Origin of the sequence: Prevotella pectinovora (assembly GCF_000834015.1) — a bacterium.
In the GTDB taxonomy this organism is placed as follows: Bacteria; Bacteroidota; Bacteroidia; order Bacteroidales; family Bacteroidaceae; genus Prevotella; species Prevotella pectinovora.
The window spans coordinates 57,672-165,874 of the sequence record NZ_JXQI01000055.1 but is presented as its reverse complement, the minus strand read 5'-3'; the positions used below and the strand labels follow the sequence as shown (position 1 = coordinate 165,874).

Below are 108,203 nucleotides of genomic sequence, written 5' to 3'. Positions count from 1 at the left end.
CGAAGGAGGTGACAGGCGACGGCATCGTGTGGGCACGTTCCGCATGGGCAGGATGCCAGAGATATCCGCTGCATTGGGGCGGAGACTCCTGCAGTTCGTGGGAGGGACTCGCCGGTTCGCTGCGTGGCGGACTCCATTTCGGACTCTCCGGCTTTGCCTTCTGGAGCCACGACGTGCCGGGATTCCATACGTTGCCAAACTTCATGAACTCCGTTGTCCGCGATGATGTGTATATGCGCTGGACACAGTTCGGCGTGTTCTCCTCACATATCCGCTATCATGGCACCAACAAACGTGAGCCATGGCATTATCCCAACATCGCACCGATGGTGAAGCGCTGGTGGAAGCTGCGCTACAAACTCATACCATATATCCTCCGCGAGAGCGAGAAGGCAACACACAGCGGATCAACCATCGTGCAGGCACTTATCTTCCACCATCCCGAAGACAACAACTGCTGGCATATCGATGATGAATACTATTTCGGCGATGACTTCCTTGTGGCTCCCGTAATGAGCAGCGACAACTGTCGCGACATATATCTGCCGGAAGGAGAATGGGTAGAGTTCTTCACCGGCGACAGCTTCTCGGTAAGCGACGGCGGCAGATGGCTGAAGGACATAGAGACACCGCTCGACCGTATGCCGGTGTTTGTGCGCAAGGGTGCCGTAATCCCCGTTTATCCGGAGGATGTAGACAGCACCGACGACATGGATATGAGCAAGGTGAAGAATCTCATCATCAACGAGGAGTTTAAGGGATTTGAGATTTGAGTGAGGAGAGAGTAGTGAGGAGAGAGTAGTCTGGATTGAGTAGTTTGGAGTGGTATTTCTCCTATTTGTCCTATTTGTCCCATTCCTCCCATCCCCTTTCCCAAGAAAATTATAAATCATAACAATTATGTGGAAACCCAATTTAGAAGAAACCAAGAAACACTATATAGACTGGTGGAACCATAAGGGCATCGTGCTCAATATGTGGGAACACTTCCAGGAAGGCGTCAAGCCCCATGCCGACGTGCCCATGCCGCCGGCACCGAAGTCGCTCGACCAGAAATGGTTCGACCCGGAATGGCGTGCCGAATATCTCGACTGGTATGTGGCACACAGTTCGATGAAAGCCGACATGCTGCCTGTTGCCAACACGCAGCTCGGTCCCGGTTCGCTTGCAGCCATCCTCGGCGGCGTGTTTGAGGGCGGAGAGGATACCATCTGGATACATCCGGACCCCAACTACACCGATGACATCAAGTTCGACATCAACGACCCTGCCAACAAGAACTGGCAGCTTCACAAAGACCTGCTGCGTGCCTGCAAGAAGAAAGCCAAAGGCAACTACTATGTGGGCATGCCCGACCTGATGGAAGGCATGGATGTGCTCGCCGCCATGAAGGGCACCGACAAGGTGCTTCTCGACACCGTGATGCAACCCGAAGTGCTGGAGCGGCAGATGCAGCAGATAAACGACATATACTTCCAGGTCTTCGACGAACTGTACGACATTATCCGCGAGGGCGACGAGATGGCATTCTGCTATTTCTCATCGTGGGCACCTGGAAAGATGACAAAGCTGCAGAGCGACATCTCCACGATGATCAGCGTGGAGGATTACCGCCGCTTTGTGCAGCCCTTCATCCGTCAGCAGTGTCAGAAGATAGACTACACGCTGTATCATCTCGACGGTGTGGGGGCAATGCACCATCTGCCAGCCCTGCTTGAGATTGAAGAACTGAACGCTATACAGTGGACGCCGGGAGTGGGAGAGCCACAGGGCGGATCGCCCAAGTGGTATGACCTCTACAAGAAGATTCTTGCAGGAGGAAAAAGCATCATGGCATGCTGGGTGACCCTCGACGAACTGCGTCCGCTGCTCGACAATATCGGTGGCGACGGAGTGCATATCGAGATGGATTTCCACAACGAGGACGAGGTGGAGAAGGCATTGCGCATAGTGGAGGAATACCAGGAGAGCGCCGACGAGCCGGAAGCCGCCGACAATACTATCCGTATCAACAAGACCATGACTCCAGACGAGGAGGTGATGGCTATCATCGACAAGATAGAAAGCGGGGATGCCAATGCCGCTTCTGCCGCTGACGACAAGATGAAAGCCCTGCCTCTCAAGGCTGCTACTCTCGGCAGACCGTCGATGGATGTCGTGGCAAAGGAAAGGATATTCGTTCTCGACGGTGCTACAGGAACCACCATCCAGCAGTATAAGCTCACAGAAGAGGAGTTCCGTGGGGAGAGATTCAAAGACTTCGACGGGGAGGTCCGTGGAACAAACGACCTGCTTGCTCTTACTTATCCGGAGATTGTGACAAGTATGCACCGCCGTTTCCTTGAAGCAGGTTCAGACCTCATCACCACGAATACGTTCAATTCACAGCGCGTCTCGCTTGCCGACAAGCATCTGCAGGACTATGCAAGGGAGATAAACCTTGAAGCTGCCCGACTGGCAAGGAAAGAGGCTGATGCCTATACATTGATGAATCCGCGTAAGCCCCGTTATGTGCTTGGTAGTGTCGGTCCTACAAGCAAGACCCTGTCTATCGGAGAAAGTGCGGAGTTCAACGAAGATATCCTTCATGATGCCTACTATGAGCAGATAGAGGCTTTGATAGACGGCGGCGTGGATGCCGTGCTTATAGAGACAATATTCGACATAGAGAATGCCAAGGTGGCCTTGCGGTGCTGCAAGGAAGTGATGCTGAAGAAAGGCTTCCGTCTGCCTATAATGATGAGCTTCACTGTGGCAAGCGAGGATGGACACAACATGCTCGGACAGTCGGTAGTGGACTTTGTCAAGAGTCTTAATGACGACAGCGTGTTCAGCGTAGGACTTAACTGTTCGCTCAATGCCGCCAAGATGGCACCTATCATCCAGCGTATGGCTGCCGAGACCGGCTATTATATAAGTATGTTTCCAAATGCGGGATTGCCGGACGAACACGGTCATTACCTCGACACTCCAAAGATGATGCAGGCCGAGGTATGGCCAATCGTTGAGGCCCATCTGCTGAACGTGGTTGGTGGATGCTGCGGTACTGACGATTTGCATATCCGTGAGATAGCAAAGCTCGTGCAGCCGATAGAAGGATTGTTCATCACTCCTCACTATCCTGGAAGGGCTGGAAATTCTAGCGTTTCTAGTGATTCTAGTCTTTCTAGCTTTTCTAGTGATTCTAGTTTTTCTAGCATTTCTAGTGATTCTAGTCTTTCTAGAATTTCTAGTTTTTCTAGCATTTCTAGAGATTCTAGCGCTCCTGTGAAAGAGAAGAAATGCTCCTGCGGCATCGACCACGATGCCGCCCCTGTAGCCACATCCAAGCCGGAGAGCAATGCTGCAGAGGAAGTCTTTGAGGCAATCCTCGCCGGCAAAGGCGACAAGGCTGCCGATGCCACCAAACGTGCTCTTGATGAAGGCGTGGCTCCGCAGGACATCATAAACGGTCAGATGATACGCGCCATGAGTGAGGTGGGACAACGCTTCCAGGACGGTAAAGCCTTCGTGCCACAGCTGCTGATGGCAGGACGTGCCATGAAGGCGGCTCTTGAGATTCTGAAGCCGCTGCTCGCCGGACAGGCATCCACTACGCTGGGCAGGATAGTGATAGGAACCGTGAAGGGCGATCTCCACGACATAGGCAAGAATCTCGTTGCCTCTATGCTCGAGGGTTGCGGCTTCGAGGTTAAGAACATCGGCATCGATGTGCCGAGCGAGAAGTTCGTTGAGGCTGTAAAAGACTATAATGCCGACATTCTCTGCATGAGTGCGCTGCTTACAACCACCATGACATATATGAAGGATGTTATCCAGGCTCTTGAAGATGCCGGAATACGCCAGAACGTGAAAGTGATGGTTGGTGGTGCTCCCGTAACACAAAACTTCGCTGACGAAATCGGTGCCGACGGCTATAGCGACAACGCAAACTCTGCCGTTGCCGTAGCCAAGGAGCTGATGGGAAAATAAGACGAAAACAGATAGGAAATAAAACGAATAAAACAATAAGACCCACCCTTGCCATCCCCGATGGGAGCCGGATGGGTTTAAAACTACAAAACCTATGAATACTCAAAATCTTGATGCACTTGATTGGATAATCCTTGTCGCTTACTTTGTGGTGCTCATTGCCATAGGAATGTGGGCAAGCTCTAAGGCAAAGAAAAGCGGAAACATGTTTCTTGCCAGCCGCTCTCTGCGCTGGCACCACATCGGTTTCTCCATGTGGGGCACCAATGTCGGTCCGTCGATGCTCATCGCATCAGCCAGTGCCGGTTTCTCCACCGGCATCGTGTCTGGCAACTACGCATGGTACGCCTTCGTCTTCATCGCCCTGCTCGCCTTCGTGTTCGCTCCACGATATCTTGGCACCGGCATCTCCACGCTGCCGGAGTTTATGGGACTGCGTTTCGGCGACTCCACACGCAATATCCTGGCATGGTATACCATAGTGACGATACTCATCTCTTGGCTTGCCCTCACGCTCTTTGCCGGAGGAATCATAATCCGGCAGGTGTTCGGCATGCCGATGTGGCTCTCGGCAATGCTGCTTCTCGCCATATCTGCGTTCTTTACTATGCTCGGCGGACTGAAAGCCGTTGCCTACACCAACGTGTATCAGATGGTGCTGCTCATCATAGTGTCGGCAACGCTTACGGTAGTGGGAATATGGAAGCTCGGCGGCGATTCATTCTCTCATGGCATAGCGGTGCTTGCCAATCCCGATGTGGTGCCGTCAGACTATTGGAACCTCTTCCGTCCTAATACCGACCCCGGCTATCCGTGGCTGCCTATCATTCTGGGTTATCCCATCATGGGTGTGTGGTTCTGGTGTACCGACCAGTCAATGGTGCAGCCGGTGCTTGCAGCGCGCAACCTGAGCGAAGGACAGCGGGGAGCCAATTTCACCGGCTGGCTGAAGATTCTGGATGTGGCGATATACATCCTTCCCGGAGTGGTATGCTTCGCCATGGTCAAGACAGGATTCTTCGGCAACGTGCAGGTAAATGCCGATGACGCCTATTTAAAGCTCGTCTATGAGCTTTTCCCTGCCGGTATGGTGGGATTGGTGCTCGCTGTACTTACGGCGGCTCTGATAAGCACTATCGGCTCTGCCCTGAATGCCTTGAGTACGGTGTTCACCATGGACATTTATGTGAAGAACATCCGTCCGAAGGCATCTCCCGAAGAAATCCGCAAGACGGGACGTGTCGTTACCGTTCTCGGTGCCTTGGTGTCTATCGTCATCACGGTTGCCGTAGACGGCATCAAGGGTATGGACCTGTTCAATGTGTTCCAGTCTGTGCTCAGCTTCATCGCTCCGCCGATGGCGGCAGTGTTCCTGATGGGAGTGTTCTGGAAGCGCTGCACCACACTTGCCGCCAACATGACGCTGACGTTCGGCACGGTGCTCAGCATCGGCACAGGAATACTCTATCTTTGGGTGATACCGGGATTTTCTGAGATGGTGCATTTCATGCTCCTCTCGTTCTTCATCTTCATCGGTCTGGTAGCGATGATGATAGTGGTAAGTCTGTATGACATGAATGCCAACGAGAAACACGTCATCGTGGCTGTGAATGAAAAACCGGCAAGGAGTGTCATCATAGCATGGGTGTCGCTTGCCGTGGTGATGATAGCCCTCTATGTGTTTTTCAACGGCAACTGATAAGATAGTAGCACGGAAAATATAAGATAGGATTATAAAGAATGTTGGTTTTATGACGGTTGGATGCCAACCCCATAAAACCAACATTCTGCTTTTGTTACCCTCACCCAATAAGACCCGGTTCGGGATTTAGTGCCAAAATACTTATTCGTCCACCAGCACCACGGTGACTCCGCGGGCTGCCTGTGCACCGATTACAAGAGCCTGCTCGATGTCGGCGGTCTTTGACGGACCGCTGATGAACGTTCCGAAATTGTACCGGTCATCCATCCCGATGCGGTCATAGGCATCGTGCATGTTGTTGACGATGTTCTTCCTGTTGAGCACTATTACGAGATACTCGGAGATGAAAAGCAATGCTTTCTCCTTCATCGTCTGCGGAATCCATATACAGCCGTTTTCGGCAACTCCCACCGTGCCTTGCACAATGGCTACATCGGTGCCGTTGAGGTCGTTGGCCTCTGCCACGGTATCCGGATTACGAAGTTCTAAGGCTGTGGAATCATTGCCGCCTTTCAGTCCCTCCAGCGTTATTCCCTTTAGATTAGAGCAGAACACTTTAGCGTCAGGATAAGCTCTGCGCACCAGTTCATTGAGGTCGGCATCCTTCCGGACATCGTTGATGACATGGCCGCCTACCGTTTCGGTCATCCTGACGAACTGTTCAAAGGTGTCTTCGTATTCGATGCCTTTTATCTCCTCCTTTGGCATATCGTATTGAAAGTGCGTGTTCTGGCGCAACTTATTCAAAAAATCTTCTTTCTTCATACTTTTTTCAAATGAATCCTTCTTTTACTTCACTTTTCCTTCCTTCCACAGTTCATGGAATGATTTCTTTGCGAATTCAGGCATGGCGTGTCCGATACCCCATGCGTTGATGTTGCCGATGTTGGTGAGGCAGTCAGGAACGTAGTTGGCGAGCGGTGCGAATTTCAGAGCCGTGGTGTAGATGGCAGGGCGGTCGAACAGATATTCCATACCTGCCGACATCGCCTTCTTCAGTTTGTCGGCTTTTCCCAGTTTCTCCAGACTCTGTCGCCATACGTATATCTGCGAGCCAGGTCCTACCTTCGACGGGCATACATTGTCGCAAGAGAGACAAAGGGTGCAAGCCGAAACGTTGTCGCTGTATTTCCGTGGGTCGCGCAGCATGCCGAGGTTCACACCCACGGGACCAGGGATGAAATACGTGTAGCTGTATCCTCCCGAACGGCGGTATACCGGACATGTGTTGATGCAGGCTCCGCAGCGCATACATTTCAGCGTCTGCCAGTGTTCTGTGTCAGCCAGCATATCGCTTCTGCCGTTGTCCACGAGCACCACGTGCATCTCTCCTCCGGGACGTGCCTGGCGGAAGTGTGATGTGAAGGCAGTGGTAGGCTGTCCTGTGGCGCTGCGGCACAGAAGGCGTTGGAATACTGCGAGCGACTTGTAGTCTGGCACCAGTTTCTCGATGCCCATAGCCACGATATGCAGCTTAGGCATAGATGTGGTCATGTCGGCATTTCCCTCGTTGGTGCATACCACACAGTCGCCGGTGGCAGCCACGCCGAAGTTGCATCCCGTCATGCCGGCTCCAGCCTGCATGAACTGGTCGCGCAGATGGAGACGGGCGCAATGGGTGAGATAAGTAGGGTCGTAGTTTCCTTTCTCCTTCGATATTCCCTTCTCCTCGAACATCCTGCCCACTTCCTCGCGTTTGAGGTGGATGGCAGGCATCACGATATGGCTCGGCTTCTGATGCAGGAGCTGGATGATACGCTCGCCGAGGTCGGTCTCCACCACGTCGATGCCATGCTGCTCCAGATAGGGGTTCATTTCGCACTCTTCGGTGAGCATCGACTTAGACTTCACCATCTTCGTCACACCGTGGCTCTGCAGAATGGAAAGTACTGTCTCGTTGAACTCCGCGGCATCCTTCGCCCAATGCACCTTCACTCCGCGGCTCTCCAGAGAGTCGGAGAACTGCTCCAGATAATCCGCCAGATGGGTGATGGTGTGCTTCTTTATCTGCGAGGCATGTTCGCGCAGGTCTTCCCACTCCGGCAGTTGCTGTGCCATCTTGTCGCGCTTCTCTCTCACCGACCAGAAGGTGGCGTCGTGCCAACTGGTCTTCTCTGCATCCGCCACAAAGCGGGCGGCTCTCTTGGAATGTATTGTGCTCATAACCCTGCTGCTAATATCTGGACTACGTGAATGAATTTGATAGGCATCTTCTCTTTCTTGGCGATGCCAGCCATGTGCATGAGACACGAAGAATCGGGTCCCGTGACATATTCCGCCCCGGTGGCGATGTGTCTCCTTATCTTCTCCTCTCCCATACGTGTGGAAACGGCTGGCTCCTCGATGGAGAACATACCGCCGAAGCCGCAGCACTCGTCCTTTCTCTCCGGCTCATGGATGGTGATGCCGTCGACGAGCTGCAAGAGGTCGATGATCTTGTTGAATGGCTTGACGTTGCACTCCGAGGGCGACGACAGGTTCAGTTCTCTCACTCCGTGGCAGCTGTTATGCACGCTGACAGGGTGGGGGAACTTTCCCGGCACCTCCTTCACCTTCAGCACGTCGTGGAGGAACTCCACTATATCCATGATTTTGCCTGAAGAGACACACTCGTGCTTGCCTTTCAGAATTTTGGGATAATAGACTTTCACGTATGCGGCGCACGATGCTGAAGGGGCGACGATGTAGTCATAGTCTTTGAAAAGTTCATCAAAAGACTCAATCACTTTCATCGACTTGTCCTGGAAACCGGCGTTTGCCATCGGTTGTCCACAGCATGTCTGCCGCTCAGGATACTCCACGTCAAGTCCGTAGTGCTTGAGCAACTTGTATGTGGCTACACCAGCCTCTGGATACAGGGCGTCCACATAGCAGGGGACGAATAATCCTACTCTCATAATGGTTGTGTTATTAATGTTAACCCGTAGGCGGAATTGTTTTTAGATGATTATACATTTGTCGAGTCCGTTACTCCGTTGATTCATAGGGATTTAGTGGCGTATATGCCATCCCGTGTCAGTCAGCGTTCGTATGACTCTTATACAAAATTCTATAAAATACTTGAGATACACAAGAATTTTTCGTGAAATGTTATCAAGACACAACGAAAAATCCGGGAATGACAATATGTTTTTTTCCTGAAGAAAAGTGTCAAAGTATCATTTTCGGGGGTGCTGGATGTATCTAAAGTGCATCAGCTGAATGAGTTAGGGGTAATGATACTTTTCTGGATTCTTTACAGAAAAGTATCATAGAAGTATCACGAAGTATCATCGGAGCTATTGTCCTGTCTGGTAAGACTTTTGCAAGCCCCATAAAAGGACAGTCATTTCTCTGGTTGGTCTTTGTTTCCAAATAGCCGACTCACAATCATCGGCAAGGATAACAAAAACTACAAGAATCGGGCACGGTGCTTGCCCATGTGGGGCAACGTGCTTTCTCACTTGGGGCACGGTGCTTGCCCCAAGTGGGCACGATCTGTGTCCAAACCGTGCCCAAAGTATTCATGAAATGACAACGTTGGTAAAGGGGATGCAAAAGCGCCTTATAAAAGACAAAAGACTGCAAGCAGTTTAAAATATCACATAAAACGGCCTAATTGTCGATTGGGTTTTATGTGAGTTGCGCTGATGACTACATTCTAAACCAATGTCTCGGAGGCTGTAAAATGACTTAAATGGTCTTGTCAAAGTCGTCGAGAGCCTTGAAGAAAGCGTCGATGTTCTCCATCGGAGTGTGTGGCGGAGTGTCGCAGCCGCTGGAGAGAACGAAGTTGGGATACTCCTTCATTTCCTGCAGCAGTCGTGTCGTCGTCTCGTACATCTGTTCCGGTGTGCCCTCCTTGAACACCGATACGGGGTCGATGTTTCCCATGGCGAGAGCCGTCGGCGGCACATCCTTTATCACCTGCCGCATGTCGCACTTGTTGCCGAAATGGTAGGCTGCCGCTCCTGTAGCGACCATCGCCTTTGTGCAGTGGCCAGTGTTGCCGCAGTTGTGCAGCACGATGCTGAAGGAGTCGTCCTGCACCTGTCCTACGATATATCTGATGTAGTCGGAAGAGAAGCGCTTGCAGTCGTCGTCGGACATCAGTCCTGCCGCCGGTTCTGCCATCACCACTCCGTCGACGCCCGTCATCTTCAGCGCCTTGCAGTATTTCAGTATGAACTCCGTGCATTTTGCCAGCAGCGTGTGGGCAGCGTCGGGGTTCTGGTATATCAGCACCATAATCTCCGACATGTCGTAGAGTCTGCCGGCGAGCGAGAACGGACCGATACATCCGCCCAGCACCGGACGGTCGTTGATAGCCCTTGCCGAGAGCAGGTTCGCCTTGAGATATTCAGGCACTCTGGCAGCCTTCAGCGACGGCACCTTGAGAGCCTTTATGTCATCGGCATCGGTCAGCAGATGACCGATAACGGCAGGCACGGCATCCTCGGTGAAGTGTATGTCCGCTCCGAAAGCCTCCGCCTCCACTGTGAGGTCCATGATTACGGTGGCTGCCGCCGTAGGGTATCTGCCGGCGAGAGCCTTGATAGCCTCGAAGTGGGTCTGTCCGTCGCAGCAAGCCTCCCTCACGCTCTTCCCCGTCAGTTCTATGCCGGGATGCGTCATCACGGGCACGGCGACGGTCTTATGATTCTGGATAACGCCCGTTATCCATTCTTTCATGGATATGTTCATAATATTGTGGTCTCCTTTTTATATACGTTTCTCAATATCATGACGCGTATTTGCATGAAGTGTAATCATTGCCCCCGAATAGGCATTATGAGCTATCCGGGGTTGCCCCGAATAGGTAACAGAATTCGGGCTTATTTTCTCTGTTCTTCGAGGATTCCCATCAGTTCGTCCATCGTGTTTGCACGTAGCATGGCGATGCGGGTCTGGCGGAAGTTAGGTATTCCCTTGAATATCGGACTTGCGGCGAGGTGGCGCCTTGTGTGCAGTATGCCGCGGTATTCGTCGATGCGTTCCACATTGATGCGCAGCTGCTCTTCGAGCACGTCGAGCATCCAGTTGAACGTCATCTCGGGGTCTGGCTCCTTGCCGTCGAGATAGTCACGTATCTCCTTGAATATCCATGGGCGTCCGAAGGTGGCTCGCCCTATCATCACGGCGTCAACGCCATATTCCTCGAAAGCCCGTTTCGTTTCCTCCGGTGATGTGATGTCGCCGTTGCCGATGATGGGGATGTTGATTCGCGGGTTCTTCTTCACTTCGCCAATCAGAGTCCAGTCGGCAGAACCTGTATACATCTGTGCCCTCGTCCTTCCGTGTATGGTGAGAGCCTGTATGCCGCAGTCCTGCAGCTGTTCGGCGAGGTCGCAGATGATGAGGTTGTCGTTGCTCCATCCCAGTCGCGTCTTCACTGTGACGGGAGTGCTTACCGCCTTCACCACGTTTTTCGTGATGTCGAGCAGCAGCGGCACGTTCTGCAGCATGCCGGCTCCGGCACCTTTTCCAGCCACCTTCTTCACGGGGCAGCCGAAGTTGATGTCTATCACGTCGGGATGTGCCTGGTCTTCCACAATCTTTGCCGCCTCTACCATCGACTCCACGTCGCGTCCGTAAATCTGAATGCCCACGGGGCGCTCCTCATCGCTGATGGTGAGTTTGTTGACGGTACTTTTCACCGATCTGACGAGAGCCTCTGCGCTCACGAACTCGGTGTATACCATAGATGCCCCGTATCTCTTGCAGAGCATTCGGAATCCGATGTCGGTGACATCTTCCATCGGTGCGAGAAACAGAGGGTGATCTCCAAATTGTATGTTTCCTATTTTCATTGTCTACTTGTCTACTTTACTCCTTGTCAACTCGTCTCCTTGTCAACTAATCAAATGATACATTCCTCCAGCCAGTGCCTTTACCATTCCCTTCATCTCCAGTTCGAAGAGCAGGGCGGTGAGCCTGTTTATAGGTAGTCCCGTGGATACCGTAAGCACGTTCATCTGCTGGTCGTTGTTCTTGGCGAGAGCGTCGATTATTGTCTTTGCGTCGCCTTCCACTTCGGGGAAGAGACTTCTCTCTATACCGTTCTTCTGGGCTGTGGCGAGCTGTGCGTCAGTCTCCCATCCCATGTCGCTGACGAATGATTCCGCCGATATTACCATCTGTGCTGACCGGTTGCGGATAATCTTGTTGCATCCTTCAGAGAGGCTGTCGCCAATTCTGCCGGGGAATGCGAAAACGTCGCGGTTGTATGAGTTTGCCAGCGAGCAAGTGATGAGTCCTCCGCCCTTTGCAGCGCTCTCCACGAGTATGGTGGCGTCTGACATGCCTGCCACGATGCGGTTGCGCCTCACGAAGTTCACCTTGTCGGCATTGGTATTCGTGAAATGCTCCGTCAGGAGTCCACCGCATCCCACCATCCTGTCTGCCGTCTCCCTGTGGCGTGGCGGATACAGATTGTCGAGTCCGTGGGCAAGCACTCCCACAGTGGGTATGCCGTTTTCCAGCGAGTGTCTGTGCGCCATGATGTCCACACCGTATGCCAGTCCGCTGGCAATGATGATCTCGGGACACAACACCTTGATGTCTGCAATGAACTTGCGTATGCAGTCGTCGGCATACTGTGTGGCGTGGCGTGTTCCCACGATGTTGATCACCCGTTTGGCATTGAGGTCGGCATTGCCTTTATAGAAGAGTACGAGCGGTGCGTCGTTGCACTCTTTCAGCCGCTGCGGATAGTCGTCGTCGGATATCAGCAGTACCTGTATGCCGTGGGCAGCCGCATATTCCAGTTCCTCCTCCGCTCTCTGCTGCAGTGGGGCGATGTCTTTAAGCGAGTTGGCGAGACGCTTCGGACAGTCGGGCACGATGTCGAGTATGTTGTCATGATGGTCGGCAATGTTTGTGAACGAACCTGCCCTGTGGAGCAGTTCCCTCATCGCCGGGATATTGTAGAATCCCATTCTCGACAGCGTCAGGGCATTGAGTCTTTCTTGCTGTGCTGTATCCATCCGAATCGTCTTATTTGTTTATATATTCCTTGAAGGCATCGTCGTATTCGGGACTGTTGGCGAGTCTGCCGTCAACGATGCAGACCAGGTCAATCACTCCCTTGAAGCATATCTTGTTGTCCGACGCACGGTAGATGTCCTGATGGAACACGTATTTTATTCCCTCCTTGGTGAGGTTCAGACGGGAGAAGAACTCGTCGTCGCATCTGAGAGGAGTCTTGAACTGCAGGTTCATCCTTGCCACCACGGCGTCGATTCCTCTTCTGTGCATCTCAGCAAAGCTGAGTCCGCATTTCTGCAAGAACAGGTGTCTTGTGTGTTCGGCGTAGTGCAGGTAGTTGGCGTTGTTTACTATTCCCTCGATGTCGCATTCGTAGTCGCGCACCATCATCTTGGTCTCAAATATATAATCCATATTTGTTATGTTATGGTTTCTTATGATTAAAAAATCCCGTATTCATCGATAAAATCAGGTCTCGCTATCTTCTGTCTTTACCTTAAATCAACAGACTTGCAATCTTACAAAAAAGCAAGTCATTGGATAACGTAGAATTATCCGATGCTTGCATCGGTCAGGAAATCCACTTGTCCAAGTGCTGCTGAAAACTTAGATAAAGAATATCTGATATATGGCAAAGGTAAATATAAAAACTGAGATAAACACTCCTTTCTGAGGAATTTATTGTGCAGGCAAGGCATTTTGCGGATTTAAAACGGACAAAAGGCATCTTGTAAAAAAGCTCTAAGAGGGACAAATTCGCCAAATATTTCCCTCAATGAGGGACGTTTTAAGCCAAAAGCGTCCCTCATTGAGGGATTTTTCGTATCTTTGCATTGTTATCAAACGTCTACAAGCTATGATAGAATTGAAACTTTATGAATACATGCGCGAATTGCTCAAGCAGACACCCACCACATTCGTGCGTTATAAGTATGACGATATCAGTTGGGATAGTCGTTTGGTGGGAATACTTGGTCCGCGAGGCATCGGCAAGTCTACAATGATATTGCAGCGTATAAAGAACACGCCCGAAAACCATAGCCTCTACATCACAGCCGACAACATGTACTTTGCCGACCATAAACTTTACGACCTTGCCGATAAGTTTGTGAAGGAGGGTGGTACGCATCTGTATATCGACGAGGTACACAAGTATAGCGGCTGGAGCAGAGAATTGAAACTGATGTATGATATGCACCCTTCGCTTCACATCGTCTTTACCGGTTCTTCGGTGCTCGATATATATCGTGGCGAGTCCGACCTCAGCCGTCGAGCCTTGCTCTATTTCATGTACGGCTTGTCATTCAGAGAGTATCTGTCTTTCTTCCATGGCATAGAGAGTCCGGTTTACACTCTCGACGACATCCTCAGCAACCGCGCAGTGCTTGATGCCGTAGAACATCCGCTGCCACTCTTCCGCGACTATATGAGTCGTGGCTATTATCCCTTCTCCGTCCAGGGCGATTTCCCGATGCGTATGGAGCAAGTGGTGACGCAGACTATAGAAGTGGATATACCGCAGTATGCCGATATGAAAGCCTCTACAGCCCGTAAGCTGAAGCAGCTGCTTGCCATCCTCTCGCACCTGGCTCCATACAAGCCCGTAGCAGACAGTCTGGCGTCGGAGATAGGCGCAAGCAAGAACAGCATACCCGATTATCTGGCTTATCTTGAGAAGTCGGGTATGATAGGACTGTTGCGCGACGACACTTCGGGCATACGCAATCTTGGAAAGATAAAGAAGGTATATATTGACAATCCGAGTCTGATGACGGTTCTTGCCGGTGGTACGCCCGATATAGGCAATCTGCGCGAGACATTCTTCTACAATCAGATGCGTGTGCGCAATGCGGTGACAGCCTCACGTCAGTCCGATTTCGTCATTGGCAAGTACACCTTTGAGATTGGCGGACGCAAGAAGGGCAAACAGCAGATAGAAGGTTTGGACAATGGCTATATCGTGAAGGACGATATAGAAACAGGCTTCGGCAATATCATTCCGCTGTGGTGCTTCGGATTGAACTATTAACCCCCACCAAAAAAACACTCTTTTTAAAAGCAAAATACAGGCAAGCCCTAACGACCGATTTGGGTTAAAAATTGGGCACGCTGCTTGCCCAACTGGGGCAAGGTGCTTTCTCAAGTGGGGCAAGGTGCTTACCCCGGATGGGCAGATTTGCTGTCAGACGTCTGCCCAATAAGTTCGTATTGTAATACTAATATTCCTGTTTTCAGGATTCTGCCAACGTATGCAATTCTGTCGCCTGAATTCCTTCTCATCTGATAATTGTAAGTAAGCCTCTCATCAGCAAACTATCCAGACAATTGGCTGACAATCGCCAGGTAGTCAACTGTCTGTCTGTCAGTATATTACAGTAAAAAACCAGATAATCTGACAGTTTTTCAGATATTCTCGGTTCTACTAAGAATCAGCGATATGGGCAACTTTTACTCATATCTATAACCATAGCACGCTCTCGTTTCCCATGTTGAAGAGCAGGTCGATAATACTCATGTTAGGCAGGAAGCCGTGGCGCTGTTCATACACCTGATAATAGCGCCGTGGTTCGAAGTCGGGGTCTGGCAACGGATGCTTGGGCCGGATAGCGTCGCGGAAGTCCGCGATGCCGAGGTCGCAAGCTTCCTCTCTGCTGATATAATGGTTTGTGAGCGAAATGTTCGGTTCTATGTCGAGCAGTTCGCACATCTTCCGGCAGATGTCCATGTTGAAGGAATACAGGTCAGTCCATTTCCCGGTGAAGAACGGTTTGATGTCGTCGGCATAGTATTCGAAGAAAGGCGACTCACCGTATGCGCTCTTCAATGCGTTCCAGTGTACGTGGCGCCAGTTGCCGTGGTCGCTGATTATGGTGGAGTTCACCGTTGTCGGCATCCCCTCATCGCCTTTGTCCTTGTTGCCGGGCGATGTTGGCAAACTGAGAGCCTGGCTCCCGTTAGCCGTCGCTATTATGCAGCGGTTGCGGTAGGTCTGCTTCACGAAACTGTCGTGCTGCTCGATTAATATGCTGTCATAGCGGTTGAGCTTCTGATACCACTGTATGGGTCCGAAGTATGTTGAAGATAATAAAGCTGTCATTCAGGGTGAGTTTTGTGGATGAGCGGGATGTTTCCGCTATAGCGGCATCAGCCATCTGGCGTTTCTGAAGCTGCCGAAGAACGACTCGCTGTTGCCTCTGGAATAAACCACCATGACGATGCGTCCTATGATGTGGTCTTCGGGCACGAAACCGTAATATCTGCTGTCCGGCGTTGTGTCGCCGTCGACAGAACTCATCCAATAATAGTTTCTTGAGAAATAGGCGTAGCGTGTCGCCTTTCCGTCCACGATGAGTTTCCCGTCCTTGATGTCCGCCTTCCGTCCCTCGTGGATACGGTAGGTGTTGCAGAGGAGTTTTATGTTCCATGGCTTCACTTCCACCATGCGGCATCTCTTCGGCGGAATGATGGGGTGGTGGTCAATGTATGTGGTGTCGCCCGGTCCTGCCATGCAGAAAGCGGCGTGAACGCTTCTGTTCGTCACGGTGTGCATGGTGTCGAGCGGATAGTTGAAAGCCACGAGCTCGCCTTTGCCCACCGGCTTGCGGAACCACCGGCTGTATGGGAATGTCTTGTCACTGCCCGTCCTCAGTCCATAGCTCCATCTGTTCACCAGCACACGGTCGCCATCGACGAGCCATGGCTTTATGCCCGTCTTGGGGACTATATAGATGGTGAATGCCACGCAGCGGAAGAGAATCATGAGCAGTCCCGCAATGATGATGGCGATTATGAACTTTATGGCGTTTCTCATCTGTTTCCTTGAGTTGCCGCCGGTGGGAGAGGGTGTGTCTCCCGCCGGCGGTCTTCTCTCTGTATGTATGGGATTTTATTCCGTCAACGTGTTATTTTATGTTGTCAACGAATCTGAAGAGTCTGCTCCATCTAATTCCGGAGAATCCTCTGTGGTCAGGGTCGCTCGACCACCAGATGAATATCGGCTTGCCCACGATGTGGTCTTCAGGCACGAATCCCCAGTAGCGTGAGTCGGCAGAGTTGTGGCGGTTGTCGCCCATCATCCAGTAGTAGTCCATCTTGAACGTGTAGCGGTCGGTCTGTTTTCCGTTGATGTATATCTTGCCGCCCTTCACTTCGAGCTTGTTGTGCTCATAGGCACGTATCGGGCGCTCATAGATGGCGATGTTGTTCATGTCGAGCTTTACCGTAGCTCCCTTCTTCGGAATCCAGATTGGTCCGTAGTTGTCGCGTGTCCATCCTGTCACGGCGTCGAGCGGATACAGGATGTCGTTCTTCATCTCAGGTGCCAGCTTGATGCTCTTCACCAATGTCTTGTTGGCGGCGAGTGCCTTTGCTGCACGCTTTGTAAGCGGCATGTATCCGTTGGAGTTGAGGCTTCCGAGATCTTCCATGCTGATGCCGAGTTCCTTCATCAGGTCGTCGCTGATAGGCTGGTTGAGCTGCACGTTATATGTATACTGCACATTCTCCGGTTCCTTGTTCGGCTTGCCGTTGAGGTAAACGATGCGGTTCTTTATCTGCAGAGTCATTCCAGGCAGTCCCACGCAGCGCTTCACGTAGTTCTCGCGGCGGTCGGTGGGTCGGCTGATGATGTTTCCGAACTGCTGTGGCGATGCAGCCACATAGTCGTGTCCTGTCTTGTAAACCTTCTGGAAATAGTCGTATTTCTGCTGGGGCGTCATCTTGCTCAGGTCTACATACTGGTTTGCGAGCAGCTGGTAGCCTGTGGCATAGCAGATGTCGCGGTAGAAGTCGGCGTTGGGATAGTTTTCCACCAGGGTGTCGCCGGCAGGATAGTTGAACACCACGATGTCGTTGAGCTGCACGTTGCCCAGTCCTTTGACGCGGCGGTATTCCCAGTGTGGCCATTCAATGTACGACTTTGTGTTTATCACCGGCAGCGTGTGTTGCGTGAGCGGCATGGTGAGCGGAGTCTCCGGGATGCGGGGTCCGTAGCTCACTTTGCTCACGAAGAGGTAGTCGCCGGTGAGGAGTGATTTCTCAAGTGAAGATGATGGGATGACATAGTTCTGGAAGAAGAACTGGTTGATGAAATACACTGCCACGAGTGCGAACACCAGTGCGTCAACCCACGACATTATGAATCTTGTGGGGCCTTCGGCGTCTTTCCACCATTGCCATTTTATTTTCTTCGTTATGTAAACGTCAAAGATGAATGGCACTACGACGAGTCCCAGCCAACTCTTTACCCACACGAGGAACAACAGGTATAGCACGGTCACACCGATGAACTTAGCCCATTGCACTTTCATGTTCAGCTTTGCTTTTTCCTTGTCAATCATTTTCTTGTCAATTATCAGGATTTATCTTTTTTCTGTTGATTCAATTATCCGGAGTATCAGGATTCGCCTTTCTGTTGATACTATTATCCCGATTCGTGTCCGGTCTATGACAGGCCATTAGTGTCCTGTCTTCGTCTTTCTTTTCCGCCGGCGGTTCAGAATTTGAACATGTCGCTTATCGTCAGCAGTCCGCTGTGGTCCTTGGTATATTCTGCCGCGAGCACCGCTCCCATGGCGAATCCCTTGCGCGAGTGGGCGTCGTGGGTTATGGTGATGCAGTCGGCGTCGCTGTCGTAAACCACGGAGTGGATTCCCGGCACCTCGTCGCGGCGGATGCTCTCGATGGCGAGCTGGTCTGCAGCCACATCGTTGCTGCCCTCCACGCTGCCGTCGGCAAGCCTCTGCACACCCTTCACCCATTCCTTCTTGCGGTCAACGTCGCTGATTATCTCTTCTGCCAGTGTGATGGCGGTGCCGCTCGGAGCGTCGAGCTTGTGGATATGGTGAGTCTCCTCCATGCGCACGTCATACTGCGGGAATCCGTTCATTATCTTGGCGAGATACCTGTTCACGGCAGAGAAAATCGCCACGCCGACAGAGAAGTTTGATGCCCAGAACAGTGTCTGTCCGCCCTCGGCAGAACACATTCTCCTCACGTCGTCGCCATGTTCCTTCATCCATCCCGTAGAGCCCGACACCACCTTCACGTTGTGTCTGAAAGCCTTGAGGTAGTTGCCGTATGCCGCTGTAGGGTTAGTGAATTCTATTGCCACGTCGGCACTTTTGAACGCCTCGCTGTCGAAATCCTGCTGGTTGTCAACGTCGATGACGCAAACTATTTCGTGACCATGGTCTTTGGCTATCTGTTCTATCATCCTGCCCATCTTTCCGTAGCCGATCAATGCTATTTTCATAAGAAATGCTTTGTATTTGTTTAATTAATGTTGCTTTTAACGTGCAAATATAATGATTTTACTTTTCCCTCGGTCCTTTTTCCGCTTAAATTTCCATAATGCGCAACGTTTTGTGGCTTCTCGTGGCGTTTTTTATGGTATATATTGGAATGAAAAGTAGTCTAAATTATTCGTTTTAACGCTGAAATCTTGCAAGTTAAAGGTTTTTAGCGTACCTTTGCCCCGGTATATTATATCCATACGCAATTGACAGCCACGCTTGTGATGGTCTGTACTTGCAGATGGGTAAGTTTTTGTAACACAAAGGCGTGGCGCATGATGCCACGTGAACTATTATTTTAGTCTTGATGAAATATTCTATTTATTTCCTTTCAGCAATCGGAGCTTGCACTATGCTGACCTCTTGTTTTAAGGATGAGGCCCCGAATGCCGAATGTGATATACAGAAGGCGTTTGTCGTGATGGACAACTGGGACGCGGTCTTCAACAACCAGACCGACGCCAGTATCGACGTGCCTTCAAACACCTCGCAGATCTCCTTTGAGGTGAAAGACAATGCCGATATCAGCAAGATGTCGCCGCAGTTCCAGCTCACACCCGGCGCCACCATCAGTCCGGCAAGCGGTACGGAACTCGATTTCTCCAACAATGCCAGACACAAATACACCGTGACATCCGAAGACGGTGCGTGGACAAGGGAATATTACGTGGGCTTCGGTTCCAAGCTGCTGCCGCTGAAGTACAGCTTTGAGAACATCGACTTCTTCATCGACAGAGACGGCACGGAGAAATACCATCAGTGGTATGACTACAGCCGTGGCAGCGACAGCAAGATATACCGCGATTGGGCAACCGGTAACGGCGGATTCAAGCTCAGTATGGGCAAGGCACCCTATGAGGACTATCCCACGGTGAGCGTAGAAGGCGGAGTGAGAGGCAGATGCGTGAAGCTTACCACACGCAGCACGGGACCTTTCGGAGTGATGTCAAATATGCGCATCGCCGCCGGAAACCTCTTCATCGGAAAATTCGACACCAAGCCTGCTCTCACCAATACCATGGCGGCGACACGCTTCGGACTGCCGTTCGACAAGAAGCCGCTGCGATTAACGGGTTACTACAAGTATGCTCCCGGCGAGACATATCAGGACAAGGCAGGAAAGCCGGTAGAGGGAAAGACCGACCATGGCGACATCTATGCCGTGCTCTATCGCAACCACGACGACAACGGAGAGGCTTTCGTTCTCAACGGCAACGACGTGAAGACAAATCCATATATCGTGGCGCTGGCAGAAATCGGCGAGATAAACGCCACCAGCGAATGGACACCGTTTGACCTGCAGTTCAAATACACCGGTGTGGTAGACCCCGACCTGCTGCGTGCCAATGGATATAGCATTGCCATCGTGTGCACCTCGAGCTATGAGGGAGCCACCTTCCAGGGGGCAGTGGGCAGCACACTCTATGTGGATGAGTTCGAACTCATCTGCGAGGACTGATGCCACGGCACCGCATGGCAGAAACCAACTCTTACGATAAACAAGAAGAAAGACAACAATGAAGAAGACAATATTATCACTGGCACTCCTTGCCGCATCGGCACTCTCAGTTCATGCCGGAGGAATACTCGATGACCTGAAATATGACCTCAGGGCAGGATACAATATCGGTGGAACGATGCCGATGGGAATGCCGGCCTCTATCCGTTCGCTCGATGCCTACAGACCGACGCTGAGCGTGATGCTGGGACTCGGCGTCTACAAGCCGCTGACAGACAAATGGGGACTGACCACAGGATTGAGACTCGAGAACAAGGGAATGGACATTGACGCCACGGTGAAGAACTACCACATGAGGATAGTGCGCGGCGGACAGGAACTCGAGGGTATGTTCACCGGAAAGAACCAGTCGGAGGCTGTGCAATGGATGCTCACCATGCCTCTACAGGCAACCTACCGCTTCAACGACAAGTGGCAGATCAAGGCTGGTCCCTATCTCTCTTATGTGCGCACCCGCACCTTCAAGGGAGCCGCCTACGACGGATACCTCAGAGTGGGCGACCCTACGGGAGAGAAAGTGGAACTCGGCACCACTGACGGAAGCCGCGGAACCTATGACTTTTCCGACAGTATGCGCAAGCTGCAATGGGGAATGATGGTGGGAGCCGACTGGCATTTCCATCACTCCTGGGGAATATTCGTTGACCTCTCATGGGGCTTCACGGGGATATTCAAAGGCAATTTCGATACCATCGAGCAGACGATGTATCCGGTGTATGGCACTGTCGGCGTTTCTTATAGGATGAAATGACCTTGTACTGCATTCAATCCGGCGGCGGCAACCTCTGCTGACAGATTCCTCACCGATGGGCAGTCAGGATTCTGATGAATAGACAAGACAATTAAATAAAGGCAAAAATAATTTAGGAAAACATTAAATTAAAAACATTATCATTTTTATTATGAAGAAAATTTTTACTCTTATCGCCATGGCAATGATCGCCATGGGAGCAATGGCACAAGGAAACAACGAGAAAACTTATGAGGACAATATCGTAATCACCGTTGCCAATCTGGGTGAGCCTATCACAGACAGGGCTTCCATCACTATCACCGAGCAGGCAGAGGAAGGCAAATACACCATCAAGCTCAACCAGTTCAGCTTCCAGGGGATACTTATCGGCGACGTTACCATGACCGATGTTCAGGGCGACGACGACTCAGAGGGATTCACCAACTATGCCACCACACAGACAGCTACCATCACCAACGGCGCTGAAATCCAGGAGATGCTCGGCGGCAAGATCGACGTTACCGTGAAGGAAGGTTCACGCAGCAAGGGCGACAAGTTCTATGCTCTCATCAGCCTCACCGTGCCTGGCGTGGGTGACGTGGAAGCCGTATTCGGCGACAACAACTTCGGTACCGACGGCATCTCTGCCGGCACCATTGACCAGAATGCCAAGGTGGCTGCCGTATATACTCTCGGCGGACAGCGCGTGAACTCTATGGTGCGCGGCATCAACATCCTGAAGCTCACAAACGGCAAGACCGTGAAGGTGATGAACAAATAATGGAGAAATCATTTAATCGTTAAAATAATACTACACATGAAAAAATTATTATCTTCATTCATCCTGGCTGCCGCAGCACTCACAGCACAGGCAACCGACTATGTGACCACGTTGGACATCAACGCCGGTTCCGGATCCAAGAAGTATCCTAAATCAACTGTTCAGGTTCAGCCAAACGGCGACGGCACATGCACCGTGACCATCAAGAACGTGAAATACGAGTATTATATGCAGGAGCAGCCAGTAGGAAACATCGTTATCGAGAACGTTCCTATGACAAACGCCGGCGTATATACCATCCTGCGCTCTGTTCAGGACATCGAAATCGTTGAAGGCGACGACACGAATATCAGCTGGCAGGGTCCTGGCTACACTGCCCTCAACGGCGGCAAGCTGCAGGCTTACTTCAACGGAGAAATCCGCGGCGGCAAGTTCTATGGCAACCTCATCATCGATACTTTCAAGGCTATCAGACGCTCGCTGAAGCTCACTCTCGGTGACGAAGACTATACCATCGGACAGATTCCTAACTCTGGCTTCGAGAAATTCCATACAGCCACAGCCGGTTCTGCAACAAGCCAGGAGCCAAACGCATGGCATTCGTTCATGACAGCTACCGGTACGCTGGCTTCAATGGTGAAGAGAGCTGTCCACACAGAGGAGAGCAACGAAACTCGTCCCGGAACTACAGGAAAGAAGAGTGTGCTCATCACGACAGGTGAGGCTATTTTCGGACAGATTCCTAACGGAACAATCACTACAGGACAGATGAACGCAGGTGCTGCACAGGCTGCAAACACCGGCAACCACGCATTCCTCGATTTCAGCAACGAGGCACTCGACGCCAACGGCGATCCGTTCTATGCTACTGTAGACGCCAAGCCGGACGCTATCAGCGTGTGGGTGAAGTTCCAGCAGGGCGGCGGCGACCTCGCCAAAGACTATCCTTATGCCACAATCAGCGCGGTGATCACCGACGGCAAGAAGTATCAGGATCCAGAGGCAGAGGGAACAGAATACAAAAATGTAGTGGCAAAGGCTCAGAACAAGACCATCGAGAGCAAGGACGAGTGGCAGAAGATCACAATTCCGTTCGACTATGATACTTACGTAGCTAACGGTGCCGACCCTAACGCTATCCTCGTGACCATCTCTACAAACGCTACTCCTGGTAAGGGAAGCGCTGACGACAAGCTCTATGTAGACGACGTGGAACTCGAGTACAGTTCACAGCTCAGCTCCATCAAGATTGACGGACAGGAAATCAACGGATTCGAACCTGGAACATACTACTACTCTAAGGTGCCTGCTTCAAAGAAGATGACTGTAGACATGATTGAGGTGACAGCCGGCGCCGGCGCTACTGTGACTAAGAGAGTAGAGCGTTCTTCTACCGACCCTAAGGCTTCTACGGCTACAATCACCGTGGTTTCTGCCGACAGCAAGAACATCACTCGCTACACTGTTGACATCAAGGAAGGAAAGGTGACCAACGGCATCTCTACAGTAGAGACCAAGATGGACCAGAACATCCACGCTACCAAGATCTACACCGTTAGCGGACAGCAGGTGAGCAAGATGCAGAGCGGCAACATATACGTTGTGAAGACTGCTGACGGCAAGATGGTGAAGGTGGTGAAGAAATAATGGCATAGCTTTTCACTGCATACATACACAAAGACAAGGCTCCGGGCATTCTACACAAAGGGAAGGCACGGAGCCTTTTCGTTTACTCAAGAATACATATTGATATGACATTGATACCCAACGGCGAGACCCTCTCGTTCATATCCATACACAAGACCGACGACGTGCGCCAGCTCGCCCTCAAGTCAAGACCCGATGGCGTTGACATGGCATACGCACTGGAACAGATTGCGGGATGGCAGGCGGCACGACGGAAACTGCCTTCATGGGCAGACACCGACGGACTGGTATTCCCGCCGCATCTATCCATGGAACAATGTTCGTCGGAGCCTACTGCCGTATACAAGCAGCGACTGGCTGAGCGTCTGGCTGACGGCAATGCAGAAAGACACGTAGACCTGACGGGAGGATTCGGAGTGGACTTCTCCTTCATGTCGAGAGGCTTCCGCCACAAGACGTATGTGGAGAGGCAGGAGACGCTCTGTAGGGTGGTGGCCCACAACATGCCGCTGCTCGGCGTGAAGGATGCGGAAATCGTTTGTGGCGACACCGAGGAATATCTGCTAAACATGCCCAATGCCACGACGATATTCATCGACCCGGCACGCCGCGACGACCATGGCGGACGTACCTTCGCCATCGCCGACTGCACACCGGATGTGGTGGCGCTCAAGGGTGAGCTTCTTGCTCATGCCGACTATGTGGTGGTGAAGCTGTCACCGATGCTCGACTGGCACAAGGCGGTGGCAGACCTCGGCAATGTTTCTGAGGTGCATATTATCTCCGTGAAGAACGAGTGCAAGGAACTCCTGCTCGTGCTCTCTGCCGGTGGTAACTGCCAGGTCGCTGCGGCAGAATTGCGGGTATATTGCGTTGACTGCCATCCGCATGCCGATGGCGCATGGCATTATGTTTCAGAGGAATATACAGACGACGACTTCAGCGGTACGCCTTCTTGCGGTTTCCCGTCCTCTGCTGCTCCATCTGCCAGTCTCTCTTCCTCTGCCGCCCTTTTGCAGCCAGGAGTCTGGATTTATGAGCCTAACGCATCAATAATGAAGGCAGGCTGTTTCGCCATGCTTTCGGCGAGATACGGGATGCCGCAGGTGGCTCAAAACAGTCATCTCTTCCTTTCTGAAAGTCTCGTTGAGGCTTTCCCCGGCAGACGGTTCCAGGTGTGTGCCGTTACGGAACTCAACAAGAAGGCGTTGCGGCAGGCTCTCTCAGGCATTGCCAGGGCAAACGTCGCCGTGAGGAACTTCCCTCTCTCAGTGGCAGACCTGCGCAAGAAGCTGAAGATCAAAGACGGTGGCGACACGTATATCTTTGCCACCACGCTTGCCGACTCGCGCCATGTGCTGATAATAACGAAAAAGGCACCTGCCCAATAGGGCAAGCGCCTTCACTTAACCAACACCAACTATGTGGGGTTATGTAATCTAAAACATTCTCCTTTCTCTATGCTTTACTTCTCTCTCACGCCTTATTTGATTTCAATCTGACGTGCTGTCTTCTCCTCTGCCTTCACGAGCTTTGGAAGTTCTACGGTCAATACGCCATGGTTTACGCTGGCAGCGATTTTGTCTTTCTCCACATCGTCAGGAAGGAGCAATGTCTGCTCGTATTTGCTGTATGAGAATTCGCGACGCAGATAGTGGCTCTTCTTGTCCTCATCCTTCTTGTTGCTCTTGTTCTCAATCTTGATGTGCAGGTTACCGTCGTTGTCGATATTGACATTGAAGTCATCCTTTGTCAGTCCAGGAGCGGCGAGTTCCACTGTGTAGTCTTTCTCGCTTTCCTTAACGTTGATTGCCGGTGCCGTAGCACTTACACGTGGCATGAAGTCAGTATCGAAAAAGTCATTAAACTCTTCTGGCATCCAAAGATTTCTGTTCATTACTGGTAACATATCAAATACCTCCATTTTTATTTTTAGTTTTTTATTTATCTGTTTTTTCCGTTGATCTCTGCCTCTTTTCATCGGCTTTGACCAGCAGTCTTTTCATCGGCTTTCTCCTCTCGGCTTCAGGTTTCTTTCGAATCCTTCCGCCTTCGGTTTTCAGCCTTCGCTAATGGAGATGCAATTCCTGTGCCGCTTACATATTTTGTCATTATGACTATTGTGGCTTGACAAATCGTCAGAAAAGTTTAAAAATATTAACCGTTCTCTGACATTATGTCGCTGACTGCAGAATTATAAACTATATTCTTTGGATTTTATCTATGACGTGGGGGGAAATTTGGATGATAATAAATAGGGCTTGCTATTAATTAGGGTTCACTGAATAATTACAACTATAAGATATTCAATTTTATTTTCTTCCCAAACGCCCTAATGGCCGATTCGGGTTAAATGACAACGTTTTTCTTGCATTAGAAAAATGAATATATTACTTTTGCAACGATATAACCCAAATCAGTCATTAGGACTGGAATCATACCATTGCAAATATACAGATATGAGAATAGGAATACTCGTGGGCAGCTTCGACCCCTATACCATAGGCCATGACTCGCTCGTGAAACGCGCTCTGCCGCTCTTCGACAAAATCGTGATAGGAGTGGGCTACAACGAACGCAAGAAATACATGCAGACCACGGAAACGCGCGTGGAAACAATACGCCAGATATACAAAGAGGAGGAGAAGATAGAGGTGAAGCAGTATAACGACCTCACCGTAGACTTCGCCCGCCGCGAGGGAGCGGAGTTCATCATAAAGGGAGTGAGAAGCGTGAAGGACTTCGAATATGAGCGTGAGCAGGCGGATATCAACCGGCAGCTAACGGGAATAGAGACGGTGCTCTTCTTTGCCGAAGCCGGAATGGAGAGCATCAGCTCGAGCGTGGTGAGGGAGCTGACACACTTCGGAAAGGACGTGAAGCGATTCCTGCCCTGACAAAAACGGACAACAATAAATTTTCTGATTATGATTTCATACGATTCAGAGGGCATAGCAATGCCAAAGATAAAGAAGCGCGAGACGACGGCTTGGATTAAGGCTGTAGTGGCTTCATACAAGCGTCGGTTGGGCGATATAGGATATATGTTCGTTGACGACGAGAAGATTCTGGAGGTGAACCGCGAATATCTCGGTCACGACTACTATACGGATGTCATCACCTTCGACTACGACGAGGATGATGTGGTGAGCGGTGATATAGTGATTTCGCTCGACACGGTGCGCTCGAATGCCGAACTCTTCGGCAAGGAATATGACGACGAGCTTCACCGCGTGATAATCCATGGCATCCTGCATCTCTGCGGCATCAACGACAAAGGTCCCGGCGAGCGCGAGATCATGGAAGCTGCCGAGAACAAGGCACTGGCGCTGCTGAAGGAAATGAAGCGTTGACAACCTGTATATCAAAGGATATGCAAAGAATTCCACAAAGAATATCATCAAGAATAGTTCCCGTGAGCAGTATCGCAACCATCAAAGTGATACTGCTCTTCGTCGTACTGTCGCTTATGACACCGGCAACCGCCCTCGCCCAAAAGAAGAAACAACGCAAGACATTCAGAGAAAAACTGCAGATTGCCGACAGTCTCAGACTCCAGCTCCGGCAGTCGGCTGACAGAGGTCAGATGCTGCGCTGGGCTGACTCCCTCTTCATTGACAGGGTGCTCCGCAGCAATATGGGCGAGAAGAAGAAACAACGACTGCTGAGACAATACCACAAGCGCCAGGCGCGCATGCAGCGCTACGACAGGCTCCTGTTCCGCGGCGACTCCCTCCTGGCTGCCAAATACAACAAGATAAAATATGACACGACATACATCGCCCGTCCTGATGCACGGTGGACGGTGAAGCTTACTGGTGTGTTGTCGGGTGCCGACATGCAGACCGTGACGAAGACGGATGCTTTGGAGCGCCGTACTCATGTGATGGCAGACTGCCGGGGCACGTTCAGTGTGGCGGCGGCATATCGCGGACTGGGGCTCAGCCTCTCTGTGAATCCTGCCAAACTCGCCGGAAAGAACAAGGACTATGAGTTCAACCTCAATTCATACAGCAACCGCTATGGCTTTGATGTGGTGTATCTGTCGTCGAAGACCTTTCATGGCCACCGCTATGTTGATGGCAAGCGAGTGGACGTGGGTAGGGGACAGGTGTCGCAGAATGCCCTGAACCTCAATTTCTATTACGCCTTCAACAGTCGCCGCTTCTCATTCCCTGCCGCCTTCAGCCAGAGCTATGTGCAGAAGCGCAGCGCCGGCAGTTGGATGATAGGGGCGAGCTTCGACGGGTCGAAGACGGAGATGAAAGATATGACCATCCGTCTCAACGAGTTTGCCGTTGGTGGAGGATATGCCTATAACCTCGTTGTATACCGCCATTGGCTCTTCCATCTCTCCGCCCTGCCCACCGTCACCATATATTCCCATGACTACACCAAGACCCGGATTTCAGCCACCGGCGAGGAATCTGCCGCCGCTGCTGATGCCGCCATCAGCGATGGCGCTACAACCACCTCTGTAGCTGCACCAGCCGCCGGTCAGAGCGCCTCTGCCGCCTCTGCCTCTCCGGACGTCTCTGCCGATGAATCAACAGATTCCTCTACCGGCTCATATACCTATCGTAACAGTATGGAGTATCATTTCCCTTCAGTCATCATCACCGGCCGTGCTGCCGTGGTATATTCCTGGCGCAACAAGTTTGCCGGAGCCACAGCGATATACAACTATTCCGTTGCCGGCGACGATGCCCACCTGCAGCTCCACAGAAATAAATGGCGGCTGAGGATGTTCTTTGGCTTCAGATTCTGATGGAGAAGCTTGTAATCAACAACAGATGACAATAGGAAACTATCCTTTAACCCAAATCGGTCATTAGGGCTTGCTTGGATTTTGTGTTTTTATAAGAGTGGATTTTGTTTGGCTTTTAATGAGTAATAGCGAGCTATTGCGAATTAAAAACAAGCAAAAGACGCCTAATAAAAAGCAAAAGACTGCAAGCAGTTATGAAATACCATATTAAACGGCCTAATGACCGTTTTGGGTTTAACAAAGATATACATCTGTGTTGTCTTTCAGAAATGCAGACTCCACCTTGCCAAAATTCTTTTTTTTGTCCTTCTTTTTTATTTCAACCTCTCTGCCGACCATAGCGAATATGTCGACTATAGGCTGAAAATATTGCGTAAATTCAAAATTATCGTTAGGAGCAAGAAGAGAAAAAACCAAATTCTCTGAGAAACGCTGCAATCCATGGAATATGCGCAGACAAGTTCCACCGTAGAAAGCAGCTTCGTTGAAAAAAACACCATTATAAAGACCTGCAAGAACAATCTGCTGGTTGACCTCAAAAATAGCATTCCGCTTTTGCTGTCCGTCGTTATGTCATAGCCCGAAAGCATTTCATTAAAAACAAAAAAAGCAGCTACGGAATCCGTAACTGCTTTCTGTTGCAAGTGGGCCATCTAGGGCTTGAACCTAGGACCTCCAGATTATGAGTCTGTTGCTCTAACCAACTGAGCTAAAAGCCCGGCTTGACACTTAAGTGGTCAAGTTTGCGACTGCAAAGGTAAGAAGTTTTTGTCTAAATTCCAAATTTTATCGCAAAAAAAGATATTCGCAGGCTTCTTGTCCTGTCTTTTTTTGCAAAATATACATAAAAAGCGGTGGGCGGATTGGTGGTGAAGTCACTAATCATTGTCTTTTTATTACCTTTGCATTGCCTAAGCATCGGATAAACTGCGTTTCGGCATTATTGACATAAACATTATGAAAGAAACATTAGATACAGACGCCGTCACCGTTGGCGGCCTCTCTGCCAGCCAGGTGGAGCAGAGCCGCAGAGAGCATGGCGAGAACGTGCTCACGCCGCCAAAACCGGTGAGCATGTGGAAACTGTATATGGAGAAATACCAGGACCCTATAATCCGGATTCTCCTCGTGGCTGCGGTGATATCCCTCGTGCTGGCATTCGTGGATGGTGATTTTGTAGAGACGATAGGCATATTCATTGCCATCTTCCTTGCCACAACCATTGGCTTCATCTTCGAGCGAGATGCGGCGAAGAAATTCAATGTGCTCACCGCCCTCAGCGAAGAGCAGCCCGTGAAGGTGTGCCGAGAGGGCAGGGTGGTGGAAGTGGCACGTCGCGACATTGTTGTCGGCGACATCGTATTGGTGGAAGTAGGCGATGAGATACCTGCCGACGGACTCCTCGTCAGAGCATCGAGTCTGCAGGTGGACGAGTCGTCGCTGACGGGAGAACCGATAATCACCAAGAGCGTAGCCGGTTTCGAATCGTCAACCGCAGATGATGCCACTTATCCCTGCAACATGTTGCTCCGCAGCACTATGGTGATGAACGGCAGCGCCACATACAGAGTCACTGCAGTGGGCGACGCCACGGAGATAGGCAAGGTGGCACGCAGCAGTACCGAACTGACATCGGTGAAGACACCCCTCAACGTGCAGCTCGACAAGCTGGCAAAGCTCGTCAGCAAATTCGGCATCGGCATCTCCGTTGCAGCCTTCCTGATATTCCTCGTCCATGATGTCGTTACCGACAGCGTGTGGCGAGGCGACGACTATTTCCGCATGGCAGAGATCGTGCTCCGCTATTTCATGATGGCGGTGACACTGATAGTGATGGCAGTTCCCGAAGGGCTCCCTATGGCAGTCACCCTTGCCCTCGCCCTCAATATGCGCAGGATGCTCAAGAGCAACAACCTCGTGAGAAAGCTTCATGCCTGTGAGACGATGGGAGCCGTCACCGTGATATGTACCGACAAGACCGGTACGCTCACCGAGAACCGCATGCAGGTTGCCGATATCCGGAAACTGTATGGCAGCGACGACCTCCTCGCCAAGGCATTCGCCCTGAACACCACGGCTCATCTCGATACGGAGGCAGGCACCAAGGGAATCGGCAATCCCACAGAAGTGGCGCTCCTCTTGTGGCTCGACAGAGAGGGAGAGGACTACCGTAAGCTTCGCCATGCCGAGGATATCATATACCAGTTGCCATTCTCCACCGAACGCAAGTACATGGCCACTGCAGCACGCCTCGGCAACCATAAATACCTCTTCGTAAAGGGAGCGCCGGAGATAGTTCTCGCCGCTTGCCGGATTGCCGGAGAGGAAGCGGATGAGATATCCGGCAGGCTCACCTCGTGGCAGACCAAGGCAATGCGCACCCTTGCCTTTGCCTACAGAGAGCTGCCGGCTGATGCCACGCCAGCCGATGCGGAGCGTGCCGCCATGCATATAGGGCAGTTGCAGGCACAGGCCATTGTGGGCATTTCCGATCCGATTCGCAGCGATGTGCCTGGTGCTGTGGCAGAATGCCAAAGAGCCGGAATAGAAGTTAAGATTGTGACTGGCGACACAGCCGCTACTGCCCGTGAGATAGGCCGCCAGATTGGAATAATAAACGAGGAGTCGGCCGCCGACGCCGTAATAACCGGTCCCGACTTCGCCGCCCTCTCTGATGATGAGGCCTATGACTGCGTTGTCGGTCTCAAGGTGATGTGTCGTGCCCGTCCTGCCGACAAGCAGCGCCTTGTGGCTATGCTTCAGAAACACGGTCAGGTGGTCGCCGTCACCGGAGACGGAACGAACGATGCCCCTGCCCTCAACCATGCCCATGTGGGACTCTCACTCGGTTCCGGAACCAGTGTAGCCAAGGGTGCCAGCGACATGACGCTGCTCGACGATTCCTTCGGAAGCATCGTCAATGCCGTGATGTGGGGACGGTCGCTGTATAAGAACCTGCAGCGATTCCTCTTCTTCCAGCTCACGGTCAATGTGGCAGCCTTGCTGCTTGTTCTCGGAGGAGCGGTGATAGGCACCGAACTGCCGCTTACGGTGACTCAGATTCTATGGGTCAACCTCATCATGGACACCTTCGCCGCCATGGCACTCGCCTCACTGCCGCCAACAAAGGATGTGATGGACGACAAACCGCGGCAGCAGTCCGATTTCATCATAAATCACTCTATGGTGAGAGGCATAATGGGAATCGGTGTGGCGATGTTTGCCGTGATGTTCATATATCTCATCCATTGCTTCAACACGGGCGGAGGAATGCAGACACACGAACTGTCGATGTTCTTCACCGCCTTCGTCATGCTGCAGTTCTGGAACCTCTTCAATGCCAAGGCGCTCGGCACCGACCATTCCGCCTTCCGCGGACTGTGTCATGACAAGGTGCTCACAGGTATACTCGTCGTGGTGTTCGTGGGACAATGGGTGATAGTGACCTTCGGCGGAAAGATGTTCCGCACGGTGCCTCTCTCGCTTCTCGACTGGGTGTATGTGGTGGCAGCCACATCCCTTGTGCTGTGGGCAGGAGAGATATGGCGCCTTGTGGCGAGATTGATAACCAAAAACGGTCATTAGGCCGTTTAATGTGGTATTCCTAATGACCGATTTGGATAAAGAAATAAACAATCAGTGATGAAAAACGATATACTCAACGGAATAAAGAATATAGTCTTCGACTTCGGTTGCGTCTTGGTAGACCTCGACAGGCATAAGTGCATCGAGGCCCTCAACGCTATCGGTGCCCACAAGATTTCCTGCTATGTGGATGAATGCAAGCAGGCAGACATGTTTCTCGATCTGGAACTGGGAAAGATCAGTGTGGAGGAGTTCTGCGATGAGATTCGCCGCCGTGCTCCAGGCTGTGAAGCCAGCAATGAGGAGATACGCTATGCCTGGGGCGAACTGCTGCAGCAAATCCCGGTGAGGCGCATGAGGGCGGTGGAACGTCTGCACAAGACCCACAAAGTGTATATGCTCAGCAACAGTAACTCCGTGCATTGGGACAAGGCGGTGGAACATTTCTTCCCGCTCTCAGGCCATGGTCCGGAGTATTATTTCGACAAGACATTCATCTCGTATAATATGGGAATGGTGAAACCTGACCCGCGGATTTTCGAGACGTTGCTCCAGGAGACGGGAGCCGTGGCAGAGGAGACGCTCTTCGTTGACGATTCCCTTGCCAACTGCAAGGCGGCAGAAGCCTTCGGCATCCGCACGCTGCATGTCACACATGGCGACGAGTGGCTCGATATCCTCTCGCCAGACGATGAAAACTCTGTTGGCAGAGAGTCCGTCACCAATCATTGTCACGGTGCAGGCTCTGTTGCCACCATCGGTTTTTTCGACAGTGTACATCGTGGTCACCGCTATCTTATAGACCAGGTGAAGGAAGTAGCAGAGCGACACGGACTGCAGTCTGTTGTAGTGACCTTCGACAAGCATCCTCGTGAGGTGTTGCATAGCGACTATATGCCGCAGATGCTCAGTACGCTCGACCAGAAAGTGGCGAGAATCCGTGCCACAGGCGTTGACCGCTGCGAGGTGTTGCCTTTCAACGAAGAAACGGCGTCGCTCTCGGCTTTCGACTTCATGCGCATGGTGTTGAAAGACCGTCTCGGTGTGGAGTATCTCGTGATAGGCTACGACAACCGCTTCGGTCATAACCGTTCTGAAGGTTTCGACGACTATGTGGCATTCGGCAAGCAGATCGGCATTGAGGTGATACGCGCCAAGGCTCTCGTCCTCAACGAAGTCAACGTGAGTTCTTCCGTCATCCGCACCTTCCTCTCCGGTGGCGAGGTAGACCTTGCCGCCAAATGCCTTGGATATCGCTATGCGTTGCGAGGCAAGGTCGTTGGAGGAGTGAAAGAGGGCAGGAGGATGGGTTTCCCCACGGCAAACATCGACCCTTCGTCTGTCCGCACCATGATTCCCGCACCGGGAGTATATGTCATGACAGCCAATGTGGGCGACGGCAAGGAAAGGCCGGCAATGATGAACATCGGCTGCCGTCCTACTTTCGACGGTGAGACCACCACTCTGGAAGTGCACATCATCGGTTATGATGGCGATCTCTACGGCAGCGAAATCAGCGTAAGCTTCGTGAAGCGGCTCCGTTCTGAGCGCAAGTTCGCTTCTGAGCAGGAGCTGATGCGCCAGTTGCAATCCGACCGCCAGCAGGTGCTCGACCTCTTGGGATGATGGATACCCACCCAACGGTCATTATCCCCAATCGGTCATTAGGACGTTTATAGAAATATTTAATGACTGCTTGCAGTCTTTTGTTTTTTATAAGGCGTCTTTTGCTTGTTTTTAATTCGCAATAGCTCGCTATTACTCATTAAAAGACAAACAAAATCCACTCTTCTAAAATTCCAAAATACAAGCAAGTCCTAATGGCCGATTTGGGATTATTGACTACTGGTTTGTATTAGAAAAAAGAAAAACAAATGATTTCCCGATATGAAAGAAGCAAAGAATAAAGACGTGTTCACCTATCTCCTTTGGGGTGTAATCATCCAGGTGGTAGCAGGATTCATGATACCCCCACTGTATCGTCTCATCACCGGCCCGGCAGCCGACAAGGCCACCGAACTGGTGCTCACTTCGGCGGTATACAGTATAGTGCTCTTCGTGATGTTCTATAGATTGAAGTGGTGTCCGCTGTCGCCCGATTATGTGCGAGGCAAACATTGGGACGTGTTGTTCTGGACAGTGGTTTTCACTCTGGGCTCCATCATTCCCATGGCGTTTCTCGAAGAGGCGATGCCAGAGCTGCCGAATCTTGTGGAAGATGAGTTGACGCTGCTTGTAGGCAGCAATTTCGGCTATGTAACGATATGCCTCTTCGCTCCGCTTGTGGAGGAGATGATATTCCGCGGGGCGATATTGCGCACGCTGCTCTCCGTGATGAAGGGCAAGACATGGTTGCCGATAGTCATTTCGGCCTTTCTCTTCGCCCTGATCCATATGAACCCCGCCCAGATGCCATACGCTTTCTTTGTCGGCATCTTCCTCGGTTGGATATACAGTCGTACGGGTAGCATCGTGCCGGGAGTGCTATGCCATTGGGTTAACAATACGGTGGCATATCTCATGATTCGCCTTATGCCACATCAAATGTCAGATGTGCGGATGACGGATCTGTTCGGCGGCGACCACCGTCGGATGGGACTTGCCATCATATTCTCCTTTTTCATCCTCCTGCCGGCGCTCTATCAGTTGGTGACGCGCACGGCAAGACGGGGCTGACCCGATTGCAGAACCGTCAGAACAGCGACGGTTCTGCAGGATTTCCGAATGTCAGGTTTCTGCCGAAATGCTGGAAGGCGAGTTCTGTCACCACTCTGCCTCGTGGTGTGCGCTTTATGAATCCCTCCATGATGAGATACGGTTCATAAACCTCCTCCACTGTGCCGGCATCCTCGCCGATAGCTGTGGCGATGGTGGTGATGCCCACCGGTCCGCCTCTGAACTTGTCGATGATGGTGAGCAATATCTTGTTGTCTATCTCGTCGAGACCATATTGGTCGATGTTCAGCGCCGTCAGTGCCACGTGGGATATCTTGGTGTCTATCTTTCCCGTTCCCCTCACCTGGGCAAAGTCTCTCACCCTTCTTAGCAGTGCGTTGGCGATACGTGGCGTGCCACGCGAGCGTCGTGCTATCTCCATTGCCGCATCGTCGTCGATGGGCACCTTCAGGATGTTTGCCGAACGTTTCAGGATGCGCATCAGCGTCTTGGGGTCATAATATTCCAGATGCAGGTTTATTCCGAATCGCGCTCTCAGCGGTGCCGTAAGCAGTCCGCTGCGTGTCGTGGCCCCCACGAGCGTGAATGGGTTGAGGTCTATCTGTATCGACCTTGCCGACGGTCCTTTGTCTATCATTATGTCTATGCGATAGTCCTCCATGGCGGAATACAGGTATTCCTCCACGACAGGCGACAGACGGTGTATCTCGTCGATGAAGAGCACGTCGTTGGGCTCCAGCGATGTCAGTATGCCGGCGAGGTCGCCAGGTTTGTCGAGCACCGGACCGCTCGTTATCTTGAATCCCACTCCCAGTTCGTTGGCAATGATGTTGCTGAGCGTTGTCTTTCCCAGTCCTGGCGGTCCGTGCAGCAGCGTGTGGTCGAGCGGTTCGCCGCGGTATTTCGCCGCCTCTACGAACACCTCCAGGTTTTCCACCACCTTTTGTTGTCCGCTGAAGTCACCGAAACGTAGCGGTCTCAAGGCGTTTTCGTATTCTTTTTCCGCCGACGACAATGTCTCTTGTCTTATATCGAAATCGTTGTCCATATCCTTGTCTTTAGTTTCTCTGCCGTAATGTGCGGCATCCATATTCGTGCAAAAATATTAAAAAATAGGCTATTCCCCAAGACTTGCGCTCATTTTGTTTTTTTTGTATCCCCAATTGGTCATTAGTGTTTTCTTGTATTTTATGCTTAAAAACGTGGTCTTTTCTTGATTATTCATTGGGAAAAGTATAATCATTGGCAAGTATTCGTCAGGAAAAGTGTGTACTTTTAATGATAATTCGTCAGAAAAATGTGTCCACCCCAAAAATGGTGCCGATATTCAAACTATATGAAAATAAAAAAGGAACCACTCGTAAGTGATTCCTCTTTGCGCTTCAAGATGGGCTTGAACCAACGACCCCCTGATTAACAGTCAGGTGCTCTAACCAACTGAGCTATTGAAGCATTGCTAAAAGCGTTATTGCTTAATTGCGAGTGCAAAGGTAAGGCGTTTTTATGTAACCTCCAAATATTTTCCGTCTTTTTTTTGATTTTTCTTCAAAAAAGTCATTCTATTCCCTGATTTGTCATCTTTTCCGAGGACTCTCTACCTTATATTATAAGATTGGACAGATTATTTATAAGATTAAGCAGATTATATTATAAGATTAAGCAGATTGGCTCTGAATGAGGATAAAAATAATTGCTATATATGTGTATGAGCTGTAAAACTCGCCATGAAACAATATTTATGAAAGTAAATAAGGTGAAAATCGAAAGTTTTGTGTAAGTTTGCAGATTATAATGAAATCCAACGGAAAAGAATGAAGAGAATATTATTATTATCCGCCATCCTGCTGTCGGTTTTCTCCGTCACTATTAAGGCGCAGAACGACAAAGACCATAACTTCACCGTGTCGAAGAACATCGAAGTGTTCAGCGACATCTATCGCTACCTCGACATGATATATGTTGACACACTTAATGCCGACGAGGTGATAGGCAATGGCATCAATGCAATGCTCAATTCGCTCGACCCCTATACCGAATACTATCCCGAGAGCGAAGTGAACAAACTGAAGAAGATGTTCACTGGAAGATACGTAGGCATAGGAGCCATGATACGCTATAACACAGCCTTGTCGAGAGTGGTCATCGACGAACCATACGAGGGAAGTCCAGCCGCAGAAGCCGGACTCAAGAAGGGTGACATCATCCTGAGCATCGACGACACCACGATGACCGACAAGACCGTTGCTTTCGTCAGCTCCCATCTGCGCGGCGACCCAGGCACCTCCTTCATGCTCAAGATAAAGCGCCCGTCAACAGGCAAGAAGATGCAGATGCGCATCAAGCGCCGTGCCATCACGCTGCCATACCTGCCATATTACGGTGTGCGCCCCGACGGCATAGGATACATAAATCTGAACAGTTTCACTGACGGATGCGCCAAGGACGTGCGCCGTGCCTTCATCGACCTGAAGCACAAGGGGGCCAAGGGCCTCGTGCTCGACCTCAGAGGAAACGGCGGAGGATCGGTGAAAGAGGCAGTGCAGATAGTAAACATGTTCGTGCCCAAAGACCTCACCATCGTGAGGACCCGCGGCAAGATGAAACGCATGAACACAGACTACAAGACCACCGTGGAGCCTATCGACACAGTGATGCCTATCGTAGTGCTGGTGAACGGCGAGACGGCGTCGGCAAGCGAGATAACCTCAGGTGCGCTCCAAGACCTCGACCGCGCCGTGGTGCTCGGCACGAGGACATATGGCAAGGGTCTCGTTCAGGCACCCGTTGACCTGCCTTATAACGGCCAGCTCAAACTGACTACAGGAAAATACTATATCCCCAGCAACCGTTGCATACAGGCAATCAACTACAAGCATGCCCACGGCGGATACACCGAACATGTCGCCGACAGCCTCACCCACGTGTTCTACACCAAGGCAGGTCGAGAGGTGCGCGACGGCGGAGGAATAAAGCCCGACGTGGAAGTGAAACCCGACTCGCTGCCGAATATAGCATACTATCTCAGCGTTTCGGGACTCGACTCCACCGAAGTGATGCTCAACTACGAGATTGACTACATCGCCAAGCATCCCACTATAGCACCGGCAGGAGAGTTCAAACTCACCGACCAGGAGTATGAGGATTTCAAGCAGCAGGTGATAAAGAGCGGATTCAAATACGACGCCGAAAGCAGCAAGGAGCTCGACAAGCTGAAGAAGATAGCGAAGTTTGAAGGCTATTACGACGATGCCAAGGAGGAGTTCGATGCGCTGGAGAAGAAGTTCCGCCACAACCTCGCCACCGACCTCGACCGTAACAAGCAGTTGATAAACCAGATAATATCCGCCGACATTGTGGCGGCATACTATTTCCAGGCGGGAGCGATAGAAAACAACCTCAACTACGACAAGCAGATGATGGAGGCATGCCGCATCATCAACGACCGGCAGGAATACACGAAAATCCTGACTCCAGCCCCGAAGCAGGATGCCAAGGACAAAAAACAAGAGAAGAAAGACAAGAAACAGAGCACCAAGGACAACAGATAATCCGATGCCAGACGCTGCGTTGCAGCGACAGCAACATGTGTGCAATACACGTCATATATATACCCCAAACCGACTAATCGGACGGTTTGGGGTAAATCATATCCGATTTTTTGTGCCGTATGAAAAAACTTTATTATCTTTGCATAAATATAGGTGGAAGAAGTCTCGCCGTACGACGAGGCGCTGCACCCGAAAAACAGAACAATTATGCAGACTAAAAGTCATTTGTCAGTCTTGGTTCACGACCAGGCAAAGAAGTATGGCGACCGCGAAGTGCTTGTATACAAGGATTTTGAAGGCAAGACATGGAAGTCATACACATGGAACGAATTCTCATACAAAGTGAAAGTCGTGTCCAACGCATTGCTCAACTTCGGTGTCAAACCGCAGGAGAACATCGGAATATTCTCGCAGAACTCCGTGCAGTATATTTTCTGCGACTTCGGAGCGTGGGGCGTGCGTGCCGTGACAATACCTTTCTATGCCACAAGCAGCGAGCAGCAGATACAGTTCATGATAAACGATGCTCAGGTACGTTTCCTCTTCGTGGGAGAGCAGGAGCAGTATGACAAGGCACACCGCGTGTTCTCTCACTGTCCTACGATGGAGCGTATCGTCATCTTCGACAACAACGTGAAGATCGACCCCAACGATTCCAACGCCGTATATTTCGACGACTTTCTGAAGCTCGGCGAGAACCTGCCGCGCCAGACCGAAGTGGAAAAACTATATAAGGAGGCGTCGCCCGACGACCTCGCCAATATCCTGTATACCAGCGGAACCACCGGCGACAGCAAGGGGGTGATGCTCAGTCATCTGCAGTATAGTGCCGCCATTGAAGCCAACGACAGGGCGGTGAAGGTGACGGAGAACGACCGCGTGCTCAACTTCCTGCCATATGCCCACATCTTTGAGAAGGGATGGACGATACTGTGTATCTCGGAGGGTGCTACGCTGATTGTGAACACCGATCCGCACGAAGTGCAGAAGTCAATGAAGGAGACACATCCCACGAGCATGTGCGCTGTGCCGCGCTTCTGGGAGAAGGTCTATACAGGAGTGAAGGAGAAGATAGACAGTGCGAACCCCATACAGCGCAAACTCTTCAAACACGCCCTTGCCGTGGGCAGAAAGCACAACATCGAATATCTGAGCCGCGGAAAGCGTCCGCCTTTGGCACTGCACATGGAGTATGAGATGTATAACAAGACATTGTTCAGTCTCGTGCGCCACGAGCTGGGACTCGAACACACCAACATCTTCCCGACGGCAGGAGCCACCGTGTCGTCACATGTTGAGGAATTCGTGCATTCCATCGGACTCACCATGGTGGTGGGCTACGGACTGACGGAGAGCCTTGCCACCGTGACCTGCGACAGAGTGGGAGAGAAACCCTATACCATAGGGTCGGTGGGCAGACCTATCCACAACATAAAGATAAAGATCAGCGATGAGGGCGAGGTGTGCCTCAAAGGCCCTACCATCACCAAGGGTTACTACAACAGACCCGATATTACCGCACAGTCGTTCGACGACGAGGGATACTTCAAGACTGGCGACTCGGGATATATGAAAGACGGTGAGCTGTTCCTGAAAGACAGGATAAAAGACCTCTTCAAGACATCCAACGGAAAATATATCGCACCACAGATGATAGAGGCGAAACTGCTCGTCGACAAGTTCATCGACCAGATAGTGATTATCGCCGACCAGCGCAAGTTCGTGTCGGCACTCATCATTCCCGAATACGGTGCCCTCGAGAAATACGCCCAGGCCAACGGCATCAGCTTCACGTCAAGAGAAGACCTCTGCAGCAACGGCAAGATACACCAGATGATAACCGAACGCATAGAAACGCTGCAGCAGCAGCTCGCCCACTATGAGCAGATAAAGCGATTCACGCTGCTGCCCAAGCCGTTCACTATGGAGAGCGGAGAGCTGACAAACACCCTGAAGATGCGCCGAAAGGTGATCAATGAGCATTATAAGAACGAAATAGAAAAAATGTATGCCGAGTAACTCCTCGCCATACCATATACAAGAAGAATAATGATAACGCAAGATCAATTGAAAGACGTGTTGGAGCGTGCCGACGCTCTGCACAAGTATCTGGAAATCGACAAGAAGAAGGTGGAGTTTGAAGAAGAACAGCTCCGCACGCAGGCTCCTGACTTCTGGGACGACCCGCAGAGGGCGCAGGAACAGATGAAGAAGGTGAAGGGCATTGAGAAATGGATCACCGGATACAAGGAGGTTCGTACCTATGCCGACGAGCTGCAGCTCGCCTTCGACTTCTACCACGACGATATGGTGACCGAGGAGGAAGTGGACGAAGACTACGCCAAGGCGATAAAGGCGATTGAAGACCTGGAGCTTATGAACATGCTGCGCCAGAAGGAAGACCCTATGGACTGTGTGCTGAAGATAAACTCGGGAGCCGGCGGTACGGAGAGCCAGGACTGGGCATCGATGCTCATGCGTATGTATATGAGATGGGCTGAGTCGCATGGCCACAAAGTTACGATAAGCAACCTGCAGGAGGGCGACGAGGCCGGAATAAAGAGCGTCACCATGGAGATAGAAGGCGGTGAATACGCCTACGGATATCTGAAGAGCGAGAACGGAGTACACCGCCTCGTCAGAGTGTCGCCGTTCAACGCGCAGGGCAAGAGAATGACGAGCTTCGCCAGTGTGTTCGTGTCGCCGCTCGTCGATGATACCATAGAGGTGTATGTAGACCCGTCGAAAGTGAGCTGGGACCTCTTCAGAAGCGGTGGAGCCGGAGGACAGAACGTGAACAAGGTGGAAACCGGAGTGCGTCTGCGCTACCAGTATGTCGACCCTGATACCGGCGAGGAGGAAGAAATCCTCATCGAGAACACCGAGAGCCGCAAGCAGCTCGAAAACCGCAACAACGCCATGCGACTGCTCAAGTCGCAGCTCTACGACCGCGCCATGAAGAAGCGTCTCGAGGCACAGGCGAAGATTGAGGCAGGAAAGAAGAAAATAGAGTGGGGAAGCCAGATAAGAAGTTATGTCTTTGATGACCGTCGTGTGAAAGACCACCGCACCAACTACCAGACCTCTGATGTGGACGGAGTGATGGACGGCAAGATCGACGGATTCATAAAGGCGTATCTCATGGAGTTCCCCGTGAACGACGAACAGCAATAATGCTATTATTGTAATCGCAAATAATATCATTAATGTAATCGCATGTCGTCGGCAAGGATTCTTCGCATAACGGCAATATGATTATGGATCTAAATAATTTTGTACTATGAGCAAGAAAGGAAAAGACCGCCGCGAGCGCTATCAGGAGCGCCAGGCTAAAGAAGGAGTAAAGGTGTTCAACTGGATATTGGGTGCCCTCGCCATAGGAGCATTGGCATTCATCATCTATTTCGCGACACAAGGTTAATCAAGGAAAGACTGCTGATGAGTGGACTTGAGATAGAAAGAAAGTTCCTCGTGCACAAACGCGACGACGAATACAAGCGACAGGCTTATTCGTCGTCGCGCATCAAGCAGGGGTACATATGCAGCGGTCATGGCCGCACGGTGCGTGTGCGCATCCGCGACGAGAAGGGATATCTTACCATCAAGGGACCGTCGGTAGATGGAGGACTCTCGCGCTATGAGTTTGAGAAGGAGATAACCCTCGATGAGGCGGAACACCTGATGCAACTCTGTGAACCGGGAATCATCGACAAGACTCGGTTTCTCGTGAAGAGTGGCAGACATACCTTCGAAGTAGACGAGTTTTATGGTGATAACGAAGGACTCGTGATGGCAGAAGTGGAGCTTCAGAGTGAAGACGAGGCATTCGAAAAGCCTGGTTTCATCGCAAAAGAAGTGACCGGAGACGCCAGATTCTATAACTCCTATCTTCGCCAGATGCCTTTTGTGCTGTGGCGCAACCAATTGCCGGAGGAGTTTCGTTGACCAACCGACAGCAAATGCCGATTCCTTCCCGTTGACGAATCTGCGGGAGGGATAGTCTTGCTGACAATACAATAAAAAAGCCAGGGATGCCATTAGGAGATTTCTTTTATTTCACGAAGTCAGACCGCATAGCGACGATATTCATCGTCAGTCTCGTCATAATTCTGGCGGTGACATCATATTTCGTGGTCTGTTCCGGCGATGATTTCTTCGTCGGAACCCCTGCCGACAGCACCGCGGTGGCTGGCGGGAAGGCTCTTGGCGCTGGAGAGAAAGAATATTATAATGTGGAGGGAAGAAAAGCCGAACTCTTCCCCTTTGATCCCAATACGGCAGACAGCACACAATTGTTGAGGCTCGGACTGAGCGAATGGATGGTGAGAAACATATACCGCTATCGTGCTTCCGGAGGAGTATACCGGGAGCCGAAGGATTTTGCGCGCCTCTACGGACTTACCGTGAAGCAGTACAGAGCGCTCGAACCATATATCCGCATCAGTGCAGACTACAGACCGGCATCGGAGCTGTATGCCGATGACCGTTCCGCCTACGACCGCCATGGCTCGCCATCGGCAGAATACAATGACGCTCCGCCGAGAGACACACTGAAATTTCCCCGTAAGCTGCGCCCCGGAGAGACCGTGCCGCTCAACACCAGCGACACTACACTGCTGAAACGGGTGCCGGGAATAGGTAGCGGATACGCCATCGCCATAGTGAGAAAGCGCGAGCGGCTGGGAGGCTTCTATTCCGCAAGGCAGTTGCTCGAGATAGATGGACTGCCCGAACAGGCTCTCCAGTATGTCAGCGTGGACGAAGGGGCGGTGACGAAGCTTAACATCAACAAACTGTCGTTCTCAAAACTCCGTCAGCATCCATACATCAATTATTACCAGGCACGCGATATCGTTGACTACCGTCGGCTGCGCGGAGATATAAAGTCACTCAGAGACCTGCGCCTGCTGAAATCGTTCACGCCGGCAGACATAGAAAGGCTCAGCCATTATGTGACCTACTGACGGATGTTTTTCCGCTAAATAACCGGCAAGGACAGATACAACAGGGAAAACAGACAATACAACATAAAATAACCAAAACATTATCAAGCATGGTGCTGAATTACATTTGGATAGCGTTTTTCGTCATAGCCTTCGTCATAGCGTTGGTGAAGTTGATCTTCATGGGCGACTTCGAAGTGTTCCCGGAGATGATGGGGTCCACGTTCGAGTCGTCGAAGGCAGCCTTTAAGATTTCCCTCGGACTGACCGGCGTCCTTTCGCTGTGGCTCGGCATAATGAAGGTGGGAGAGAAGGGCGGAATGGTGAATGCACTGGCAAGGCTGCTCTCGCCGGTGTTCTGCAAGCTCTTTCCCGACATACCTAAGGGGCATCCCGTTACTGGCTCCATATTCATGAACATAGCCGCCAACATGCTCGGACTCGACAATGCGGCGACGCCGCTCGGACTGAAGGCAATGGAACAGCTGCAGCAGCTCAACACGAAGAAGGACACGGCAACGAATCCGATGATAATGTTCCTTGTGCTCAATACCAGCGGACTGACGCTGATTCCCGTCAGCATCATGGTATACAGGGCGCAGCTCGGAGCGGCACAGCCCACCGACATATTCATCCCCATCCTCCTTGCCACATTCTTCTCTACTATGGCAGGAATAATAATCACGAGCCTTTATCAGCGCATCAACCTTCTCAACAAGGTGATGCTGCTCACCGTCGGCGGCATGTCGCTCGTCGTGGCAGGCATTATATGGGGATTCGGACAGCTCGACAAAGACCAGATGAACATAGTGAGCACCACGGTGGCGAATATCCTGCTCATGACTATCATCGTGGGGTTCATCATGGCAGGAGTGAGGAAGAAAATCAACGTTTACGACGCTTTCATCGAAGGAGCGAAGGAAGGATTCCAGACCGCAGTCAGGATAATACCATACCTCGTGGCAATACTCGTGGGCATCGGAGTGTTCCGTGCGTCGGGAGCCATGGACATGATAATCGACGGAATAAAATGGACAGTAGGAGTGTTGGGCGGAAACACCGATTTCGTGGGAGCGTTGCCTACAGCACTCATGAAACCCCTCTCCGGCAGCGGAGCACGTGGAATGATGGTAGACGCCATGACGACATACGGTGCCGATTCCTTTGTGGGCAGGCTTAGCAGCGTGTTCCAGGGCTCCACCGACACCACTTTCTATATCCTCGCCGTATATTTCGGCAGCGTGGGCATCAGATACACCAGACATGCCGTGGCATGCGGACTTCTGGCAGACCTTGCCGGAGTAATCGCGGCGATAGCGATATGCTATATGTTCTTCTGATGCAGCATAGGGGCATAAGACCTGCATACACGTCAACAAGAAACAGAAAACAGCATAGTGGCAAGGCATCCTGACCATGCCGCTGACAAACAAACATAAGCAAATGGCAAATTTAAAATCACTCGCTAAGGATACGGCAATCTATGGATTGAGCAGTATCGTAGGAAGATTCCTCAACTATCTTCTCGTGCCGCTATACACGGCAAAGCTGTCGGCAGCGAGCGGCGGCTATGGTGTCATAACCAATGTCTATGCCTATACGGCATTGCTGATGGTGATACTGACATACGGAATGGAGACCACCTTCTTCCGCTTCGCTAACAAAGAAGAAGAGAATCCGCAGACAGTATATACCACTACGCTCATCAGTGTGGGCTTCACCTCACTGATGTTCATAGCCCTCGTGCTGCTCTTCATCAATCCCATATCCGCCTTTATGGGCTATGCCGACCACCAGTCGTATATATGGGTGATGGCGATTACCGTTGCCATCGATGCCTTCCAGTGCATACCGTTCGCATACCTCAGGTATAAGAAGCGCCCGATAAAGTTCGCTGCCCTGAAACTCCTCAACATCTTCATGGCGATAGTCCTCAATATCGTGTTCTTCCTCATTCTGCCCAATATCTACGAGGCAAACGGCGGCACCGGGTTCATATCCGCCATCTACGACCCTACTGTCGGGGCAGGCTATGCGTTCTATGTCAATCTCTTCTGTTCTGCCATCCTCACGTTCTTCTTCTGGCGGGAACTCGTAGCACAGAAATATTCGTTCAGCAAAGCGCTCCTGCGCCGCATGCTCAGCTATAGCTGGCCCATCCTCGTGCTTGGCATCGCCGGCATCCTCAACCAGACAGCCGACAAGATTCTCTTCCCTTATATATATAAAGGAAGCGATGCCCATTCGCAGCTCGGCATCTATGGCGCGGCAAGCAAGATAGCCATGATCATGGCTATGATAACACAGGCGTTCCGCTATGCCTACGAACCGTTCGTCTTCGGCAAGTCTAAAGACAAGGACAACCGTGAGACCTATGCCAAGGCGATGAAATACTTCATCATCTTCACCCTCCTTGCCTTCCTCGTGGTGGTGGGCTATATGGATGTGCTGCGCCATATCATCGGCCGCGACTATTGGGACGGACTGCGTGTGGTGCCTATCGTCATGGCGGCAGAGATAATGATGGGAGTGTATTTCAATCTCTCCTTCTGGTATAAGCTCATCGACAAGACCATCTGGGGAGCGTATTTTTCAGGTGCGGGATGCGCCGTGCTGATAGCGGTCAACGTTATATTCGTGCCTCGCTACGGATATATGGCATGCGCCTGGGCTGGTTTCGCGGGATACGCCACGGCGATGGTGCTCTCGTATTTCGTGGGACAGCGCAAGTATCCCATTGCCTATCCGATGAAAGACATCTCCGTTTATGTCCTGATCACCGTAGTGCTGTATTTCTGCATGACCACGGCAAATGCCAGACTCTCCACACCGCTCGCCCTGACGGTGAATACAGTGCTTGGCGTCCTCTTCATAGCATATATCGTGAAGAAGGATTTTCCGCTCAGCGGATTGCCCGTGATTGGCAGGCATTTCCGCAAATGACAGGCATCAGCGGAGGAATTGAGAAATTATGAGGATTAAAAAGCGATATTTTCATCCACAAGCAAGTACAGTTGGAAAATATATCGTATTTTTGCCGAAACTTTAAATTAAATATACGAAAAATGAGAAAGAAATCATCAATCCTGTTAGCAGGACTGTTGGCTCTGTCTGCTGGCAGCGCCAAGGCTGACGAGGGAATGTGGACTCTCTACAACCTTCCCCAGGCAGTGTATGAGCAGATGAAGACCTACGGTTTCAACCTGCCTTACGACGCACTCTACAGTGGCGACGACGCCATCATGAAGTCTGTTGTCAACTTCTCCGGATTCTGTTCCGGTGTAGTGGTGTCGCCAGACGGACTCGTCTTCACCAACCACCACTGTGGTTTCGAGGCTATCCGCAGTCATTCTACTGTAGAACACGACTATATGCTCAACGGCTTCTATGCCAAGAGCTATGAGGAGGAGTTGCCAAACGAGAACATGTTCGTAAGCTTCATGGTGGAGCAGAAGGATATCACTGACGAGCTCACCAAGAAGGGACTCTACAACCTGCCTATCAACAAACAGTCAGAATTCCTCGATTCCATCGAGAATGTGATGTCTAAGGAGGTGAAGGCAGCAGACCCTACACTCCGTCTTGAAATCAAGCCATATTTCGAAGGCAACAAGTTCTACGCCACTACATACCGCGATTTCACCGACTTGCGCCTCGTCTTCACCGTGCCTAAGTCTATGGGTAAGTTTGGTGGCGAGACCGACAACTGGATGTGGCCGCGCCAGACCTGCGACTACTCTGTCTTCCGTATCTATGCCGATCCTAAGACAAACGGTCCTGCAGCATACTCTAAGGACAATGTGCCTTATCGTCCGAAGCATTGGACTAAGGTGTCGCTCGACGGATACAAGGATGGCGACTTCGCCATGACAATCGGTTATCCGGGCACTACCAACCGTTACCTCTCATCATACGGTATCAAGGAGCGTCGCGATGCCGAAAATGCCCCACGTGCACAGGTGCGTGGCGTGAAGCAGCAGATCATGATCCGCCACATGCGTGCCGACGAGGCAGTGAGAATCAAGTATGATTCCAAGTATGCACAAAGCTCCAACTACTGGAAGAACTCCATCGGAATGAACAAATGTATCGATTCCATCGGTATTATCCGTCAGAAGCAGGAGTTCGAGCAGCGCATCAAGGCTTATCAGGACACCACCGGCTATCTGAAGGGCAAACTTGATTTCGACAAGATGAAAGACCTCTACGCCAAGCGCTTCGACGTGCAGTATGTGTTCACCAACTGGATTGAGGCTTTCAACCGCACCAGCGAGTTCAATACACGTGCTTTGCAGGTGCTCGGAGGAATGGAAGTAAAGGGTCCTAAGGACAAGCCGGCAAAGCAGTATGTGCAGTTCGAGGACAACAGCAATGCTTGGGACGAGGCTCTCGACAAGGACGTTATGGCAGCTCTGCTCAAGAACTACCGTGAACATGTAGACGCCAAGTATCTGCCGGCTTGCTATGCCAAGATTGACAAGGACTTCGGCGGTGACTACAAGAAGTTCGTTGACTATCTCTACGCCAAGTCTATCCTCATGAAGAGCGGTGAGAAGATATTCTTCAACAAGAAGAACTACAAGAACGACCCGGGTGTGCAGTATGGTCTTGACATCAAGGCTATCTATGACGAAGTGATCGAGAAGATCCGTGCCCTCGCTCCGGAAATCAAGCAGCAGGAGCGCTATCTCTGCGACGCCAAGGTGCGTATGGAGGAAGACCTGCCACACTATAGCGACGCCAACTTCACTATGCGCCTGAGCTACGGACAGGTGAAAGACCTCGTAGTCGGCGGTAAGCCAGCAGGCTACTACACCACTTCAGAGAGCATCGTTGAGAAGATGAACACTGGCGACAAGGTAGTGGATTATTACGCTGAGCCAGAGCTGAGAGACTTGATGTCGGCAAAAGACTTCGGTCGCTACACCGACAAGGAGAGCGGAAAGATGCAGCTCTGCTTCCTCACCAACAACGACATTACCGGTGGTAACTCCGGTTCACCGATGTTCGACGGCAACGGAAACCTCATCGGTCTCGCCTTCGACGGCAACTGGGATTCACTCTCAAGCGACATCCGTTTCGATCCGGTACTTGCCCGTTGCATCGGCGTTGACATGCGCTATGTAATCTATCTCATGGACAAGTGGGGTCATGCAGACCGTCTGCTCAAGGAGATGGGAATCGACAAATAAGTAATCACCCTCCCCAAACGGTCGATTTGGGTTGAAACGATAACGAAATAAACGGCGGCAGCCTCACGCTTGAGGTCTGTCGCCGTTTCGTCATTTTGTGAAATTGAAAGTATATAAGGTGTTTTCCATGGTATTACTTCTTCATTGCCTTCCTGCACCTTGTCACTGCCGAACCGAGCCATGCAACGGCTAACAGACGGACAGCCACCGACAGATCGGCAGGGAATATGCAGGCGAAGAATGCCAGCTGCACCTCTATCAGGCGCCATGTCTGACCGATAGACAGCTTTCTTTCCAGCACGCTCGAGTAGTATTCGCCCAACAGGCGGACCGGTTCTGATGCCCATGCGCCTATCTTGCTGATAAGCTCCGTGAAATCAATGTTCTCATTCTCATTCACGCCAGTTGTCAAAATCATTTTCTTCTCCATATCCTTAATTTTTTTATTTTCTGTTTTTACTTTGTCCTTTCTCTCTCTTTAAGAAGCCCGTCGGGTTTATTCCCAAACTTTCTGATGACCGGTTCGGGACAGATAGCCCTGTTTTCCTCTTCCTGTTGCAAAGATATGTGGAGTTTTTGCACAATAAGTTCACAAGACAAACTATTTCTGTTAAATATGATATAACATATTGCCAGTTGGCGGAATTAATTTAACCAACCAAAATCCAAGCAGTCATAAAATACTACATCTAACGGCCTAATGACCGGTTGGGGTTTAAGTTACTCGATATGAGTAAAAGTTGCCCATAACGCTGATTTTTAGTAAAAAACAAGAATTTTCAAAAAAACTGTCAGATCATCTGGTTTTTTGTCGTAATATTCTGATAGACAGACAGTTGGTTGTCTGGCGATTGTCAGGCAATTGTCTGGATGGTTTGCTGATGAAAGGAATTGTCAGATGTGAGGAATTATCAGATGATAGGAATTGTCAGCTGTGAGTAATTCATACTACAGGAATAGTATGCGTTGGCAGTATCCAGGAAACCAGAGTATAGGTATAATAACATTCACTTATTGGGCAGACGTCTGACAGCAAATCTGCCCAACAGGGGCAAGCAGCGTGCCCCACTTGAGAAAGCACCTTGCCTCACTTGGGCAAGCATCGTGCCCATTTGTGGTCAATTTATTGGTCAATGAGTTGGCTGGTGTCGTTATATTTCAATAGAGATAGAAGAAAAACAGGACAATACGCATAGAACTTTGTACGTAATGACACATCTATTTACTCTTTGAAACCCTGAAAAACATATTCTTCCGTTAATTTTGCCCGCAGGAAATGAATACCCCATTGTCAATACAAGAACAATCAAATATAAATCAAGCAAGCTTCACTGCTTTATTGTTAAACTAAAAACTATATTATTATGAAAAGAAATCTATTCAGAATCTTCGTGGCATTCGCAGCTTTCTTCTTTGCAGCACAACCGGCAGACGCACAGTTTGGGAATATCCTGAAGAAGGTGACAAAAACTCTGGACACGGTATCTAAGAAGGACGCCAAGATCAAACGGACAGATCCTGCAGCCAGCAAGGATATGCCGCCACAGTTCATCGGCACAACCACCACATCAGAGTCTGGAGCCACCGTCATCAATCCTTTTGCCAAGGATGTAGACATCCAGTTGGTAGGTGCCTATGGCAAGAGCACCTCAGAGAACTACGGCACCGTGACCCTCGTGCTGAAAGTGAAGATGATAGCCGACAAGTCGCGTATCAGTCTCGGCGGTGTTGGAGATTTTCCTAATTCAGACCTTCGCAGCGTAACAATGTTCGTTGACCAAGACGGTGAATCTTATACGCCAGACGGCGGCACTACATCCGACTCTTTTGACGTCAGCGAGGGAGTTTATGTGAAACTGAAGCTCGATGGTACCTATACAAGATTCGAGAATGTGAAGAAGACCGCCAAGGTGATGCAGGTGCTGAAGCTCGGACTGTATGTTGATGCGGCAATCAGAGGATACATCACGATGAAGAACGTGCCTATTCAGTGGGACGTAGAGCCATAATTTGTCATCTTAAGCATAACCTTCGAAATCTCCCCCTGTCGTGGGGAATCAAACCCCACATTAGGGGGTTCCGTTCCCCACGGTGTGGGGGGATTTCTGGCATGTGTTTTTGTCACCTTTATTATTTGGCTAATCTTACAGGTTTCTTATACAAGACTAACGCAAAATCGGTCATTCTGGCTAAAAGATAAAACTCGCTGTGTATCTTTTTGATATGTCGGAAATAATTCGTACCTTTATACTTTGAAAGATATAAAGATATTGTCCGAAACAAAAAGAGAAGTATACAATGCTGGAAAATCATTATTACGAAGGTCTCGTTGAGGCAGGCTGCGACGAAGCCGGCAGAGGTTGTCTTGCCGGAAGCGTTTTTGCTGCCGCCGTTATATTGCCACCCGATTATGAGAACGAACTGCTCAATGATTCGAAGAAACTCACCGACCGCAAGCGCAAGCAGCTTCGTGAGATAATAGAACACGATGCCGTGGACTGGGCTGTGGGCATCGTGGAGCCTGGAGAGATTGACGAGATAAACATTCTCAATGCGAGTATCCTCGCCATGCACCGTGCTTTAGACCAGCTCAAGGTGCGTCCCGAAGCGGTGATAGTAGACGGCAACCGCTTCAAGCCCTTCCGCGACCTTCCATACACCACCATTGTGAAGGGCGACGGCAAATACCTCTCCATCGCTGCGGCGAGCATCCTCGCCAAGACATACCGCGACGACTATATGGACCGTCTGGCGGAAGACTATCCGCAGTATGACTGGAAGAGCAACAAGGGCTACCCAACGAAGAAACACCGTCAGGCTATCCGTGAATGTGGTATTACGCCATTCCATCGCCGTTCTTTCACTCTCCTGCCTCCCGAAGAGCTGACACTCGACTTTGAATTCTGAAATCATCCGGAAACCAGATTGCCTGATGGTTTCTGAAGATTTCTGATGAATGGGGTTGAGGCTTCTTATTCCGAACTGGGGTGACGATATGGAGATGCTTCAAAAACAATTATATATATAAGGATTGTCCAACCTTCGATATGACTTTTGGGGGTTCTTCCGTTAAATGCATAGATAGAAAAAAAATTTTTTATATTATGATAAAAAACTCCATCAAGGTATAAGAACTAACCATGGCGGAAAGACTTTCCCTGTCAAAGACCCTAGATACACCATGTGATATGAAACATTTTATCGTAATAATAGCATTATTAGCAATTTGTAGTTGCAAGACAAGACCTCATAGAGAGAATATAGAAGTTGTATTCTCCCCAGGATTGGTAGATATGAATAAAATAGATCCGGATATAATAAATTCCATTAAAAAACCAGATAAAGTTTATACCATCACTTCTGACGATTATGCATTTCTGCATGATGTTCTTTCTTCACCAGGGACAATAATACCAATAAAGGAAGAAACGCCACGTATTCTAATAAAGGTAGATGACAACATTTGCAACATTAGTGTGCACAATACGTTTCATAGCAATAACAAAACATATTTTTTGTCAGATAAAGATGCTTATAGAATTAAGTCGATAGTACATTTTTATGATTTCATTGACGAGGTTAATTTGCAGAATATAAAAGAAATCAAGCAATTTGGAATACCCAATAATTATGAGTACTGCCCATCTGAACCTAAAAAGCCCACTAAATCATTCGTAAAAATAGTTCTCAAGGAAGAGTGAAGTTGCATATTGAAAGACTTGAGGGCACTGCCTACACACTCATTGCCTATTCAAAGGCTTTGAAGCAGAAAGTACACCTTGTCATTTGGATTATGCCGAACGGAAAGCACAAGCTTTTCTTCTCAACAAAGACATCCATGTCGGGTGAGGATGTGCTGCGCACATACCGCTCAAGATTCCAAATAGAGTTTTGTTTTCGCAATGTAAAGCAGTATACTGGCCTTACGCATTGCCAGGCAAGACACAAGAACCTGTTGGACTTTTTCTACAACGCATCATTCGCATCACAGAATGTGGCAAAGGTGATGATGAAGGAAAATGGGATGCCGTATTCCATGGCTTCTTTCAAGGAGGTTATGGCAAGCACATACATCGCTAAAATAATTTTCGACAAGTGTCGGAGAATACCGAACCGAAAGTTAATTAGTCATACTGTCAAAGAACTCTTTAGCTGGCAGCGTAAAGCTGCTTAGCCTTTATCTCAAATTTTAATGAACTATTGATTGATGAAATTGTCAGAAAATAATTTGCAAGTATCTGGTTTTTAGACTAAATTTGCAGCATATCGGTGTACATACGTTGATTTATGTTTACGATTTGTACTCCAAACGCTACTAAAACATATCTTTACATGCATTTTATTGCGTTCAATATTGCTGCCTATGGATTATAATTGCAGACATTTCATTTACAAAATGAAAAGGGTATACTCTACAACAGTGCTATCTTTACTTCATCTGACACTCTTTGCTCAAGCAGGCAGTTCTCTGTCATATATGTATAGGCCAGGAGACATAATCCATCGATATGGAATCGAGGATTTCTGCATCGGCACAAAAGGGGAAAATCAGATTTGGGATTATAGTAGTCTGAGAACTGACAGCAAGGACTTTATTGTTGAATACACCTCCGATAAAGACAATGACGACATTGTTGTGGAAATTTCAAACGGTACAAGGTATTATTATGCCCAAGATTCTACGGCAATAAGAAATGTCGGCTATGAGAATAACAATATAGCAGTAGAATTTGACAGACCAGAAACTGTGTTGGTTTTTCCGTTATCTTTTGGTAACAAAAGGGCAGGAGCGTTTCACGGCAGTTGCATGTATTGTGAAGAAGTCATGGCGCGGGATTTCGGGACATATTCAGTTGAAGTCGACGGAAAAGGGAAATTGCTATTACCCGACGGAAAAGTTCTTGATAAGGTTTACAGAGTCCATTATACAAAAGACAATTGCCGAATCGCATATGATGACATTCATACCACCAAAGAACTGGTTGAATACATAAACAAAACACATTATCTGTCAAACGACAGTATAGCTACACTAACAGCCAATCAAGACAATTGTTATCGCCATACAGAAGTATACAAATGGTATGCTGAAGGTTTCCGCTATCCGATCATTGAGGCTATCGTTTACGGAAAGAACGATAATGGCTGGAACAACACCATAGCTTACTATTATCCACCCGATGAACAAGAAAAGCTGTATGATACAGAAAACGAAAGGACGAGGTCGTTATGCACAAATGGTGATAATGTGACCGACAGCAAGAATGACGAGAGTGATTCGTATGACAATAAATCAAATGATGGTTCTTTGCCCTATACAATTGAGAATGGAAAGAATTCATTTGTTATCCATACAAGCGTCCGCAATGCAGAAATATACGTTGATGCCTTGTTGTCTGACATCTCTGGCGTCGTTTTAAGAAGAGCGTCAGGTAATTCTGATTCTCCGATTATTATAGATTGTACAGGACTCATAAGCGGTGAATATGCAATAAGGATTACAATCGGAGAAAAGATATACGAGAGAAAAGTCCATTATAACAATAAATAAATCAGGTCTCATTGTCATGATATTAAATTCCCAAAACATCATAACAGTATCATTGATTGCTGTTTTTACGTTATTTTCAGGGGCTGTTGCCAATGCGCAAAAGCCAGTGCAGCCAGACGTTTCTACAGTCCAACTTCAAGACACGGTAAAAGTTCCGGCTTTGTCACCAAATTATGATGATGAAACCGAACATACCCCCTTGGACAACATCCTTCCGCTGTCACCTCAAGCCGCCTCCCTCGCCCGATATGGTGAATATCCGGTAAGCCATGCCACGGGAATCCCCGATATAACAATTCCTATATATGAAATCAAACTTGGAGATTTTACTCTTCCTATCAGTATTTCGTACCATGCTTCAGGAATAAAAGTGGATGACGTAGCATCTACAGTAGGACTCGGATGGACACTGAATGCCGGAGGGGCAATAACAAGACAAGTATTTGGAGCACCAGACCTTACCGGTGCCAGCAATGAATACACTGATTATAAAAAAGTTGTAGAGATCAGGGATGAAGCTAAGAAAAACGACACTGGCACATCCATGTTAAGAACTCTTCTGTATGGAACAGGCGGCAGTAATCCTTATTACCCGTATGACACGCAGTCAGACCGTTACACTTACAATTTTGCCGGGAAAAGCGGCATGTTCAGATATTCATACACAGATAATAAATTTATACCGACGGATTTCAACAGGATGGACATTTATGGAGATACGGATATTGAAGGAGGTCTCTTTCGGATAACGGATACGAACGGTTACGTATATGTTTTTTCCTGTCAGGAGTTTTCTGGTGTTAAAAGCGATGAGAACACCACAGATGTTTCAGCCTGGTATCTGACAGAGATTAAAACGCCTAAAGGAAACATTGAAATCAAGTATGAGAATGCTGCAATCTATACTACTGTCTATGGAACGGAATATGTAGTGACAGGAACTTTCGGGCAAACAAAATACCATGGTGCCACTTGGACTGACGATGGATACGAGTATGAAATGGCTGATGAGAGCAGATATTTCTTAAATCAGAATGAAATTCTATACAGGATACCTGTAGTGTCATCAATTGAATGGAATGGTGGAATCGTGACGTTTCATTATTCCAATGACCGTGAGGACGTATGGAAAACGAGGCTTACTGACATTGCAGTCATAAACATGTATGGCGACACTGTCAAAACAGCGAATTTCGGAAATGATTCATATTGGGGAGGTTCTGAAAAAAACAGACGTATGATGCTTCGTAGTCTATATCTTTCTGAAACTGGAGAATATGAGTTCGATTATAACACTGCATATGGAACATTTCCAAATTATAGAACACTATCAAGGAACATAAATTTTTCTCTTGGCATTTTTTTTTGTCATAGTGATTATTGGGGATATTATAACGGACGAAGCGACCGTTGTTCTATCCCAAAGGAATTATACCAACGAGTGCTAAGCAGGTATAGTAACATCCGCGAAGACAGAAAATACCGTTTGAGTTATTTTGCAGACAGGAATCCCGACCTTTATTATACAAAGTTCGGCATATTGACAAGCATAACTTATCCGACAGGAGGCCAGACGCAGTTTGAGTATGAGAATAATGACTATAACTTTGGTGGACTAAGAATTAAATCAATTACTTCTGATGGTATCAAAAGGATGTTCGGATATAATATGTCACGCCAGATGACCGACCATCCGAAAATAATGATGATGTACGACTCATATCATATAATCGGGAGCAATCCTGTCGTATTGGGAGATTTTCACTTGTATGAAAACGTGGTATGTGCCGGAACTCCTGCTTTTCCACTCAACAACTCACATGTATTCTATACAGATGTCACAGAAAGCTTTTCTAACGGAGAGCATGTTGAATACCAATATACGTGCTTTCCCGAGCCTGAGCAGTTGTGTGGTATGACTGTGTCAGCCAAAGTCCCGCAGGTGTCATTCGCCTGTCTTAATGATTATGGAAGCATGCCGCCATTGTTGAAGTCGGAATCATGGTATGATGCGGACGGTAAGTGTCTTAGAAAAAATTACTATACTTATAAAAACAATAAAGTCAAATCATTTTCTGCAGGTGTCAAACTCACTCCACTCATCTGGTTCGGTTCCTCAATTGAAGGTGTCGCATACCCAAGCATGAAAATATATGCTCCATATTGGATCGGTGAAAATACTTTCCTCATTGACACGGTAAACGTCCATGTGTCTACTGCAGAACTTGTTTCAAAAGAAACAGCCGATTACATCACCGGCGTCACGACAACCGAGTCTTACACCTATGACAATACTTTCAGAACAAGCAATCCAAGAAGTGTTACCGTCGAGAACAGCGACGGCAAGAAATACATGACAGAATACAGGTTCGCTTTTGATCTGGATGACGAATGGCACAAGAAGATGATTGAGAATTACAACATGTATGACGCTGTGGTTGAGACTAAAGAATTCTGCGACGGAAGTTTCTTGACAAGTAAAATTACAGAATATACAGAGAAAAACGGCTGTGTCTATCCGAAGATTATCAGCAAATCCATACTGGGAAATGCGCAATATGAGAAATACCGCTTCGATGATTATGACAGATATGGCAACCTTACCAGACTCGTCACAAACTCTTGCGATGTTGACAGCCTTATTTGGGGATATGGTGGTATGTACCCCACAATGCATGTACATAATGGTCAGATGATGGCTGGATACACATGGAAACCTTTATGCGGCGTGGCATCCGTCAGAAACCGGAACGGATATACCGTAGAGTACGGATATGACAATGCTGGCAGACTCTCATCCGTGAGTGACGACTGGGGAATGAAGCAAACGTTCGGCTACAACTATAGCAATAGCACTGCCGCCGAAAGTAATACAGACAATTACGTCAGGACAACCAATATCCTTTCTGCAGATGAAACATGTGCGAATACTTTGGTCCAATACGCCGATGGTTTAGGCAGACCGCTTGACGATGCTTCGGATGGGATAAATGAGGAAGGGGAATTCGTCCATAAGTTCTCTTCGTATGACGGCAAAGGAAGGAAAAGCAGAGCCTGGTTGCCTGTTGTTGCTGATATTGGAGACAAGTCTCTGAAAGAAACCAATATTGCCGCACTTGCACAGAATACATACAATGACAGCAAGGCATATAGCGACATAAAATATGATGCGCTTGACCGAACCATTTTTACGTCTACTCCCGGAACGCAATGGAAAGAAAAAGGGAAAAGCGTTGAGCGCATAGGCAACGGAAAGAATGACGTACGTCTCTTCTCCGCTCCTCTTGACAAGATTACACTTGTCGATGGAGGATTCTATAAGCCTTGTTCTTTGCAGGGAGAAAAGACTACGGACGAGGACGGTCACAGCATTGCCATATTTACAGACAAGCTGGGAAGAAAAGTCCTTGAAAGGCGTAATGACGGAAAGAACAACAACGACACTTACTTCGTCTACAACGACCTCGGACAACTGCGGTATGTCCTGTCACCGGAATACCAATACTCCGGATATAAGGAAAAGTATGCCTACGAATACCGCTATGACGGAAGGGGAAGTGTAGTAAAGAAGATTCTACCCGGATGTGAATACACACAGTATTGGTATGACAGAGGAGACAGAGTCTCGTTCTTTCAGAATGCCGCTCTTCGGGATAATGGCATGTATCGTTTTTTCCTCTATGACAGTCTCGGCAGACTTGCCATGCAAGGTGTGTGTAATGGCTGCAACAGGAGTGAAGAGGTGAATACCGCAGAATATAAAGAAAATGTCGATGGAATTTGTTATACAGGATACGTTATTCCGTTATCTGATAAAATAACCAATCCTGACCTTGAGACAGTGAACTATTACGACAACTATACATTTCTGCAGAGGTATTCTGCAGAACTTGGAAGTCTCGTTCCCGACTTTCAGGTGAAGGGAAACTGTGCATTGGGGTTACAGACGGGAAAGGTTCAGAAGACAAGCGGCGGTGGAAAGGTAATCGAAGTGTCCTTCTACGACGGCAAGGGGCAGCCTGTTGATATCCGTAGACTTCAAGTCGGCAAGAGATTGACTTGCACACATACGGATTATTCATATACAGGGAAACCGGCAAAAGTCTTTGTTGACGAATATTCTGTCAATAGCAGCGGCAAGACTCTTGTCACATCGCAAATAATAGAAAACGTTTATTCCAAGAAAACCGACAAATTGCTTTCTACTTCCATTTCCGTCAACGGCAGGAAAGAAACTACGCAATGCTTCGAATATGACGCTCTGGGAAGGATAAAAGAGGTCAGAAGAGGTGGCAATGCCGGAGCCGTATCCTATGACTACAATATTCAGGGTTGGCCGACAAATATCGACAGCAAGGATTTTCATGAAGAACTGCATTATACTGACGGTGTCGGCACACCGTGTTATAACGGCAACATCAGCAGTCAGTTGTGGTCTACTTCAGATTACGGACAGGTCAGAGGCTACAAATTCGAGTACGACGGACTTGACAGGCTGAAGGAAGCCGTTTACGGCGAAACGCCTTCCTTGTCAGACAAGCAGAACCGCTATAACGAGAAGGTCATAGAATACACCGCTAACGGAGCGATGAAACGTTTCCAGCGTAGAGGAAGGAAAGACGACGGTGAATACGGAAAGATAGACAACCTCCATATAAAACTCAACGGCAACCAGCTGTTGAGCGTCGCTGATGACGCATTGCCGGCAAACAAATACTCATCGTTCAACTTCATTGATGGGGCTAACGAAACGGTCGAGTATGAATACAATGGTGTGGGGGCTTTGACAAAGGACTTGAACAGGGGGATGACCATCCGCTATGATAATCTTGACTATCCGAGACACATTGAATTCAATGACGGGAATTCCACTACATACTCTTACCTGCCAGACGGAATGCTCCTATCAAAGGAATACGGCTTGAAATATATCGGCAGGAAAGGAGAATCCAATGGCGCTATTGGAATTGCCAGTGGTACTGACGGTGAGACAACTGATGTTCCATCGCTTTCCAATCCCCAGATTGCAGAGCGGCCAAGTCTGATGGTTTTTGGCAAAACCGAATATAGCGGAAACATCATATACAAGAACGGGAAACTTGACAAGGTCTTGTTCCCCGGTGGATACTGCACCTTCGATAGCGAGAATAACAGTCAGCCGATATTCCATTACTATGCCCAAGACCATCTTGGCAACAACCGTGTAGTAACGAAAGAGGACGGAACCATAGAGCAGATAACGCATTACTATCCCTTCGGCGGTACATTCAACGATGCTGGACTAAATGCAAGCTTGCAGCAATACAAGTATAACGGCAAGGAACTTGACAGAGTCGCCGGACTGAACACTTATGACTACGGAGCAAGACAATACTTCTCGCCGGTGCCGACGTGGGACAGAATGGATCCGTTGTGTGAGAAATATTATAATATCAGTCCGTATGCCTATTGTAATAATAATCCTGTTAATATCTTGGATATAAACGGAGACAGTATTCAATTTACAGGATCTCACAATGAGATAAATCAAACTGTAAAAACATTAAATGTGTCCACACATAATTTTGCTAGTATTAATATAAATTCTGACGGCATGTTAACAATGTCTCTACATGACGATTTTAATATAAATAGTTTAAACCGGAGCGAAAAAGAATTATATAAGAGCTTAGACAAAATAATTAATGGGTCAGGAATAGCTATGGTAAATATAGTAAACAATTCCCCCGATGTCATTGTCGGAAATATCAGCAATAACACTATAGATATTGGTGATATATGCAACATGCCTACAAGTGCAAAAATGACAAGCACAAGTGTGCTTATGCATGAATTATATGAAAATTACAATGTACAGACACAAAATATGGACATTAAATCCGCACATGAAAAATCCGCAAGATTGGAAGGTCGAATTACTGGGTATATGCTTGATCCGTGGAATCGGTTAATAAAAGCGACAGGTAAGAATAGAATTCCTGTTCTTTTTCCACAAAATGAGAAAGAGGTTATATTTAATACAAAAAATGGAAATATAATAAAATGATGAAATCGATAATTTTATTGCTTGTTTTTTTATTGTGCCAACTCAATTCTTATTCTCAAGATATTGATGGGTACAAGATAGCAGATTCCATTGTCTGTAGTAAGAATATATATAATGTCGACTCTGTCTTTAAGTGCAATATAAAGAAGATAAAGAAAAAACTTGCATTCAAAAACAAAATCAGAATCAAGGATCCAAATACAAAGGAATTTCTTAGTGTATACATAGATATGTCTGGAAATAATATTCCTTTTGACACGCCATATGATTTTATTGTAAGTAAAGAGGAATTAAGTATTCTGGAAAACTGGTATGATAGGAACAGGAATAATATCACGCCTGAAATTCTACATGATTTTTATATGCGATATTATCTATATTATGTTGATGACCAAGATTATGAAAAGTTCGTAAACAAACTAAATGTAATTAGAAATCTTTTTAAATAACCAATCCTGACCTTGAGACAGTGAACTATTACGACAACTATACATTTCTGCAGAAGTATTCTGCCGAACTTGGAAGTCTCGTTACCGACTTTCTGGTGGAGGGGAACTGTGCACTGGGGTTACAGGCGGGAAAGGTTCAGAAGGCAAGCGGCGGCGGAATGGTAAGCGAAAATACTCCAGTAACTTCTTAATTGGTAGTCTAATTAATATCTTTGTAACTGTTTGATTTTACATATAAAGTAAAGGTGCAAAATATTCATTAGACTACCAATTCGCCTGTCTTTCGAATGCCTATACTATAGGCAGGCTTATACCGTTGATCTTCTGGTAAATGTCCAGAGCATACACGTCGGTCATGCCGCTGATATAGTCGACTACCGCCATGATTCTCGTCTCCAGATTCGGCGACGTGATGTCATACTGGCTGCTCACCCTGCTTATCAGCTGCTTGGAGTAGAACCTGTCGGGATGCACCGCAGCCTCGGTCATTATCTCCATCAGCGTTTCCATAATCTTGAAACCGCTCAGTTCCACGTCGAGCACCGGTTTGCTCTTGTATATCCTGTTGAACGACACCTCTGTGCACCTTTTGTATGCTTCTCGCTGAGGTTCCGGGATGTGGTCGATGAGACATCCCTTGAAAGTGCCGTCGAGAATCTCCTTCTCGTGGTCGATGAATGCCCTCGCACACACGTTCTCCAATTTGCCTATCACGCAGGCACGCATGTAAATCACCTTCTCGTTGTCGTCGGTGATACCTTCGTCCTTGATGCGCTTTTCGATACTGTTTTTCACGCTTTCATCGAAGAATCCGAGCAGGAGGTCCTTTGTCTGCTCAAACGAAAGAATCTTCAGCTTGTGAGAATCCTCAATGTCCATTATCTCATAACAGATGTCGTCAGCCGCTTCCACCAGATACACCAACGGATGACGGGCATAGGCAAGCGGAGCGCCAGACTGAGAATGACGGATAATGCCCAATTCATCGGCTATTTTCTGATATATCTCCTTCTCCGTGCAGAAGAATCCGAATTTGCCGTGGTCTCCGGCGAGAGCCGATTCGAACGGATATTTCACTATTGAGGCGAGCGTGGAGTATGTCATTACGAATCCACCGTCGCGACGCCCTTTGAATCTGTGGGCAAGCAGACGGAAGGCATTGGCATTACCCTCGAAGTGGGTTATGTCGTTCCATGTACCCTCGCTGATCTCGTTTTTGAGGAAAGCCCCTTTGCCCTCTGTGAAGAACGTCTGTATCGCCTTCTCACCGGAATGTCCGAACGGCGGGTTTCCCATATCGTGGGCGAGACATGCCGTGCTCACTATCGTGCCAATCTGCGGAAACAGCGTCTTGTCCAGTTCCGGCTGCTTTCCTATTATCGCCGCCGCCACGTCGTTGCCCAGCGACATGCCTACGCTCGCCACCTCCAGACTGTGTGTGAGACGGTTGTGAACGAAGATGCTTCCCGGCAGCGGGAACACCTGAGTCTTGTTCTGCATGCGGCGGAAGGGAGCAGAGAAAATCAGACGGTCGTAGTCGCGTTTGAACTCGCTGCGGTCGTCATGGCGCTCTATGTGGCGGTCTTCCTGTCCGAGGCGCTTGTTAGAAATCAGTTCTTTCCAATTCATATAGAAAACGGTTATTTTGTGCAAAGTTACAAAAACGTGGAGAAAAGCGTGCCCATATCAGCAAGAAATGTATTACCTTTACACCCGACAACAAAATCTTAGCCGTTACTGTGGGGATGCGGAGCAAGTATTCTCCGGTGGGATACCTTGCCGCTTGGAGATAATGGGCACATCAGCAGACGGCACAAAGGAAAAAATCACGGAAATATGAAAGTAGCGATATTCTGTTCGGCAAATGAGAATATAGAGCCAGTTTATTTTGAGAAAACGAGAGAGTTAGGGGAATGGCTTGCAAAAAACGGCGATTCCATCGTGTTTGGCGGTTGCGACATGGGCTTGATGGAGTGTGTAGCCAAGGCAGCCTATGATGCCGGAGGCATGACAATCGGCGTGGTGCCGTCGAAAATAGAAGAGAACGGACACGTGAGCCAATACCTCAGTGTGGAGATACCCTGCGACAATCTCAGCGACCGCAAGGACCTGATGCTGCTCAAGAGCGATGTAGTGGTGGCGCTTCCCGGCGGACTGGGCACCCTCGACGAGATCTTCACCGTGGCAGCTTCTTCAACTATAGGTTATCACAACAAGAGGGTGATACTCTATAACATCAACGGCTTCTGGAACACCCTCATCGCTCTGCTCGACGACCTGCAGCAGCGCGGAATGATCCGCGGCGACTACCACAGGCACATCGAGATTGCAGATTCCTTCGAGCAGCTGAAGCAGCTGCTGGGTTGACGTTTCCTGCCGTTGGTGTCAGAAACTTCTCAACCACGCCTTCAGCATGAGTTCCATTTCGGTGTGGTATTTGAACGACTCCCTTATTCCGAAGCCGTGGCCACCCGACGGGAAGACATGCAGGCTTGCCGGCACATCGTGGCGGTATAGTTCGTTGTAGTAGTTCACTCCGTTTGCCGGTAGCACGGCCCTGTCGTCGTCGGCAAGCAGGATGATGGCACGTGGTGTGGTTCGCGACACCTGGGCGTCGTTGCTATACAGTTTCTCATCCTTCTTCTTGGCATCCTTGCCGAGGAAGTTGTCGTGGCTGCCCTGATGAGTGATGTCAGGCATCATCGTTATCACGGGATAGAAGAGAATCTGGAAGTCGGGTCTGGCTTCACCTTTTGAATGAGTTGCAATAGTGGAGGCAAGGTGTCCGCCGGCAGAGAATCCCATTATACCCACCTGGTCAGCCTTCACTCCCCATGCCGCAGCGTTTCTGCGCACGAGTTTCAGCGCTTCTTCAGCATCCGCTATGGGCACCTCGCAGTTGCCGTGAGGCATGCGGTATTTCAGCACCACCGCCGTGATGCCCATATTGTTGAAAAACGGAGCCCAGTTGTGTCCCTCGTGCTCCATTGCCAGATGCGAATATCCTCCGCCCGGGCATATCACCACGCATCTGCCGGTGTTGTCAGCCTTTGCCGGCTTGTATACCCACACCTTTGCAGTGTCCTGGGCGTCACCGTTGTCGTTCGGCGCATTGTTGTTCCATAAGTTCATGCTGATGCCCTTCTGGGCGTTGGCCACACAAGCCGTGCCTGCCACAAGGAGGGCAGTCAGAATCATTCTTGCTCTTTTCATTTCCGTAGTTGTCGTATTTTGATTATTCCCCATGTCGGAAGACGACATGAGTAGCAGTTTGCTAATGCAATATTCGCAAAAAAAACTGACATACGCAAGAAACTCCCTCCATTCACATTGATTTAAACATTTTTTTTGTAATATTGCAGTCGCAAAGGCTACGACGGCCATTGTCAGCATCACTTAAAAAACATACATTATGCACGTATTGGAACAATTCAGATACTGTCCGAAATGCGGCAGTTCGCATTTCGTGGAAGCAAGTGAAAAGAGCAGAAAGTGTGAAAATTGCGGTTTTGAATTCTATCTCAATCCGGCTGCAGCAGTTGCCGCCTTCATCCTTAACTCCAAGAACGAGCTCCTCGTGGAGCGTCGCAAGCTGGAGCCAGCCAAGGGGATGCTCGACCTGCCCGGTGGATTCTGCGACATGGGCGAGACCGTGGAACAGGCGATGAAAAGAGAGATAAAGGAAGAGACGGCACTCGACGTGGTGGATATGAAATACCAGTTCAGTCAGCCGAACGTCTATAGATTCTCAGGTTTCGACGTACGTACCCTTGACATGTTCTTCCTCTGCAAGGTGGCAGACGAGACGCAGCTCAAGGCTTCCGACGATGCCGCCGAATGTTTCTGGCTGCCACTGTCGGAGATACATACCGAGCAGTTCGGACTACGCTCCGTACGTCAGGCACTCCATACATTCTTCGACGGAGTGTTGGGCTGATGCCCACAGAGGCAAGACTTGCCTTTTATCAGATATCAATAGTGTTTTATTAACTTATGGAGATTATTGAGCAATGATCAACAGACTGAAGATCATGGACCTCAGAATGTTGCCACTGGCAGTGCTCTCGATGGTAATGGTGCTTCTTGCCGCTTGCGGAGGCAACGGCAGAAGAACGTCGCCATATGTTGACGTGAACACCGATTTCAACCATATTTATGAAACTATCGTGACCAGCGCTGACCTGTCGCATGCCAAAGGGATGATAAAGAAGGCATACGACGAGGAGAGAATAGGCGAGGGACAGAAGAAATATCTCGAAGCCATCGTGGTGTATCGGGCTGAGGCACGCTTCGACTCCGTGATGGAAATTTGCCAGCAGGCTCTTGACGCTTCAGACACCAAGAACGACAAGACGCTGACATACTGCATCTATGCGCTCATGACAAACTCGGCAGTGGCTTCGGAAAACAATGCGGCGATGCTGCAGTATGCCTCAGCCACAGAGACGCTCGCCCAGGAACTGGGACGCAAGGACAAGGAATTCGAGATGAAGGCCACCGTGGGATATGGTATGGTGCTTCTCGGCAACTCTGAAGAAGGACTGAAGATGATAGACCAGGCTCTCGCCGATCTGATGAAATACGATTCGTGGAACTGCCTGAACAGTTATCTGATAGCATCTAAAATCAAGGTGGTGGCACTGCATATTCTCAACAGACCGGCTGATGTGGTGGACTTGTGTGAAAAGGTCATTGCCCTGCTCGACAAGTGTATAGCCCATCCGGAAGGAATAAAGGACAAGCCGCTGGCATGGGAGAAAGACAAGGAATCCTTCGCCGTGATGCTGAAACTCTACCGCACTCAGATGCTGGCTTTCCTGTCTAATGCCCATGCCGAAATGGGAAACAGAGACCTGGCTATGCAGAGCCTGCAGGAATTTGACCAGTCGGAACAGTCGAAATCCCTCGACAGCCAGCGTATGATAGTGCCGGCTCTCGGAGAACTGAAACTCTTCGACAGGATGCTCGCAGTATATGCCAAGATTGACAAGGAAGACGGTGGTGACACTATAACCGAAAGCTATAGGGATGAACTCAAACTGAAGGCGAGTGCCGCTTCTGCCAAGGGGAACCGCGAGCTGGAGCGTCATTACCTGAGGAGGGCGCTGAATCTTGAAGACACGCTGCATGAAGCACAGAACATGGCGCTGATGGCACACACGCTGTCAGTATACAAGGTGCACGACGAGCAGATGAAGGCTCAGGATGCCAAGGCTGCCGCCAAGCTAATGCTCGTGGCACTGGTAGCGCTCGCGGCAATAGTGATATTCGTAGTGGTATATATGTTCCGCCTGTATAAGCAGAAACAAGTGGTGGCGCTCAAGAACAAGGCTCTTGTGAGTTCCATAGAGAAGGCATTGGAATATAAAGACAGGTATGAGATGGCAGAAAGGGCACTTGAAGATGCTGAAAACAGGGCGTGCGAAGCTGAACGCAACAGCGAGATGATGAGAGTTGCCATACAGAGAACCGCAAAAGGCAAGGAAATCGCCCTTAGAGGCGACAATGCCGGTCTGGACGAGGAATTGTCAGCAGTGGCTGCCAAAGAGGCTGAAAACGCAAATGACGCATCTCCTGACAACTCTGAAGATGCAAGTAGCCTCTTTGAACAGATAGACCGCACCATCCGCGACGAAAGATTGTATCTTAATCCCGACTTCCAGCGCCAGACGCTTGTTGACATGTTCCATTCAGACAGGAACAGGGTGGGGCGTGTGATAAAGGATTTCAGCGGTTTCTCCAATCTCTCAGCCTATATCAACAACTACAGACTGGAATATGCCTATCGTATGCTGCGCGACTTGGACAACAAGCAGACCATCGACAGCATTGCCAAGGCATCGGGATTCTCCACCGTGCGCACCTTCCAGCGCCTTTTCAAGGATCGTTATGGCATGACACCGGCAGAGTTCCGCGAGAGTTATCCTGGCTTGAGGACAAATGAATGATTGTAATGGATAGTCAAATGAATTATAGTCTATAAGATAATCAGATGAATTATGGTCTATAGTAAATCAGATGAATGATTGTCCTTAGATGGTCCGGATACAGATTTCCCCTCATATCCCCGACGAATCATGGAAGTGATGCTTCCTTTGTGATATTGTCCGGGATATGAGGGGAAACTCATATATTCTGTTTGTACGTGACTTTGTGATTAAGCCAGCAGTTTCTTCACGATGTCTGAAATCACCTTACCGTCGGCTTTGCCAGCCATCTGCTTGCTTGCCATTCCCATCACCTTGCCCATGTCCTTCATGCTCGAAGCACCGGTCTGCTCGATGATGCCCTTCACGATGCCTTCAATCTCATCGGCGCTGAGAGGCTTAGGCAGATACTCCTCGATAACCTTTACCTGTGCCAGTTCCTCGTCGGCGAGGTCCTGACGGTTCTGGGCGATGAAGGTGTCGGCAGACTCCTTGCCCTGTTTTGCCAGTTTGGCGAGAATCTTCAGGGCGGCAGCGTCCTCAAGAGTGTCGTTGGCACCTGGTGCTGTCTTTGCCTCTATGAATACTTTCTTGATGTTGCGGAGGGTTTCCAGGCGAACCTTGTCGCGGGCTTTCATTGCCTCCTTGATGTCGTTGCTTACTTGATCGTATAACATTGTTATTACTTTTTTTGTGTTTGAATTCTATGCAAACTTAATAGTGCCCGAAGTTGTCGTTCCCACCTTCGTCTGCGAAACGCTGTCCACATCGCCCTTAGAGAGCTTTATCAGCTCGTTGTTCTGCGTTCTGCTGCGGCTGTAGGTAGGCATCGACTCAATGGCAGAGATGAGGTTGTCGTTGTCCAGGTCGTCGTTGCCGAAGATGAAGCAGCGCACCTGTGGTCTCTCCTTGTTGTTGCTGCCCTTGCCATAATAGCTGTCGATGAGAGCATCCTCGGCGTCCTTCTTCTGCCGGGTCTTGCGCATCTCCTCCACACTCTGCTCGTTCTTGTCGGTGATGTTCATCTTGCCGTCTTCCACCTTCATGCCGAAGCCGGTGGCGAGGATGGTCACCTTCACGTTCTCCTTCAGTTCCGGGTCGATGGAAACTCCCCATTTCGTCTCTATGTCGTCGTCGAAGCCGTCCATGAACTCGTTGATAGCCTTCATCTCGTCCATCATCAGCTCGTTCTTCTTGTCTTCGCCCTCCGAAGAGAACGATACGCTGAGAAGGATTTTCTTCGAGTTGAACACGTCGTTGTCGTTGAGCAGCGGAGAATGGAGGGCATTTTCGATAGCCTTCTTCAGACGGTCCTCTCCCTTGCCGAAGCCGGTACTCATCAGAGCCACTCCGCCATCCTTCAATACGGTCTTCACGTCGTTGAAGTCGAGGTTTATGATTCCGTGCATCGTGATTATCTCGGCGATGCTCTTTGCCGCCACGCTCAGTGTGTCGTCTGCCTTGCCGAAGGCGTCGATGAGCGATAGTTCAGGATAGATGTCAAAGAGGCGCTGGTTGTTTATCACAAGCAGGGCGTCCACGTTCTGTGCCATCTTCTCAACACCGGTGAGTGCCTGCAGGATCTTCTTCTTGCCTTCCCATTCAAACGGGATGGTCACGATGCCCACGGTGAGGATACCCATCTCCTTGGCGATGCGTGCCACTACAGGACCGGCACCCGTACCGGTGCCGCCACCCATTCCGGCAGTGATGAACACCATCTTGGTGCCGTCGTTGAGCATGTGCTTTATCTCCTCCTCACTGTCTTCTGCCTCTTGGCGTCCCTTCTCAGGCTTGTTTCCGGCTCCCAGTCCCTCTTTTCCGAGTTGCAGGTGCACGGGGACAGGAGAGTCGTTAAGGGCCTTCTTGTCGGTGTTGCAGAGAACGAATGTGACGTCGTGTATACCTTCGCGGTACATGTGGTTTACGGCATTGCCGCCGCCACCGCCCACTCCGATGACTTTTATTATGCTGCTTGGCTTGTCCGGCTCGCCGAAGGCTGATGCCATCATGCCTATTTTCTTATCGTCTGCCATATCTCTTATATACTTTCGTTGTTTACCAGTTTTGTCTTTTCTCTCTCTTATGTCTCGTTTATGTCGGTAGTATTATTCTTCGTTTTCTTCAGTAATCCACCTCTTGAATACCGAGATGCCCCTCTTGATTATATTGTCTTTCGGTTTGGATTCTTTGTTCTGAATCTCCTCGATTATCTTTGTAGCCTCTTCGGTGTGCAGTCCGTTAGGATATTTCTCCTTGTAGCTCTGGTATGCACCGATGGTGTTGTCGGCAACGGCCTTTGTCCATTCATCGTTGTCCTGCTTGCGTTGCAGTTCCGCAGCAGCGGCAATTTCTGCCGGAGTCCTCACTCCTGCCGTTCCACCAGCCACATAGTTTGGCTCCGTAGGCTGTGTCTTTGTCAGAGCAGGTTGTTCGGGCTGGTTGCTTTCATTGAAGAGAGAAGTCTTTATCTCGCCTCCGTCGCAGCTCTGGTCGCCCTTCATGAGCAGTCCCAGCAGGGTGTTCAGCGTACCGTCGTGGGGGAGGTTGATGTTCTTGGTCGTCGTCACGGTGTCGTTGATGAACTGCACGATGTTTATCTTGTCAATCTCCGTCTTCTTGCTGAAAGCCTTGGTGATGTTCTTCATGTTGGAACCACCGCCGGTGATTACGATGCCGCCGTTCAGTTTCTTCTTGTATTCTGTAGGCACCTGTGCCCACACGTTCTCTATTATCTCCTGTATGCGGGCTTCCACAATCTGCTGGAACTTTTCGCTTGAGATGGTCTGCTCCGGTGTGACGGAGTATTCCATCGTCTTGTCTCGCTCTTCCAGTTCGGTATATGCGCTGCCGTATTTTATCTTCATCTTCTCAGCCACATCCTCTTCGATGTTTGCCGAGGCGATGTCCTTGGTTATGTTGCTGCTTCCGAGAGGAATCACGGCGATGTGGCGCAGTATGTTCTTGTGGTATACGAGCATTGTGGTCGTTGCCGCACCCATATCCACAAGCATGCAGCCAGCCCTCTTGCGTGTATCATCGAGAATACAGTCGGCAAGTGCCAGCGGAGCGATGTCGAGTTCGGCAATCTTTATCCCTGCCTTGTCGAAACAGTTGGTGAGCTTGTCGTAGAACGATTTGCGCCACAGGATGTTGAGGAAGTTTCCAGTCAGCTGGTCAGCCTGAATTCCTGCGGGGTCGTTCTCGTAGTCATTGCCCACTTTGTATTCTTGTATGGCAACATCAAGGATTTGCTTGTCTGAATATGTCTTGTTGCGGTTGGTGTCCATCAGTTCGTTCACCATCTGTTGTGTGATGAGCGTGTCTTTCGGCAGGTCGCGCACGATTTCGTTCTTGACGCTGAAGATTGACTGTCCGCTGACTCCTACATACACCTGCGAAATCTCCCTGTTGAGGGCGGCTTTCAGCTTTCCGATTATGTTGGTGATGCCCTGGATTGTCTTCTCCAGGTTGTGTGCCGTTCCCTTCTTGATATACGTTGAGGAGTCTTCGCTGGCCATGGCGTAAACGCTGATGCTTCCGTCATTGTTCTTTCGTCCTGCTATTCCTCTTAGCTTCGACGAGCCCAGTTCTATTGCTACTATAAAATCCTTTGCTGGCATATTGCTTATTTTTTATGGGGTTGCTTTTATTTGTTTCTTGGTTTATGACCGTCTGTTCTTGTCGGTAGACCTTTTGCTTCCCGATTTCTTCTCGGCAGACTTCTTCTTGTCTGCTTTCTTCTCGGAAGACTTCCTGTCTGTAGCTTTCTTCCTGTCCGACCTCTTGCTGTCGGTCTTCTTTTTGTCAGCAGCTTTATCCGACTTTTTCCGGTTGTTCTCCTTCCTTTCAGTCTTTTTGTCCTTTGTATTATGACTGTTCTTCTCAGTCTCGTTCTTTTCAGTCTTTTGTCTGTCGTTCTGCGGCTTTTCCTGATGGCTGTCGCCAGACTGCTGGGTGGCAGGAGTGTTGGCATCAGGCTTTTGTTCCTGCTGAGGCGCTTGCGGGGCGGTCTCCTGATTGCCTTTGGCGTTCCTGTCCTTCTTGCAGATTATCTGGTTGTCGAATTCCAGGCTTATATACGGATATTTGTTCCATCCCACTTGGCTCAGACCATATTTGTAGAATTTCTCCAGTCGTGTGAGTTTCGTATCCACGAATGCAGCAATCTTCTCCTTCCGTTTGGATGCATATCTTGTCTGAGGCATGTATCCGAGGAATACCACGTGGTCTCCGATTCGCGGCACTATTTCTATTCCACCGTCCGACAGCACGTTGATCTGCTCTATCATGTTCTTCCACAGGTCGTTTGCCATTATGATATTTGCCATTGGCGCGATGTAGTTGCGTGCGAACGATTGTCTGATGTTGCCCGTGGCTATTATCAGGTCAGAGGTATAGCTGGTGTTGGGCATTATTCCTCCTTTGTCGTCGAGATAGTAGTCGTCGCCCCTCTCGCTCTTTATCCTTATCACCGGCAGTCGCTGCGTGATGCTCACGAACACCTTGTTGTCTTTCGTCTTGTAGCATTCCGCTGTCTTCACGAACGGGCTCTTGCACAGCAGGTCTTCTATCAGCCTTGGCTGTATGTCCGTCATCTTGAAGTTCAGAGGATACATCCTGCTGTCCTTCATCATCTTCTTCACCTCGTTGGCGGTGAGGAAGCCGTTGGCATTCTGGTCGGCGATAACGATGTTCACCTCTGTGCACACGTTTTTGCTCTCGTCCGGTTTGTTGAACGAGATCATCGCTACGAAGACATACACCAAGAGTATGACATCGAGCATCAGCAGTATTAGTTTCTTGTATTTTGGTCGCATTTCCATTCAGCCTGCCAGCGAGCCACTTCCTTGACAGTCAGGGACGCTCGCCGGCAGGTAGTGTTTATTTCCTTTTCTCCAGTATCTTCTCTATTTGAGGCACGTAGTTGTCAAGGTCGCCAGCACCAAGTACGACGAGCACCTCGAAATCGTTGTCTTCTACAAACTTCAATACGTCCTCCTTGTGTATCATCTCCTTCTCCACTCCCGGTTTCAGATTGTCGTATATCAGTTTCGATGTCACACCTGGTATCGGTTCCTCACGGGCTGGATAGATGTCGCAGAGCACCACGCGGTCGAGCAGGCTGAGGCTGTCGGCGAAGTCCTTGTAGAAGTCTCTTGTCCTTGTATAGAGATGAGGCTGGAAGATAACAGTTATCTTCTTGTCCTTATATAGTTCCCTCATGCTTTTCGCACTCTGGTATATCTCCTTAGGGTGATGTGCGTAGTCGCTCATGAACACGAGCTTGTCGGTCTTTATCTTGAAGTCGAACCGGCGGTCCACTCCATGATAAGTCTTCATTCCGTATTTCAGTTCCTCTGCATTGCAGCCGTTAAGCTGAGCCATAGCCATAGCAGCCACACCATTCTCTATATTGATAGGCACCGGCTGTCCGAGCTTCACGTTCTTGATGCTTTCCACCGGCGATATGAAGTCAAAAGTGATTTCTCCGTTTCCGATCTTTACGTTCTCCGCATGGAAGTCACCTTCATCGCGGCTGTATGTATACACCTTCACTCCATCCTGCACGTCAGCCTTCATCTCCAGGTTTTTGTGGATTATGAGTGCGCCTCCTGGCTGTATCAGAGTGGTGTAGTGGCGGAAGCTTTCGAGATAAGCCTCTTTGGTGCCGTATATGTCGAGGTGGTCAGGGTCGGTAGAGGTGATCACGCTCATCCAAGGACGGAGCCAATGGAAGCTGCGGTCGAACTCGTCGGCCTCTATCACCACGTAGTCGCTCTTTTCGCTGAGGATATAGTTTGTGCCGTAGTTCTTTGATATGCCGCCGAGGAAAGCGTTGCAGTCTATAGAACTCTGATGCATGATATGGGCACACATCGTTGATGTCGTTGTCTTGCCGTGAGTGCCTGCCACGCAAAGCCCCTTGTGAGTGCGTGTCAGCATACCGAGCACCTGTGCTCTCTTCTCCACGTCGAAGTTGTTCTCGCGGAAATATACCAGTTCCTTGTGTTCCTGCGGAATGGCAGGTGTGTAAACAACGAGAGTCGATGCCGGTTTCTTGCATGCATGGGGAATCTCGTCCACGTTTTCCTCATAGTGGATGAGCATACCCTCTTTCTCCAGCTGTTCTGTCAGTTTCGATGGTGTCTTGTCGTAACCGGCCACCACGAGTCCTTTATGTATGAAATAGCGAGCTATGGCGCTCATACCGATGCCGCCGGCTCCTACGAAATATACTGCTTTTATATCTTTCAGTTCCATTGCTTCTTTGTTTTTCTCCACAATAGCGTCAGCCTTTCCAAGCTGCTTTCAGGAATTAGCCTTCCGATTCAGCTACTGTATTGTCAGGGATTTGTATTTGTTTGTCATTTTTTGTTTTCCGCCAGTTTCAACACCTCGTCGGCAATGATGTCGGCGGAGTGGGGCAGACCGAGTTTCTTCACGTTTGTTGCAAGGCTCTCCAGTTTTGCCGCATCGCCCACTGTTGTCAGTGCGAGCTTTATAACATTGTCCTTTGCCTCCACATCTTTCACCATCAGCGCGGCGTCCTTCTCCACCAGTGCCATGGCGTTCTTTGTCTGGTGGTCTTCTGCCACATTTGGCGATGGCACCAGTATCACAGGTTTGCCTATCAGACAGAATTCCGAGATACTGCTTGCTCCGGCACGGCTTATCACGAGGTCGGCAGCCTTGTATGCCGCTCCCATATCGGATATGAAGTCCATCACCTTCAGCATCGGCATGTCATTGTGGGATGCCATTTTCTGCATGATGCTCTCGTGGTAGTATTTGCCGGTCTGCCATATGAACTGCACTCCCGACTCCTTTATCTCCTTGAGATGAGCCAATACGCTCTCGTTCACGGTGCGTGCTCCGAGGCTGCCACCCACTATGAGTATCGTCTTCTTCTCCGGGTCGAGTCCGAACTGTTTCACCGCATCCTCATGGCTTATCTCCGCATTCACGATATTCTGTCTGACGGGATTTCCCGTCATCATTATCTTGTCAGCAGGGAAGAAACGCTCCATGCCGTCGTAGGCAACGCATATCTTGTCAGCCTTCGTCGAAAGCATCTTGTTGGTTTTTCCTGCGTATGAGTTCTGCTCCTGGATAAGACTTGGGATGCCCAGGGCATGTGCCGCGTCGAGAGTCGCTCCACTTGCATATCCTCCCACTCCCACTGCAGCCATCGGCTTGAAGTCTTTGATGATCTTCTTCGCCATACCCTTGCTCTTCAGGTAATCTATGAGCACACCGATGTTTTTCGGCGACCACAGTGGACGTATCAGTCCTCTGACGGGCAGACCTTTGATTTCGTATCCTGCTGCCGGCACACGCTGCATTTCCATTCTGCCAAGTGCTCCGACAAACAGAATCTTTGCCTCCGGGCGCTTCGCCTTTATGGCATTTGCGATAGATACGGCAGGGAATATATGGCCTCCAGTGCCGCCACCGCTGATTACAATCCTCAGTTCATTATCCATTGTTCAGAAATTTTGTTTCTTTGTTACTTCATCCGCAGTAGATATGCTGTCTCGCAGATGTCTTTTCCTTTATCAACCTTTACCGGTTATCTTTCCCTTTGATCTTTTTCATGACCTTTGCCGGTCGTTTCAATGCTTATGCTGCTATCGGCGTTGCTGTGGGAATGTGAGCTGTTTCGTTCTTCTTCTTTGCCGACCGGCTCACGCTCAGTATCATTCCGATATACACGCAGTTCATTATAGAAGAAGTTCCGCCCTTGCTTATCAGCGGCAGCGGCTGACCGGTCACCGGCAGCCATCCCACAGCCACGCCCATATTGAACAGAGCCTGTGTGACAAGCATCAGTGCTATTCCTATTATCAGCAGTGCCGGGAAGGTGTTGGCACATCTGCTCGCTATCGTCATGGTGCGGAACAGCAGTATTATATACAGCAGACACACACCCACGGCACCTATCAGTCCCATCTCTTCAATGATTATGGAGTAGATGAAGTCGCTGAAAGCCTGTGGCAGGTAGTCTCTCATCGTGGAGTTCCCCGGTCCTTTGCCCATCATGTTTGATGATGCTATGGCAATCTGTGAATATCCCTCCTGTGCGTCATTGTTGAGGTCGAATTTCTCTGGCGGAACATCTTTGCCGTCGAGGAACTTGTCTATACGGCTCTTCCAAGTGTCAAGGCGGTGGAACAATTTCGGTTCTTTGCTATCTTCTTTGTCTGTTGCCTTGACCTTGTTCTTGTCCACCATAGCCATCCTCGGGTCCTCTTCAGCCTCTTTCTCCTTGTCGTGTCCGAAGGCCATTACGATGATCAATCCACCCACGGCCAAAATGGCAAGAGATCCCATCAGTTTGCCCAACTGCCTCTTGGGAATTCTTCCTATCCACATCATCATCAGCACCACAGCACCCAGCAGTGCTGCCGTAGAGAGGTTTTCCAATCCTATGAGAACTATGAAGCCGCCGCTGACGGTGATGATGAATTTGAATGCCCTCTTGTCGACACCCGTGTCCGTCTGCATTGCGCTCAGTATCGTTGCCACGGCGAGCACTACGGCTCCTTTAGCCATTTCAGAGGGTTGGAATTTCATGCCGATTACCGGTATGGGAATCCATCTGTGGCCGTCGTTCACGGCACCTACGAAAAAGCAGATTATGAGTAATACAAACGATATGAACAATGCCAGCGGCATGACGAGCTTGAAATATTTGCATTTCAGGTTCATCGTTGCCAGCATGAACAGCACTCCCCATCCTAACAGGAATACATGCTTGCATATCGGTCCCCAGTAGTTGGAAGTCTTGTAGGTCAAGTTGCTCGAAGCGCTGAACACCTCGATGATGCTTATTATACACAGCATGATGAAGACTCCCCATATCACAGGGTCGCCCTTTATCTTCCTTGTAGCAACTTTTTTCTCTGCCGTAGTCTCTTCTGCCATTTTCTGCCTATGTCTCCTATGCTATCAGTTTATTGTGTAATATATGGAATTTACAAGTTCCTGACGAGAGTCTTGAACTGTTCGCCTCTGTCCTCCATGTTCTTGAACAGGTCGAAGCTTGCGCAGCAAGGGCTCAGCAGTACCGTATATCCCGGCTTTGCCATCTTCTCGCATGCCTCCACGCAGTCTTTCATACAATGCGTGTCAGCCACCGGAATACCCATTCCATCGAAGAAATCATGCAGTTTCTTGTTGTCAGCACCGAGATATACGATGCCCGCACATTTCTTCTTCACCAAATCCTTTATCTCGTTGTAGTCGTTGCCTTTGTCCTTTCCTCCGATGATGAGGATGGTAGGTGTCTTCATGCTTTCGAGGGCATACCAGCATGCATCCACGTTGGTAGCTTTCGAATCGTTCACGTAGAGCACGCCACCCACGGTGGCAACCTTCTCCAGTCTGTGCTCCACACCGGGGAAGTCGCTCAGGCTCTTGCGTATTTCCTCCTTCTTGATGCCGGCGATGTTTGATGCGATACCGGCAGCCAAAGAGTTGTAGATATTATGTTTGCCCGTGAGGCTCAGTTCCTCCTGCTCCATGTTGAACGGAGTGGGGTATTCAATCTTGTACTGTCCCTCTTCGATATAACCGATGGAACCCTTCTCCTTCAGTTCGGAGAACGGACACTTCACAGCCTTGATGTCATATTTGTCGAGTTCCTTCTTTATCACAGGGTCATCGTTCCAGTAGATGAAAGAGTCCTCCTGTGTCTGGTTCTGCAGAATCCTCATCTTTGCGTCCACATAGTTCTGCATGCAGAAGTCGTAGCGGTCCAGATGGTCTGGTGTGATGTTCAGCAGGATGGCGATGTTTGCCCTGAAGTCATACATGTCGTCAAGCTGGAAGGAGCTGAGTTCTATGATATAGTATTCATGAGGCTCCTCCGCCACCTGCAGCGCCAGGCTCTTTCCGATGTTGCCGGCCAGTCCGGCGTCATAACCTGCGTTCTTGAATATATGATAGATAAGCGACGTTGTAGTCGTCTTTCCGTTGCTTCCCGTTATGCACACCATCTTGGAGTGTGTGTATCTTCCGGCGAACTCAATCTCGCTGATGATATGTATGTTCTTCTCCATACACTTTCTTATCATCGGCGCCTCCTTCGGTATGCCCGGACTCTTTATTATCTCGTCAGCGTTGAGAATCTTCTCCTCGGTGTGGTGGCCTTCCTCCCATTCCACGCCGTGGTCGTCAAGGAGCTTCTTGTATTTGTCCTTGATGGCCGACATGTCAGACACGAACACGTCGAAACCCTCTTTCTTTGCCAATACGGCAGCTCCGGCTCCACTCTCGCCAGCTCCAAGTATAACAATTCTTTTCATATTACTTTTGCTATATAATACCTTCTATTTTATTCTTTTCTTCTCCCTTTTTATCTCATCTTCAGCGTGATGATGGTCATTGCAGCCAGGATGATTGTCATTATCCAGAAGCGGATGGTGATCTTCGACTCATGGATAGCCGTGTGCGGCTTTTTGAACACATACTTGATGTTCGGGTCGAGCTGGTCGTCCGTGGTGCGGAACGTGTCGTGCAGAGGAGCACGCTTTATCAGACGCTGCTTCACACCTCTCCTTGTTCCTAACTTGGCGTAGTAGACCTGCAGTATCACGCTGAGGCTCTCCACGAAGAATATGCCACACAGTATCGGCAGCATCAGTTCCTTGTGTATAATTACGGCACATACACCGATGATGCCGCCGATGGTCAGCGATCCCGTGTCGCCCATGAACACCTGGGCCGGATACGAGTTATACCAAAGGAATCCCACCAGCGCTCCCACGAAGGCACACATGAACACCACAAGCTCCTGTGAGCCCGGTATATACATGATGTTCAGATATGCCGCATATTCTATGTGACTGCTGACATAGGCGAATATTCCCAGCGCCACACCTATTATTGCGGAGTTTCCCGCACACATGCCGTCCATTCCGTCGTTCAGGTTAGCACCGTTGGAAACAGCCGTCACCACGAGGATTGTCATTATCACGAAGAGAATCCATCCTGCCGCCGTCTTGTATTTGCCGCAGAACGACATGATGTTGGAGTAGTCCAGGTTGTGACCCTTCACGAACGGTATCGTCGTCTTCAGTGACTTCTGTGCTTCAGGGCGGTGTTTCACCACCACCTCCGTGCCGTTCATCTTCTTCATGCTCAGATTCTCGTTTATTTTGGCGTCAGGACTCAGCCACAACACCAGTCCCACGATGAGTCCGATGCTTATCTGTCCCACGATCTTGAACTTGCCCGGCAGTCCCTCCTTGTTGTGGCGGAAAATCTTGATGTAGTCGTCGAGTCCGCCGAGGAATCCCAGCCATATCGTCGTGATGATCATTAGGATGAGATAAATGTTCCTCATTCGTCCGAGCAGCAGCACTGGCAGCAGTATGGCGGCAATGATGATGATGCCTCCCATTGAAGGCACGCCGATTTTCTTCACCCCGAACGGGTCTATCTTGGCATCACGCTGCACCTCTGTTATCTGCTTGCTCTTCAAGTATTTTATGAACTTCTCTCCGAACCAAGCCGAGATGGCGAGCGAGAGAATCAGGGCGAGCAATGCGCGGAACGAGATGTATCCCCACATGTGGCTTCCCGGAATGCCGAACTGGTCTAAGAATCTGAATAGATAGTATAACATGATATATTATATTCGTTTCACTTTTTGTTTGTCCCGTAGTCTGTCTTCCGTCAGGCTTCAGGGATTGCTTCGGTGATGTGAGTATTTGGCTTTCCGCATCCTTATTTGATGCCCATAGCCTCTCTCAGCACCTCCTTGTCGTCGAAGTGATGTTTCACTCCCTTTATTTCCTGATAGTCTTCATGGCCCTTTCCGGCAACGAGTATCACGTCGCCCTTCTGTGCCAGCATGCAGGCGGTGCGGATGGCCTCACGACGGTCAACGATGCTTACCACTTTCTTCATCTGCTGGTCGTCCAGTCCGGCAAGCATGTCGTTGATTATATCCTGCGGCTCCTCAAATCTTGGGTTGTCGCTCGTTATTATCACCTTGTCGCTCTGCTTCACCGCCTCTTGCGCCATCAAAGGACGCTTGCCCTTGTCACGGTTTCCGCCGGCGCCACAGACTGTTATCACATGGCCCTTTCCTTCGAGCACTTCATGTATGGCATTGAGCACGTTCTCCAGTGCGTCAGGAGTGTGTGCATAGTCCACGATAGCCGTGTAGCCCTCTGGCGACTGTATAGGGTCGAGTCTTCCGCTCACGCTCTTCAGCGTGCTCATCACGAGGAGTACGTTCTCCGGTTTCTCGCCCAGCATCACGGCAGCACCATATACGGCGAGCAGGTTGCTGACGTTGAACTTACCGATGAACTGCACTCCCACTTCTCTGCCGTCGATTTCTAGATACATGCCGCCGAAGTGACATTCAAGGATCTTTGCCTTGAAGTCAGCCATTGTGCGTGTGGAGTATGTCTTCACCGTAGCCTTCGTGTTCTGCACCATCACCATGCCGTTCTTGTCGTCGGCATTCGTTATGGCGAACGCTGTCTTCGGCAGCTGGTCGAAGAATGCCTTCTTTGCATTGCGGTAGTTCTCAAACGTCTTGTGGTAGTCCAGATGGTCGCGTGTCAGGTTTGTAAACAGTCCTCCAGCAAAGTCCAGTCCTCCGATGCGCTTCTGTGCTATGGCGTGGGAGCTGCACTCCATGAAGGCATACTGGCATCCGGCGTCCACCATCCTGCTGAGCAGATAGTTCAGCTCGATAGGGTCCGGTGTGGTGTGGTCGGCAGGAACCGCCTCGTCCTCGATGTAGTTGCACACGGTAGACAGCAGTCCGCATTTGTATCCCAACTTGCGGAACATATTATATAATAATGTGGCGATTGTCGTCTTGCCGTTCGTTCCCGTCACTCCCACGAGTTTCAGTTTCCTCGATGGGTCACCATAGAATATCGTGGCAACCTTTCCTGCCACGTCCTCAGTGGATTCCACCTGCACATAAGACACTCCCTCGGCTTTCTCCTCTGGCAAAACCTCGCAGAGTACAGCCTTTGCGCCAAGTTCGATAGCCTTAGGTATGAACTTGTGTCCGTCCACCTGGGTTCCGCGCTGTGCGATGAACAGGTGTCCCTCCTTGATTCGGCGTGAGTCGATGTTCACGCCAGTTATCTCTATGTCTGTCTGACCGCAGACGCTGACCGTCTTCAGTCCTTTGATAAGTTCTTCCAGTACCATAGTCTTTCTTTATATATGTTATGTTGTTTTCTTTATTGTCCTTGATTTCCCCCTCCGTAGTCTGCCCTTCTGTACATTAGGGTGTCAAACTTCATTCATTAGGGTGTCAACGTCAGTTTCTGAGCTTTATCACGCAGCGCTGTCCCTTCCTTATCTTCGAGCCAGCCGCTATACTCTGCTCATACACCTTTCCTCTGCCGTAGATAGTCACCTTCAGACCTCTTGTCTCCGTGATGTACACGGCGTCGCGGGCTCCCATTCCTATCACGTCTGGCATCAGGTTTTTGGCATACGCCTTTCCCTTGGTCAGCGTCACCATCCTGTTGTTGCTCTCGGCCTTTCCCCATATCGGGTTTCCGTTTGCATAGCTGCCGTTCCATCCCTCGTTGGTCTTCACACCGAGATGTGCCAGCACATAGTCGGCGGCAAGCATGTTGCCGTTTTTCACTTCCGGCGTCAGCAGAGCGTCCGGTGTACGTGCATCGGATGCGAGCAGCTTCAGGCTTTGAGCCATTATGCCCTCCGATATCTTGTGGAACACGGCACCACTCTGTCTTCCTCCCGATGCCGGCAGTCCCGGTTTCTGTATGCATACGATGCAGCTGTATCGTGGAGCGTCGGCAGGGAAATATCCGGCGAAGCTGACGAGATAGTTCATCGGTCCGCTCTTGTATCCCGACCGTCCTTTTGAAATCTGTGCAGTACCTGTCTTGCCGGCCACCTTGAAGGATTCCGAACCGGCAGCTTTGCCCAATCCTTGACTCACCACGTGGTATAGGATTGTCTGCATCTCCTTGAGAGTCTTCTCCTTGCAGATCTTCTCCTTCACCACCACGGTGGGGAAATCCTTCACCACCTGTCCGTCTTTCACCACGCTCTTCACGAATCTCGGCGCCACCATCTTTCCGTTGTTTGCGATGGCGTTGTAGAAGGTCAGCGTGTATATCGGCGGCACCTGAGTCTCATATCCGATACTCATCCACGGCAGCGTGGTACCATACCAGTTGGTGTATTGCCCACGTTTGTTTTTCTTCGGCATGCGTATCTGCGCCTTTCCCGCTCCTTTGAACGGCAGGTTCAGTGGTGCTCCCATTCCGATGCGTCGTAGTCCCTCAACGAATTTCTCCGGGTTCTTGCCGTAGTATCTGTCGATAATCCGGCTCACTCCGATGTTGGAACTCACCTCCAGCGTGCGAGGCAGTGATATCGTCTGATAACCGCCTGATGACCAGTTGTGGTCTCTCATCTTCGCTCCGTACATGTCCCATACTCCGCCTCCGGTGTCCACCATATAAGTGGTGTCCACCACTCCGTCGTCGAGCGCCACCATTATCGATGCCGTCTTGAACACCGAACCCGGTTCGAGCAGGTCAGACACGGCGTTGTTCTTTATCTCGGCATAGTCGCCGCTTGCGAGTTTCGACATGTTCACCATAGCCTTGATGTCGCCGGTGCTCACCTCCATCACGATAGCCACTCCCACGTTGCCGTTGATTTCCTTCAGCTTCTCCAGGAGCGCCCTCTCGCAGAGGTCCTGCATTCCCACGTCGATTGTCGTTATGATGTCGCATCCGGCCACCGGCGGCACGATTATCTCAGGTATCGTCTTGTCGAACACCTTGCGTATGCGCTTCTTTCCCGGTGTGCCGCTCAGGTATTTGTTGAACGACTGTTCCAGTCCGCATTTCGGCTGCCCGTTCCATATCAGGTCACCGATTGTTCGGCTTGCGAGCGATCCGAAGGGCTTCTTCCTCGTTGTATGCTCCACTTCGTGGAATCCTCCTCTCAGTCTTGGCTCTCTGAACACCGGCAGCCGTTTCACCTCCGTCATCTCCTCGAAGGTGGCTTTCCTCTTTATTATTCTCCAGCTCTTGTTCTTCTTGTCGTATCCCTCCTGCAGCCTGTCGCGGAAATACTCCTCGCTTTTGTCAGGGAATATACGGTGCAGCCCGGCGCAGATTTTCGGGAAATCGGCTCTCCACATGGAGTCGCGCCACTCCTGACACACGCTGAAGTCTATTATAAGGTCATATTCCGGCAGTGTTCCGGACAGCAGCCTTCCGTCGCAGCTCAGTATGTTTCCGCGTTCGGCAGGTTCCGGCTTTTCCTTTACCTTTTTCTGTTCCGCCACTTTCATCCAGTATTCACGCTTCAGAGTGCCCACATAAACCACCTTTCCGATGATCAACAGGCAGATAAGCACGGCAATCCAGGCTATTATCCTGTATCTCTTCACCGATTTGGCCAAGTTTTGCTGTCTGTTTGTATTCATTGTTCCGGTACGTTTATAATATAAGGTGGCTGGTTAGGAATATGCAGCACGCTGTCTTTGCAGTTCTGCAGCATCTGCAGCACGTTGCTCTCGCGGCTTATCTTCGTCAGTTCGCTTGTTGTCGTCATCGCCCTGAACTTCGCTTCTTCCAGCTCCTTGTTGAGCTTTGAAATCTGTATTCTCTTCTGGTCGCAGCTGTATCTGTTTGACACATATACTATCATGAAGCCCACGATTATCACGATGAGCCATTTGTACTGCTTTATTATCTTTGCCTGCAGGAATTCGCCGCCGAGGATTTTCTTGAGCGAGAAGTTCGACGACATCGGCCGTTCGTCCTCTCTGGCAATCTCCTCCACAATGCGTTTCAGTTCCTTTCTTGCCTCTTGGCTTTCCAGGCTTTCGCCGGTAGCCTCCACGTCCGTCTTCCTCTTTTCCGTCGTGTCGGCGGATGCTGTCGTGTCGGCAGTGTCAGTCGTTGCGGCGTCGGTGTTGGCGTCGTGTTGGCTGGCGAGAGGTTCCGTCCGGTGCCCGTCCGTATCTGTCAGTGTCGGTGTCGTTCCCTCTTCGGCGTTTATGTCAGTATAGTCTTCTTTCATTTCTTTTGTTCGTCTCCACTATTTGTCGGCCGGTTCTCTTTTCTCTGCAATTCTCAGTTTTGCGCTTCTGCTTCGCGGGTTGACCTGCTGTTCTTCGTCGGATGGCACTATCACTTTGTTGTTGACAAGTCTGAACGGTGTCTCCACCCTTCCGAAGAAGTCCTGTGTCGTCTTGCCTTCGGCATTTCCCGTCTTCATGAAGTTCTTTACTATCCTGTCCTCCAGGCTGTGGTATGTTATCACCGACAGCCTGCCGCCCGGTTTCAGCAGTTCCGTGGCAGAGGCGAGCATCTCCTTCAGTGCCGTCATCTCGTGGTTCACCACGATGCGCAGCGCTTGGAACATCCTCGCCATGTCCTTCTTTCCCCTTTCCTTTGGAAACAGTGGCAGCGTGGCATCCATCAGGTCCTGTGTCGTCAGTATTGGCTTCTGCTCCCTCGCTTGGGCGATGGCTTTCGCTATGCGCCTTGAGTTCTTCAGTTCACCGTAGAGGTAGAACATGTCGGCGAGTTCCTCTTCCGACCTCTCGTTCACGAGGTCGGCGGCATTCTCTCCGCCCCTTTTGTTCATCCTCATGTCGAGCGGTGCGTCGAATCTGAATGAGAACCCTCTCGTCTCGTCGTCGAAATGGTGGCTCGACACCCCCAGGTCGGCAAGCAGTCCGTCGAGTCCTTCCACTCCGTAGTAGCGCATCCAGTTCTTGAGATATCTGAAGTTGCTCCTCACGAATGTGAAGTTGTCTTGCGGACTCACGTTCTTTTCCGCATCCGCATCCTGGTCGAAGCTGTACAGGTGTCCGCCACCGTCCAGCTCCTGCAGTATTCTGCGGCTGTGACCGCCACCGCCGAACGTCACGTCGACGTATGTCCCGTCATGTTTGATGTCAAGTCCGCCGACGCTCTCTTCGAGCAATACCGGCACGTGATATGTATCGATGATGGTAGCCATTGTTTTATTTAGTTTTTTCTTTAGTTTCCAGCAATATTGTCATTCACTTTCCCGTTGTCGGCATCCGCCGGCGAGGGGTCACCCATAATGCTCTCCAGAGCGGCGCCGAATTCGTCGGGCTCCATAAACGGGTCCGCGGTGTTTCCTTCGCTCCAGATCTCTATCGAGTCGCCCATGCCGATGAATTTCACCTGTCCGCTTATCGCAGCCATGTCGACGTATCTCTTTGGAATCAGGAATCTGCCGTTGCCGTCGAGCGATATCGCTTCCACGTCGCTCACGAACTGTCTGAAGATGCGCTGATGCTCCCTGTTCCAGCGGTTGAGCCTTGACCGAAGCTCGTCCATCTGCTCGTTCCATACGCTTTCCGGGTAGAGCACGAGGCATGGCTGGAACACGTCTTTGCGCAACACGAGGTTTTCCTCTCCGCCGGCTTGCAATACCTTGCGGAAAGTTGCGGGGAGGAACACACGTCCCTTCGCGTCGATCTTTGCCTCTATGTTACCTAAAAATCGCATACGTACATCTTAATGGGTTATTGGGCTTCAAAGTTACACATTTTCCCCCACACTCCGCCACTTTTCCCCACAATTTTCCTCTTTTCAGTATTTTTTTTTGATTTCTCTTCATTGCTTGGTGTTTAATGAGAGCAGGTGGTGGGGTGGGTAGATGTGGCTTTTGAAACTAAATAAATTAATAAGAGTTCACAAATGAAGATATATTATTTAACATATCAGACGCCTTGTCCAATTGGGGCATGTCACAATATTCATATTCCGGTTTTAACCCAAATCGGTCATTTGACCTTATTTGAATTTTGTTTTGATTTCTGCCATCCGGATTCAATTCATCAGATTCCTGTCGTCTGGCAGCTTCTCCTGTCTGCGAATCATCCGGATAACTCGCGGATAATCATCTGGCTGTTAACAATCTGGTTGTCAGTAGTCTGTTTGTGTAGGTATTGCATTGAAAACAGATGGCCTGATGGTTTTGTGGCGATTGTCTTTTTGCCAATATGGAATTTGGAGTAAAATGGAGTGAGATCTCCTCTAACTGTTGATGTTCCGGACTAAATGCTTGAGGTTCCATCTGGTCATTAAGAATCAGTAATATGTATAACTTTTATACATATTTGTCAACTGTATGATTTAACAATTAAGCACCGTAAAGAGTTAAAATATTCTAATTCCAAAGCATTGTTTGTTTTCCCTTGCTGCAATGGTTGGGATTGGTGACGAGTCTTGTGTCTTGTCCGGTTTCAGTGCTGACGATTATGTTTCAGTATTTGTCTGGTATGTCCGGAAGGGTGGGGCATTAGCGATGCTGTGTCATGTTCCGTCCTTTTCCGATTGCCGTGCATGTGTGCGTCTCTATATATAATAGGTAATAGAAGAGCAAAACCGGTGTTTGGAATGAAGGTCAGGCAAACAATTCCCTCAGAATGGAGAGCGACTTCATTTCGCGGAAGTCAGCCACGTGCAGTCTGTAGTAGTCTGTTATAACGTCGAGACATCGGTTGCGGTCGGCGTGCGACATCTTGAAGAGTCGCATGTTGTCGTAGTTCATTCGCATCAGAGTCTGCATCTTGGTGGCGTCGTCGCCCGTGAGGAATCCCCTCTGCTGCGGTGCCCAGTCCACGAAACATCCGTTCTGCATGTCGAATGCGCATCCCTCGCTGTAGTCCTCAAGGTTGGGAAAGAATCCCACAAACCTCGTCAGGCGCATCATGAACACAAGATGGAAGTTCGAAAAATCCTTTCTCGCTCCGTCGAGCCACTGCAGACTCTCAGATATGTAGTCGAAGAGAACCTCCGATTCCTTTTCTGACCGCGTGACGTTGGCAATGAATTCGGCGAGAAACATCGATATGGCGAGTTTGTAGGGGTCGAAGGGGATATTGGCGAATGCCACTGCCACATGAGCGTCTTTCACTGTGGCGAGTAGTCCCGGTGCCTTGCGGTCGAGAGTCAGTTCGAGAATCGACAGGGGTTGGAACAGTTGGCGGCGCCCGCGGCCCGCCTTCGACCGCCCTATGTTTAGCACGCACGACAGCCTGCCCTCCTCTCTGGAGAGCACGTCTACCATCATTTTCGAATCGTTGAACATGAAGGCGTGGAGCACTATGCAATTGATGTTGAAAGTCATATTTGTCGGCAAAATTATCAAAAAACCTCATTCGAAGGGCGTAAAATCCTTAAAAACAACAAGAAAAGCACGAATTTCAATATTTTTTCTTGAAAATATTTGTGTATATGATAAAGTTGACGTAACTTTGCACCGCAAAATCCGATTATGGTCCCTTCGTCTATCGGTTAGGACGAGAGATTTTCATTCTCTAAAGAGGAGTTCGACTCTCCTAGGGACTACAATAAAAAATAAAAAGATAATAACAAGATGGCAAATCACAAATCATCACTAAAAAGAATCCGCCAGGATAAGAAAAAGAATTTGCACAACAGATATTATGCAAAGACTATGCGTAATGCAGTTCGTAAACTGCGCGCTATGACAGACAAGGAAGAGGCTGTTAAGATGTACCCAAGCGTACAGAAGATTCTTGACAAGCTGGCTAAGACTAACCTTATCCACAAGAATAAGGCTGCTAACATCAAGTCAAGCTTGGCACAGCACATCAATAGCCTTGCCTAAGTCAAGAGTCGCACTATGGGGCGATGTAAAATGTTATTGAATCATACGGAATGCTGCAATCGGAAGATTGTGGCATTTCTGCGTTATGGCATATCGTTATGTTATGGCATATCGCCGTTTTGCATGCCGATGGTGGCGTGAGGATGATGCAGCGTTATGTGTATGAAAACAAAGGCCTGGCAGATGCGGAATCTGATGGCCAGTTTGGAAATAACCCCAATATGTCGAGGGTGAAGAGGAACGGCGACACTTTTTAAACCGAAAATTTCCCTATGTCAATAAAATTGACTATCTTTGCCCCTTGAAAAAATCAAGAAATCAACAATGTCAGACAATCAGATAAACGAGAACAACTATTCCGCCAGTAACATTCAGGTGCTGGAGGGTCTTGAGGCTGTGCGCAAGCGTCCGGCCATGTATATCGGCGATATCAGTGAGAAAGGTCTCCATCACCTTGTGAACGAGACCGTGGACAACTCCATCGACGAGGCGATGGCAGGCTATTGCACGCACATCGAGGTTACCATCAACGAGGACGAGTCTATCACGGTGCAGGACAACGGACGTGGTATTCCGGTGGACATGCACGAGAAACTCCACAAGTCGGCACTCGAAGTGGTAATGACGGTGCTCCACGCAGGAGGAAAGTTTGACAAGGGATCATACAAAGTCAGCGGAGGACTCCACGGAGTGGGTGTGAGTTGTGTGAACGCGCTCTCCACAAAGATGCTCTCGCAGGTGTTCCGCAACGGCAAGATCTATCAGCAGGAATACGAAAAGGGAAAGCCTCTCTATTCTGTGAAGGTAGTGGGAGAGACCGACCAGCAGGGAACACGCCAGCAGTTCTGGCCGGACCCAACCATATTCACCACCACCACGTATAAGTACGACATCATAGCCAAGCGAATGAGAGAGCTGGCATATCTGAATGCCGGCATCACCATAACGCTTACCGATATGCGTCCCGACGAGGAGGGAAAGACCCGTCAGGAGGTGTTCCATGCCAAGGAGGGACTGAAGGAGTTCGTGCGCTACGTCGACCGCCATCGCACCCACCTCTTCGATGATGTCATCTATCTGAAGACCGAGAAGCAGGGTATTCCAATCGAGGTGGCTATCATGTATAACACCGACTATAGCGAGAATATCCATTCATACGTAAACAATATCAACACCATAGAGGGAGGAACACACCTTGTGGGCTTCCGTATGGCACTCACCCGCACGCTGAAGAAATACGCCGACAGCGACCCGGTGATCTCAAAGCAGATCGAGAAGGCGAAGATAGAAATCGCCGGAGAGGACTTCCGTGAGGGACTCACCGCCGTAATCTCGATAAAGGTGGCAGAGCCGCAGTTTGAGGGACAGACAAAGACGAAGCTCGGAAACAACGAGGTTACCGGAGCCGTGCAGCAGGCCGTGTCGGAGGCGCTGACAAACTATCTGGAGGAGCATCCGAAAGAGGCGAAGCAGGTTTGCGAGAAGGTCATCCTTGCAGCTACGGCACGTATCGCGGCACGCAAGGCACGTGAGAGCGTGCAGCGCAAGAACCCGATGACCGGAGGCGGACTGCCGGGAAAACTCGCCGACTGTTCCAACCGTGACCCGAAGGAGTGTGAGATATTCCTCGTCGAGGGAGACTCCGCCGGAGGTTCGGCAAAGCAGGGCCGCGACCGCTACACCCAGGCAATCCTGCCGCTCAGAGGTAAGATCCTGAACGTGGAGAAGGTGATGTGGCACAAGGTGTTCGAGAGCGAGTCGGTGATGAACATCATCCAGAGTATCGGCGTGCGCTTCGGAGTGGACGGCGAAGAAGACAAGGAGGCGAACACCGAAAAGCTGCGCTACGACAAGATCATCATCATGACCGATGCCGACGTCGATGGTTCACACATCGACACGCTCATCATGACGCTCTTCTATCGTTTCATGCCGAAGGTGATACAGGAGGGACATCTCTATATCGCCACTCCGCCACTGTATCTCTGTACCTTCAAGAACAAGGTGAAGGAATACTGCTACACCGAGCAGCAGCGACAGGCGTTCCTCGACAAATACGGCAACGGCGTGGACGACGACAAGAATATCCACACACAGCGATATAAAGGTTTGGGAGAGATGAACCCGGAGCAGCTCTGGGACACCACAATGAATCCTAAGACCCGTCTGCTCAAGCAGGTGAACATTGAGAATGCCGCCGAGGCGGACGAGATATTCTCTATGCTTATGGGCGACGACGTGGAGCCACGCCGCCAGTTCATAGAGCAGAATGCCACTTACGCCAACATCGACGCATAAACAGCCGGAAGGCGTCGGGACGGTACGTGGAAACATCCGGTTCCCCGGAAAGGAAACGGACCGGAAAACGGCAATAAGACGGAATCTGATGGTTGGTAATGCCTATACTTCATGGCAGAAAGCTAAAAAACGAAGAAAAAGCAGATACAAACCACATATTTTATGCATAAAACGTTGCGCACGTTAATAATAATTGTTAACTTTGCAGCGTTCAGTGGAATGGGGAGCCCCGAAGGAGCTCCTCATTTTATTTTAAATCCCCGACAGGCGACACTTTCTGATGGATGACATTCTCTTGCCGCCTCAAGGGAATTACCACAAGTTATTTTATTTATGATAGACAAAAACGTAGTTGAAAAATTAGTTAACCAGTGGCTCGAGGACAAAGACTATTTCCTCGTTGACATTGAGATTAGTCCAGACGACAGAATCGTCGTGGAGATCGACCATGCAGATGGCGTGTGGATTGAGGATTGCGTGCAGCTCAGCCGCTTCATAGAAGACAACCTCAACCGTGATGACGAGGACTACGAATTGGAGGTTGGCAGCGCCGGCCTCGGACAGCCTTTCAAGGTGAGACAGCAGTATCTCAACTTCATCGGAAAAGAAGTGGAAGTGCTCGACGCCGACGGAAAGAAATGGAAAGGACTGCTCAAGAGTGTGGATGGAGACGATTTCACCATCACCGTGAAAGAGAAAGTGAAGAAGGAAGGAGCCAAGCGCCCGGTAATAGAAGACGTTGACAAGACCTTCGGCATGAACACAGTGAAATATACAAAATACTTAATAAGTTTCAAATAAGCTATGGCAGCATTGAAGAAAGAAGAAGAAACAGTAAGCATGTTCGAATCCTTCAAAGAATTCAAGGAAACGAAGAATATCGACAGAACGACTCTCATGAGCGTGCTCGAGGAAAGCTTCCGCAACGTCATCGCGAAGATCTTCGGCAGCGACGAGAACTTCGACGTCATCGTGAACCCCGACAAGGGCGACTTCGAGATATACCGCAACCGTACCGTCGTTGCCGACGGCGTGGAGCATGACGACAACAAAGAGATAACACTCACAGAGGCTCGCAAGATACAGGCAGACTACGAGGTGGGTGAGGACGTGAGCGAGAAGGTGGACTTCAGCAAGTTCGGACGCCGTGCCATCCTCAACCTGCGTCAGACTTTGGCTTCAAAGGTGCTCGAGCTCGAGCACGACAGCCTCTACAACAAATACAAAGACCGTGTGGGACAGGTAATCACAGCTGAGGTCTATCAGGTGTGGAAGAGAGAGGTGCTCCTCGTTGACGACGAGAACAACGAGCTTATCCTTCCTAAGGGAGAGCAGATTCCTCGCGACCAGTATCGCAAGGGAGAGACCGTAAAGGCTGTCATCCTGCGTGTGGACAACGAGAACAACAACCCGAAAATCATCCTCAGCCGCACAAGTCCGGTGTTCCTGCAGCGCCTGCTCGAACAGGAGGTGCCAGAGATTGCCGACGGACTCATCACCGTGCAGCGCATAGCACGTATGCCGGGAGAGAGAGCCAAGATCGCCGTTGAGAGCTACGACGAGCGCATCGACCCAGTAGGAGCATGCGTGGGAGTGAAGGGTAGCCGCGTGCACGGTATCGTAAGAGAACTGTGCAACGAGAACATCGATGTGATCAACTACACCGCAAACACCAAGCTCTTCATCCAGCGCGCACTCAGTCCGGCAAAGGTCCTCAACATCAATGTAGACGAGGAGAACCACAAGGCAGAGGTGTTCCTCAAGCCGGAAGAGGTATCATTGGCAATCGGCCGTGGCGGTATGAATATCAAGTTGGCAAGTATGCTGACAGAATACACCATCGACGTGTTCCGTGACATGGAGGATGGCCAGGAGGTGGAAGACATCTACCTCGACGAGTTTGCAGACGAGATAGACCAGTGGGTAATCGATGCCATCAAGTCTATCGGCTTCAACACTGCAAAGAAGGTGCTTGAGGCACCACGCGAAATGCTCGTAGAGAAAGCCGACCTCGAAGAGGAGACGGTAGACCACGTGCTCCAGGTGCTGAGAGCGGAATTCGAATAATACATACAGTCCATACGGCACGCCGCTCCCCAGAACGGTGTGCCGCATGTGTAAGCATTCGGGAATGGCATGTTCGGGAAACTGGCGGACCGCAAGCAAGGGCGGAGAACGAATATTCCGCAGTCAGAACGCTCCGGACAAGCCGAATAATAACAGAAAAGAAAGAAGAAGGGTAAAACATATAGTATGAGCATCAGATTAAACAAAGCGATTAGTGAATTGAATATAGGACTTCAAACGGCAGTTGATTTCCTGAAAAAAAGAAGCGAACTGGGAGAGGCTCCTGAGGGTCCTAACTCCAAGCTCACCGACGGACAGTATAATGCTCTCGTAGAGGCATACAAGTCGGACAAGGAGGAGCGCACACAGGCAGAGAAGCTCTTGCAGAAGCGTCCTAAGGAGAAGAAACGTTCCGACAAGAAAGAGGGACGAAGCACAGAGCCAAGACCTCAGCAGAAGTACACACCATTAGGAAAGATAGACCTCGACAGTCTGGGCAAGAAGCCATCAGCGAAATCTGCTGTTTCTACTGCAAAGCCCGAAGAGAAAAAGGCAAATGCTGCTGCCGTCAGCAAGCCAGCCGAGGAGAAGCCCGTGGCACAGGAACCAGTGGAAACGGTTGCCAAAGAGCAGCCAAGTCAAGAACAGCCTAAGCCTGCCCAGCCTAAGCCGGAGCCGGTGGCTCCAAAGCCGGAAGTGAAGGCAGAACAGCCAGCAGCACAGCCTGCTGCAAAGAATGAGCCTAAAGAGGCATCACCGGCAAATGCGGCACAGCCTGCTGCTGCCGACAACGACTCAAAGGTGTTCACGCTGAAGAGCGAGAAGAAACTCGCTCCCAAGGTTAACGTGTTGGGCAAGATCGACCTCGACTCTCTGAACCAGAGCACTCGTCCTAAGAAGAAGAGCAAGGAGGAGCGCCGCAAGGAGCGTGAGGAGAAGGCACAGCATGGCGGAGCAAACGCCAATGGCGAGCGCAAGAAGCGTCAGCGCATCGGCAAGGAGCGTGTAGACATCGCTGCAGCTGCCAAGCAGAACAACGCCCAGGGCGGTCAGAAGAACGCCGGAGGTTCAAACAAGAAGAAGAACCGCAAGCGCGGCGGACAGAAGCCGGCTGAAGTAAGCGAGGAGGATGTAGCACGTCAGGTAAAGGAGACGCTTGCGCGCCTCACCAGCAAGGGACAGAACAAGAAGGGAGCCAAATACCGCAAGGAGAAGCGCGACGCCGCCCAGGAACATCTCAAGGAGCAGCGCGCCGAGGAGAAGGCAGAGAGCAAGATACTGAAGCTTACGGAGTTCGTTACCGTCAGCGAACTTGCCAACATGATGAACGTCTCTGTAAACCAGGTCATCGGTACCTGTATGAGCGTCGGCATCATGGTGTCTATCAACCAGCGTCTCGATGCAGAGACCATCAACCTCGTTGCTGAGGAGTTCGGCTTCAAGACAGAATACGTTAGTGCCGAGGTTTCGGAGGCTATCAACGAGGAGCCTGACGATGAGAACGATCTGCTGCCTCGTGCTCCTATCGTTACCGTGATGGGACACGTAGACCATGGTAAGACTTCTCTCCTCGACCATATCCGCAATACCAACGTCATCGCCGGTGAGGCAGGTGGTATCACCCAGCATATCGGTGCATACAACGTGACGTTGCAGAACGGCAGACATATCACATTCCTCGACACTCCGGGTCATGAGGCGTTCACCGCCATGCGTGCCCGTGGTGCCCAGGTCACCGATATCGCCATCATCATCATCGCTGCCGACGACAGCGTGATGCCTACCACACGTGAGGCAATCGCCCACGCACAGGCTGCCAACGTGCCGATGGTATTTGCCATCAACAAGATTGACAAGCCGGGTGCCAATGCCGACAAGATCAGGGAAGACCTCGCCAATATGAACCTCCTTGTAGAGGAGTGGGGCGGAAAGTACCAGTGTCAGGAGATCAGTGCCAAGAAGGGCATTGGCGTTGACGAACTTCTCGAGAAGGTGCTCCTTGAGGCCGACATGCTCGAACTGAAGGCTAATCCAAACCGCAAGGCTACGGGTAGCGTCATAGAGTCGTCGCTCGACAAGGGTCGCGGTTATGTCTCTACTGTTCTCGTGAGCAACGGAACGCTCCGTGTGGGCGACAACCTGATTGCCGGAACAAGCTACGGACGTATCAAGGCAATGTTCAACGAGCGTAACCAGCGTATCGAGGAGGCAAAGCCGGCAGAGCCTGCAATCATCCTGGGTCTCAACGGTGCTCCTACGGCAGGTGATGCCTTCCACGTTCTCGACACTGAGGTGGAGGCTCGCGAGATTGCCAACAAGCGTCTGCAGCTGCAGCGTGAGCAGGGATTGCGCACTCAGAAGCGTCTTACCCTCAGCGACATCAGCCATCGTATCGCACTCGGATCATTCAAGGAACTCAACATCATCGTCAAGGGTGATACCGACGGTAGTATCGAGGCTCTCAGCGACTCGTTCATCAAGCTCTCTACAGAGAAGATCAAGGTCAACGTCATCTACAAGGCCGTGGGTCAGATTTCAGAGAGCGATGTTACTCTCGCCGACGCTTCGGATGCTCTCATCGTGGGCTTCCAGGTGCGTCCTTCGGCATCGGCCCGCAAGCTCGCCGACCAGGAGGGTGTAGAGATCAACACCTATTCTGTCATCTACGACGCCATCGAGGATGTCACTTCCGCCATGGAGGGTATGCTCGACAAGGTTGTCAAGGAGGTTGTCTCCGGTCAGGTGGAAGTTCGCGAGGTATACAAGATCTCGAAGGTCGGAACGGTTGCCGGTGCTTTGGTCACCGAGGGCAAGGTTCACCGCACAGACAAGGCTCGTCTTATCCGCGACGGTATCGTTATCCATACTGGAGCTATCAACGCCCTCAAGCGTTTCAAGGACGATGTCAAGGAGGTGGGAGTCACCTTCGAGTGTGGTATCTCGCTCGTCAACTTCAACGATATCCAGGTGGGAGACGTCATCGAGACATTCACAGAGATTGAGGTTAAGCAGAAACTGTAATCCCCCAGGACTACATACTGATTTATAATAAATGAAAATGCGCCGGCTGTCATTACGATAGCTGGCGCATTTTATTTAACCCAAATCGGCCATTAGGCCGTTCAATGGTAGTTTTTTACAACTGCTTGCAGTCTTTTGCTTTTTATAAGGTGTCTTTTGCCTGTTTTTAATTCGCAATAGCTCGCTATTACTCATTAAAAGACAAACAAAATCCACACTTCTAAAAATCCAAAATACAAGCAAGCCCTAATGACCGTTTTGGGTTTAATAATCTATAAAAATACGATGTTTTTTGGGAAATGTATTGTCATGATAATTTTTTTTGATAAATTTGCTACCGGTTTGAAAAATACAACTGTGTGTTACATCGTTTATTGATAGAGTGCGTTTCTTTGATGACTAATTCGGAGAGATGCTATTCATAGCAAATAATCACTTAATTAAATACAATTGTTTCATTAAAAATCTACACTATGAAGAAAGTTACAACTAACTCTTTGTGGGGTATGTTTTGTGTACGTTCTTTGATGCTTATGGCAATCCTCGGCTTTTCGCTTGTCGGGAGTGATGCCTATGCTAAGGGAACAGGTACTAAAGACGACCCTTTCATTTTCGAGGACGGAGGCTCTTACAGTCTTGATGGTCTCAAGAACAAACCGGTCTATGCACAGTTTGTAGTGCCCGAAGACGTTTCAACCGATGGCGTTAAACTTGAGGTGGTCACTCCTCAGGATATGGGCATTTATACTGATGAGACTCACCAGACTGAAGCCGTCTACAACCGTACTGGTTCGTTCTCGCCTTTCACTTACACCATTGATATTCCCAATGGCACAAAGAAGGGCACCACTTACTATTTCTATGAAAGTTTTGTGATGAACGGTGGTAACATCACAGTAAGTTACGGACAAGGTACTCCTATTGCATTAAAGAATGTTACGCCTGCTGATGGCAGCACACTTTCAGCTTCAAGTGCCTATGTCACTTGGACATTCAATAAAAATGTCAGGGTGAGCGACGCCACTATGAAAGTAGGTTCAACAGAGGTAGGCATCAACGTGATGACTCAGGGCTATTTTGTTACAGCCGACTTGAAAGCAACCATGCTTAAAATGTATAATGAAGGTACATTAAAGGCCGATGATGAAGTGGTCATCACCCTGAAGGGCGTATGTGATGCCAACAACACTGAGAATGTGCTTGATGAAGTTGTGACTACTTATAAAGCCGCAGCAAAGCCCTTGCTGCTCGTCAGCGAGACCAATGTTCCCGGCAAGGGGTTGGACAACTTCATGTCTTATTTCGCCCCCAACAATACCAATGCACTCGTACAGCTTGAGTTCGATGGCTCATTGAACGAGACATTGCCTGTCGTGAAACTGGTTTATGGGGATTTGGAGTCAGAAGTCGACTATTATGAAGAAAACCTTACTGCAGCCGGCATGGTGAAGGTGCTCGGTGGCAATATGCTGGTTATCGACCTGAGAGACAAAGTGCGTACACCTGATGTAATGGTTCCTTCAGGTACTAACTATGGCATCATGGGTCTTCAAATTCTTGGAGTAAAAGATGCTGAGGGCAACTTTGCTTATTCTGATGGTTCAGGCTCACTCGGTTCATTCTTCTATAACTTCCCCTACGAAGTGGTATCTTATGAGTTGATTCCTGAAATTAGTCTGATTGGTGGCCAAACTATTGACGATGCCAAGGCTGTGGAACTGTGGATCAATGAAAAAGGTGGCAACATGGCTTTTGATGGCGTACAGTTTACCTATACTTATAACAATCAGGAAGGTGTAGCTGAGGTGTCAAGAGAGCAGGTCACCGCAGAAGCTGACCCTGATGATGCCGACGCAACCATATATACTATCCCTGTGCCCAATTTCTCTACAGATGCCAACTCTACAGTGATTGTTACCTTGAAGAATATGGTATGTCCTGATGGCGTTGACCACTCAGACGAGATTATCGCTACTTTCAAATCAGCTGGCAGACAAGCAGCAGAGGCCAAGGTGTTGAGCGCTGTGATGTCTTCAGCCGACGGTTCTGTAACCGTTGACCTCATGGGTGGCGTTCCTGTAGCTAAACTGATTGCTGATGGCAACCTTGACGTGACCACAAGCATGGACGACCAAATCGGTGTGCTGCAGTATAAAGTGACCAACAAAACTACAGGTGAAATCGTGAAGAGTGTTGCCGACAAGAGCGAGAAGACAAAAGCCGGTCACTGGCAGTTCTGGATTCCTATCGACTATGTGCTCTATACCGAGAATGAATATGAAATGGAATTCAAGGGCTGGGCAACCACTGACGACAAGAACTACGACAAGGATCCCGTTTTCGTTTCTACCATTTCATTCATGGGTGGTACAGAGGCTTACAAGTATAGCCCCGTAACCCTTGTTTCTCCTGCAGATCTCCACTTTGACTCATCAAATCCCGATGTAATACTTGAAGATGCTACTGACAATAAGGTTGATTTCGTATTCAGTGATGCTGTAACCATTGAAAAAGCCTTTGTTCTACTTGGAATGGGTAACACTGTGGATTGTGCAGTAAGCATGAGCGAAGACAACAAGACCGCAACCGTTGAGATACCTGAATGGGTGATGACCGAGTACACATCTATTGGTATGAGTATCTTGGCTAAAGACATGAACGGACTGGTAGTCAAGGGCAACAATGGAGAAGGCGACGCTTCTTACATCACTGTTTATTGTGATGCCAAGTTCAACTTGCCAGTTCCTGAAATGGTTGATCCCGTTGATGGCAGCACCGTTGAGCGCATCAATACCATCAAGTTTGGCTATTCTAAAGGAATCCAGCCTACATGGATGGGCAAAATCGAAATTCTCGACAAAATGCGCAATGTGGTGGCCACTTCTACCGATGTGACCAACGTAATTCCTGCCGGTCAGGAAGATAACTGGGATTATATCGTCCAGGAGGTAATTGTCAGCTTCAATAATGAAATAACCGCTGGTGGCAACTACACCGTTGTAGTGCCCGAAGGTTTCTTCAACCTCGACTTGCAGGCTCAAGGATTCATGGTAAAGAATAATCGTGAGTGCAGCTTCTACCTGAATATTGAGGGTGATGAGCCACAGCCTTCGATGAACATCTCTATCGCTCCTGCTCCTGGTGTTGTAACCAGTCTGAAGGACTTCGACCTGACATTCAATGACTATGCTTCTTGCAACTGGACATACGCTGAAATGCCCACATTGACTACTGCTGAGGGTGAGGTTATCACCATTAGGAATGTAGGATGGGGAGATGGAGATAATAAATTGGTTTGCTCACTTGCTGAGGAAATCACCGCTCCTGGTACTTACACCTTGACTATCCCCGCAGGTGCCGTTACCTTCAATGATGATCCTGACAACATCAACACTGAGGCTCAGTCGTTTGTTTATACCATCCAGGATATCACTACTGAAAATGTAACCATTGATCCTGCTGAGGGTGTAGTTGAAAGTCTCTATGTGTTCAATATCACATTCGATGACCACAGTGAGGCTGCTTGGGGTAGTGGTATTCCCACTTTGACAGATGACAAGGGTAATGTAACCAAGATTACGAATCAAGAATTCGGTGACGATTTCTCAAAATGGAATCAGTTGAAACTTACGTTGCCTGAAAAGGTTACAGCTGAAGGTACATATACTTTGTTGTTGCCAATAGGTTCAGTAAGCTTTGAGAATGGTGTTGCAAGCACACAAGATTATCGTTTTGTTTATACCATCGGCACACCTTCAGGCATTGCCAACATCATCGGTGCCAACGGTGGCAAGGCTGATGTTTATACAGTCAACGGTGTGATGGTGATGAAGGGTGTAGATGCTTCTGCCCTGAAGACCTTGAAGCCCGGTATGTATATCATCAACGGCAAGACATATATGCTGAAATAATAACATCTGTCTTATAAATCTTTATCAAAGCGGTTGGAAGGTTGCCTTTCAACCGCTTTTTACATGATTTCCTAACATTGTGTTTTTGTTTTAAATATTTTTGTTTACTTTTGTAAGGGTTATAAATAAAAAACAGTAAAACATGATAACAATAGCACCCTTATTCATTACTACAGTTACTGGCCTGTTGGATGTGGTCAACGACTTTTTATGGACATACATAGTCATCACGCTGTTGGTGGTTTGTGCCTTGTATTTTACCATCCGCAGCCGTGGTGTGCAGTTCCGCCTGCTCAAGGATGTTTGGCATGTGATTGCCGACCGGCCTTTGTTTGGTGAAGTGGGTAGTAATACCGTTGCCGTTGATGCTCATCCAGAAAAAAAGAAAAAGAAGATAGGTTCGTTTCATGCTTTTGCCGTATCTTTGTCGAGTCGTGTGGGTACGGGCAATCTGGCGGGTGTGGCCTCTGCCATTTTCGTGGGAGGTCCTGGTGCTGTCTTCTGGATGTGGGTGATGGCGTTATTCGGAGCCGCCACGGCTTTTGTCGAAGCCACGTTGGCCCAGTTGTATAAGCGCAAGGGAGCAGACTCATTCTATGGAGGACCGGCCTATTATATGCAGATGGGGTTGCATAAGCCCTGGATGGGCGTGGTGTTTGCTGTGCTCATTACCCTTACTTTTGGTGTGGCCAATCAGGTGGTGCAGAGCAATACCTTGTGTGCAGCCCTTGCCGATGCTTTTGACACGAATCAGGCATGGATAGGTGTGGTGTTGTCGGTGTCCACATTAATCATCGTCTTTGGAGGCATTCGCCGTATATCCCATTTTGCCAGTATCGTAGTGCCCTTTATGGCCATTGGCTACATCTTGTTGGCATTGGTGGTGGTATTGCTCAACATCACCCGTCTGCCCGACATGTTTTTGCTGATTGTGAGGAGTGCCTTTGGGCTGGAGCAGGCTGTGGGAGGAGCCATAGGCATGGCGGTGATGCAGGGTGTAAAGCGCGGTTTGTTCAGCAATGAGGCGGGCGAAGGTTCTGCACCCAACGCCGCAGCCATAGCCACCACCTCCCATCCTGTGAAACAAGGGTTGTTGCAGGCATTGGGTGTGTTTGCCGATACATTGGTCATCTGTTCGTGCACGGCATTCATCATTCTTCTTTCAGGCGAGTGGAACTCCGGGCGCGACGGCATTATCCTCACCAAATACGCATTGGAGAGTGAGGTGGGGCAGGCAGGTGGACTATTCATCACAGCGGCGATATTCCTTTTTGCCTACAGTACGATCATTGCCAATTATTTCTATGGAGAAACCAATATCCGTTTCATGACTAAGAAACGTGGAGCGGTTTATTTGTTCCGCATCATTACAGGTATGGTAGTGATGGCCGGGTCGTTGGTCACATTGCAAACGGCATGGAGTGTCGTCGATTTGGCTATGGGTCTCATGACCATATTCAATCTTGTGGCCATCTTCTTGCTCTCGCCCCGAGTGTTTGCCTTGCTCCGCAATTACATCGAGCAGCGCAGACGCCACAAAGACCCACGATTTACAAAAGACATGTTGCCGGATATCGCGAAAGATATCGAGTGCTGGTAGCAGATGGCAAAACGAGATAAAAGCCACTAAGGAAAAACTTACGGTGGTCGTTAATAGCACACACCTCTATGTGATATAAAAAAGATGTGCCCCAACCGTTTGTAGGGCACATCCTTTTTAGATGATTGTATCAAAATAGCTGAATGGCTATGATTACAGGGCGATTTTCTTCACTACGACATCCTTGCCGGCAGCCACGCGGACGATGGCCATACCGTTGCCGTTTACCTGAAGGTGGGCAGAGCCGTTGACCTTTGTGGTAGCTAATGTCTGGCCGTCAACAGAATAAACATTGACAGTGGCACCCTCGGGAGCGTTGACATAGATGTTTCCGTTTGCGGCGTAGATGTTGATGTCGCTGTTGTCGCTGTTGATGCTATCGATACCGCTGGGATCATTCACAGCTGCACGGGCAGCGTTGATGTAGGCACCTGTGTTGGCATCAATCATCATACAAGTTACCTTGCAGTTGTTCACATCGCTCACATAAGAAGCGTTCTTGTTCACGTTGATGGTGATGGTACCGGTGTATTCCTTGCTGCCTTCAACGCTTGTGGGGATAAGACCCAGCTGACCGTTGTAGTTGTTTGAAGGATAGAGGGCACGAGCCACATCGTTGAATACATATCTCACGATAGACTTGCCATAGGCACCGTCTTTCTGCCATTCACCGAGGTCTTCGTCGGTCATGCTGTAGAGGTTGTTCTGCTGGAAACCGCTGAGGTTGTCTTCGGTCACTACGCAAAGCATACCAATGTTCAACTTGTCCTGAGAGAGTGCGAATTTCACGCTGTAAGGAATGTTCAGGTTGCCGGTAGTCTCGTCGTATTCTACATCGATGTTGATGTCGGCTTCGGTTTCTTTGGCAAATTCCTCATTGGCGATGTCCATCCAGCAAGAGCCATCCTTGGCATAGAAGGTATAATCAACCACGCCGTTTTCTGTGTAGCTCACCATTGGCGAAGCGATGGCACCACGGTTGATGCGTCCCTGTGGAGCAGCTGTCATGCCGAGGAAGTAGGCCGTATATTCGGTCATACCGCTTTCAAGGTTGTCACCGGTGTAAGTGTGGTAGCACAAAGGAATGAAGCGGTCGCCATATACCTCGGTGAGTTTGTCGATGGCCAAGTGTCCGAGCGGACAGTTCTGGCAACCCTGGCCGGTGTTCTCTTCCAATACGATGCGCTTGGTGGGAGTGAAAGCAAGGTTCTTGATGCTTGTTACAAATACGTCGCTCAGGCTGCCCAGTTGGATGCTGATGCTGAAGTTGTTAACCGTACCGATGGTCAGCGGCAGCGGTTTGCTGAAGGCAAATTCATATTTGTCGTCCACTTTCAGAGAGAGGCCGCTTTCGGCAATCTCGTCAACCACATTGTTGTTGGCATCGAGCAGTTGGAGCTTGATGTCGCTATAGGTTTCCGTACCGTTTTTCACGGTGATGGTACCCTTGATGTCCTGGCTCTCTTTGGCCACTACCGATTCGGGCAAGGTGAGTGCGATGGTGAAGTCTTGGTTGTGAACCACCTGGATGTCGGTGACGAATACGGCACTCTGGTTCTCGTTCTCATTGACAAAGGCAATGTAGATGTTCTTGCCTGCATATTTGTCGAGTTTGAATGAGTAGTTCTGCCATTCACCACCCAGTATGCCTTCGTTGGCGCCGGGAGAAAGCACTTCGTCCATCACCACGTCGCCTTCGTTGATGAATTTCTCGATGGTAGCATCGGTCAGGTCGTTGTATGTCACTTCAGTGGCATAGACAATCACCTTCAGCTTGTCGGTCTTGGCCTTGCGGAAGCTCTGTGCTTTGAACGAGAGGAAGCACTTGCCGTCGGGGATGTAGAGCTGAGGTGTAACCATCCAGTCGTTAGACTTTCCTGCAGGGTCGTACATCGAGTGAGACACGGCGCAGGTGTTGCTGTAGTCGTCGTCGGCAGCATACCACCAAGGTGTGGTTGTGGCATTGAACATCCAAGCCTGCATTTCCTCTACCGGTGTGTTGTGGTCGCCGTCATACAGCATCATGTTGGTCATGCCAAGGGCGAAGTTCTCCTGATAGATGTGAGTGTCGTCAGAAACTACGGTGCGCTCATAAGAACCCTCATAGGTAATCTCGATCTTCTCGTTCTTGCTGGCACCGCTGAGGTCGGTGATGGCACCTTCTTCAATCACGATGCGATAGGTGTTGCCCTTGTAGAGGTTTTCAATGGTGGTAGGATACACCATCACCTGCTTGTAGGTGCTCTCGGTGTTGCCGGCCAGCAAGTTCAACTGGGTGAACGGCTCTTCCTCGTCGTTGCGGTAGAGCTGTGCTACGGCACCCTCAGCCACCTTCACGTCGGTATCGAAAGTCAGAACCACAGGGTTGGTGGTCATGCTCAGGTGACCTACGGTGCTGTTGTTCTCGGGAACCACTGCTGTCATGGCTACAGGTGCAGTGCCATGGCCAGTGTAAGTCAGTGTAATAGCCTCGTTGGTGCGTTCCCGGTCGCCGGCCACGCAGATGGTACCGGCAGGAATCTCAATGGTGTATTTCTTGCCGGCATCGAGGGTGACGGTTCTGAACCCGATTTCCACGGTAGAATTGTTGCTGCTGTTGATGGCAAACTTCAGTGCGGTCTTCACGGTATTGCCCTCTTCGTCCTTCAGCACGATATCGTTTTTGTTGCCAAGCACTTCCACGTTGCGGGTGAACTTGATGCTGACGTTAGACATGTTGGTGAGTGACGAACCGTTGCGTGGAGTCACGCTGTAGTCGCTGAGCAGGTTGACGGCTCCACAAGCCTCGGCAAATGTCACAGGCAAGGTGAGCATGTAGCTCTCCTGGCTGATGTAGGCGTTGCCGATAACCGTCTTGCAGTCGTCTGATGCGCACCAGATGTAACCGGTGGCATCATATCCGGTCTTCTTGTAGAAGTCGATGCCATAGACCTTGAGCAACTCATCGAGCGAGTACCAATATTTGCCGTTCATCACAAATTGTGTGCGTGAAGGGCTGTAAGCCGGTGTAGAGGCATAGATGGTACCCATGTTGTCGATGGTCACGCAGCCCTTGTCCTGGCTCTCGGTGTTGTTGAAGCACTCAAACTCGCCGGTTTCCAGATTGTAGCGGTAGGGTACAACGGCATCGTTGGTCAGATAGGCATTTCCGCCCACCCATTTGCCGTTGGCAGAGATGTGGACACCGTCAATGTGGTGCAACTCAGCCACTTTGGGTGAGTAGGTCTTGCTGGCTTCGTCGTAATCAAAGCCGATAGGGTCGGTTGTCTTGTTGTCGCGATCGTAAACAAAGTAGAGCACATCCGAGGGATAGCTGTAGCTTACGCAACCCACGATGTAACGGCCATCGGCAGAGATACCGATGAAGCGTGTCATTCCCTGGTTCTGGCCGCCAAGGTCGGTCTTGGGCCAGTTGGTTTCCTTCACGGTACCATTCTCCAAGTCCCACAACATAGGGACTTCGTCATAACCACCCTTTGTGCTTTGTCCCACGGCATAACGCCCGTCGGGAGTCACAGCATTGATGCGTCCGCCGATGGTGTTGGTAGCCAGTTTCACGGTGGTGAACTTACCGGTAGAGATGGTCCAGTAGCCGGGCTTTCCCTCCTTGCTGCCCACCACGATGTTGCCGTCGTCGGTCACGTCGGTAGCCGTGGCCTCACCAGAGATGTTGTTGAGCTCCGACTCAGAGAGCAGGTCTTTCACCTCTTGTGTCTCAAGGTTAATGAGTTTGGGGAAACTGTAGGCTGATGATGCGGCATCCGCTCCATAGGCTACCGCCCATTTGCCATTGTTTGACATGCTGTGGAGCAACGAACCATCGCTGAATGTATAGGCATTCAGTATCGGGGTGCCCGCCGTTTCTTGTGCCACGATGTTCTGGCACATGAGTAGTCCCATGCCTAGCATGAAACAAACCTTCATGAATAGCTTATTCACTCTTTCCTGTTTTTTATGTAAAAAATGATTACTTGTCGGCGCAAAAATACATAAAATATCTGAAATTTGCACTGAATATCGTGTTTTTTAGGAAAAAGAAATGTTGTTAGACAAAAATACTGTATTTTTGCAGCATAACAATCGTAAAATACATGAACTATGACGTTAAGAAAGTTATTTTTGTTTGTGGCATTCGCCATGGTAGCCATGGTAGCCAATGCCTAGCTTCCGTCAGTTAAGTTGAAGACTCTCGACGGCAAGACCATTGACACATCTACATTGAGTAACGACGGCAAACCTTTTGTCATCAGTTTCTTCGCCACATGGTGCAAACCCTGCAACCGCGAGTTGAAGGCCATCTGCGAGCACTATGCCGACTGGCAGGAAGAGACAACCGTCTGCAGCTGAGCTATGGCAAGACCCGTGCAGGCTACAACTGCTCTGGTGGTGTGTGCCGTTTCGTGCCCGCAAGCTACGGTATGACAGTATCTTATAATTACAACTTCTAAAAACATAAAGACGAATGAAATTTTCAAAGATATATGCCCTGCTGATGGCTTCGGCAATGGTGTTGGGTGGTTGCGACCAGGTAGATGAGAATGACCGTCTGATAGAGTTGCCTGCTGTTTAAAGCCAGCGTGTGGTGCTGCTTGAAGAGTTTACTGGTCAGAGATGTATCAACTGTCCTGCTGCCCACGAGGTGGTGAAAGGATTGAAAGAACTGTATGGCGAGCAGCTGATTTCTGTTTCTATCCATGCAGGTACGCTTGCCGTGAAAGAAGGTTCTATGCCGAACATGATAGGATTGATGCAGCCTGAGGGCGATGAGTATGCCAACAAATGGGGTATTACCACTTATCCTTCTGGTGTGGTGAATCGCAGGAGTGGAAAACTTTCTGAGACAGATTTTGCCGGTGTCGTCCGTGAGGAATTGAAGCGTTCCACACCGCTTTCGCTCCAGGTGGATGCCAAAGTGGAGAACGGTCAGTTGGTGTGCCATGTCGATATGATGTCGAGTGAAAGCATCAACGGCAAGTTGCAGCTTTGGGTGACTGAAAGCCATATCATTGCCATGCAGATGGACAAGACATTGGGCTTGATCAAGGATTATGAGCACAACCATGTGTATCGTGCCTGCATCAAGGCTACCGAAGACCAAGGTTTCTGGGGTGAGGATGTGGCCATCAAGGAAAACATAGCCATGTCGTTCAAACGTCAGATTGCCGTGAAAGACAACTGGAATCCTGAGAACCTCTCGGTGGTAGCCTTTGTTTATAACGACAAAGACGGTGTTTATCAGGTCGCAGAGTGCAAGGTTGTGCCTGCAGCCGAATAATCTATATTATAATAGGTGGGAATGTCATTTCCCACCTATGTTTAAATGAAATAATCAAACAATAGGAGAACATAACATGAAAAAAATCTTTACTATCGCAACTGCATTGGTTTGTTCCATCATGGCCAATGCACAGACTTTGACTTTCAAGCATGATGGCAATGTCATTCCCAATGGTGGAGAAATTGTTGTATCAACCTACGATGAGACTATGATGGAGGTTGGTATCCTGCAGTTTACTCCCCATATCAAACTGAATGGCACAGAAGCCGCAAGCAAGGATAATCCTGTTACTGTGCAGGTAGAGCACCTTGACGGTGAAACATTGGAACTTTGTGCTTTTGGTGCATGTCTGCCCTATAAGCAAGTGGTTTCAGCTACAGCCACTACTGCCGACATGGGCACCGGTCTGCCAGCCAATACTGATACAGACATTCAGCTGCACTCAAGCTGGATCATGGACAAGACTATAGCCACCAGCAAATGTAAGGTGAGCGCATGGTATGGAGATGATGCGTCAAAAGCCATCAGTTTTATTCTCTATATGAGCAACGACCCTGAAGTGGTTGCAGGTATCGACCATGTGACAGCCGACGGCACCATCGCCTTGAATGGCCGCACATTGAACTATTCGTTCCCCACAGCAGCTGCCCACACCTTTGAGATGTACACCATGGATGGCAAGAAAGCCAACAGCGTGGTGCTCAACGGCAACGGTGCAGTGAGCCTCGATGGTTTGGCCAAGGGTATGTATATCTATACCATCAAGAACGGCAAAGAAACCGTCAGCGGCAAGGTGGTATTGAAATAAAATAATGACAATCAAACACCCCTTTTTGATGAAGGTACCTTCGACGGCTGTTGAAGGTACCTTCGTTGACTGTTGAGGATACCTTCGTGGGGCGGTGAAGGTACCTTCGTTTTTTATGCCCTGTTTCTTATAGTTTTGTCTTGATGATGTTGGAGAAGCTTTTGGCCAGTCCTCCGGCACTTGTCTCCTTGTACAATGAGGGGATGTCGTGGCCGGTCTGCTTCATTACCTGCACCACCCTGTCGAACGTTACGCGGTGCATGCCGTCGGAGAATGCGGCATAAAGGTTGGCATCGAGTGCACGGGTGGCAGCAAAGGCGTTGCGCTCTATACACGGAATCTGCACCAATCCACATATCGGGTCGCAGGTCATGCCCAGATGGTGCTCCAACCCCATTTCAGCCGCATATTCAATCTGCGAGGCGCTGCCGCCAAACATCTGGCAGGCGGCTGCTGAAGCCATGGCGCAGGCTACACCCACCTCGCCCTGACAACCCACATCGGCACCCGAAATGGAGGCATTCTGCTTGACGATGTTGCCGATAAGACCGCCGGTGGCAAGCGCATGAAGCACACGGGTCTCGCTCATGTCGTGCGCCTTCCACGAATGATACAGCACGGCAGGCATCACGCCGCAAGCACCACAGGTGGGTGCCGTGACAATGGTGCCGCCTGAAGCGTTCTCTTCGCTCACCGCCAAGGCGTAGGCATAGACCAAGCCGCGCGACTGCAGCGACTGTTTGTAGCCAGAGGCCTTGACATAATAGGTGGGAGCTTTGCGGGCAAGATTGAGCGGTCCGGGCAGACGCCCCTCAGTGTTGATGCCACGCTCCACCGCTTGCTTCATGGTTTCCCACACCTCTTTCAGATAATCCCAGATACTGCTGTCCTCACATTCGTTGACATATTCCCAGTATTTGCGGCCATTGTCGTTGCACCATTCCATGATTTCGCTCAGGGTGCCCAGGGGATACACTTCGGGAGTGCTGAACTCATCGCCATCGGCTTTGCCTTAAGAAAGTGCACCACCGCCGATGCTATAAACCCAAATCGGTCATTAGGATTTCTCTGTGTCGTACGGCAAAGAGAAATCCTTTAATTTTTCCCATATAGATAAGAATGATTGTCGTGTTTTTAGTGATCTAGCCAAATATAGGATGTGCTTGTCTTTTGTTCTTCCCAGATAGGCTGGCGTCGATATCAACTCGTATCGGATAGTCTTCAGAAATTTCTTCTTGTTGGAATTGATCAGCGCATGTCTGAACAACGACATAAAGTTATATGCCATTACAATGAAGTTTCCACATGCCTCTGTTGCCCAAAAGTTATTTGTGACAAAATCATCGATGGAGAAATCATTCTTCAATTCTTTTATCCTATTCTCAGAGTCCGCTCTTCCGAGATATGAGTCATATACAATCTTGGCCGGCAGGTCAAGGTCTGTTACAAAGCAGCTGTATCGGTATTTTCCGAAATCTTCCTCATTCTCAAAAAGCTCCAGTTGCTTGATTTGCTTTCCTGCAGCTTTGGGGCGCTTGTCTATTTCTTGTCTGACCATCACAATGCGTCTAGGCTTCTCCCAACCGTTTGCCTGATAGATGGTTTCGGATATTTCCAATCCGTCTGTCAACTCTATCCATTTGCGTTCATGGGTAAGACTATACTTTATGCGATTATTGAAACGGCAGGCAATGATATAGTGTAACCCTTTCATTTCCAGATAGTCAAGTATTTCCTTTGCAAAGAAACCGCTATCCATGCGGACCAGTCCGACACGTTTGCCCTCAAGTTTTGAGAGCGTGTCCTCAAGAAATGACAGATAATTGGTACTTGCGGATGTGTTGCCTGGACGTAGCCAGTAATTTGCTATCATCCTTACATCGGAAACGAATGCAAGAAGAGGATGATGCGAGAGTCGTCCAGGACGTTTGGGGTTGTATCCTTTGGCTGCTCCTTCTTGACTTCCCTCACGGACCATCACTGTAGAATCGAAGTCTAAAGTGTAGTTGTCGAACTTCAACTCGGAGAAAAACCAACGGAACAAATTCCCGAAAACACGCTGGTTGACAGCTTGAGAGAATTTATTGAGATAGCGCTGGTATGCACGATGGTCTGCTCCACGTTCCCATCCTAATAGGTCACATAGTGCAGCGTCATAACGAACCACGTCAAGATGTCCAAAGCAACTTGCGCCACACCACACACCTGCAAACAATCCCAATATCAACTGGATTGGTTTGTAACCACGGTTGGAACCTTGAAGAGGTAAACCACTTTGCATAACATGCTCTTCAAAATGGCATTTCTCAAGCATTTTGAAGAACAGGGAAAGACCACCAAAAGGTGTTATTTCCTTATTTACAAACTTTATGTCACAGTTTCGCATCGGAGTATATTCTTTTTTTCGTGGTAAAGTTAGTAAATATTTATGAATCAAGCATATACAAAGCTATTTTTCTAATGGCGGTCATTAGAAAATGACAAGAAACTTTTTCTAATGACCGATTTGGGTTTATTTGAGTCACAATCCCCCCAACTCAAAACAAAGGCGCATCCGGAACATTACCGGATGCGCCTTTTGGGGGATATTGTGTTGTGTAGTCTGTCTTGTTAGTGGATGTTGTCCTCGATGAGGTTCTCTCCTGTCATGTCGGCAGGCTGCTCCAGACCCATGATGTGGAGGATAGAAGGAGCCACATCGGCAAGACGGCCGTCCTTGACAGTAGCCGAATTGTTGTCTGTAACGTAGATGAACGGAACTGGGTTCAGAGAGTGAGCCGTGTTAGGAGTGCCGTCAGCGTTGATGGCATTGTCAGCATTGCCGTGGTCAGCGATGATGATAGCCTCGTAGTCGTTGGCCTTGGCAGCCTCTATAACGTCTTTCACGCAGTTGTCCACAGCATGAACAGCCTTTGCGATGGCATTGTAGACACCGGTGTGTCCCACCATGTCGCCGTTGGCGAAGTTCACCACGATGAAGTCATACTCCTGGGTGTTGATGGCACCCACCAGCTTGTCCTTCACCTCGTATGCGCTCATCTCAGGCTTCAGGTCGTATGTGGCAACCTTCGGCGAAGGCACGAGGATACGGTCCTCGCCCTCAAATGGAGTCTCGCGACCGCCGTTGAAGAAGAATGTCACGTGAGCGTATTTCTCAGTCTCTGCAGTGTGCAGCTGCTTCTTGCCCTGCTTGCTGAGATACTCACCGAGAGTGTCCTGCACGTTCTCTTTCGGGAAGAGGATGTGTACGCCCTTGAACGAAGCGT

Annotated in this window: 77 protein-coding genes, 3 tRNA genes and 5 pseudogenes (1 of these 85 only partly in view); 47 read left to right on the top strand and 38 right to left on the bottom strand. The window is 49.6% G+C overall.

The window, feature by feature from the left end; all coding sequences use genetic code 11:
- The 3 genes and pseudogenes from ST42_RS06880 to ST42_RS06860 form a co-directional block, all read left to right on the top strand.
- On the top strand, nt 1-773 hold a 773-nt coding region (locus tag ST42_RS06880; protein ID WP_044072940.1), incomplete at its 5' end, for a glycoside hydrolase family 31 protein.
- Nucleotides 774-903: 130 nt separating this feature from the next.
- Nucleotides 904-3,972 (top strand): annotated as a pseudogene (locus tag ST42_RS14565) (homocysteine S-methyltransferase family protein); the annotation flags it as partial.
- Nucleotides 3,973-4,066: 94 nt separating this feature from the next.
- Nucleotides 4,067-5,671: a sodium:solute symporter gene (locus ST42_RS06860; protein WP_044072939.1), complete on the top strand. Its 1,605-nt coding sequence runs from the start codon at nt 4,067-4,069 to the stop codon at nt 5,669-5,671.
- A gap of 144 nt (nt 5,672-5,815) precedes the next feature.
- Here ST42_RS06860 and ST42_RS06855 read toward each other — a convergent pair whose 3' ends face one another.
- The 7 genes from ST42_RS06855 to ST42_RS06825 form a co-directional block, all read right to left on the bottom strand.
- On the bottom strand, nt 5,816-6,439 hold the full coding sequence (locus ST42_RS06855) for a LutC/YkgG family protein (RefSeq protein ID WP_044072938.1): 624 nt from the start codon (nt 6,437-6,439) through the stop codon (nt 5,816-5,818).
- A gap of 24 nt (nt 6,440-6,463) precedes the next feature.
- On the bottom strand, nt 6,464-7,837 hold the full coding sequence (locus ST42_RS06850) for a lactate utilization protein B (protein ID WP_044072937.1): 1,374 nt from the start codon (nt 7,835-7,837) through the stop codon (nt 6,464-6,466).
- Nucleotides 7,834-8,571: a (Fe-S)-binding protein gene (locus tag ST42_RS06845; RefSeq protein WP_042518142.1), complete on the bottom strand. Its 738-nt coding sequence runs from the start codon at nt 8,569-8,571 to the stop codon at nt 7,834-7,836. Before ST42_RS06845 ends, ST42_RS06850 begins: the two co-directional genes overlap by 4 nt.
- Before the next feature lie 775 nt (nt 8,572-9,346).
- Nucleotides 9,347-10,360 (bottom strand): uroporphyrinogen decarboxylase family protein, encoded by a 1,014-nt coding sequence (locus ST42_RS06840; protein ID WP_156139316.1) that lies wholly within the window; start codon nt 10,358-10,360, stop codon nt 9,347-9,349.
- 128 nt (nt 10,361-10,488) lie between these two features.
- Complete coding sequence (gene dusB, locus ST42_RS06835; protein WP_044065649.1) at nt 10,489-11,463, bottom strand: tRNA dihydrouridine synthase DusB; 975 nt, start codon at nt 11,461-11,463, stop codon at nt 10,489-10,491.
- A 42-nt stretch (nt 11,464-11,505) separates the two neighbouring features.
- Nucleotides 11,506-12,639: a DNA-processing protein DprA gene (dprA, locus tag ST42_RS06830; protein ID WP_044072935.1), complete on the bottom strand. Its 1,134-nt coding sequence runs from the start codon at nt 12,637-12,639 to the stop codon at nt 11,506-11,508.
- Nucleotides 12,640-12,649: 10 nt separating this feature from the next.
- Entirely contained in the window at nt 12,650-13,054 is a 405-nt protein-coding gene (locus ST42_RS06825; protein WP_022317473.1) for an acyl-CoA thioesterase, read from the bottom strand.
- Between the two features lie 442 nt (nt 13,055-13,496).
- On the opposite strand from ST42_RS06825, the gene ST42_RS06820 reads away from it, so the two are divergent.
- Nucleotides 13,497-14,669: an ATP-binding protein gene (locus tag ST42_RS06820; protein ID WP_197068922.1), complete on the top strand. Its 1,173-nt coding sequence runs from the start codon at nt 13,497-13,499 to the stop codon at nt 14,667-14,669.
- A gap of 429 nt (nt 14,670-15,098) precedes the next feature.
- Here the strand turns inward: ST42_RS06820 and ST42_RS06815 are convergent, their stop codons facing one another.
- From ST42_RS06815 to dapB, 4 genes are all read right to left on the bottom strand, one after another.
- Nucleotides 15,099-15,737 carry a WbqC family protein gene (locus ST42_RS06815; protein WP_044072934.1) on the bottom strand — a complete coding sequence of 213 codons (639 nt, stop codon included), beginning with the start codon at nt 15,735-15,737 and terminating at the stop codon, nt 15,099-15,101.
- A 36-nt stretch (nt 15,738-15,773) separates the two neighbouring features.
- Complete coding sequence (locus tag ST42_RS06810) at nt 15,774-16,451, bottom strand: S26 family signal peptidase (protein ID WP_022316104.1); 678 nt, start codon at nt 16,449-16,451, stop codon at nt 15,774-15,776.
- Between the two features lie 91 nt (nt 16,452-16,542).
- Nucleotides 16,543-17,979 carry a signal peptidase I gene (gene lepB, locus ST42_RS06805; protein WP_022316103.1) on the bottom strand — a complete coding sequence of 479 codons (1,437 nt, stop codon included), beginning with the start codon at nt 17,977-17,979 and terminating at the stop codon, nt 16,543-16,545.
- A gap of 155 nt (nt 17,980-18,134) precedes the next feature.
- Nucleotides 18,135-18,893, bottom strand: a complete 759-nt coding sequence (gene dapB, locus ST42_RS06800) for a 4-hydroxy-tetrahydrodipicolinate reductase (protein ID WP_044072933.1) — start codon at nt 18,891-18,893, stop codon at nt 18,135-18,137.
- Nucleotides 18,894-19,240: 347 nt separating this feature from the next.
- On the opposite strand from dapB, the gene ST42_RS06795 reads away from it, so the two are divergent.
- The 5 genes from ST42_RS06795 (at nt 19,241) to ST42_RS06775 (ending at nt 25,004) form a co-directional block, all read left to right on the top strand.
- Nucleotides 19,241-20,392, top strand: a complete 1,152-nt coding sequence (locus ST42_RS06795) for a PCMD domain-containing protein (protein ID WP_044072932.1) — start codon at nt 19,241-19,243, stop codon at nt 20,390-20,392.
- Between the two features lie 58 nt (nt 20,393-20,450).
- A complete protein-coding gene (locus tag ST42_RS06790; RefSeq protein WP_044072931.1) occupies nt 20,451-21,203 on the top strand; it encodes a porin family protein in 753 nt (250 codons plus the stop codon).
- 151 nt (nt 21,204-21,354) lie between these two features.
- On the top strand, nt 21,355-21,966 hold the full coding sequence (locus ST42_RS06785) for a calycin-like domain-containing protein (RefSeq protein WP_044072930.1): 612 nt from the start codon (nt 21,355-21,357) through the stop codon (nt 21,964-21,966).
- A 36-nt stretch (nt 21,967-22,002) separates the two neighbouring features.
- Nucleotides 22,003-23,613, top strand: coding sequence for a calycin-like domain-containing protein (locus ST42_RS06780; protein ID WP_044072929.1), 1,611 nt, complete (start codon nt 22,003-22,005; stop codon nt 23,611-23,613).
- A 104-nt stretch (nt 23,614-23,717) separates the two neighbouring features.
- On the top strand, nt 23,718-25,004 hold the full coding sequence (locus tag ST42_RS06775) for a class I SAM-dependent methyltransferase (protein WP_044072928.1): 1,287 nt from the start codon (nt 23,718-23,720) through the stop codon (nt 25,002-25,004).
- A gap of 92 nt (nt 25,005-25,096) precedes the next feature.
- Here ST42_RS06775 and ST42_RS06770 read toward each other — a convergent pair whose 3' ends face one another.
- Entirely contained in the window at nt 25,097-25,522 is a 426-nt protein-coding gene (locus tag ST42_RS06770) for an Hsp20/alpha crystallin family protein (protein WP_394358837.1), read from the bottom strand.
- A 550-nt stretch (nt 25,523-26,072) separates the two neighbouring features.
- Between ST42_RS06770 and coaD the strand changes: the two genes are divergently transcribed.
- The 3 genes from coaD to ST42_RS06755 are packed head-to-tail and all read left to right on the top strand — an operon-like array spanning nt 26,073 to nt 28,381.
- Nucleotides 26,073-26,510, top strand: a complete 438-nt coding sequence (gene coaD / locus ST42_RS06765; protein ID WP_022317392.1) for a pantetheine-phosphate adenylyltransferase — start codon at nt 26,073-26,075, stop codon at nt 26,508-26,510.
- A gap of 30 nt (nt 26,511-26,540) precedes the next feature.
- The gene (gene ybeY, locus ST42_RS06760; RefSeq protein ID WP_022317391.1) at nt 26,541-26,966 is read left to right on the top strand and encodes an rRNA maturation RNase YbeY; all 426 of its coding nucleotides are present in this window, start codon (nt 26,541-26,543) and stop codon (nt 26,964-26,966) included.
- A 20-nt stretch (nt 26,967-26,986) separates the two neighbouring features.
- Nucleotides 26,987-28,381: a DUF4421 family protein gene (locus ST42_RS06755; RefSeq protein ID WP_082028603.1), complete on the top strand. Its 1,395-nt coding sequence runs from the start codon at nt 26,987-26,989 to the stop codon at nt 28,379-28,381.
- Between the two features lie 243 nt (nt 28,382-28,624).
- Here the strand turns inward: ST42_RS06755 and ST42_RS06750 are convergent.
- Nucleotides 28,625-28,971, bottom strand: a pseudogene (locus ST42_RS06750) (nucleotidyl transferase AbiEii/AbiGii toxin family protein); the annotation flags it as partial.
- A gap of 55 nt (nt 28,972-29,026) precedes the next feature.
- A tRNA-Ile gene (locus tag ST42_RS06745) sits at nt 29,027-29,100 on the bottom strand.
- A 238-nt stretch (nt 29,101-29,338) separates the two neighbouring features.
- On the opposite strand from ST42_RS06745, the gene ST42_RS06740 reads away from it, so the two are divergent.
- From ST42_RS06740 to ST42_RS06730, 3 genes are all read left to right on the top strand, one after another.
- The gene (locus ST42_RS06740) at nt 29,339-31,966 is read left to right on the top strand and encodes a calcium-translocating P-type ATPase, PMCA-type (protein ID WP_044072925.1); all 2,628 of its coding nucleotides are present in this window, start codon (nt 29,339-29,341) and stop codon (nt 31,964-31,966) included.
- Between the two features lie 57 nt (nt 31,967-32,023).
- Nucleotides 32,024-33,592 carry a riboflavin biosynthesis protein RibF gene (ribF, locus tag ST42_RS14485; protein ID WP_082028602.1) on the top strand — a complete coding sequence of 523 codons (1,569 nt, stop codon included), beginning with the start codon at nt 32,024-32,026 and terminating at the stop codon, nt 33,590-33,592.
- A gap of 261 nt (nt 33,593-33,853) precedes the next feature.
- On the top strand, nt 33,854-34,642 hold the full coding sequence (locus tag ST42_RS06730) for a CPBP family intramembrane glutamic endopeptidase (RefSeq protein ID WP_044072924.1): 789 nt from the start codon (nt 33,854-33,856) through the stop codon (nt 34,640-34,642).
- A gap of 16 nt (nt 34,643-34,658) precedes the next feature.
- Here the strand turns inward: ST42_RS06730 and ruvB are convergent, their stop codons facing one another.
- Nucleotides 34,659-35,690 carry a Holliday junction branch migration DNA helicase RuvB gene (gene ruvB / locus ST42_RS06725; RefSeq protein WP_042519782.1) on the bottom strand — a complete coding sequence of 344 codons (1,032 nt, stop codon included), beginning with the start codon at nt 35,688-35,690 and terminating at the stop codon, nt 34,659-34,661.
- Between the two features lie 330 nt (nt 35,691-36,020).
- Nucleotides 36,021-36,094 (bottom strand) — tRNA-Asn (locus ST42_RS06715).
- Nucleotides 36,095-36,453: 359 nt separating this feature from the next.
- Here ST42_RS06715 and ST42_RS06710 point away from each other — a divergent pair.
- The 9 genes from ST42_RS06710 (at nt 36,454) to ST42_RS06675 (ending at nt 48,325) form a co-directional block, all read left to right on the top strand.
- A complete protein-coding gene (locus ST42_RS06710; RefSeq protein WP_082028601.1) occupies nt 36,454-38,190 on the top strand; it encodes a S41 family peptidase in 1,737 nt (578 codons plus the stop codon).
- Between the two features lie 207 nt (nt 38,191-38,397).
- A complete protein-coding gene (locus tag ST42_RS06705; RefSeq protein ID WP_044072945.1) occupies nt 38,398-40,209 on the top strand; it encodes an AMP-dependent synthetase/ligase in 1,812 nt (603 codons plus the stop codon).
- A 30-nt stretch (nt 40,210-40,239) separates the two neighbouring features.
- The gene (gene prfB, locus ST42_RS06700) at nt 40,240-41,364 is read left to right on the top strand and encodes a peptide chain release factor 2 (protein ID WP_044064679.1); all 1,125 of its coding nucleotides are present in this window, start codon (nt 40,240-40,242) and stop codon (nt 41,362-41,364) included.
- Between the two features lie 106 nt (nt 41,365-41,470).
- On the top strand, nt 41,471-41,611 hold the full coding sequence (locus ST42_RS13835) for a hypothetical protein (RefSeq protein WP_156132550.1): 141 nt from the start codon (nt 41,471-41,473) through the stop codon (nt 41,609-41,611).
- Between the two features lie 17 nt (nt 41,612-41,628).
- Nucleotides 41,629-42,135, top strand: coding sequence for a CYTH domain-containing protein (locus ST42_RS06695; protein ID WP_022317379.1), 507 nt, complete (start codon nt 41,629-41,631; stop codon nt 42,133-42,135).
- Nucleotides 42,136-42,221: 86 nt separating this feature from the next.
- Entirely contained in the window at nt 42,222-43,154 is a 933-nt protein-coding gene (locus ST42_RS06690; protein WP_022317378.1) for a helix-hairpin-helix domain-containing protein, read from the top strand.
- 89 nt (nt 43,155-43,243) lie between these two features.
- Entirely contained in the window at nt 43,244-44,473 is a 1,230-nt protein-coding gene (locus tag ST42_RS06685; protein ID WP_042519775.1) for a nucleoside recognition domain-containing protein, read from the top strand.
- A gap of 103 nt (nt 44,474-44,576) precedes the next feature.
- Nucleotides 44,577-46,076, top strand: a complete 1,500-nt coding sequence (locus tag ST42_RS06680) for an oligosaccharide flippase family protein (protein ID WP_044072944.1) — start codon at nt 44,577-44,579, stop codon at nt 46,074-46,076.
- 122 nt (nt 46,077-46,198) lie between these two features.
- Nucleotides 46,199-48,325 (top strand): S46 family peptidase, encoded by a 2,127-nt coding sequence (locus tag ST42_RS06675; RefSeq protein WP_042519776.1) that lies wholly within the window; start codon nt 46,199-46,201, stop codon nt 48,323-48,325.
- A 133-nt stretch (nt 48,326-48,458) separates the two neighbouring features.
- Here ST42_RS06675 and ST42_RS06670 read toward each other — a convergent pair whose 3' ends face one another.
- Nucleotides 48,459-48,755: a hypothetical protein gene (locus ST42_RS06670; RefSeq protein WP_022317374.1), complete on the bottom strand. Its 297-nt coding sequence runs from the start codon at nt 48,753-48,755 to the stop codon at nt 48,459-48,461.
- Between the two features lie 934 nt (nt 48,756-49,689).
- On the opposite strand from ST42_RS06670, the gene ST42_RS06665 reads away from it, so the two are divergent.
- The 7 genes from ST42_RS06665 to ST42_RS13825 all read left to right on the top strand — a co-directional run bounded on the left by ST42_RS06665 (nt 49,690) and on the right by ST42_RS13825 (nt 60,562).
- Entirely contained in the window at nt 49,690-50,334 is a 645-nt protein-coding gene (locus ST42_RS06665) for a hypothetical protein (protein WP_044064678.1), read from the top strand.
- Between the two features lie 289 nt (nt 50,335-50,623).
- Nucleotides 50,624-51,232, top strand: coding sequence for a ribonuclease HII (locus ST42_RS06660; RefSeq protein WP_044072922.1), 609 nt, complete (start codon nt 50,624-50,626; stop codon nt 51,230-51,232).
- Nucleotides 51,233-51,465: 233 nt separating this feature from the next.
- Nucleotides 51,466-52,026 (top strand): hypothetical protein, encoded by a 561-nt coding sequence (locus ST42_RS13830; RefSeq protein ID WP_052484712.1) that lies wholly within the window; start codon nt 51,466-51,468, stop codon nt 52,024-52,026.
- Nucleotides 52,023-52,499 (top strand): hypothetical protein, encoded by a 477-nt coding sequence (locus tag ST42_RS06650; protein WP_052485310.1) that lies wholly within the window; start codon nt 52,023-52,025, stop codon nt 52,497-52,499. The genes ST42_RS13830 and ST42_RS06650 overlap by 4 nt, the downstream gene beginning before the upstream one ends.
- A gap of 222 nt (nt 52,500-52,721) precedes the next feature.
- The gene (locus ST42_RS06645; RefSeq protein ID WP_042517885.1) at nt 52,722-53,876 is read left to right on the top strand and encodes a hypothetical protein; all 1,155 of its coding nucleotides are present in this window, start codon (nt 52,722-52,724) and stop codon (nt 53,874-53,876) included.
- Nucleotides 53,877-53,892: 16 nt separating this feature from the next.
- Nucleotides 53,893-59,922, top strand: coding sequence for an RHS repeat protein (locus tag ST42_RS06640; RefSeq protein ID WP_042517886.1), 6,030 nt, complete (start codon nt 53,893-53,895; stop codon nt 59,920-59,922).
- Between the two features lie 469 nt (nt 59,923-60,391).
- On the top strand, nt 60,392-60,562 hold the full coding sequence (locus tag ST42_RS13825; protein WP_156132462.1) for a hypothetical protein: 171 nt from the start codon (nt 60,392-60,394) through the stop codon (nt 60,560-60,562).
- 100 nt (nt 60,563-60,662) lie between these two features.
- On the opposite strand, the gene dgt is transcribed toward ST42_RS13825, so the two are convergent.
- Entirely contained in the window at nt 60,663-62,000 is a 1,338-nt protein-coding gene (dgt, locus tag ST42_RS06630) for a dGTP triphosphohydrolase (RefSeq protein ID WP_044072920.1), read from the bottom strand.
- 207 nt (nt 62,001-62,207) lie between these two features.
- Between dgt and ST42_RS06625 the strand changes: the two genes are divergently transcribed.
- Complete coding sequence (locus tag ST42_RS06625) at nt 62,208-62,738, top strand: LOG family protein (RefSeq protein WP_022316021.1); 531 nt, start codon at nt 62,208-62,210, stop codon at nt 62,736-62,738.
- Nucleotides 62,739-62,756: 18 nt separating this feature from the next.
- On the opposite strand, the gene ST42_RS06620 is transcribed toward ST42_RS06625, so the two are convergent.
- On the bottom strand, nt 62,757-63,584 hold the full coding sequence (locus ST42_RS06620; protein WP_044072919.1) for an alpha/beta hydrolase: 828 nt from the start codon (nt 63,582-63,584) through the stop codon (nt 62,757-62,759).
- Nucleotides 63,585-63,783: 199 nt separating this feature from the next.
- Here ST42_RS06620 and ST42_RS06615 point away from each other — a divergent pair, with 199 nt between their 5' ends.
- Nucleotides 63,784-64,308 carry an NUDIX domain-containing protein gene (locus ST42_RS06615; RefSeq protein ID WP_042517895.1) on the top strand — a complete coding sequence of 175 codons (525 nt, stop codon included), beginning with the start codon at nt 63,784-63,786 and terminating at the stop codon, nt 64,306-64,308.
- A gap of 73 nt (nt 64,309-64,381) precedes the next feature.
- The gene (locus ST42_RS06610; protein ID WP_042517898.1) at nt 64,382-66,319 is read left to right on the top strand and encodes a helix-turn-helix domain-containing protein; all 1,938 of its coding nucleotides are present in this window, start codon (nt 64,382-64,384) and stop codon (nt 66,317-66,319) included.
- A 209-nt stretch (nt 66,320-66,528) separates the two neighbouring features.
- Here ST42_RS06610 and ST42_RS06605 read toward each other — a convergent pair whose 3' ends face one another.
- The 15 genes from ST42_RS06605 to recO form a co-directional block, all read right to left on the bottom strand.
- Nucleotides 66,529-66,975, bottom strand: a complete 447-nt coding sequence (locus ST42_RS06605) for a GatB/YqeY domain-containing protein (protein WP_022316025.1) — start codon at nt 66,973-66,975, stop codon at nt 66,529-66,531.
- Nucleotides 66,976-67,002: 27 nt separating this feature from the next.
- Nucleotides 67,003-68,334 (bottom strand): cell division protein FtsZ, encoded by a 1,332-nt coding sequence (ftsZ, locus tag ST42_RS06600; RefSeq protein ID WP_042517899.1) that lies wholly within the window; start codon nt 68,332-68,334, stop codon nt 67,003-67,005.
- A gap of 72 nt (nt 68,335-68,406) precedes the next feature.
- Nucleotides 68,407-69,921 (bottom strand): cell division protein FtsA, encoded by a 1,515-nt coding sequence (ftsA, locus tag ST42_RS06595; protein WP_022316027.1) that lies wholly within the window; start codon nt 69,919-69,921, stop codon nt 68,407-68,409.
- Nucleotides 69,922-69,963: 42 nt separating this feature from the next.
- Nucleotides 69,964-71,124 (bottom strand): cell division protein FtsQ, encoded by a 1,161-nt coding sequence (locus tag ST42_RS06590; protein WP_231556949.1) that lies wholly within the window; start codon nt 71,122-71,124, stop codon nt 69,964-69,966.
- 58 nt (nt 71,125-71,182) lie between these two features.
- Complete coding sequence (gene murC / locus ST42_RS06585; RefSeq protein ID WP_042517901.1) at nt 71,183-72,562, bottom strand: UDP-N-acetylmuramate--L-alanine ligase; 1,380 nt, start codon at nt 72,560-72,562, stop codon at nt 71,183-71,185.
- A 104-nt stretch (nt 72,563-72,666) separates the two neighbouring features.
- Nucleotides 72,667-73,785 carry an undecaprenyldiphospho-muramoylpentapeptide beta-N-acetylglucosaminyltransferase gene (murG, locus tag ST42_RS06580; protein ID WP_022316030.1) on the bottom strand — a complete coding sequence of 373 codons (1,119 nt, stop codon included), beginning with the start codon at nt 73,783-73,785 and terminating at the stop codon, nt 72,667-72,669.
- Between the two features lie 136 nt (nt 73,786-73,921).
- The gene (locus ST42_RS06575; RefSeq protein WP_044072918.1) at nt 73,922-75,226 is read right to left on the bottom strand and encodes an FtsW/RodA/SpoVE family cell cycle protein; all 1,305 of its coding nucleotides are present in this window, start codon (nt 75,224-75,226) and stop codon (nt 73,922-73,924) included.
- A gap of 50 nt (nt 75,227-75,276) precedes the next feature.
- Complete coding sequence (gene murD / locus ST42_RS06570; protein ID WP_022316032.1) at nt 75,277-76,608, bottom strand: UDP-N-acetylmuramoyl-L-alanine--D-glutamate ligase; 1,332 nt, start codon at nt 76,606-76,608, stop codon at nt 75,277-75,279.
- Nucleotides 76,609-76,658: 50 nt separating this feature from the next.
- Nucleotides 76,659-77,930, bottom strand: coding sequence for a phospho-N-acetylmuramoyl-pentapeptide-transferase (locus tag ST42_RS06565; protein WP_022316033.1), 1,272 nt, complete (start codon nt 77,928-77,930; stop codon nt 76,659-76,661).
- A gap of 101 nt (nt 77,931-78,031) precedes the next feature.
- Entirely contained in the window at nt 78,032-79,486 is a 1,455-nt protein-coding gene (locus ST42_RS06560) for a UDP-N-acetylmuramoyl-L-alanyl-D-glutamate--2,6-diaminopimelate ligase (RefSeq protein ID WP_044072916.1), read from the bottom strand.
- Between the two features lie 112 nt (nt 79,487-79,598).
- On the bottom strand, nt 79,599-81,758 hold the full coding sequence (locus tag ST42_RS06555; RefSeq protein WP_022316035.1) for a penicillin-binding protein: 2,160 nt from the start codon (nt 81,756-81,758) through the stop codon (nt 79,599-79,601).
- A complete protein-coding gene (locus ST42_RS06550; RefSeq protein ID WP_052484710.1) occupies nt 81,755-82,357 on the bottom strand; it encodes an FtsL-like putative cell division protein in 603 nt (200 codons plus the stop codon). Before ST42_RS06550 ends, ST42_RS06555 begins: the two co-directional genes overlap by 4 nt.
- A gap of 18 nt (nt 82,358-82,375) precedes the next feature.
- Nucleotides 82,376-83,305 (bottom strand): 16S rRNA (cytosine(1402)-N(4))-methyltransferase RsmH, encoded by a 930-nt coding sequence (gene rsmH, locus ST42_RS06545; protein ID WP_022316037.1) that lies wholly within the window; start codon nt 83,303-83,305, stop codon nt 82,376-82,378.
- Nucleotides 83,306-83,325: 20 nt separating this feature from the next.
- Nucleotides 83,326-83,823 carry a division/cell wall cluster transcriptional repressor MraZ gene (gene mraZ / locus ST42_RS06540; RefSeq protein WP_022316038.1) on the bottom strand — a complete coding sequence of 166 codons (498 nt, stop codon included), beginning with the start codon at nt 83,821-83,823 and terminating at the stop codon, nt 83,326-83,328.
- 901 nt (nt 83,824-84,724) lie between these two features.
- Entirely contained in the window at nt 84,725-85,450 is a 726-nt protein-coding gene (gene recO, locus ST42_RS06535) for a DNA repair protein RecO (protein ID WP_042517908.1), read from the bottom strand.
- A 149-nt stretch (nt 85,451-85,599) separates the two neighbouring features.
- On the opposite strand from recO, the gene ST42_RS13820 reads away from it, so the two are divergent.
- The 9 genes from ST42_RS13820 (at nt 85,600) to ST42_RS06495 (ending at nt 98,851) form a co-directional block, all read left to right on the top strand.
- Nucleotides 85,600-85,671: transfer RNA gene (locus ST42_RS13820), tRNA-Glu, on the top strand.
- A 28-nt stretch (nt 85,672-85,699) separates the two neighbouring features.
- A complete protein-coding gene (rpsT, locus tag ST42_RS06530; protein ID WP_022316040.1) occupies nt 85,700-85,954 on the top strand; it encodes a 30S ribosomal protein S20 in 255 nt (84 codons plus the stop codon).
- A 98-nt stretch (nt 85,955-86,052) separates the two neighbouring features.
- A complete protein-coding gene (locus ST42_RS06525; RefSeq protein ID WP_156132463.1) occupies nt 86,053-86,211 on the top strand; it encodes a hypothetical protein in 159 nt (52 codons plus the stop codon).
- A gap of 67 nt (nt 86,212-86,278) precedes the next feature.
- Complete coding sequence (gyrB, locus tag ST42_RS06520; RefSeq protein ID WP_042517912.1) at nt 86,279-88,252, top strand: DNA topoisomerase (ATP-hydrolyzing) subunit B; 1,974 nt, start codon at nt 86,279-86,281, stop codon at nt 88,250-88,252.
- Between the two features lie 333 nt (nt 88,253-88,585).
- Nucleotides 88,586-89,053: a ribosome assembly cofactor RimP gene (gene rimP / locus ST42_RS06515; RefSeq protein WP_042517913.1), complete on the top strand. Its 468-nt coding sequence runs from the start codon at nt 88,586-88,588 to the stop codon at nt 89,051-89,053.
- 3 nt (nt 89,054-89,056) lie between these two features.
- Entirely contained in the window at nt 89,057-90,319 is a 1,263-nt protein-coding gene (nusA, locus tag ST42_RS06510; protein WP_042517916.1) for a transcription termination factor NusA, read from the top strand.
- A 186-nt stretch (nt 90,320-90,505) separates the two neighbouring features.
- Entirely contained in the window at nt 90,506-93,340 is a 2,835-nt protein-coding gene (gene infB, locus ST42_RS06505; protein WP_044072915.1) for a translation initiation factor IF-2, read from the top strand.
- Nucleotides 93,341-93,813: 473 nt separating this feature from the next.
- Entirely contained in the window at nt 93,814-97,251 is a 3,438-nt protein-coding gene (locus ST42_RS06500) for a hypothetical protein (RefSeq protein WP_156139314.1), read from the top strand.
- 142 nt (nt 97,252-97,393) lie between these two features.
- Nucleotides 97,394-98,851 carry an alanine/glycine:cation symporter family protein gene (locus ST42_RS06495; protein ID WP_042517921.1) on the top strand — a complete coding sequence of 486 codons (1,458 nt, stop codon included), beginning with the start codon at nt 97,394-97,396 and terminating at the stop codon, nt 98,849-98,851.
- 153 nt (nt 98,852-99,004) lie between these two features.
- On the opposite strand, the gene ST42_RS06490 is transcribed toward ST42_RS06495, so the two are convergent.
- Complete coding sequence (locus ST42_RS06490; protein ID WP_156132465.1) at nt 99,005-102,790, bottom strand: Omp28-related outer membrane protein; 3,786 nt, start codon at nt 102,788-102,790, stop codon at nt 99,005-99,007.
- A gap of 198 nt (nt 102,791-102,988) precedes the next feature.
- On the opposite strand from ST42_RS06490, the pseudogene ST42_RS06485 reads away from it, so the two are divergent.
- The 4 genes and pseudogenes from ST42_RS06485 to ST42_RS06475 all read left to right on the top strand — a co-directional run.
- Nucleotides 102,989-103,189: pseudogene (locus tag ST42_RS06485) on the top strand (peroxiredoxin family protein); the annotation flags it as partial.
- Nucleotides 103,171-103,299: pseudogene (locus ST42_RS13530) on the top strand (DUF6029 family protein); the annotation flags it as partial. The pseudogenes ST42_RS06485 and ST42_RS13530, both read left to right, overlap by 19 nt.
- A 131-nt stretch (nt 103,300-103,430) precedes the next feature.
- Complete coding sequence (locus tag ST42_RS06480) at nt 103,431-104,126, top strand: Omp28 family outer membrane lipoprotein (RefSeq protein WP_052485190.1); 696 nt, start codon at nt 103,431-103,433, stop codon at nt 104,124-104,126.
- Between the two features lie 76 nt (nt 104,127-104,202).
- The gene (locus ST42_RS06475; RefSeq protein WP_044065051.1) at nt 104,203-104,937 is read left to right on the top strand and encodes a T9SS type A sorting domain-containing protein; all 735 of its coding nucleotides are present in this window, start codon (nt 104,203-104,205) and stop codon (nt 104,935-104,937) included.
- A gap of 127 nt (nt 104,938-105,064) precedes the next feature.
- On the opposite strand, the pseudogene ST42_RS06470 reads toward ST42_RS06475, so the two are convergent.
- From ST42_RS06470 to gpmI, 3 genes and pseudogenes are all read right to left on the bottom strand, one after another.
- Nucleotides 105,065-105,982: pseudogene (locus tag ST42_RS06470) on the bottom strand (L-serine ammonia-lyase, iron-sulfur-dependent, subunit beta); the annotation flags it as partial.
- A 12-nt stretch (nt 105,983-105,994) separates the two neighbouring features.
- The gene (locus tag ST42_RS06465; protein ID WP_044072912.1) at nt 105,995-107,323 is read right to left on the bottom strand and encodes an IS1380 family transposase; all 1,329 of its coding nucleotides are present in this window, start codon (nt 107,321-107,323) and stop codon (nt 105,995-105,997) included.
- Between the two features lie 224 nt (nt 107,324-107,547).
- Nucleotides 107,548-108,203, bottom strand: the 3' portion of a protein-coding gene (gene gpmI / locus ST42_RS06460) for a 2,3-bisphosphoglycerate-independent phosphoglycerate mutase (protein WP_044072911.1). Its footprint extends 871 nt past the window's final position; 656 of the gene's 1,527 nt are visible here — the last part of the coding sequence; its start codon lies beyond the right edge, outside the window; it ends in the stop codon at nt 107,548-107,550.

Bases quoted from the DNA above. Each gene is read 5' to 3' on its own strand.
- ST42_RS06605 (WP_022316025.1), bottom strand. From the start codon at position 66,975: ATGTTATACGATCAAGTAAGCAACGACATCAAGGAGGCAATGAAAGCC.
- ST42_RS06795 (WP_044072932.1), top strand. From the start codon at position 19,241: ATGAAATATTCTATTTATTTCCTTTCAGCAATCGGAGCTTGCACTATG.
- ST42_RS06705 (WP_044072945.1), top strand. From the start codon at position 38,398: ATGCAGACTAAAAGTCATTTGTCAGTCTTGGTTCACGACCAGGCAAAG.
- ST42_RS06685 (WP_042519775.1), top strand. From the start codon at position 43,244: ATGGTGCTGAATTACATTTGGATAGCGTTTTTCGTCATAGCCTTCGTC.
- ST42_RS06860 (WP_044072939.1), top strand. From the start codon at position 4,067: ATGAATACTCAAAATCTTGATGCACTTGATTGGATAATCCTTGTCGCT.
- murC (WP_042517901.1), bottom strand. From the start codon at position 72,562: ATGGAACTGAAAGATATAAAAGCAGTATATTTCGTAGGAGCCGGCGGC.
- infB (WP_044072915.1), top strand. From the start codon at position 90,506: ATGAGCATCAGATTAAACAAAGCGATTAGTGAATTGAATATAGGACTT.
- recO (WP_042517908.1), bottom strand. From the start codon at position 85,450: ATGACTTTCAACATCAATTGCATAGTGCTCCACGCCTTCATGTTCAAC.
- prfB (WP_044064679.1), top strand. From the start codon at position 40,240: ATGATAACGCAAGATCAATTGAAAGACGTGTTGGAGCGTGCCGACGCT.
- ST42_RS06660 (WP_044072922.1), top strand. From the start codon at position 50,624: ATGCTGGAAAATCATTATTACGAAGGTCTCGTTGAGGCAGGCTGCGAC.
- ST42_RS06620 (WP_044072919.1), bottom strand. From the start codon at position 63,584: ATGAAAAGAGCAAGAATGATTCTGACTGCCCTCCTTGTGGCAGGCACG.
- ST42_RS06815 (WP_044072934.1), bottom strand. From the start codon at position 15,737: ATGACAGCTTTATTATCTTCAACATACTTCGGACCCATACAGTGGTAT.
- ST42_RS06610 (WP_042517898.1), top strand. From the start codon at position 64,382: ATGATCAACAGACTGAAGATCATGGACCTCAGAATGTTGCCACTGGCA.
- ST42_RS13830 (WP_052484712.1), top strand. From the start codon at position 51,466: ATGGCGGAAAGACTTTCCCTGTCAAAGACCCTAGATACACCATGTGAT.
- ST42_RS06625 (WP_022316021.1), top strand. From the start codon at position 62,208: ATGAAAGTAGCGATATTCTGTTCGGCAAATGAGAATATAGAGCCAGTT.
- coaD (WP_022317392.1), top strand. From the start codon at position 26,073: ATGAGAATAGGAATACTCGTGGGCAGCTTCGACCCCTATACCATAGGC.
- ybeY (WP_022317391.1), top strand. From the start codon at position 26,541: ATGATTTCATACGATTCAGAGGGCATAGCAATGCCAAAGATAAAGAAG.
- ST42_RS06560 (WP_044072916.1), bottom strand. From the start codon at position 79,486: ATGGTACTGGAAGAACTTATCAAAGGACTGAAGACGGTCAGCGTCTGC.
- ST42_RS06825 (WP_022317473.1), bottom strand. From the start codon at position 13,054: ATGGATTATATATTTGAGACCAAGATGATGGTGCGCGACTACGAATGC.
- ST42_RS06790 (WP_044072931.1), top strand. From the start codon at position 20,451: ATGAAGAAGACAATATTATCACTGGCACTCCTTGCCGCATCGGCACTC.
- ST42_RS06645 (WP_042517885.1), top strand. From the start codon at position 52,722: ATGAAAAGGGTATACTCTACAACAGTGCTATCTTTACTTCATCTGACA.
- ST42_RS06695 (WP_022317379.1), top strand. From the start codon at position 41,629: ATGAGTGGACTTGAGATAGAAAGAAAGTTCCTCGTGCACAAACGCGAC.
- ST42_RS06465 (WP_044072912.1), bottom strand. From the start codon at position 107,323: ATGCGAAACTGTGACATAAAGTTTGTAAATAAGGAAATAACACCTTTT.
- gyrB (WP_042517912.1), top strand. From the start codon at position 86,279: ATGTCAGACAATCAGATAAACGAGAACAACTATTCCGCCAGTAACATT.
- mraZ (WP_022316038.1), bottom strand. From the start codon at position 83,823: ATGCGATTTTTAGGTAACATAGAGGCAAAGATCGACGCGAAGGGACGT.
- ftsA (WP_022316027.1), bottom strand. From the start codon at position 69,921: ATGCCAGCAAAGGATTTTATAGTAGCAATAGAACTGGGCTCGTCGAAG.
- ftsZ (WP_042517899.1), bottom strand. From the start codon at position 68,334: ATGGCAGACGATAAGAAAATAGGCATGATGGCATCAGCCTTCGGCGAG.
- rsmH (WP_022316037.1), bottom strand. From the start codon at position 83,305: ATGGCTACCATCATCGATACATATCACGTGCCGGTATTGCTCGAAGAG.
- ST42_RS06845 (WP_042518142.1), bottom strand. From the start codon at position 8,571: ATGAGAGTAGGATTATTCGTCCCCTGCTATGTGGACGCCCTGTATCCA.
- ST42_RS06775 (WP_044072928.1), top strand. From the start codon at position 23,718: ATGACATTGATACCCAACGGCGAGACCCTCTCGTTCATATCCATACAC.
- ST42_RS06780 (WP_044072929.1), top strand. From the start codon at position 22,003: ATGAAAAAATTATTATCTTCATTCATCCTGGCTGCCGCAGCACTCACA.
- ST42_RS06710 (WP_082028601.1), top strand. From the start codon at position 36,454: ATGAAGAGAATATTATTATTATCCGCCATCCTGCTGTCGGTTTTCTCC.
- ruvB (WP_042519782.1), bottom strand. From the start codon at position 35,690: ATGGACAACGATTTCGATATAAGACAAGAGACATTGTCGTCGGCGGAA.
- ST42_RS06690 (WP_022317378.1), top strand. From the start codon at position 42,222: ATGCCATTAGGAGATTTCTTTTATTTCACGAAGTCAGACCGCATAGCG.
- ST42_RS06500 (WP_156139314.1), top strand. From the start codon at position 93,814: ATGAAGAAAGTTACAACTAACTCTTTGTGGGGTATGTTTTGTGTACGT.
- ST42_RS06755 (WP_082028603.1), top strand. From the start codon at position 26,987: ATGCAAAGAATTCCACAAAGAATATCATCAAGAATAGTTCCCGTGAGC.
- ST42_RS06850 (WP_044072937.1), bottom strand. From the start codon at position 7,837: ATGAGCACAATACATTCCAAGAGAGCCGCCCGCTTTGTGGCGGATGCA.
- ST42_RS06550 (WP_052484710.1), bottom strand. From the start codon at position 82,357: ATGAAAGAAGACTATACTGACATAAACGCCGAAGAGGGAACGACACCG.
- dprA (WP_044072935.1), bottom strand. From the start codon at position 12,639: ATGGATACAGCACAGCAAGAAAGACTCAATGCCCTGACGCTGTCGAGA.
- ST42_RS06785 (WP_044072930.1), top strand. From the start codon at position 21,355: ATGAAGAAAATTTTTACTCTTATCGCCATGGCAATGATCGCCATGGGA.
- murD (WP_022316032.1), bottom strand. From the start codon at position 76,608: ATGAAAAGAATTGTTATACTTGGAGCTGGCGAGAGTGGAGCCGGAGCT.
- ribF (WP_082028602.1), top strand. From the start codon at position 32,024: ATGAAAAACGATATACTCAACGGAATAAAGAATATAGTCTTCGACTTC.
- ST42_RS06665 (WP_044064678.1), top strand. From the start codon at position 49,690: ATGAAAAGAAATCTATTCAGAATCTTCGTGGCATTCGCAGCTTTCTTC.
- ST42_RS06670 (WP_022317374.1), bottom strand. From the start codon at position 48,755: ATGGAGAAGAAAATGATTTTGACAACTGGCGTGAATGAGAATGAGAAC.
- ST42_RS13835 (WP_156132550.1), top strand. From the start codon at position 41,471: ATGAGCAAGAAAGGAAAAGACCGCCGCGAGCGCTATCAGGAGCGCCAG.
- murG (WP_022316030.1), bottom strand. From the start codon at position 73,785: ATGGATAATGAACTGAGGATTGTAATCAGCGGTGGCGGCACTGGAGGC.
- ST42_RS06730 (WP_044072924.1), top strand. From the start codon at position 33,854: ATGAAAGAAGCAAAGAATAAAGACGTGTTCACCTATCTCCTTTGGGGT.
- ST42_RS06495 (WP_042517921.1), top strand. From the start codon at position 97,394: ATGATAACAATAGCACCCTTATTCATTACTACAGTTACTGGCCTGTTG.
- ST42_RS06740 (WP_044072925.1), top strand. From the start codon at position 29,339: ATGAAAGAAACATTAGATACAGACGCCGTCACCGTTGGCGGCCTCTCT.
- ST42_RS06525 (WP_156132463.1), top strand. From the start codon at position 86,053: ATGTTATGGCATATCGCCGTTTTGCATGCCGATGGTGGCGTGAGGATG.
- ST42_RS06640 (WP_042517886.1), top strand. From the start codon at position 53,893: ATGATATTAAATTCCCAAAACATCATAACAGTATCATTGATTGCTGTT.
- rimP (WP_042517913.1), top strand. From the start codon at position 88,586: ATGATAGACAAAAACGTAGTTGAAAAATTAGTTAACCAGTGGCTCGAG.
- ST42_RS06575 (WP_044072918.1), bottom strand. From the start codon at position 75,226: ATGGCAGAAGAGACTACGGCAGAGAAAAAAGTTGCTACAAGGAAGATA.
- ST42_RS06680 (WP_044072944.1), top strand. From the start codon at position 44,577: ATGGCAAATTTAAAATCACTCGCTAAGGATACGGCAATCTATGGATTG.
- nusA (WP_042517916.1), top strand. From the start codon at position 89,057: ATGGCAGCATTGAAGAAAGAAGAAGAAACAGTAAGCATGTTCGAATCC.
- lepB (WP_022316103.1), bottom strand. From the start codon at position 17,979: ATGATTGACAAGGAAAAAGCAAAGCTGAACATGAAAGTGCAATGGGCT.
- ST42_RS06770 (WP_394358837.1), bottom strand. From the start codon at position 25,522: ATGTTACCAGTAATGAACAGAAATCTTTGGATGCCAGAAGAGTTTAAT.
- ST42_RS06820 (WP_197068922.1), top strand. From the start codon at position 13,497: ATGATAGAATTGAAACTTTATGAATACATGCGCGAATTGCTCAAGCAG.
- dgt (WP_044072920.1), bottom strand. From the start codon at position 62,000: ATGAATTGGAAAGAACTGATTTCTAACAAGCGCCTCGGACAGGAAGAC.
- ST42_RS06475 (WP_044065051.1), top strand. From the start codon at position 104,203: ATGAAAAAAATCTTTACTATCGCAACTGCATTGGTTTGTTCCATCATG.
- ST42_RS06675 (WP_042519776.1), top strand. From the start codon at position 46,199: ATGAGAAAGAAATCATCAATCCTGTTAGCAGGACTGTTGGCTCTGTCT.
- ST42_RS06615 (WP_042517895.1), top strand. From the start codon at position 63,784: ATGCACGTATTGGAACAATTCAGATACTGTCCGAAATGCGGCAGTTCG.
- ST42_RS06590 (WP_231556949.1), bottom strand. From the start codon at position 71,124: ATGGAAATGCGACCAAAATACAAGAAACTAATACTGCTGATGCTCGAT.
- ST42_RS06555 (WP_022316035.1), bottom strand. From the start codon at position 81,758: ATGAATACAAACAGACAGCAAAACTTGGCCAAATCGGTGAAGAGATAC.
- ST42_RS06565 (WP_022316033.1), bottom strand. From the start codon at position 77,930: ATGTTATACTATCTATTCAGATTCTTAGACCAGTTCGGCATTCCGGGA.
- rpsT (WP_022316040.1), top strand. From the start codon at position 85,700: ATGGCAAATCACAAATCATCACTAAAAAGAATCCGCCAGGATAAGAAA.
- ST42_RS06810 (WP_022316104.1), bottom strand. From the start codon at position 16,451: ATGAGAAACGCCATAAAGTTCATAATCGCCATCATCATTGCGGGACTG.
- dapB (WP_044072933.1), bottom strand. From the start codon at position 18,893: ATGAAAATAGCATTGATCGGCTACGGAAAGATGGGCAGGATGATAGAA.
- dusB (WP_044065649.1), bottom strand. From the start codon at position 11,463: ATGAAAATAGGAAACATACAATTTGGAGATCACCCTCTGTTTCTCGCA.
- ST42_RS06855 (WP_044072938.1), bottom strand. From the start codon at position 6,439: ATGAAGAAAGAAGATTTTTTGAATAAGTTGCGCCAGAACACGCACTTT.